The sequence below is a fragment of the Ochrobactrum sp. A-1 genome, assembly GCF_022488005.1.
GTDB lineage: Bacteria > Pseudomonadota > Alphaproteobacteria > Rhizobiales > Rhizobiaceae > Brucella.
The window spans coordinates 759715-873485 of record NZ_JAKVQC010000004.1; the positions used below are offsets into that span (position 1 = coordinate 759715).

Sequence of the window (113771 nt, forward strand, 5' to 3'; positions counted from 1 at the left end):
CCGTTTTGCTGAAGCAAGCAAATTGCCGCTGGATGACCCCTTTGCCGTCATTCGCATGGAAGCGGACGAGATCGAGGCCGACCCGGCGAAACTTGCCGACGAAGCCCGCACGATCGCCATGTTCGGCGGCCAGCGCCTGATCTGGATCAAGAATGCCGCTGGCCAGAAGAAGCTGGCCGAAGCGGTCAAGCTGCTTGCAACCGAGCCGCCGCATGAAACATTCGTCCTGGTCGAAGCTGGCGATCTCAAGAAGGGAGCTGCCTTGCGCAGCGCCGTCGAGAACGCTTCCGCCGGTATGGCCCTGCCCTGTTACTCGGATGATAGCCGCGGCATTGATGGCGTCATCGATGACGTTCTGACCGAATGGAAGATGCAGATCACGCTCGACGGTCGCCAGCTTCTGCGCGCAAGCCTCGGCGGTGATCGTCTCGCCACACGCGGAGAGCTCGAAAAGCTCTGCCTCTATGCGCGCGGCAAGGAGCGGATCGATATAGATGACGTGCGCGAGGCGGTCGGTGATGTTGCCGGTCTTTCCACCGACGAGGTGATCGATGCGGTTCTGGCTGGTGATCTTCCGCGTTTCGAAGTCTCCTTCGACCGCGTCGTGAAATCCGGCACCGCACCGTTTCTGCTGCTCAATACGGCGATGCGCCAGTTCCAGCAGGTTCAAACTTTGCGTCATATCGCCGATACGGAGCGTAAAAGTGCATCCGTTGTCGTGGCGGCGGCACGTCCGCCGATCTTCTTCAACCGCAAGAAGCTGATCGAAAATGCCGTCGGCCGATGGACGGGTGAAAGCCTTGCGCGCGTCATGGAGCGCCTGCAGCGCGCCGTCCTCGAAAGCCGCCAGAATGCGGCCCTTGGCGTCCCCATTATTCGCCAATGCCTGTTGGCAATCAGTGTCGAATCACTGCGAAACGCGCGGCGATAGCAAGGCATTTCGAGAAAAATGCGAAGCGATTTTGCGTAAGGCAAATGCGAAAAGAAAATAGATACATTTCCACATGAGGTACAGGAAATGATCTATCAGTCACTTCAAGTAACAACTTGCTCGAAATAAAAAACTCAACGCAATACATTGCGGCGAGTTTTTATAGGTTGCGTATTGTTTCAAAGATCAGCTCTGGAGGCGCCGGCAAATCTCATCGAGTTGTTCAAGAGAACTATATCGTATCTTGACCTCACCGCCACGATCACGGTGATTGATTTCAACTTTCATGCCAGTAACATCGGAAAGCAGTTTTTCGAGCGCCTTGGTGTCAGCATCTTTTTCGACAGGCGCCGCCTTGCCGGGCTTGGCTTCGACGCCGCCACGGGCCTCTGCCTGCGCAAGCGCTTCCACCTGTCGTACAGACAAACCGTCCTTGACGATCCGTTCCGCGAGCGCAGTCGGGTTTTCCATCGTGATGAGGCTTCGTGCATGACCTGCCGAAAGCGCACCGTCGACGATGAAATCCTGCACGGGTTGCGGCAGTTTCAGCAGGCGCAGCGTATTGGCAACATGGCTGCGGCTTTTGCCAATGACCTGTGCCAGATCATTCTGCGTATAGTCGTGATTATCGATAAGCTGTTGATATCCCAACGCTTCTTCAACCGCATTGAGGTCGGCGCGCTGCACGTTTTCGATGATTGCGATCTCAAGCGCGACGCGATCATCCACGTCACGAACAATAACCGGGATCGTGTCGACGCCAGCCCGTTGCGAAGCGCGCCAGCGACGTTCACCGGCAATCAGCTCGAAGTGGTCCGGTTGTCCCGGAGCCGGACGCACGACGATCGGCTGCACGACACCGTGTTCCTTGATCGACTGCGCCAGATCTTCCAACTCGCCTTCCGAGAACATGCGACGCGGATTGCGCGGATTGCGCGTCACGAATTCAATCGGAACGTTCCGCTCTATCGGAACAGGTGCCTTACGCTCCTCAACAGGGCGGTCGATTTCACCGATCAGCGCCGCTAATCCGCGGCCAAGGCGCTTTTTTGAAGGATCGTCATTCATCGTTCGGCTTATTCCTGAATTGTTTCGTCGTCGAATCGATTGGTTAAGCGGCCTGTAATTGCCGCTCGCGCTGGATAACTTCCGATGCAAGCTGCAAATAGGCCTGGCTACCGGCGCATTTCAGATCGTAGAGAATTGCCGGTTTTCCATGAGATGGTGCTTCAGATACGCGCACATTACGCGGAATGACGGTACGATAGACTTTCTCACCCATGAAAGCACGAACATCATCCACCACTTGCGCGGCGAGATTGTTGCGGCTGTCGAACATGGTCAACACGATGCCCTGGATCGATAGCTCGGGATTGATCGTTGACCGCACCTGATCAACCGTCTGCAAAAGCTGGCTCAAGCCTTCCAGAGCAAAGAACTCGCACTGCAATGGCACCAGAACCGAATCGGCTGCGGCCATTGCGTTCAACGTCAAAAGATTGAGCGATGGCGGACAATCGACAAGCACATAGGAAAAGCGCTCGGACACTCCGGAATCAAAACGCAGAGCATCACGCAGGCGGCGCGTACGATCGGCTGACTGCGCAATTTCCATTTCAATACCGAGAAGATCCAATGTCGATGGCACGATATGGAGGTTTGGTACGTCAGTCGGCATGGCAGCGTCGGGAACCGACGATTCCTGTGTGAGTACATCATAGGAGGACAGTGGCCGATTGCGACGATCAATGCCTAAACCGGTACTGGCATTGCCCTGCGGATCGAGATCGACAATCAATACCGTCTCACCGATTGCCGCCAACGCAGTAGCCAGATTGATGGCGGTGGTCGTTTTACCCACGCCGCCCTTCTGGTTTGCAATGGTTATGATCCTGGACATTTTGTTCATCACCGTCGCCTTGCTGCTGCCCGCCCCTTCGAAATTTCCGACCATCAGACAGCTTTACGCCGAAGATTGGTGATTTCGAGTATGACCGAAGCCTGATCGATAGCACTTTGATGTTGTACCAGATCGAAGCTCCAACCAACATGGCTTTCATCGATCTCGCGCTGGTAATCCCGACCTTTTTGGAAGAGAGCCTTGGCGCCATTGGTCAGCCACGGCTCCGTCAGATTGAAAAGATCGTTCAGCGACGCCAATGCGCGTGCCGTAACCACTTGAGGTGTTTCGATTTTCTGCCACATCGATTCAATGCGAGCGGAATGGACCCGCGCCGGTACATGCAAATGTCCGGCAGCAGTGCGCAAGAATGCCGCCTTTTTTCCCGCACTTTCAATGAGATCAATGACGCCACCGGACTGGTCGGCCAGAAAACAGGCCGTCACAATGCCCGGAAATCCACCGCCCGAGCCAATATCCAGCCAGTGCCTAGCGTCGCTCGCCAAGGGAAATAGCTGGGCACTGTCCAGAATATGGCGGGTCCACAACGCGTTCAAGGTTGAGGGCGAGGCAAGATTGATCGCCTTGGACCATTTACGAAACAGTTCTTCAAAGGCAATCAGGCGGTCCACTGTTTCACGTGAAACAGAGGGCACGATTGCCTTCAGACTTTCAAAACGAGTATCGGCGCTCATGCGGCGCCCTGCCCCTCGGACAGTTCCGACGCAACCCGATGGCGATATCCGAACTTCTTGATCTGCGCGATAAGGAGCGCCAGAGCCGCAGGTGTCATCCCGTCAACACGCTGCGCTTCGGCAATTGTTTCCGGTTTACGCTGCCTGAGCTTGTGCTTCAACTCATTGGAAAGACCGGATATTCCGTCAATATCCAACCCCGCTGGAATAAGCAGTTGTTCCTCGCGCTCCATCACCGCAATATCGCTCTTCTGTCGGTCCATATAGACTGCATATTGAGCCTCGATCTCTAGAGCTTCCCGCGTTGCCGGAGCGATAGTTTCAAGTTCAGGCCAGATCGGCTTCAACCGATCCAGATCGATTTCCGGATAGGAAAGAAGATCATAGGCTGAACGGCGCACACCATCCTGATTGAGACGCAGATCATAACGACCAGCCAGATTGGGTGTGATCGTCAGTGACTGCGCCAGTGACCGCGCCTCATTCAAGGCAGCCTCACGTGCTTCAAAGCGTTCCTTGCGTGCCTGCCCCAATATGCCAAGCTTGTCTGCCAAAGGTGTCAGTCGTTGATCGGCATTATCTGCGCGAAGCGACAAACGGAATTCTGCACGCGAGGTAAACATGCGATAGGGTTCGCTGACCCCGCGTGATGTCAGATCATCGACCATCACGCCTATATAGGCTTCCGTGCGCTGGATAATGACGGGCTCGCCACGAGAAGCCCGACGCGCCGCATTGATACCAGCAAGCAAGCCCTGCGCACCAGCCTCTTCATAACCGGTTGTGCCATTGATCTGTCCGGCCAGAAAAAGACCGGTAACTTTCCGGGTTTCAAGGCTGCGCTTCAACTCGCGCGGATCAATGAAATCGTACTCAATCGCATATCCCGGCTGCAGCATGACCGCTTTTTCAAGCCCTGGTATGGTCTTCAGTATGTCGAGCTGTACTTCTTCGGGAAGCGATGTCGAAATACCGTTTGGATAAACGGTATCGTCATCCAGCCCCTCCGGTTCCAAGAATATCTGATGACCGTCACGATCGCCGAACTTGACGATCTTGTCCTCAACCGATGGACAGTATCGCGGACCGATACCTTCGATAGAGCCCGAATACATGGCAGAACGATGCAGATTGGCTCGAATGACAGCGTGGGTTTCTGGCGTCGTGCGCGTAATGCCACAATCGATCTGTGGCGTGGTGATGCGATCCGTCATAAGTGAGAATGGCACAGGCTCTTCATCGGCAGACTGCATGTCGAGGCTCTGCCAATCAATCGTGCGTCCGTCCAGCCGCGGTGGCGTGCCAGTCTTGAGACGACCAAGCGCAAAGCCAAACGAGGTCAATCGTTCGGAAAGACCAAGCGCCGGCTTTTCACCCATGCGTCCAGCCGGAATCTTCTTCTCGCCAATATGGATCAACCCGTTCAGGAACGTGCCGGTCGTCAGAACGACGGCGCCGCATGTCAAGGTCCGGCCATCGGACAGAACAACCCCGGTAATGCGCCCGTCTTCTCCCCGAAGATCGTGCGCGCCGCCTTCGACAACAAACAGATTATCCTGAGCCGCGATCATTTTCTGCATGGCAAGTCGATAAAGCTTGCGGTCAGCCTGGGTTCTAGGGCCGCGAACAGCTGGTCCCTTTCGACGGTTGAGCAGACGAAACTGAATACCAGCTTCATCGGCAACACGCCCCATCAAGCCGTCAAGTGCATCGATCTCGCGCACAAGATGCCCTTTTCCCAATCCACCAATAGCTGGGTTGCAAGACATAATGCCAATAGTATCAAAGCGATGTGTTACAAGCGCGGTCTTGGCACCGGCGCGTGCAGCTGCAGAAGCAGCCTCGCATCCCGCGTGGCCGCCACCAATCACAATGACATCAAAGACTGTGGCTTCGGTCGAACTCATTGGGTTCATCCTGACGCAACTCGAATCCGTTTCTGAAAGATGTCTCTTTGCCACGAATGGGCTTGAAACGGAAGATCAAATTGGCAGGTTGCGCGATCAAATCTCGGCGACGGAGCGACTCATGGATGAGAGACGGAGTCAATCACCCCAGTCAGTCACCTCAGTGAGATTCCACAGATGTTTCACGTGAAACAATTTTCAAGGCAAATCATCACGTGTTTCACGTGAATCATTTTCCAATACAAAACTGCGAGAAAATAACGTCCAGAATCTCTTCGACATCAACGTCCCCGGTAATGCGTCCGAGATGTTGAGACGCGAGGCGCATGTTCTCAGCGCGGAGTTCAAGCGGAAGATTTGTCCCGCTTATAGCCCTGTCGATTTCAGCAACAGTAGATCGCAGAAGGTTGATATGCCTCTGTCGTGTGGGAACAGCATCCTCAATCTGGCCGATCTGCACTTCTGCAAAGCTTTGGAGTGCATTCAGCAATCCGTCCAATCCCTCTCCGTTTTTCGTCGAGATGCGATAGGACCAGTTACCCGAAGACTCCCCCTTCAGGTCAGCCTTCGTCCCTATTTTCCATAAAATTGCTGATGTTTCATCGGGCATGACCTCTATGGGATCGCTCATATCCTCCAGCAAAAGGACCAGATCAGCATCTGCCATACGCGCGCGGGCGCGTTCAATTCCGATCTTCTCGACCGAACTATCGGTCTCCCGCAAACCTGCTGTATCCGTCACATAAACCGGGATGCCACCCAGATCGAGTTTGACTTCCAGAAGATCGCGGGTCGTTCCCGCCTCTTCCGATATGATCGCCACTTCGCGCCCGGCCAGAAAATTCAAAAGGCTGGATTTACCGGCATTCGGCGCGCCAACAATCACGACATGCAGTCCGTCGCGCAGCATGGAAGCGCGCTTGCCGCTTGCTATATGGCTCTCGATCTCTCCCTTCAATAGTGCCAGCGATTGCCAGACCTGATTAGATACGGAACCCGGAACATCACTTTCATCGGCAAAGTCGAGTTCCGCTTCGATAAAGGCGCGTGCCCGCAACAAACGTTGACGCCATTCCGTATAGAGTTCGCGCTGCGTACCCGACGCAACCTGTAAAGCAAGCCGCCTCTGTCCTTCGGTTTCCGCGGCGATTAGATCCGCGAGGCCTTCGGCAATGGTCAGGTCCATCTTGCCATTGGAAAAAGCCCGTCGCGTAAACTCTCCGGCTTCCGCTATACGACAACCAGGAAGCTCTCCCATTTCAGACAAGAGTTTTTCGACAACGGCTTTACCGCCATGCAAATGAAATTCGGCACAATCCTCGCCAGTAAAACTGTTCGGCCCAGGAAAAAACAGGACAAGTCCGCGATCAACTGAATCTCCATTTCGGTCACGGAACAGCTTATAGGCTGCATATCGCGGTGCCGGTATCGACCCAATTATCGTTTCGAGAACGAATCGAACTTTTGGGCCAGAAATGCGTACCACGGCAACGCCGGACGGTAGGCGGCCGCTCGACAAGGCAAAAATCGTATCTTGAAAGGAAGCGATCTCGCTCATTTCATTTCCTGACCTATAATCAATAAGGACGCAAGCAACCAAACGGGTGCTGAAGGAATGGCATATTCATTCGTGCAGTGAAAGAAAAGCCTTATGACTGAGTTAGACCGCACTCGCCTCGCTGGCAGTAACCGCCTTGCCGGTGAACCAAGCGCCTATCTGCGCCAGCACGCCGATAATCCCGTTCACTGGCAGCCCTGGGGCAGGCAAGCACTGGATGCCGCGAAGGAACTGGACCGGCCCATTCTGCTTTCGGTGGGCTATGCTGCCTGCCACTGGTGCCATGTCATGGCGCATGAGTCCTTTGAAAATCCTGATGTTGCGGAAGTGATGAATGCCTTGTTCGTCAATGTGAAGGTGGACCGCGAGGAACGGCCCGACATAGACCAGATATATATGGCAGCGCTTGGAGCGATGGGACAACAGGGCGGCTGGCCGCTTACCATGTTTCTGAGGCCTGATGGAAAGCCCTTCTGGGGCGGTACCTATTTTCCCCCGCACAAGCGCCACAACATGCCCGGCTTTGTCGATGTGCTGCATGCGGTCAATAATCTCTGGCACAAGGATAAAGAGAAAATTAACCATAATGCACAGGCCGTCTTCGATCATCTGGAAGGCCGTCTGGCAGCGCAGATCGCCCCGGTAACAAATGAAGTGGAACGATTTGACGAGATCGCAACCCGCATCAACAGCCTGATTGATCCGGTCCGGGGCGGAATAGAAGGAGCGCCCAAGTTCCCGAACGCGCCTTTTATGGACAATCTATGGCTCTCCTGGCTCTATGGGCGCAACGAAACACATCGGGACAATTTCCTCCTGTCGCTCAAGATTATGCTCCAGGGCGGGATTTACGACCATCTGGGTGGCGGGCTTTGCCGGTACTCCACCGATGCCAACTGGCTGGTGCCGCATTTCGAAAAAATGCTCTATGACAATGCCCAGTTCATTCGCCATGCGACCTACGCATTCGCCGAGACCGGAAATGATTTGTTTCGTGTACGAATCGAAGAGACCGTCGATTGGCTGATCCGGGAAATGCGTTTGTCCGACGGAAGTTTTGCATCCAGCCTGGACGCCGATAGCGAAGGTGAGGAAGGACGGTTTTACGTCTGGAGTGAGCAGGAAATAGATAAGGCGCTTGGCAACGATAGCGAAGCCTTCAAGGACTATTACGGTGTCACAGCAGGCGGAAACTGGGAAGGCCAGAATATTCTGAACCGTCTTCACGCAGTCGATAACGGCACGTCCCTGCCCCCAATGATAGAAGCATCGCGGCAGAAGCTGCTTGCGCGTCGTGAATTGCGGGTCCGTCCCGGACGGGATGAAAAGGCGCTGAGCGACTGGAATGGGCTTGCCATTCGTGCTTTGGCCGAAGCAGGTCGGAGTTTCGGACGGCAGGACTGGATCAATCTCGCGGTCGATGCCTATCGCTCCATAGCGAGCAGCTTTCGCGACGGCCGCATCGCACATTGCCGTATGGAAAATTCGCTTCTCTACCCTGCCCTTTCAACTGATTATGCGTCGATGATCAATGCAGCCATTGCTCTTTATGAAGCAACGAGCGAACAGGCGTTCATCGATGATGCTTTGAAATTCAAAAAGTCGCTTGATAACGATCACCGCGATGATACCGGTAATTATCGCCTGTCCGCACTAGACGCCGATGATGTCATCCTGCACGCCTATGGCGACTATGATGAAGCGATACCGAGCGCGACCAGCCAGATCATCGAAGCACTGACAAGGCTGTTTCTCGCAACGGGTAATATCGATCTCTATCAGAGCAATGAGAGGCTGATAGAACAGGCGCTCGGGCGAGCCTTCGCACAGCAATATGGACAGATTGGAATATTGAATGCGGCTCGTTTTGCAGCAGAGCCGCTTTCTCTTGTCGTGGCCACGGAGGACAATGCTGGAGACCTTGTTTCGACAGCGAATCGAAATCCCGACCCCCGACGCGTGGACAAGTTCGTGAGGTTCGAGGCCGGCGGGATAATAGAGCTACCGACTGGGGGAACAGCAAGGCCTGAGCATCCGTCAGCCTGGTTCTGCAAGGGACATATCTGTCTACCGCCTGTCGAAAACGCCGATGCACTGCGACTGCTGCTCGGCAAAACATCCTGAAATAAAAACGCCGCGTCCGTTACCGGCGCGGCGTTTTTCCAACGGTATAGACCGATTGATTATCAGGTATTCATCGAGTCGAAGAATTCCGAATTGCTCTTGGTCTGCTTGAGCTTGTCGATAAGGAATTCGATCGCATCGGTAGTGCCCATCGGCGCGAGGATACGGCGCAGAACGAAAATCTTCTGCAGATCGGCGCGCGGAACCAGCAGGTCTTCCTTGCGGGTGCCGGACTTGAGAATGTCCATGGCCGGGAAGATGCGCTTGTCTGCAACCTTGCGGTCGAGCACGATTTCCGAGTTGCCGGTGCCCTTGAATTCTTCAAAGATCACTTCGTCCATACGGCTGCCCGTATCGATCAGCGCGGTTGCGATGATAGTCAGCGAACCACCTTCTTCGATATTACGCGCTGCACCGAAGAAACGCTTCGGGCGCTGCAATGCGTTGGCGTCCACACCGCCGGTCAGAACCTTACCGGAAGACGGCACGACCGTGTTGTAGGCGCGGCCGAGACGAGTGATCGAGTCGAGCAGGATCACAACATCGCGACCATGTTCGACAAGGCGCTTGGCCTTTTCGATGACCATTTCGGCCACCTGAACGTGACGTGCTGCCGGTTCATCGAAGGTAGAGGAAATCACTTCGCCCTTCACCGAGCGCTGCATGTCGGTCACTTCTTCCGGACGTTCATCGATCAGGAGAACGATCAGATAGCATTCCGGATGATTTGCGGTGATCGAATGGGCGATGTTCTGAAGAAGAACAGTCTTACCGGTACGTGGCGGAGCGACGATCAGGCCGCGCTGGCCCTTGCCGAGCGGTGCCACCAGATCGATGACGCGCGGCGAAAGATCCTTGGAGGTTGGAACTTCCAGTTCCATCTTGAAGCGCTCATTGGGATAGAGCGGCGTCAGATTGTCGAAGTGAACCTTGTGCCGGATTTTTTCAGGATCTTCGAAATTGATCGTATTGACCTTGAGCAGCGCGAAATAACGCTCGCCTTCCTTGGGGCCGCGGATTGGGCCTTCGACCGTGTCACCGGTCTTGAGAGAAAAACGACGTAGCTGCGAGGGAGAAATATAAATATCGTCTGGACCCGGCAGGTAGTTAGCATCAGCAGAGCGCAGGAAGCCAAATCCGTCCTGCAGCACTTCAACGACGCCCTCGCCGATAATTTCGACGTCCTGGGCCGCCAACTTCTTGAGAATCGCGAACATTAGTTCCTGCTTGCGCATGGCGCTCGCGTTTTCGACCTCAAGCGTTTCGGCAAAAGCCAGCAGCTCCACCGGTGTCTTGTTCTTTAGTTCTTGTAGTTTCATTTCCTGCATGGATGAGGAACTCTTTTTAAAATGTAAGGAGAAAATGCAGTTGTTCGGAAAGGTGGCCACCTGAACGTCGTGACCGGCATCGAAGGCCTGCTGTCTTGAAGGGAAGAGGCTTTCTACATACTGATTTGCAGCATGCAGAGCAAGTCTCATGTAGGGATAGCGCGAAATTTCTGCAACAGAAAAATGGCAGAAAACCGGCAAGCGGGTTTGATTGTTCACGGTGCCGGAGAAATGCCGGCTAGAGCCGGATCACTCTAACTACCTGTTTCTAAACAGTTCTGGCAAAGCTGTTTCCTACTCTGCCGGAACTGTTGTTGTTGAATCAGAATGGCTTAACGATCACCAGTATGACGATCAGAATCATCAGAACTGTCGGCACTTCATTGATGATTCGCCAATGTTTGGCCGAGCGCATGTTGCGGTCTTCAGCAAAAAGCCGCGTGGATTTTGCCAGATAGCCGTGCAGGCCGGACATCAGCACAACCAGCAGCAGTTTTGCATGCAGCCAGCCGCCCTGGAAACCGAAGATTTCCCAGGCCATCCACAGACCGGCAATCCAGGTTACGATCATGGCCGGATTGATGATGAAGCGCAGCAACCGCTTTTCCATCACCTTGAAGGTTTCCGATGTTTCGGAACCGGGCTTTGCGGCGCAGTGATAGACGAACAGGCGCGGCAGATAGAGCATTCCCGCCATCCAGGCGATGACGGCAATGACATGCAGCGACTTGATCCAGAGATAGGCATCGGCTGGATTCACGTGAAACAATGCCCAGACGCCGAGCGCCACGACAACCAGCGAGACGACAGTGCGAATGACAACAGCCGAGCCGCGATTTTCCGGAGCTGTCTGGCTCATGATTTTCCTCCGCGAATACGGTCGATCATGCGATGCACATTCTCGATCGGTGCCTGTGGCGTGATTCCGTGCCCGAGATTGAAGATCAGCGGGCCCTGGCCGAGACGTTCGAGAATCGTGTCTACACCTTCATCCAGCGCATTGCCGCCTGCCACCACGCGCAGCGGATCGAGATTGCCCTGTATCGCGCCCTCTTCCTGAAGGGCGGCAGCGAAGGAAAAGGGAACAGACCAGTCGAGACCGAGAGCGTCCACACCGGTCTTTTCGCGATAGCCTGCATAAAGCATCCCTGCCCCTTTCGGGAAACCGATGATGCGCGCCTCCGGATAGACCGCCCTCACCTTCTGGACGATCCGGGCAACGGGCCGGATGCAGAAACGCTCAAAGCAGTTCTCGTCCAGAACGCCGGACCATGAATCGAAAATTTGCACCGCATCGGCACCAGCATCCAGCTGCTCGATGAGATATTCGGCCGAAACGTCGGCAAGATCGTTCAGGAGCTTTTCAAAAGCTTCCGGGAAACGGTAGGCGAAAAGACGAGCGGGCGCCTGATCCGGTGTGCCATGACCGGCGATCATATAGGTCGCAACGGTCCAGGGAGCGCCACAGAAGCCCAGCAGCGTCGTTTCGTCGGGCAACTGCTCCCGCAGCAGCCGAACCGTCTCGTAGACCGGCTCCAGCCTTTTGGCGACACCTTCCGTCTCAAGCCAGAAAATCTCGTCGGCATCGATCGGTGTCATCAAAGGTCCCTTGCCTTCTTCAAAGCGAAGGTCACGTCCAAGGGCGTGGGGAATGACAAGAATGTCTGAAAAGAGAATGGCTGCATCAAAGCCAAACCGGCGGATCGGCTGAAGCGTCACTTCGACAGCAAGATCGGGCGAATAGCAGAGATCGAGAAAGCTCCCGGCCTTTTTCCGCGTCTCGCGATATTCGGGAAGATAGCGTCCGGCCTGGCGCATCATCCAGATGGGAGGTGGAAAGACCGTTTCACCGTCGATCACTCTCAAGACTTTGCGCTTCATCTGATTTTTATCCGCCCTGTTGGTTACCTGATCCGGTTTTGGTCTGAAGTTATCCAGTCCGGTTCTCATAAAGAAAGGATGATTCAGGAATCTTTTGATTCTTAGAGTCTGTTGGAATCGGGGATTAAGGTCTGTCCCTGTTTTCCCCACAGTTCCGAATTTGCCATCTCATCCTGTGCAATCATTCACCGATAGTCTGACCAAATACAATGAAAACTCAATTCCCTCTTTTAATATAAAGGGTTACCAATTGACGCAGTTCATGAGGATTTGTGGAAAAGCTGGGAATTACGACGGGATTTCGCGTTTTCATGAGTCTTGTCCACACATGTTGATGATCACTCGCCACATGTTCGCCCGCTGTGGATGACTTGCCAAGTTTCCCACGGCCTGCCATGGCTTGTGGAAGACGTTCGGCCTTTACGCACAGCCGTCAACAGGAGGGCAACAAAACTGTGACCAGACCGCTTTCCTACTTTCATCTTCATCTGATTTCTGATGCGACGGGAGAGACTCTCCTGGCTGCCGGGCGTGCAGCGGCAGCGCAATATGCCAATGCGCGCGCCATCGAGCACATCTATCCGCTGATCCGCACCGAAAAGCAGTTGCGCAAGGTTCTTGAGGGCATCGATGCGGAACCCGGCATCGTTCTCTATACGATTGTCGACCAGAAACTGGCGGCGATCATCGATGAATCCTGTGCCGAGATGGGCGTGCCGAGCGTTTCCGTGCTGGAGCCGGTGCTGAACACGTTTCAATCCTATCTCGGGGCGCCGGCCCATCGCCGCGCGAGCGCGCAGCATGTTCTCAATGCCGATTATTTCCGGCGGATCGACGCGCTTAATTTCACGATGGAACATGATGACGGGCAATTGCCCTACGATATCGAGGAAGCCGACGTTATTCTTGTCGGCATCTCACGCACATCCAAGACCCCGACGAGCATCTATCTCGCCAATCGCGGCATCAAGGCCACCAATGTTCCGATTGTGCTGGGGATTCCCCTGCCCGAGGTGCTTTTCACGGCAAAACGGCCATTGATCGTGGGGCTGGTCGCGACGGCCGAACGGATTTCGCAAATCCGCCAGAACCGGCCGCTCGGCAATGTGCCGTCGTTGGATACCGGCCTCTATACGGACCGCGTTTCCATCTCGGAAGAACTGGCTTATGCGCGTAATATATGCAACCGCCACGGCTGGCCGATTATCGATGTGTCGCGCCGGTCGATCGAGGAAACCGCAGCCGCCATTCTGGCGCTGCTCCGCGCGCATAGCGAAAAGGCATAAATAAGGATTCCAGCCATGACGGACAAACTCGTTCTCGCCTCTAAAAGCCCCTTCCGTTCGGCGTTGCTGAAGAATGCCGGCATAGAGTTTTCAACAGCAAGCGCGGATATCGACGAGCGCGCTGTCGAAGCCCCGCTTTATGAAACGGGTGCCACGCCGGAAGAAGTCGCGCAGGTTCTGGCCGAGGCGAAGGCGCTCGACGTGAGCGAGAAGAACCCCGGCACGGTGGTGATCGGCTGCGACCAGACATTGTCGCTCGGCGACGAGATTTTCCACAAGCCCGCAGATATGGAGGCAGCGCGCCGCCAGCTTCTGAAATTTTCCGGCAAGACCCACCAGTTGAACAGTGCTGTCGTGCTGGTGAGGGACGGCAAAACCCTGTGGCGTCACGTTTCGATTGCCCGAATGACCATGCGCGATCTGGATCCCGGTTTTGTCGGGCGTTATCTCGGTCGTGTGGGCGACGTCGCGCTTTCGAGCGTCGGTGCCTATCAGGTCGAAGGACCGGGCATCCAGCTTTTCGAGAAGATCGAAGGCGATTATTTCACGATTGTCGGTCTGCCGCTGCTGCCGCTGCTGGCTGAACTGCGGAAGGAAAAACTGATCGATGGTTAAGAAGGCGTTTGTCACCGGCTTTCCGATAAAACATTCGCGGTCGCCGCTGATCCATGGTTTCTGGCTCAGGGAATTTGGGCTCGACGGTTCTTATGAGGCGATAGAAGTGAAGCCGGAGGATTTCGGCTCCTTTGCTTCGTCGCTTGCCGAAAAGGGTTTTGCCGGTGGCAATGTCACCATTCCGCACAAGGAAGCAGCCTATGCTGCCGTGGAAAGTCTGGATGAGGCCGCCAAAGCCATCGGCGCGGTCAATACGCTCTGGCTCGAAAATGGCAGGCTTCATGGCGGCAATACCGATGCTTATGGCTTTGCGGCCAATCTCGATGCATCGGCTCCCGGTTGGGACAATGCTGACAGCGCTCTTGTTCTGGGTGCAGGTGGCGCAAGCCGGGCAATCGTTCATGCGCTTTTGTCGCGCGGCTTTACGAAAGTCGCCATCGTCAATCGTACGGTGAGCCGGGCGCAAGATCTTGCAGCCTATTTCGGACCGCGAGTCTCGGCGCATAGCTGGGACGAGGCGCAAAAACTGGTCTTGGACGCCGGATTGATCGTCAACACAACATCGCTTGGCATGAGCGGCCATGATGAGCAGGAAACATTCCCGCTCGATCTTGGCAAGGCATCACGAAAGGCAGTCGCTACCGACATTGTCTATGTGCCGCTCAAGACGCCATTCCTGAAAAAGGCTGAAGAATCCGGTCTGACGACTGTGGACGGGCTCGGCATGCTGCTGCATCAGGCCGTTCCGGGTTTCGAGCGCTGGTTTGGCAAAAGGCCGCAAGTGACGAAAGCACTGCGTGAGCATATTCTGGCAGATATGGCAAAGGCTGATGCTCTGGTGTCTGAATCAAAAAGCGTCAGGCCGTAGCGAAAATGGTGATTTTCGAGAACCGGAGCGCAGTGTACTTTAGTACATGAGCACCGGAAGCGCAGAAAAACGCCATTTGCAACAAGGCATGACGACTTTTGGAACAGATACTATGATCGTGCTTGGGTTAACCGGCTCCATCGGGATGGGAAAAACAACGGCGGGGAACATGTTCGCCGAAGCCGGTGTGCCGATTTATAGCGCCGACGATACAGTACATCGGCTCTATTCCGGCCGTGCGGCGCCGCTGATCGAGGCTGCGTTTCCGGGCACTGTGGAAAACGGTGCGGTTGATCGGGAAAAGCTTTCCGCTGCCGTCATCGGAAAACCCGAAGCCCTGAAAAAACTGGAAGCCATCGTTCATCCGCTTGTGCGCGAGGAAGAAGAAGCCTTTCGCCGCAATGCGGAAGAAGCCGGTGCCGCTCTGGCGCTGATCGATATTCCGCTGCTTTTCGAAACCGGCGGCGACAAGCGTGTGGACAAGATCGTGGTTGTCTCAGCCCCTGCCGAGATACAGCGCATTCGCGTGCTTGCGCGACCGGGCATGACGGAAGAAAAGCTTGATGCCATTCTCGCGCGCCAGACGCCGGATGCGGAAAAACGGGCAAGAGCCGATTTCATTATCGATACAAGTGGGAGTTTCGACAATCTACGCCGCCAGATTCGCGAAATCGTCGCGGAATTGAGTGGAAAGCCGGTGGTTGCTACCGAATAATCGTCGGCGGCGTGCTATAGGTACCAAAGTTATTTCCCGAGAGGTTCTTCAATGCGTGAAATCGTTTTCGATACGGAAACCACTGGCCTGGAAAGGCTCGAGGACCGTGTGATCGAAATCGGCGGCGTGGAACTGATCAACAAGTTTCCCACAGGCCGCACTTTCCATAAGTATATCAACCCGCAGGGGCGTCAGGTTCATCCCGAAGCGCTTGCGGTGCATGGTATCAGCAACGAGCAATTGCTGGACAAGCCGACATTCGCGGAAATTCTGGACGAATTTCTCGAATTTTTCGATGGGGCCAAGCTGGTGGCGCATAATGCCATGTTCGACCTTGGCTTCATCAATGCTGAACTGGCAAGGCTCAAACAGGCTGAAATCCAGTCGGAGCGTATCATCGATACATTGGCGCTTGCCCGCCGCAAGCATCCGATGGGACCGAATTCGCTCGACGCGCTGTGCAAGCGCTATGGCATCGAAAACGGACACCGTACCCTGCACGGCGCATTGCTCGATTCCGAGATTCTGGCTGAAGTTTATATCGAACTGATCGGCGGCAAGCAGACAGCGCTTGGGCTCAGCATGGGCGGTGCCGCAAGCGGCAACAATGCTGGAGAAAGCGGCGCTGCCATCGTTCTTGCCGCGCGACCGAGGCCGCTTGCCCCACGCATTTCTGATGCGGAGCGCGCTGCTCACGCCGCACTTGTGGGCAAGCTGGGCGAAAAAGCCATCTGGAAAAAATACTGAGTAAGTCTCAGAAGCGGATATGAAAAAGCCCGGTCGAAACCGGGCTTTTCCGTCATCTTTTAAAACGATCAGCTCTTTACAGCGGACTTGGCCTGTTCTTCGGCCATACGTTGCTGGAACATCTGCGCGAAATCGATCGGGTCGATCATCAGCGGCGGATAGCCGCCGTTGCGCGTTGCGTCGGCAATGATCTGGCGGGCAAACGGGAACAGAAGACGCGGGCATTCGATGAACAGAAGCGGAAGCATGTGCTCCTGCGGGATACCCTGAATGCGGAACACGCCGCCATAGACGAGCTCGGTGTTGAAGAGAACGTCCTTGCCGTCAACGGCCTTGGCTTCCAGCGTCAGCACAACGTCGAAATCCGTTTCGGAAAGCGGATTGGCGTTTACGTTCACGTTGATGTTGATGGACGGTGCCTTCTCGCGCGGACGCAGCGACAGCGGCGCGCCCGGGCTTTCAAAGGACAGGTCCTTCACATATTGCGCCAGAATGTTGAGGGACGGCTCGGCCGTCGCGCCATTGCCGTTCTTTACTTCGCCCGCGGCCTTATCGCTCATTATCGGTATGCCTTCTATCGGTGATTAAAATTTTGGCCCCTCAAGCACAAACTGCGCACAGCTGTCCCGAAAGGTCGGAATGTTTGGCTAGCATGTGCGCGGGCATGAGGCAAGAAAGGCTTTTTAGGTTAGTATTTGCGCATTCAGTGATCTTTACGGTCGTCTTTCCACGGAGAATTTTCGTTTGGCTTCGTGGTGTAATCTTCGGGATCGAGATCGATGACGTGATCCTGACGCGGATTTGGACCGGGGCGCTGTTGTCCGTAGCCGTCCGAATAGCGGGCGGTTGTAGCAACCACCATGCGGCCGCGCATGAATTTTTCCCACATGAAATCGCGAACGAACGGAATAAACAGCAAAATGCCGATGGTGCTGCTCACAAACCCGGGCACGATCAGCAGGATCGCCGCCAGAACCAGCATGGCGCCATGCACCATTTCGCGATCCGGCACGCGTCCGGCAGCCGTTTCGGTACGGATACGCTGTAAGAGCCCGATGCCCTGCACGCGCAATAGAAAGAAACCCAGCATTGCGCTCAGAATAACAAGGCCCAAGGTCGCGAAAACACCGATCTTGCTGCCGATGATGACGAAACCGGCAATTTCGATGAAGGGCATCGCCAGCATGACGAGAGGGGCGAGAGAGGAGGACACGTAAGTTACGACCTTTGTTGTTTGGTTTCAGTGTTTCAATTTAGCCCGAATTGTAACTTTTTCAGGTTCGGAACGAAATTGAAACTGTCTGTCATGCAATATCAAATAGGTACGCATGATCGGGATTTGAATGATGACGTAAGCCGATCTATATGTATGAGATACAAACCAGGGATAGGGAAAGGCGAAATGCCTGATCCTTCAATCAGCGGCAGGCGGCATGGAATTTTTTGATTTTGGCACGATATTCTTCTTCATCGCAGCGGTGATCATCTTTCTCCAGCTGAGGAATGTTCTTGGCCGTCGTACCGGAAGTGAAAAACCGCCCTTCGATCCTTACACTTCAGCCCGCAGTGCCGATGCGGCACCGGCAAGCGGTGAGACCGATAATGTCGTCTCCCTCCCACGCCGTCCGGGCGAAAAAGATTTCACTGCCATCGACAAGGCCGCTCCGGTCGGCACGCCGATCAATGACGGTCTGCGCGCGATTTATGCTACCGATCCTTCGTTTGATCCGGCCAGCTTCGTGGATGGCGTGAAGATCGCCTATGAAATGATCGTGATGTCCTTTGCCGATGGTGATCGCAAGGTTCTGAAAAATCTGCTTTCCAAGGATGTTTTCGAAGGGTTCGTTTCGGCAATCGACGAACGCGAAACCCGTGGCGAAAGCGTGCGTTCGTCCTTTGTCGGCATTGATAAGGCGGAAATTGCCGGCGCCGAGATGAAGGGGTCTGAAGCGCATGTGACTGTCAATATCGTCAGCCAGATGATTTCCTCCACCTTTGACAAGGATGGCAAGCTGATCGACGGCGATCCGGAAAACGTGCTCGAGATCAAGGATCTGTGGACCTTTGCCCGCGATACACGATCGCGTGATCCAAATTGGAAGCTTGTCGCGACCGAGGCGGAAGACTAAGAGAAAACGTATGAATCGGGCCGCTGACCCAGCTCAGCGGCCTTTTTGTTTATATATAGCTAAACGGATGCGGCGATGAACGACTTGGCGAGGATTTTGCGCCCGGTGGCTTTTTCCGATTGTCCGGGCTGGAACCGGGACGATCAGTCGGCAGCATTTGTTGCGTTTCGCCGTTCTGCTGATTACGCATCACACCAAACTTACAAGAGTGGTAGTCTCGGCATCCGTTTCGAAGCGCTGGAGCCGATCTTTGCGGCTGCACGTAGTCTCGACAATCCGGGCGTGGAAGAAGCGCGTGCTTTCTTCGAACAGAATTTCATCCCCTGCCGGATCGTTCCCGATCAGGGAACAGGCTTTGTAACTGCGTTCTATGAACCGGAGATCGAAGCCTCCCTTGAGGCCGACACCCGGTTCAACGTGCCCTTCCTGCGGCAGCCCGACGACCTGGTGAAAGTGACGGATGAAGCCCGTCCAGCAGGTCTCGATCCGTCCTTTGCCTTTGCGCGCCGGACGGAGAACGGCCTTGCCGAATATGATGATCGACAGTCAATCGAACGGGGGAGTATTTCCGGGCGTGGGCTGGAAATCGCTTTCGTCGCCGACCGGGTCGATGCCTTTTTCGCGCATGTGCAAGGTGCCGCGCGCCTGAAACTGTACGATGGCGGGTTGCTACGCATTACATATGCAGCCAAATCCGGCCACCCGTTTACAGGCATCGGTCGCATTCTGGTTGCCAATGGCGAAATTCCGGCTTCAGAAATTTCCATGCAGTCAATCCGCCGCTGGCTGGCCGAGCATCCGGGCGAGGCCAATGATCTCATCTGGCAAAACCGATCCTACATTTTCTTCCGGGAAGCTTCTGTGGACGACCCGGATGCCGGTCCGATTGCGGCTGCAAAAGTCCCGCTGACTGCCGGGCGTTCGCTTGCTGTCGACAAGTTGCTCCACACATTCGGCACGCCGATCCATGTCAGTGCACCCAATGTCACGGTCTTTGACGGCGAACCTTTTGCACGCCTGATGATCGCGCAGGATACGGGAACGGCCATTGTCGGCCCTGCCCGCGGAGATCTGTTCGCCGGTTCCGGCGATACGGCAGGCGAGATCGCCGGTGGCGTGAAGGACGATGCTGACTTTTATGCGCTGGTGCCGCGCGGGCTTCTGGAGGCTTGAACGGGATGGCGCGCGACACCGACAAGCCGGAAAAAGACTATCTGCGGCCCGAAGACCGCATCCTGTGGGAAACGGTCGCGAAAACCGCAAAGCCGCTGATAAAGCCAAAGGCGAGTGAGGACGAGCTTCCTGATTTCAAATCCCTGATGGCGGAAGAAGAAAAGCGCCCTGCCAAGCCGAAAGTTCAGCCTGCGGTGGAGGCGAGCAAACCGAAAAGGGGCCTGTCGACGCTCAGCGAAATGCAGATTCAATCACTCGACAAGCCGACGCATCGAAAGATCGCCAAAGGTCGTGTCGATATTGAAGCCCGCATCGATCTGCACGGTCTCACGCAGGGAGAGGCGCACGGCCTGCTCTATGGATTTCTGGTTAGTGCACATGCACGCGGCCTGCGTCATGTCATGGTCATTACTGGAAAAGGGCGTTCATTCGGCAGTGAGGGGATTCTGCGACAGGCGGTGCCGCACTGGTTTTCCACACCGCTGTTCCGGCTTCTGGTGAGTGCCTATGAGGATGCGGCGCGTCATCATGGCGGGCATGGTGCCCTCTATGTAAGGCTTCGCCGCCAGACCCAAAACATGCCACAGCAGACCGTATTGCCTGGGGGGAGCAGACCGCGATGACGCCATTTGGAATACGCTTGCGCGAGTTGCGGGAAGAACGCGGTGTGACGCAGAAGGATATGGCGGCAGCGCTTCGCGTTTCACCTGCCTATCTGTCTGCGCTGGAACATGGCCGGCGCGGCCAGCCGACCTGGGACCTGCTTCAGCGCATCATCACCTATTTCAATATCATCTGGGATGAGGCGGAAGAGTTGCAGAACCTTGCCGCCGTGTCGCATCCGCGTGTTGTAATCGATACGTCGGGCCTGTCACCACAGGCAACGGAACTTGCCAATCTCCTGGCGCGCAATATCCGCATCATCGACCGCGAGACGATCAGGCATCTGAGTGAGGAAATAGAGGCGGCGCGAAAGCGCCGCCGCGGTATCAAGCCTGTTCAAGTTGATTAGAGCGCATCCCGAAAAGTGTGAAACGCCTACGCAGGGAAATCAGTCCACTGGACTGATTTCTGATCCTGCTTCGATCGGAAAAGATGCGCGTAGAAACAAATACTCAGAGCGCCCATCTGATCCAATCAGATCGAAACGCGCTCTAGTGGATTGAATTTGACGTTTGATACCCGTCCGATATAAATCACGTTTCAAACGTCAAATTCAATCCACTAGGATCATAAAGTTACTAGTGGTCTTTTTGCCTCCGACATTTGCTCAGCGCCCATATCCGAGGGATGCAAATGTCGGAATCAGACCACTAGAAAAGCGCTTTCAGCTCATCGAGCTTCGAATTGACCAGCCAGCCATAGTAGTTTTCCTGCGGTAGCACAGGTTCCTGACCGTCCGCCTTTCGCTTGGCGTTTTCATTGGCCAGCGCTCGTGCGCGTGCTTCCGCACCGCCCGTATTGTAAAGCGTGGCAGTGAGGCCGGGATTCTTCGAAATGTCGAAATCGGCAATCTGGCGGTAGGAGTTGATCGACTGTTTCAGCGTCGCCGCGATGTAGGGCAGCGTCAGATCGGGGTCCATGATCGTCTTGTAGACCACATTGCCGTCTTCTGCGTTGAGCTTGGGCAGACCGGAAACGCGGTTCACCATGTCGGACATCTGCAAGGCCGTCAGCGGATTGATCTGGCCAAGACCGAATGTCTGTCCGGCATAGAAAGGCTGGAAGAAGACCGCGCTGAAACGGTTGTTCGGATAGGCATTGCCGCCGACCGATTTGCCACGGAAGGTTTTGTTCCAGACATTTTCGCGGCAGGACCACAGCGAATAGCTGTCCTTGTGCTTCAGGCAGTCGGCAAATTCCGGCCGCTTGATGAACTGGCCGATGCTTTCGCCATTGTAGCCGAAACTCACGCCCTGGTTCACATAGGACATGGCCTTGACGTAATAGGTCTGGAGCCGGTCATAGACGTCGACATTATAGGTGTGCTCGCCCACAATCGCGCCGACGATGTGAATGGGATCGATACCATAGGCCGCTGCCGTCGAGCGGATCTTGGAGCGCAGCGAGGCATCCTTTTTCAGAAGATTGTAGATCTTCTGATATTTCTTCTCGTACGTCGTGCTCAGTTCACGCGTGCGCTTGGCGGATGCGCCTGGAATCGGCGGCTGTTCCGCATTGCGATTGCCCGGAGGCACGACCGTTGCCGCATAGGCGCTCTGGCAGGCAAGGCTGATAGCCAGGGCAAGTCCAACAAAAATGCGTCGCGGCTTTGCGCCCATTATTCTGATCATTGTAGGGGAACGGTCCTGCTATGGTGAATATTCGGTAAAAGTTGCTGGGAAAATAAAAAACCCCCCGATGCAAGTCGAGGGGTTTTTGCAGTATTTGCGAAAGTGAATTCGCGCCGTGGCTTTATGGCCACTTTTAGAGAATAAAGCGCGACAGATCGGTGTTCTTGGCAAGGCTGCCGATCTTGTCTTTTACATAGGCCGCGTCGATGACGAAAGTTGCACCGGTCTTGTCGGGCGCGGTGTATGAAATTTCATCGAGAACACGTTCCATCACCGTCTGCAACCGACGCGCACCGATGTTTTCGACCGACGCATTCAGATCGACAGCGATATCGGCCAGAGCGTCGATGGCGTCATCGGTGATTTCGAGCTTCACCTCTTCCGTCTCCATCAGGGCGATATACTGCTTGATCAGGCTGGCCTCGGTTTCCGTCAGGATGCGGCGGAAATCTTCACGCGTCAGCGCATTGAGCTCCACACGGATCGGCAGACGGCCCTGCAGTTCCGGCAGAAGATCGGACGGCTTGGATACGTGGAACGCACCCGATGCGATGAACAGCACGTGATCGGTCTTCACCGGCCCGTATTTGGTCGCAACCGTGGTGCCTTCGACCAGCGGCAGCAGATCGCGCTGCACGCCTTCGCGCGACACGCCGGCACCCATGCCGCCTTCCCGCGATGCGATCTTGTCGATCTCATCGATGAACACGATGCCTTCGTCTTCTGTGACGCGAAGTGCTTCCTGAATGATCTGGTCCTGATCCAGAAGCTTGTCGGATTCATCGTTGATAAGGATCGGATAGGAATCCTTGACCGTGGTCTTGCGCGTCTTGGTGCGCCCGCCCATGGCCTTGCCCAGCATGTCGGACAGGTTCATGACGCCGATATTGGCGCCCGGCATGCCCGGAATTTCAAAGCTCGGACCGGAACCGGTATCGGCAACCTCGATTTCGATTTCCTTGTCGTCCATTTCGCCATTGCGCAATTTCTTGCGGAAGCTGTCGCGCGTGGCGGGGCTTGCTGTCTTGCCAACCAACGCATCCAGCACGCGTTCCTCGGCATTGAGATGCGCCTTGGCTTTCACGTTCTCACGGCGCTTTTCGCGAATGAGACCTATGGCAACCTCAACGAGATCGCGGACGATCTGCTCGACATCGCGGCCGACATAACCGACTTCGGTGAACTTGGTCGCTTCAACCTTGACGAAAGGCGCACCGGCCAGCTTTGCGAGGCGGCGGGAAATTTCCGTCTTGCCGACACCGGTCGGCCCGATCATCAGGATGTTCTTCGGCATCACTTCTTCGCGCATCTGGCCTTCGAGCTGCTGGCGGCGCCAGCGATTGCGCAGCGCAATGGCCACCGCGCGTTTGGCGTCGTTCTGGCCGATGATGAAGCGGTCGAGTTCGGAGACGATTTCACGGGGAGAGAAATTACTCATAATTATAACCCACTTTGCCACTGCTTGATGAACTCGAACGGATGCAGCAGCATGATCACGTTGAGCGTAAGATTGTCGCGAATGACGATCAGCGCCAGAACTTCAAAGAACAGCGCGATGGCGACGGTTATTTTCGTTGGCAGTTTGGCTGCGATCAGAAAGCCAAGTGCGGCAGCGAGCGTATCGGAAACCGAATTCACGATGCTGTCGCCGAAATAGTCCACCGAGGACGTATTGGCGCGATAGCGTTCGATGATGAAATTCGAATTCTCGACCAGTTCCCATACCGCTTCGATGCCGACCGCCGCTGCAAGCCTCAAGCCGAGCGGGGCTTTGGGTGCGATGACCGTGAACAGCCAGTAGAACAGAAAGCCATGGATGATATGCGACAGCGTATACCAGTCAGATATATGCTGGGAGTTCTCCGATTTCAGCGAACCCGACCATAATTTTATGGTTCCGCATTCGCACATGGCAATCCGCCCGTCGAGATAGAGCCAGAAGGCTTGTACCCCAACTATGGCGAGAACGATCAGGGCGCCCAGACCCCAGCGTTGCGCACTCGGTTTAGAGGCCTGCGCCAGCGAGCTCATTCTGCGTCCAGGCTTTCCACGATGATGTTGTGGTTGGTGTAGATGCAGATATCGGCGGCGATATCCATCGCCTTGCGGGCGATTTCCTCGGCTGACTTGTCCGTGTCGACCAGCGCGCGGGCGGCGGCCAGCGCATAATTGCCGCCCGAACCGATGGCCATGACGCCATGTTCTGGCTCAAGCACATCGCCGGTACCGGTCAGCGCCAATGTCACCTTGCTGTCGGCAACCAGCATCATGGCTTCCAGCTTGCGCAGGTAGCGGTCGGTACGCCAGTCCTTGGCAAGTTCGACCGAAGCACGCATGAGCTGGTCGGGATATTGTTCCAGCTTCGCTTCGAGGCGTTCCAGAAGAGTAAAGGCGTCGGCGGTGGCTCCGGCAAAACCGGCAATCACATTGCCCTTGCCGATGCGGCGAACCTTTCGCGCATTGCCCTTCATGACGGTATTGCCGAGCGAAACCTGTCCGTCGCCGGCAATGACGACCTTACCGTCCTTGCGCACGGTAACGATGGTTGTTCCGTAAATTGTCGTGGGATGATGTTCGATCATGGATGCTCCTTTGGCGGCACATGCAATCCCGGAAGGCAATTGCAGATGCCCCTTCATCTGTTAGAGAAACAGGTTCGGCCAGCCGTCGGCGGATGAATCGTGCTTCGCTGAGAATATTTAAGAACGCACGGACGAATTGCAAATGCCGATTTGCAGCTTGCCAAACCGGCAAAAGGAATTGGCAAAGTGGGCAAGCTGTTCTAGAACGCCTCCAAGCTATTGAATGAGGAAAGCTTATGACTGCTGAAAGCACCCGCAAGGCAAGCATCGAACGCTCCACGAAAGAAACGAGCATTGCTGTTTCGGTCGATCTGGACGGCGTTGGCAAGTTCGACATCACCACCGGTGTCGGCTTCTTCGATCACATGCTGGAGCAGCTTTCCCGACATTCGCTCATCGATATGCGCGTCATGGCCAAGGGCGACCTGCATATCGATGATCACCATACGGTCGAGGATACTGGCATCGCGCTCGGTCAGGCCATTGCCAAGGCGCTTGGCGAGCGCCGCGGCATCGTGCGCTATGCCTCGATGGACCTTGCCATGGACGACACGCTGACCGGCGCTGCCGTCGATGTCTCGGGGCGCGCCTTTCTGGTCTGGAACGTCAATTTTATCACAGCCAAGATCGGCACATTCGATACCGAGCTGGTGCGTGAGTTCTTCCAGGCTTTCGCCATGAACGCTGGCATCACGCTTCATATCAACAATCATTATGGTGCCAACAGCCACCATATTGCGGAATCGATCTTCAAGGCGGTTGCCAGGGTTCTGCGCACGGCGCTTGAAACCGATCCGCGCCAGAAGGATGCAATTCCCTCCACCAAGGGTTCACTGAAAGGGTAAGCCATGGCGCAATTCGTCGTTCTTGAACCGGAAGATACTCAAAACCTTGAGCAAGCCGTGTTCGTGCGCGACGGATTCCATGTGCTGGCGCTGGTCCTGCCTTTCGTCTGGCTTCTGACTCAACGTCTGTGGTTCGAAGCTTTTGCCGTTCTGGGCATTTCGATCCTGCTCGGACTTGCCAGTGCTTACTTTGGCATTACCGATGCGGTTCCGCTTCTGACCCTGCTGGTATCGCTGTTCGTCGCGCTGGAAGGCGTCGACTGGAAGATCGCCAAGCTCAGGCGACAGGGTTTTGTCGAGAAAGCGGTCATCGATGCCTCCAATCTGGAAGAGGCAGAAATCCGCTACTTCTACGGCCTCGAAGATGCGGCCCGGCCAGCTACCGCTCTCACGGAAAAGCCTGCGCCGGAATGGGCACAGCAGCCCCCGCGTCCCACCTATTCCTCATTTGGCTCGACGATCGGGTTTGTCGGCCATCGCGGAGAAAACTGAAAATGCGTGTTGCAATCATCGATTACGGCTCCGGCAATCTGCGCTCGGCCACAAAGGCTTTTGAGCGCGCAGCGCATGAGGGCGGTGTCGCAGCAGAAATTGAACTGACGGCGGATGCCGACCGCGTGGCGACGGCTGACCGCATCGTGTTGCCGGGCGTTGGCGCCTATGCGGATTGCCGTCGCGGACTTCATGCCGTTCCGGGCATGGTGGAAGCGCTGGAAGATGTCGTTCTGAAAAAGGCGCATCCCTTCCTTGGCATCTGCGTTGGCATGCAGCTCATGTCAGAACGCGGGCTTGAAAAGCAAGTGACCGAGGGTCTTGGCTGGATCGCGGGCGATGTGCGTGAAATGACGCCGTCCGATCCTTCGCTGAAAATTCCGCAGATCGGCTGGAACAGGATTCACGTGAAACATTCTCACCCGATCTTCGAAGGAATCGAGACCGGCGAGAACGGGTTGCATGCCTATTTCGTGCATTCCTATATGTTCGATGCGAAGAACAAGGCTGACGTGCTGGCTGTGACCGATTACGGCGGCGATGTCACCGCCACGGTCGGTCGCGACAATATGGTGGGCACGCAGTTCCATCCTGAAAAGAGCCAGCTGCTCGGCCTTTCGCTCATTGCCAATTTCCTGAAATGGAAGCCCTGACATTATGATCCTATTTCCCGCCATCGATTTGAAAGACGGTCAATGCGTGCGCCTGAAGCTCGGCGACATGGATCAGGCCACCGTCTATAATGAAGACCCGGCAGCGCAGGCCAAAGCCTTCGAGGATCAGGGCTTTGAATGGCTCCATGTGGTCGATCTCAACGGTGCCTTTGCTGGCGAAAGCGTCAATGGCAAGGCTGTGGAAGCGATTCTGAAAGCCACCAAAAATCCGGTGCAGCTCGGCGGCGGCATCCGCACGCTCCAGCATATCGAGAGCTGGCTTTCCAAGGGGCTGCGCCGTGTCATTCTCGGCACGGTCGCCGTGCGCGATCCCGCGCTGGTTATCGAAGCCTGCAAGGCGTTTCCGGGTCAGGTTGCCGTCGGCATCGATGCCAAGGGCGGCTATGTCGCGGTTGAAGGCTGGGCCGAGGCTTCCGAGCTTGGCGTGGTGGAACTGGCGAAAAAATTCGAAGGTGCTGGTGTTGCCGCCATCATCTATACCGACATTGACCGCGACGGCGTTCTGGCTGGCATCAACTGGGATTCGACGCTCGGCCTCGCAGATAGCGTTTCCATCCCGGTGATCGCATCGGGCGGCCTCGCTTCGATGGATGACATTAAACGTCTTGCCGCACCTGATGCCCGCAAGCTGGAAGGCGCGATTTCCGGTCGCGCGCTTTACGATGGCCGCATCGATCCGGCAGACGCATTATCTCTGTTGAGGGCCGCAGTATGACACTCAAAGCACGCGTAATTCCTTGCCTCGATGTGAAAGACGGCCGCTCCCGCCTGCCCGCAGCGAACAGTCCGGCAAAGGCCGGACAGCGAGGACAGGCAAAACTGAAAAGAGACGCGGCAGATCGAGGACAACCATGCTGAAAGCAAGAGTGATACCGTGCCTCGATGTGAAAGACGGACGCGTCGTCAAGGGCGTGAACTTTGTCGATCTGATCGATGCGGGTGATCCGGTGGAAGCTGCCCGCGCCTATGATGCGGCGGGCGCAGACGAACTGTGCTTCCTCGACATCACGGCGTCTTCGGACAATCGCGAGACAATTTTCGATGTGGTGGCCCGGACGGCAGAACAGTGCTTCATGCCACTGACGGTTGGCGGCGGGGTGCGTCAGGTTGCCGATATACGAAAACTGCTTCTGGCCGGTGCCGACAAGGTTTCGATCAATACGGCTGCGGTGAAGAACCCGGAATTTGTTGCGGAAGCCGCCGACAAGTTCGGCAATCAGTGCATCGTGGTAGCCATTGACGCCAAGAAGGTTTCAGGCGAAGGCGAAGCTGATCGTTGGGAAATCTTCACCCATGGCGGTCGTCAGACGACAGGCATCGACGCGGTGGAATTTGCGCAGAAGGTGGTGAGCCTTGGTGCCGGTGAAATCCTGCTGACCTCGATGGATCGCGACGGAACCAAGGCTGGTTATGATGTGGCACTGACCCGCGCCGTGGCTGACAGCGTGCGCGTTCCGGTGATTGCATCGGGCGGCGTCGGCAATCTGGATCACATGGTTGCAGGCATTCGCGACGGTCATGCGACGGCGGTTCTCGCTGCTTCGATTTTCCACTTCGGCACCTATACGATTGGCGAGGCCAAGCGCTATATGGCCGAAGCCGGTATTCCGATGCGGCTCGATCCGGTCCGTTGAGAATACAGCATGTCGCGGAAAAGTGGGAACCGTCTTCGCGGGGAAATCAGTCCACTGGACTGTTTTCTGATCCCGCTACGATCCGATAACGACATGCACAGAAATATGAAGGAAATCCGATGACTGAGTTCACTCTTTCCGACCTTGAACGGATCGTCGCGGAGCGTGCCAGCGTGATGGACGGTTCGTCCTATACGGCAAGTCTGGTGGCAAAAGGCCAGACACGGGCTGCCAAAAAGCTTGGTGAAGAAGCCGTGGAAACGGTCATTGCCGCCGTTGAAGGCAACCGTGCGGAAGTGGTCACCGAAAGCGCTGACCTTCTTTATCATCTGCTGGTGGTTCTCAAGGTTGCGGACGTGCCACTCAATGAGGTTCTTGCAGAGTTGCAACGCCGCACGGCGCAGACCGGCCTTGAAGAAAAAGCCGGTCGTCCGAAAGCCTAAATGCAAATAGGATCGGAAGCTGTTAGTGCAGAATTGGCGTTGAGGGAGAGCAGCGACAATATGTGGGAAAAAGTGGACCAGCTAACGCCGTCGCGTTACTCGCCTTACCGTTTCTTTTCGGCTGAGGAATGGGCGGGCTTTCGCGCCGACACTCCGCTCACTTTGACGTATGATGAGGTCAAGCGACTGCGCTCGCTGGGCGATCCCATCGATCTCGACGAGGTACGGCGCATCTATCTGTCGCTGTCGCGATTGCTGTCGGCGCATGTGGAGGCAAGCCAGCTCCTGTTCGAGCAGCGCAAGCAGTTCCTCAACATGGAAGAGTCGTTCAAGACGCCGTTCATCATCGGCATTGCCGGTTCGGTTGCGGTTGGTAAATCCACGACTGCGCGTATCCTGAAAGAGCTCCTCGCACGCTGGCCGTCGAGCCCGAAGGTCGATCTGGTGACGACCGACGGTTTTCTCTACCCCAATGCGGTCCTGCGCGAGCAGAACATGATGGAGCGCAAGGGCTTTCCCGAAAGCTACGATGTCGGTGCGGTCTTGCGCTTTCTGTCAGCGATCAAGGCAGGTATGAGCCAGGTGCGCGCACCGCTCTATTCGCATTTGAGCTACGACGTCCTGCCGGGCGAATATCAGATCGTCGACAAGCCGGATATTCTGATCTTCGAAGGCATCAATGTGTTGCAGGTGCGCGATCTGCCGGAAGACGGCAAGATGGTGCCCTTTGTTTCCGATTTCTTCGACTTCTCGATCTATATTGATGCGGAATCCCAGCTGATCCACAAATGGTATATCGACCGCTTCATGCGGCTGCGGGAGACGGCTTTCGTCAATCCGGAATCCTTCTTCCATCGCTATTCGCAGCTTTCGGAAGATGCAGCGCGTTCGATTGGCGAAGGGCTATGGAACAATATCAACCTGAAGAATCTCAAGGATAACATCCTGCCGACGCGCCCGCGCGCCGATCTGATCCTGCGCAAGGGCAGCGATCATCTGATCGAGGAAGTGGCGCTCAGAAAAATCTAGAGCATGTCTTCCAAAAGTGCGAAGCATCTACGCGGGGAATCAGTTCACTGGACTGATTTCCTATCCCGCTTCGATGCGCAGGATAATGCGACGAAACAAGTACTTAGATATGAAGAGGGCCGGTTATCCGGCCCTTTCGTCTTTTGGCGATTGCAGCGGGTCAGGCCGTGCAGTCGCGTATAAAACGCTGCAGATAATCATCGAAGATGGCTGGTGTCTCGCGGAAAGGCGCATGCCCTGCCCCGTCGATGACATGGGTTTTGCCTTCCCAGAGATTGCCAAAACGGACTTTCGAGACGAAATCCAGTTCAACAAACGGCTCGTCACGACCGTTGACGACTGCAATCGGGAGTCTTGCTTCGGCAACGATATCGCGCTGGTTGCCACCGGTTCCGGCTGCGAATTTTTCGAACATGATGCGCCGCGCGCGCCCATCCGTACGGGCGACAATCTCAAGCAACTGGTCTTCGAACCGTTCACCGCAGGTACTGCGCGCATAGGATTCGACATCGCGGTCGGAAAATGCCTCCTGCCCGGCAAGTGCCATATCCGGGCCGCTCTTGAACCCCTGCCCCACTTCCTCACGCGCCACAGGGGGCGTGCCGGTAATCATCAGGCCGCGCATGCCGGGAAAGCGTGAAATCATCTCGATGCCGATATGGCCGCCAAGCGACCAGCCGAAAACGACCGCATCCGAAATGCCGAGCTTCGTCAGCACTTCCGTCATCGCGTCGGCATAGCCTTCCATGGAATAGCTGCGATCCGGATCAAGCGCGTTGCCGGACTGGCCGTGGCCTGGCAAATCCGGCGCGATCACCCGCCAGTTTCTACCGATTTCGCCTTCAAGCTGGTGCGCGAAGATGGCGCCAGCGCTGGAATTGCCGTGGATCATCAGCAAGGGCGTTCCGCTGCCCCTGCTTTCACGGATGGCAATGCGACCGTGGCTGGTCTCGACTTCATGGGATTTCATGGTCTCGGGTTTCCCTGTGTGGAGTCTTTTTGGATCAGTCGTAAGAAACCTTGCCGCGGCCCTTCTTGATGTCGGATCGTCCGGACTTGGCCTTGAGGCGGCGTTCGACGGAGCCTTTTGTGGGCTTGGTCTTCTTGCGCGGTGGTGGCGGTGGTTCGGCAGCCTTGGCAATAAGCGCGATCAGCCGCTCGCGCGCGTCCTCGCGGTTGCGCTCCTGGGTGCGGAACCGATTGGCCTCAATCAGAATATCGCCGTCCTTGGTGCCTTTCTGTCCGGCAAGCTTGAAGAGCCGTGACAGGATATCTTCGGGCAGGCCTGCTCTCACGGCATGAAAGCGCAACTGCACGGCAGTCGAAACCTTGTTGACGTTCTGACCGCCCGGCCCGGAGGCACGAATGAAGCTCTCCTCCAGATCGTCGTCACGGATCGTCAGGCGATTTGTGATGCGGATGATGTTCCGGTTCTCTTCCATGACGAGGAGATATACCGCTTTGTATCCCTTATACAAAAGAAAAACCCAGCCTTTCAGCCGGGCTCTCCCTCCTCCTCAGGATGGTAAAAGCATGTCTCCAAAAAGTGGGAACCGGTTTTTGGATAAAGACATGCGTAGAAAAAGCTATTCCGCAGCGATACGGATCGCAGGGGCTGCGTCCTTTACCTCGTGATCGACATGGCTTTCGAACTTCTCGAAATTCGTGACGAACATGTCGACAAGCTTCCTGGCCTGCGCGTCATAGGCAGCCTTGTCGGCCCAGGTCGAGCGCGGATCGAGGATGGACGTGTCGACACCCGGTACTTCGACCGGAACGGCAAAGCCGAAATTCGGATCGATGCGGAATTCGGCATCGTTCAGCGAACCGTCGAGCGCGGCTGCGAGCAGAGCGCGGGTTGCCTTGATCGGCATACGCTTGCCAACGCCGTAAGCGCCGCCAGTCCAGCCGGTATTGACCAGCCAGCAATCGACCTTGTGCTCGGCGATCAGCTTGCGCAGCAGGTTACCGTATTCCGACGGATGGCGCGGCATGAACGGTGCGCCGAAGCAGGTCGAGAAGGTGGCTTCCGGTTCGGTCACGCCCTTTTCGGTGCCAGCAACCTTGGCCGTGTAGCCGGACAGGAAGTGGTACATGGCCTGTGCCGGTGTCAGCTTGGCAATCGGAGGCATCACGCCGAAGGCATCGGCGGTGAGCATGATGATGTTCTTCGGCTGGCCGCCCTTGCCCGTCTTCGATGCATTCGGGATGAAATCGAGCGGATAGGCGCAACGGGTGTTTTCCGTCAGCGAGCCGTCGTCGAAATCCGGCTGGCGGTGTTCGTCGAGAACGACATTTTCCAGCACCGTGCCGAAGCGCTGCGTGGTTGCATAGATTTCCGGTTCCGCTTCGGCGGACAGACGGATGGTCTTGGCGTAGCAGCCGCCTTCGAAGTTGAAGATGCCATGCTCACCCCAGCCATGCTCGTCATCGCCGATCAGCGTACGGGTCGGGTCTGCCGAAAGCGTGGTCTTGCCGGTGCCGGACAAGCCGAAGAAGACGGCGGTGTCGCCGTTCGGGCCTTCATTGGCCGAGCAGTGCATCGGCATCACGCCCTTGGCGGGCAGGATGTAGTTGAGTGCGGTGAAGACCGACTTTTTCATTTCACCGGCATAGGACGTGCCGCCGATCAGCACGATCTTGCGGGTCAGGTCGACCGCAATCACCGTTTCAGTGCGCACGCCGTAGCGGTCTGGATCGGCCTTGAAGGACGGCAGATCGATGATCGTCATTTCCGGTACGTAAGCAGCAAGCGCTTCCTGTTCCGGGCGGATCAGAAGATTGCGGATGAACAGCGAATGCCAGGCATATTCGGTGATGACACGCGCATTGATCTTGTTGTCGGCATCGGCGCCGCCGATCAGATCCTGCACGAAAAGCTCCTTGCCCTTCGTATGATCGATGAAATCGGCATAGAGCAGCTCGAAGGCCTCGCGGCTCATCGGCTTGTTGTTGTCCCACCAGACGTGATCTTCCGTGTCGGCATCGCGCACGACGAACTTGTCTTTCGGCGAACGGCCCGTGTGCTGACCGGTGCGTGCGACAAGCGCACCTTGCGCCGACAGTTCGGCTTCGCCCCGGCGGACGGTTTCCTCATAGAGCCGGGCGGCTCCAAGGTTGTAAAAGACTGCGGAGAGTTCCTTCAGTCCTGAAGTGGCAATGGAAGCGGCCGTGTTGTGAATGCCGGTCTCTCTCATGATGTCTCCGCCATATGGTTTGACAATTGATCGGTCTCTTTTCGCGCCTACCAGATTGATCGCGAAATAGAGGATGGCAGTCAGAAACAGATTAATCGTGGCAATTCAAATATTTAATCGATTTAAAATTTTTGAAATTTTTTTAAATCGTTTAATCTAAGCGTTATGAGCTACGAGATTCGGGAAATCCCGGTCGTGCTGGCATCAACCCCGGTATTAACCAAAGAACGATTCGGCACGTGATGTTTCATGGCTTCTTCTGGCGCCGCCACATTTTGTACCTAATTTGTACTGCACAAGCAGGCACATTATAATAGTATCTATGTTTAATAAGGCGCTCGATCTATAACCCGCCGGTCACTTGGCGGCTGAGCGACGTCACCAGCCGGACCTTCCGGTTGGCTTAGTTGAAGGAGAAAGGTTCGCATGAAGGAAGCCTCGGCAACGCAGACAATTGCGCTGGTCGACGACGACCGCAACATCCTGACCTCCGTGTCCATCGCGCTGGAATCGGAAGGCTATCGGGTCGAAACCTACACCGATGGCGCGTCCGCGCTGGATGGTCTGATGGCGCGTCCGCCCAATCTTGCGATCTTCGATATCAAGATGCCACGCATGGACGGTATGGAGCTTCTGCGCCGTCTGCGCCAGAAATCCGACCTCCCCGTCATTTTCCTCACCTCCAAGGACGACGAGATCGACGAGCTTTTCGGTCTCAAGATGGGTGCGGACGATTTCATTACCAAGCCGTTCTCCCAGCGTCTTCTGGTCGAGCGCGTCAAGGCGGTGCTTCGCCGGGTTGCCGCACGCGACGGCACGGCCAAGCCGACCGGACAGCAGGCGAAATCGCTCGAGCGCGGCCAGCTGGTCATGGATCAGGAGCGCCACACCTGCACCTGGAAGGGCGAACCGGTCACGCTGACGGTCACCGAATTCCTGATCCTTCATTCGCTGGCGCAGCGTCCAGGTGTCGTGAAAAGCCGTGACGCCCTCATGGATGCAGCTTATGATGAGCAGGTCTATGTGGATGATCGTACCATCGACAGCCATATCAAGCGCCTGCGCAAGAAGTTCAAAGCGGTTGACGACGATTTCGAAATGATCGAAACGCTCTATGGCGTCGGCTATCGCTTCCGCGAGGCTTGATAGATAATTACATACCGCCAGTCCATGAGGTCTGGCGGTAGTTTAATGAGAGCAGACAGAGCGACATGGTCGCAGAAACCCGGAACGATGGCCTTGTCGGCCAGAAATCGGATTTGCGCGAACGCAGGGCCCGGCGGCAGCGCTCGGTGTTCTGGCGTCGCTTTTTTGCGCCCCTGCGCAAGTTTCTCGGCCAGTATCTGTTTTCGAGCCTGACGCGCCGTATCCTGTTTCTCAATCTGGCGGCGCTGGCGGTTCTTGTTTCCGGCATTCTCTACATGAATCAGTTCCGCGAGGGACTGATTGATGCGAAGATCGAAAGCCTGCTCACCCAGGGCAAGATCATTGCGGGCGCGATTTCGGCTTCGGCGACCATCGACACCAATTCTCTGATGATCGATCCGGAAAAGCTCCTAGAGCTTCAGGCCGGGCAAAGCCTGACGCCTTCGCCGGATTCACCCGACAACTGGGAGTTTCCGATTAATCCGGAAAAGGTTTCTCCCCTGTTGCGCCGATTGATTTCGCCGACGAGCACGCGGGCGCGAATCTATGATCGCTATGCCAATATGCTGCTCGATTCGCGCGCGCTCTATTCGCCGAGCTTTCCTTCGGCGGGGCCTGTGCTTCGCTATGACCTGCCGCCGATCGAGGAAGAGACACCGACCATTTGGGAACGGGCCGGAACGTGGATTTCGCACCTATTCTATGGTGGAGGTCTGCCGGTCTATCAGGAACAGCCGGGCGGCAATGGCCTCGCTTTTCCGGAAATCGTAAAGGCTCTGGCCGGTTCGCCGCAAACGGCGCAACGGCGCAATGAAAAGGGCGAGCTGGTCGTCTCGGTTGCCGTGCCGATCCAGCGTTCGCGCGCAATATTGGGCGTGCTCCTGCTCTCTACGGAAGGTGACGATATCGACAAGATCGTGCAAGCCGAACGCATGGCGGTTTTCCGCGTGTTCGGCGTCGTGTCGCTGGTCATGGTCATCCTGTCGCTTTTCCTCGCATCGACGATTGCAAGCCCGCTGCGCAAGCTTTCCGCTGCTGCCGACCGTGTTCGCCATGGTGTGAAAAGCCGTGTCGAAATTCCCGATTTCTCCGAACGTCAGGATGAAGTCGGCCATCTTTCCACCTCTATCCGCGAGATGACCGATTCGCTCTATACCCGGATCGAGGCGATCGAAAGCTTTGCCGCCGATGTCAGCCACGAGCTGAAGAACCCCCTCACCTCGCTGCGCAGTGCTGTCGAAACCCTGCCGCTCGCCAAGACCGAAGAATCGCGCAAACGGCTTCTCGATATCATCCAGCACGACGTTCGCCGCCTCGACCGCCTGATTACTGATATTTCTGATGCTTCGCGTCTCGATGCGGAACTTGCGCGCGAACATATCGACCGTGTCGACATGAAGACGCTTCTGACCAATCTGGTGACGGCGGCGCGCGAAGTGCGCCGCAACAAAGTCGGGACGGAAATCGTCTTCAATACCGGCAAGCTGCCTGCCGGAAAGAAGGGCTTCAACGTTGCCGGTCACGATCTGCGTCTCGGTCAGGTGGTGAGCAACCTGATTGAAAATGCCCGTTCTTTCGTGCCCGACGATACCGGGCGTATCGTGGTGTCCCTGAGTGGTGAAGGCAGCCGCGTGCGTGTGCTTGTTGAAGATAATGGTCCGGGCATTCCGATCGAGAATATCGAGCGTATCTTCGAACGTTTCTATACGGATCGTCCGGCGTCGGAGGCATTCGGACAGAATTCCGGCCTCGGTCTTTCGATCAGCCGCCAGATCATCGAGGCCCATGGCGGCACGTTGACGGCAGAGAATATTGTCGATCCGGCAAGGCCCGATCAGTTCAAGGGCGCGCGTTTCATTGTTGATCTTCCTGCAAGCTCATGACCCCTGAAGAGGAAAAAAGCGGACTTCATGCAACGACGCTTCAGGTCCGCGGTCGTGGCGTCATGATCATGGGCCGTTCCGGCGCCGGCAAGACCGAGCTTGCGCTGACACTTGTAGAAAGAGCGCTCCTTCGTGGAGAGGCCGCATCACTGGTCGCCGACGACCGCACGTTGCTTCATGCGGAAAGCGGCAGGCTGATCGCCAGTGTTCCGGCTGCCCTTGCTGGCGGTGTGGAGATTCGCGGTGCGGGGCTTTTCAAGGTTGCTTTTGCAGCGAGCACACTGCTCTATCTTGTCGTCAGGCTTGTGGATCGTGACGAGGCGGAACGCTATCCAAGTGGTGAAATGTGGGAATTCGAGGGTATTTCACTGCCCCGGCTTCTTTTGCCTGCGTTGTCGTCGAATGGCGATTCCAACGCGCTTTCGCGGGCCATCGAGGCAATGTTGTTTTACGAAAAATGGCCGTCGGACGAGGGCTGAATCCGGCTTTGTTACGAATCGATTAATTTTTCACAACGCTGCGGCATTTTGCTTTTTTCATGGCAACGTGGAAATTTTTCACTTGCTATCAAGATTTGCGCTGCCAAGATGCACAACTCGCCGGCGCTTTTCCGGCGTGGTTTCAGTGCCATCTGACACTCTGGCGGGGTGATGCGGCGGGCACGCGACGGGAGCTTTTATAGTATGATCGGACTCGTGCTTGTCACGCACGGAAGGTTGGCCGAAGAGTTTTTGCATGCTGTCGAGCATGTAGTCGGGCCGCAAGACAATTTCGAGACCGTTTGCATCGGTGCCGAAGACGATATGGAACAGCGTCGGCGGGATATCGTTGATGCGGTGGAGCGCGCCGATAATGGCAGCGGGGTTATCATTCTGACCGACATGTTCGGCGGTACACCGTCCAATCTCGCCATTTCCGTCATGAAGGAAGGCAAGGTCGAAGTCATCGCAGGTGTCAATCTGCCGATGCTTATCAAGTTGTCGAGCGTCCGCATCGGGGGCGACATCAAGACAGCTCTGCGCGAGGCGCAGGATGCAGGGCGCAAATATATCAATGTTGCGAGCCAGGTCCTGACAGGAAAGTAATTCATGCATTCCAGCGTGCCCGTTACCGGTGAATACGAACCCGAAACTGCAGTTTCCCGATCCTTCGAGATCGTCAACAAGCGCGGCCTTCATGCCCGCGCTTCGGCCAAGTTCGTGCAACTGGTCGATGGTTACAATGCGCATGTCCGGGTCAGCAAGGATGGCATGACCGTTGGCGGCACGTCGATCATGGGCCTGATGATGCTTGCCGCCTCTCCCGGCTGCTGCATCGATGTCAGCGCCTCGGGCGAACAGGCCGGCGCGGTACTCGATGCCCTGCAGACACTCATCGCCGACAAGTTCGGCGAAGAATGCTGAAGAACAAGACGGCCGCCGCTGTGGGTGATCTCAACGATCCGGTGGCCGTTTTCGATGCGGGGATAGGCAGCTATGCTCTGGTTGAGCTGATCCGGCGCAGCCAGCCACAGCGCGACATCATCTATTTTGCCGATCGGGCCAGTTTTCCTTATGGCGCCAAGAGCCGCGATCAGCTGCTTTCCATCATGCGCCGTACGATTCATTACCTGACGGGCCTTGGCGCCCAAACAATCGTCCTGGCCTCCAATGCGCCTTCAGTCATGGTCCTCGACGTATTGAAAAGTGAGTTTGCCGTACCGGTTTACGGTGTTGCGCCGCCGGTTCGCGCTGCTCTTGCGGCAAGCCGTAGCGGCAAGGTTGCCGTTATGGGTGTGCGTTCGATGATCGAGAGCGAAGAGCTTGCAGGTTTTGTCCGGACACAGACCGATAGGCCGGACAATGTTGCTTTGATCAATGCGTCTGCGATGGTGGAACTGGTGGAAAACGGTGCTTTTCTTCGCCAACCGGATGAGACCGCGCAAAAGGTGGCTACGTTCTGCGATGACATTGCTGCAAGCCATCCGCTCATCGACACGCTGACACTTTCCAGTACCCATCTGCCATGGCTCAGATCGTTTTTCGAAACCGCCCGTCCCGACTGGCAGTTTCTTGACCCGGCAGATGACGTGATTGCTGCACTCCCGCAGCCCGAAGGCGGCTCCGGTCGCACGGTTGCCCTGGTCACGGAAAGCGAAATCTATCCTGTTGCCGAATTTCGCCGCATGCTCGAAATATTGCAGGTCGATCTTCCTTTGACGGTTATCAATCCCGCATTCGACAAACCTGCTTGATATGCACGTATAAAGATTTCTTTATATTGCGTTGTGCTTCCGGCTGCGATCTGCTAGTCAAGGCGGCAGCCGGAGCGCTTTCCCGCATGGAAAGCTGCCCCACATTGGAATGCAATTCCGGCCGCTGATTACATCTTTATCGAGCTGGAACTGCCTTTTATTGGAGCACGCGATGACCGCAAGCCAAGATTTTGTCGTCAAGGATCTTAGCCTGGCCGATTGGGGCCGCAAGGAACTCGATATCGCAGAAACCGAAATGCCGGGCCTGATGGCTGCCCGTGAGGAATTCGGCAAGTCGCAGCCGCTGAAGGGCGCGCGCATTTCCGGATCGCTGCATATGACGATCCAGACCGCCGTTCTGATCGAAACGCTGCAGGTGCTCGGCGCACAGGTCCGCTGGGCCTCCTGCAACATTTTCTCGACGCAGGATCATGCCGCCGCCGCGATTGCCGCAACCGGCACGCCGGTTTTCGCCATCAAGGGTGAAACGCTTGAAGAATACTGGACCTATACCGACCAGATCTTCCAGTGGCCGGATGGCGAGCCATCCAACATGATCCTCGACGATGGTGGCGATGCCACCATGTACATCCTCATCGGCGCGCGTGCCGAAGCAGGCGAGGACGTTCTGTCGACCCCCGGTTCGGAAGAAGAGGAAGTGCTTTTCGCGCAGATCAAGAAGCGTATGGCTGCAACGCCGGGCTTCTTCACGCGCCAGCGCGACGCCATCAAGGGTGTGACGGAAGAAACCACCACCGGCGTCAACCGTCTCTACCAGTTGCAGAAGAAGGGCCTCCTGCCCTTCCCGGCGATCAACGTCAATGACAGCGTCACCAAGTCGAAGTTCGACAACAAATATGGCTGCAAGGAATCGCTCGTTGACGGTATTCGTCGTGGCACCGACGTCATGATGGCGGGCAAGGTTGCTGTCGTGTGCGGTTATGGCGATGTCGGCAAGGGTTCCGCCCAGTCGCTCGCCGGTGCAGGCGCCCGCGTGAAGGTGACCGAAGTCGATCCGATCTGCGCGCTTCAGGCTGCAATGGACGGTTTTGAAGTCGTGACCCTCGACGATGCTGCTTCGACTGCCGATATCATCGTGACCACGACCGGCAACAAGGACGTGATCACCATCGACCATATGCGCAAGTTTAAGGATATGGCGATCGTCGGCAATATCGGTCACTTCGACAATGAAATTCAGGTGGCAGCACTTCGCAACCTGAAATGGACCAATGTGAAGCCGCAGGTCGATCTGATCGAATTCCCGGATGGCAAGCGCATTATCCTGCTTTCCGAAGGCCGCCTGCTCAATCTGGGCAACGCAACCGGCCATCCGAGCTTCGTCATGTCGGCTTCGTTCACCAATCAGGTTCTGGGACAGATCGAGCTGTTTACCCGTACCGACGCCTACAAGAATGAAGTCTATGTGCTGCCGAAACATCTCGACGAGAAGGTCGCGCGCCTGCATCTCGACAAGCTGGGTGCCAAGCTGACTGTGCTTTCTGAGGAACAGGCTGCCTATATCGGCGTCACTCCACAGGGCCCGTTCAAGTCGGAACACTACAGGTATTAACCATACGTTAAGCATTGCACTACATGTTGAGATCGGGCGGTTGACAAACTGCCCGGTCTTTCTTTTTGCGTGCAAGATGCTTCACGTGGATTCGCCGGAAGGGTATTGTGTAGGCGAATCAAGGTGTTTGAGCGGGTGTTTGCGTTGCGCGTTTTTTGCCGGTTGTGGCGGGAAGCGAGAGGACGATTCATCCCCTGAATACCTGAAAACGGGTTGATCATCGTGCACTGTGGCGGCGTGCGTATGGTCGGGCTTTGATGTGTATTGAAGTGTTTTAATACGGTCAGTCTGCCTTCGTGGCGATTTTCATGGCCGGGTGGCGGAGAAAAGGACAACATGCCTGAGTTCGGCGCAACGGGGATTTTGCGGAATGTTTCCGCAATCGTTACTGGCAGGCCACGGCGTCCTGTCGCCCATGTTGCAAAGCCGTTTGCCTGGCTTACTCCGAAAACAGCCCTGATGAAGGCTTCCGTTTCTCTTGCAACGCTTTTCGCTGCAGTGCCCGCTTTTGCGCAAGGTGCGGAATCGGCACGCATCGCCCTGCCCTTTGGTGGCGGCAGCATCGGCGCTTTCGAGGTCATTCAGTTTTCCATGTTCCTCGGCGTGATGGGCGCAGCTCTTCTTTCAGCAGGATGGCTGATCCGCGAACGGTCGCGCGTTGCCGCGGAAAACAAGGAACTGCGCTCGAAATTCGCCGACCTCAATCTTGTCGCCCAGCGCAATGAAGCCCTGCTCAACCTCAAGGATCAGCGCATCGTGGTCTGGGATGGCCACAACACGCGCGCTGAAGTCGTTGGGCTGTTGCCGGATGAAAGTGCTGCCCCGCAGGATCGTTCGACCTTCCTGGCTTTTGGCCGCTGGCTGCGTCCCCAATCGGTCGTGGTACTTGAGCGCGCTATCGGCTTGTTGCGCGAACAGGCGCGGTCTTTCGACCTCACGGTTGAAACCGTCAACGGCACCCTGCTCGACGTGCGCGGACGCACATCGGGCGGCTTTGCGGTGGCGCGTTTCCTCAGCCTGCAAGGCGTGCAGGCGGAACGCGCGGCGCTGCAGGCGCAAAACCGCGAATTTTCTGAGCGTATCGAGCTTTTCCGGCGTCTTCTCGACCGGATCGACCAGCCGGTCTGGACCCGCGACGCCGGTGGCCGCGTCGAATGGGTCAATGCCGCCTATGCGCAGGCGGTCGATATGGCCGACGCAAGCCAGGTCATTTCCGAAAGGCGCGAGCTTTTCGGCGCACAGGCGCGTCAGCGTCTGGAGCGTGACCGCTTTGCCGAGCCTGTCCTGCAGGACCAGCTGACGGCTGTGGTGCACGGTGACCGCCGCCTTTTCAACGTGACGGATGTGAGCGCGGAAGCGGGTTCTATCGGCCTCGGTTTCGACCAGACCGAAGTGCAGGCGATGCGCGAAGAACTGAACCGCACGATGAAGAGCCATGCCGAAACGCTCGATCAGCTTTCGACCGCTGTGGCGATCTTCGATCCCGAGATGAAGCTGCAATTTTTCAATCAGGCTTTTGCCAAGCTGTGGTCGCTCGATACGGCATGGCTGGAATCGCAGCCGAGCAACACGCTGATCCTCGACCGCCTGCGTTCGGAAGGCAAACTTCCGGAACAGCCGGAATGGCGCAAATGGAAGGATTCGGTGCTTTCCGCCTATCGCGCTGTCGAGCCGCAGGAACATATGTGGCATCTGCCGGATACACGGACGATGCGCGTCGTCGCCAATCCGCATCCGCAAGGCGGCGTGACCTGGTTCTTCGAGAACATGACCGAAAAGTTTGAACTTGAAGGTCGTTACAACACCCTCATCAAGGTGCAAGGCGAAACACTCGACCATCTGGCGGAAGCCGTGGCGGTGTTCGGTTCTGATGGCCGTATCCGGCTTTCCAACCCGTCCTTTGCCGATCTTTGGGCGTTGCCGATGCCGCTCATTGTCGAAGGCACGCATATTTCGTCAATTGCCAAGATTTGCGGCGAGCGCGGCGGCAACGGCTTGTGGGATGATTTCGTCTCCACCGTCACCGGCTTCCTCGACAAACGCGATGGGCGCATGGGGCAGGTGGAGCTGGACGACGGCACCATTCTTTCCTTCGCTGTGGTACCGCTGCCGAAGGGCCAGACCATGCTGACCTTTATCGACGTCACCGATACGGTGCGCGTCGAACGGGCGCTCAAGGAAAAGAACGAGGCGCTGGAACTGGCCGACCAGATCAAGAACGATTTCGTCCAGCATGTTTCCTACGAGCTGCGTTCGCCACTGACTAACATCATCGGCTTTACCGAACTGTTGCAGACACCGGCTTTCGGGTCACTCAACGAGCGCCAGATCGAATATCTCGACCATATCAGCACGTCGTCATCGGTATTGCTGACCATCGTCAATGATATTCTCGATCTTGCGACCGTCGATGCAGGCATCATGGAACTGGAGGTCGGGGAAGTTTCCGTCGTGGAAGCGATTTCCGCTGCTGCCTCCCGCGTCGGTGAGCGTATGCGCGATCACGATATCGGGCTCGACATCGACATTGCCGACGATGTGGATGTGTTCAAGGCCGATGCGAACCGCGTCCGTCAGGTACTTTTCAACCTCCTGTCCAACGCCACCAACTATGCGCCGGAAGGCTCCAGCATCCAGCTGCAGGTGGCGCGCGAGGGGTCGGAAGTGGTCTTTGCCGTCCACGATGACGGTCCCGGCATGCCCGGAGAAGTGCTCGACACGGTTTTCAAACGCTTCCAGTCCTATCCGAATGGCGGTCGCCGCCGTGGTGCCGGGCTGGGACTTGCCATCGTCAAGAGCTTTGTCGAGCTGCATGGCGGATCGGTCGATATCGATACGGGTTCCGGTCGTGGAACAACGGTGATTTGCCGTTTTCCGTCGGAAACACGCAGCTTCCGCGTCGCCGCCGAATAAGGTAAAGGGTGCCCATGAGCGCCTCACAATCCAGCATCAGCTATTTCTTGCCCGACGAAGCCGCTACGCAGCGTTTCGGCGAGGATTTCGCCCTCGCCCTGCAGAAGGGCGATCTTGTCACGCTTTCCGGTGATCTGGGAGCGGGAAAATCCTCGCTTGCCCGCGCGATCATCCGGGCCATCGCCGATGATGAGGGACTGGACGTACCAAGTCCGACTTTCACGCTGGTACAAAGTTACGAGACTTTACGCATCCCTGTCGCCCATGCCGATCTTTATCGTATTTCACACGGTGAAGAGCTGGATGAGCTGGGACTACCGGAGTTTCTGGAAGATGGCGTGGTTCTGGCCGAATGGCCGGAGCAGGGCGAGGGTTTCCTGCCCGAACCGTCTTTCGCCGTCACGCTGAGCCATGAAGGGGCAGGGCGGCGCATTGCCGTGTCCGGACCAGTGGCTGCGATCCAGCGGCTGGAACGCAGCCATGCGATACGCACATTTCTTGAAAAAAACGGCCGGGGAGAGTCCACGCGTCGTTATTTCCAGGGAGATGCCGGTCCACGTAGATATGAACTCATCACAAGTGCCTCTGATGGTGTGGAAGTTCTCATGAACGCGCCAGCGATGCCCTATGATCCGCCACTACGTAATGGCAAGTCCTATCGCCAGCTTGCCCATATTGCCGAGAATATTCAGGCTTTTGTGGGAATTGATGGCTTGCTTGCAAAACATGGTTTTCGCGTGCCGCAAATGCGTGCGGTGGATATTGATGCAGGGCTTTTGATCCTTGAGAATCTCGGAACCAAGGGCGTGCGGGCAGCTTCGGGTGAACCTGTCGTGGAACGCTATGAGGCCGCCGGACGCTTTCTGGCGCATCTGCATGGCGTTGCCTGGCCTGACCATGCACCTGTGGCAGGGCATCCCGACCACATCATCGCCGGTTTTGACCGCGATGCGATGATGATCGAGGTCAGCCTCATCGGCCAGTGGTACGCGCCGCGCATGATGGGCAGGCAACTTACAGACGCAGAAAAGCAAGCTTACGAAGCCGCATGGGATGATGTGATCGCCGACATTGCCGATGTTGAGAAGAGCCTGCTCTTGCGCGATTATCATTCGCCCAACCTGTTCTGGTTCCCGGAGGCGGAAGGCAAGGACAAGATCGGTGTTATCGATTTTCAGGATGCGATGATTGGACCGGCAGCTTATGACGTGGCCTCGCTGGCTCTCGATGCGCGTGTGACGATTTCGCCAGAGCTGGAACAGGCTGTTGTCGCCGCCTATTGCGATGAGCGTCGTGCGCTCGGGCATGCGTTCGACGAGGCTTTGTTCCGCAAGGCCTATGCGGCGATGGGCGCACAGCGCAATGCCAAGCTGCTCGGCCTTTTCGTGCGGCTCGATGAGCGTGATGGTAAGCCGGATTACCTAAAACACCTGCCACGCATTCATGACTATCTCGGCCGTGTGCTGAAACATCCGGTCATGGCGCCAGTGGCGGCATGGTTTGAGGAATTGGGATTGATGCAGCAGGAAGAGGCCGCACAATGAAAATGCCTGAAATGGCCCCGAATATGGCTATGGTTCTTGCCGCCGGACTTGGCAAGCGCATGCGTCCCGTCACCGAAACCATTCCGAAGCCGCTGGTCAAGGTAGCGGGCAAGCCCTTGATCGACTGGGGGCTTGATGCAGCGGTGCAGGCAGGCATTGGTACGGTAATCGTCAATGTGCATTATTTAGCCGACCAACTGGAAGAGCATCTGCGTCATCGCAACGATCTGGATATTGTGATTTCGGACGAACGCGAAATGCTGCTCGATTCCGCTGGCGGCATCGTGAAGGCTTTGCCGATACTCGGAGCAGAGCCGTTTTTCATTCTGAATGCCGACACATTCTGGGTAGGCGACGAGAAGACCCCCAATCTGTCAGCGCTCTCCGATGCCTGGGACGCGGAGCGGATGGATATTCTCCTGATGACGGCGCGTCTCGATCAGGAAACCGGTTATGAAGGCAAAGGTGATTTCGTTGCCGACGAAAACGGACATTTGCGCCGTGCACGGGACGTCTCCGGCGAGCCGGTGATCTATGCGGGCGCAGGGATCATCCATCCCCGCATTTTCGCTGACGCCGAGCCGGGTGTGTCCTCACTCAACCGCTATTTCGACGAAGCGATTGCAGCAGATCGCCTTTATGGTATGCCAATGACCGGGCACTGGCTGACCGTCGGAACGCCGGACGCAATCGGCGAGGCGGAGGCGGTACTCACAACATTTGCATGAGGGAGGCAAACGGCATGAGCGCACGACAACCCAGAGATGGGAAACAGCGCCTGTTTTCAATTCCTCCCGGCACGCCGTTTCTGCCTGCTTTTGCCAAAGCGCTTCTGGAAGGACGGCTGGTCGAAGGTTTTCCCGGCAATCCATCGGATCCGCTGGCATTGGCCAATGCAACCATCTATGTGCCGACGCGCCGTGCGGCGCGTGCGTTGAGATCGATACTGGTCGATAGGAATCCGGCTAAAAGCGCTATTTTGCCGACGATAAAACCGCTTGGTGATGTGGATGAAGATGCCGCGTTCTTCAATGCCGGTTCGTCGGACGTTTTCGATGTCAATCCGCCTATCGGTACAGCGGAGCGGCTTCTGCTACTGGCGCGATTGATCCGTCCATGGCGGGAATCGCTGCCTTCGCATGTGCGCGCGCTGTTCGGTGTTGACGATGTTTCCGTTCCTGCAACCACTGCCGATGCAATCTGGCTTGCCCGGGATCTGGCCGGGCTGATGGATCAGGTCGAAACCGATGGGGCTAAATGGAGCGAGCTTGCGGGAATTGCCCCGGAAGACCTCGCCGACTGGTGGCAAGTTACGCTCGGCTTTCTCAACATCGTCACCAATTTGTGGCCAGATATTCTGGCGGAACGCCGGCTTTCAAATCCTGCTGCGCATCGCAATGACCTCATCTGGAGTGAAGTAAAGCGCCTGCGCGCTCATCCGCCTGCCGGGCCGGTTATCGTTGCGGGTTCCACCGGTTCGATACCTGCGACTGCTGAGCTTATTTCAGCTATTGCAGACCTGCCGAATGGCGCGGTCGTGCTGCCGGGACTGGACCGCGATCTGGACGATGCGGCCTGGCAGATGCTGGCATCGGCAACCGATAATCCCTCGACCTTCGGTCATCCGCAATTCGGATTGCGCAAGCTTCTCGACGCAATGCAGACATTGCGCGGCGATGTGGAACATCTGGACGATATGCCTGCCTCCAAACGCCTGCGCGAGCGGGTTGTCAGCGAAGCCCTTCGCCCGGCGGAAACGACTGATGCATGGGGACAGCTTGCGCGCGACCCCGATATGCAGCCGGAAGCCTTGCGGCAGGCGGCACAGACGATCGACCTGATTGAAACCGCCAATGAGAGGGAAGAGGCGCTTGCGGTGGCTCTTGTCCTGCGCGATGCAATCAATGATGAAGGCAGAACAGCTGCGCTTGTCACGGCAGACCGCAATCTGGCGCGGCGCGTGGTGGGTGAACTCGCCCGTTTCGGGATCGATGCCGACGATTCCGGTGGGCGGCATTTGCGTGATGTCGAGACCACGACATTGTTGCGGCTGCTGGTCGAAACCGTCTTTGATCCGGGCGATCCGGTTGCTCTGCTGGCGCTGGTCAAGCATCCGCTGCTGCGGCTGGAAGCTCCCCGTATCGAGCGACGCCTTGCCGCCGAAACCCTGGAACTCATAGCCTTTCGCGGTGGCACGGGCCGCGCCTCGGTACTCGATCTTCCCGCATTTTTCGACAGGCGGCTGGAGGAAAGCGCCAGCCAGCCGTGGCAACCGGCATGGCACGATACGGTCACGCCGGACATGATCGCCGCCGCCCGCAATCTTTGCGAAAGCCTGTCCAATGCGGTGGTACCATTGGCGCCTTTCGTCATCGCTGGACGCCGGACCGAGATCGGTGAAATCGCGCGTGCAACGGTCGAAGCATTGGAAAATCTTGCGCGTAATGAAAAGGCCAGCATCGCGCCTTTTTATTCCGGCGAACGCGGCGAACAGCTCGCCGCGTTTTTGCGTGGTCTGGTTTCGAGCGAAGCCGGACTCGACTTTGAAGCTTCGGAATGGCCGGCTGTGCTCGATGCACTGATGGCGGGCGAGACGGTCAAGCCGCATCCGGGCGGCCATCCACGCCTCTTCATCTGGGGTGCGCTTGAAGCGCGCCTGCAAACCATGGATACGGTGGTGATCGGTGGTCTCAACGAGGGGAGCTGGCCCGCCCGCACCCGCAACGATCCGTTCATGTCACGCCCCATGAAGTCGATGATCGCGCTCGATCCGCCAGAGCGCCGCACCGGCCTTGCCGCCCATGACTTCCAGATGGCGCTCGGCATGGATCATGTCGTGCTGACGCGCTCGCAACGTTCCGATAATGCGCCGACCGTGCCATCGCGATGGCTGCAGCGGCTTGAAACTGTGCTGGGCGCGGATGTGACCACGCAAATGCGCAGGCGTGGGGCTCGCTTTATCCAGTGGTCGCGTGAAATCGATCAGGCGCCCGACGTGCCTTTCGTGAAAAGGCCGCAGCCCGCTCCTCCAGTCGCCGCCAGGCCGAAGCATTTTTCGGTGACGGAAATCGAAACGCTGCGCCGCGACCCTTATGCGATCTTCGCCAAGAAGATATTGAAGCTGCGGCCGCTGGAACCCTTGATCCGTGACCCGGCCGCGGCCGAACGCGGCACCTTGTTCCACGATATTCTGGGTCATTTCACGCAAGAGGCAATCGATCCGCTGGCTCCCGACGCTGCAGAGCGATTGATGGAGCTGGGACGCATCCTCTTTGCCGATATGGACTTGCCGACGGAAATCGAGGCCGTGTGGTGGCCGCGCTTCACGGCGCTCATTCCGCAGTTTCTGGCCTGGGAGCGCGAGCGCGCCTATAATGTCCAGACCCGCTTTGCCGAGATTTCGTCCGACAAGCGCGAGGTAGAAGGGCTCGGAATCACGCTGTCAGGCCGTGCTGATCGTATCGACCTGATGCGAGACGGAACAGCGGAGATCATCGATTACAAGACGGGATCGACACCATCGCCCAAACAGGCGCATGTGCTGCTGTCGCCGCAGCTTGCACTGGAGGCGGCGTTGCTGGTACGCGGTGCGTTTCGAGAACTGGGCTCGGTCCGCGCATCCGATCTGACCTATGTGCGCCTCAAGGCTGGTGGCGAAGTAAAGCCGGAATCGATCCTCAAGATCGGACGACCGCCATCGGAAAAAACCGCACCGGCGCTCGGCGAGGAATCCTGGCAGCGGCTGGCGCAATTGCTGGCGGAGTACCAGAAGCCGGATAAGGGCTACCTGTCGCGCGCATTGCCGTTTCGCGAAACGGACCTGACGGGTGATTACGATCATCTGGCGCGGGTGCTGGAATGGTCTGCTGGCGGTGACGCGGGCGGGGAGGGCGGCGAGTGAAAAAAGCACCTATTATCCCTGAAGAAACGCTGCGGGCGCAAAGCAACGCCGCAAATCCGGCAGCTTCCGTCTGGGTGTCGGCCAATGCGGGTTCCGGCAAGACGCATGTTCTGACCGAACGTGTTATCCGCCTGCTGCTGGAGGGCACGGACCCGTCCAAGATTCTCTGCCTCACCTATACCAAGGCGGCGGCGGCGGTGATGCAGAACCGCGTGTTCATGCGGCTTTCCGAATGGGCTGTCCTGCCCGATATCGAACTTGCCGAACGTCTGAAGTCGCTGGAAGGGCGCAGACCGGGGGATGCGCGTCTTGCTGCAGCGAGACGCCTGTTTGCGCGCGCGCTGGAAACGCCGGGCGGACTTAAAATCCAGACCATCCATGCTTTCTGCGAAGCGATCCTGCACCAGTTCCCGCTTGAGGCGAACATTGCCGGTCATTTCGAGATGATGGATGATCTGATGCAGGCAGCCCTTGTCGGTGAAGCCAGGCGCCAGCTCCTCGAAACGGCGCATGGTGGCGGCGATACTGAGCTTGCAGCGGCCTTTGCCGATGTTTTGCAGGCAGCGGGCGAGATGGGGCTGCAATCGCTTCTGGATGAGGCGGTAAGCAGGCGCAACGGCCTGCAGACCTATATCGCCGAACTGGGCGCGGCGGCGCATCGCAGCGAAGCCCTGCACCGGGCTTTCCGCTTCGACCCGCAAATCAGCGAAGATGATCTCGTCGCCGATCTCTGGCCGATACCGGAATTTTCGGACGATGCGCTCGACCTTATCATGTCGATCCAGAAGGGTGCGTCGCGCGCGCAGGATTTTGCGCTGCAGCTCCGGCGTTTCGAAAAGGTGACAAGCCAGCGTGACCGCGAGGCCGTGTTGCGCGCAGCGTTTTTGAAAAGCACCGGCGAACCGAAATCCGGCTCTTATGTCGGCTCGGCAGCGGTCAAGAAACTTCGGCCGGATTTCGAAGAGGATTTCGACGCGGCCGCGGCGCGTGTCGAACAGGGACTCGACCGGCTGAAGGAATTGCGCCTTGTGCGGCTCAATCTGGCCGCGCTGACGCTGATCGACAATCTGCTGCAACGCTATCACGACCTGAAACGTCGGCGCGGTCTGCTCGATTTCGAGGATCTCATCACCCGGACCGTGGCGCTGCTCGCCCGCGACGGGGCAGGGCAGTGGGTGCAGTACAAGCTCGATCGCGGTATCGACCATATTCTGGTCGACGAGGCGCAGGATACCAGCCCCGACCAGTGGCAGGTGATCCGCATGCTGTCGGAAGAGTTTTTCTCCGGCCTCGGCCAGCGCAATATCAGCCGCACGCTCTTTGCCGTTGGCGACGAAAAACAATCGATCTACTCGTTCCAGGGCGCGGTGCCGGAGGATTTCGCGGCGCAGGGTAGAGCAATCGACGTTAAAACTCGCAACGCTGATCTGACTTTCAGCGAAGTACGTTTGAATTTTTCTTTCCGCTCCACTCCCGATGTACTCCAGGCTGTAGATGAAGTTTTTGGACGTCCAGAAGCCTATCGAGGCCTCGGAGATGCGACCACTCATACTGCCATTCGCTCCAGCGAACCGGGCGAGGTGGAAATCTGGGATATGCTGACGCCGGAAGTGGTGGAAGAGCCCGACGACTGGCGCGAGCCGGTCGATCATCTGGCAGCACCTGCTGTCCGGCTGGCGGATCAGATCGCGGCCACCATTCGCCACTGGCTGGATCGAGGCGAACCCATTCCGGGCCAGAACCGGCGGATCATGCCGCGTGACATTATGGTTCTGGTACGAAAGCGCGACCAGTTCATGCCTGCTCTGTCGCGGGCGCTGAAAAACCTGTCCGTTCCAGTGGCCGGTGCAGACCGCCTGCGGCTCACCAGCCATATTGCCATTCAAGACCTGATGGCACTCGGTCGTTTCGTGCTCCAGCCTTCGGACGATCTTTCGCTGGCATCGGTGTTGAAAAGCCCGCTATTCGGCTGGGATGACGACCGGCTATTCGAGCTTGCTCATCCGCGCGGTTCAAGCCTTACGCTGTTCGAGCGGCTTTATCAGGTCTCGCGTGGCGATGGCGTGCTGGCCGAAGTGCACAAGACCTTGAGCCGCTGGCGCAATATGGCCGATACGATGCCGGTGTTCGAATTTTATGCACGGATATTGAGTGCGGACGGTGCACGGCGAAAACTTCTGGCGAGGCTGGGGCCGGAGGCTGGCGACATCATCGATGAATTCCAGAATTATGCGCTTTCTGCCGAGCGTGCCGGTCTGCCCGGCCTGCAGGCTTTCCTTGAAACGCTGGAAGCGGCATCGCCGGAGATCAAGCGAGAACTGGATCAGGGGCGCAATGAAGTGCGCATCATGACCGTCCACGCCGCCAAGGGGCTGGAAGGAGCGGTGGTGTTTCTCGTTGATCCGGGAAGCGCTGTCTGGACCGGCAGTCGCGCGCCAAAGCTCATTCCTTTTGACTTTTCGAACGATAATCCGTCGGTGAAAGGCTATCTCTGGCAACCGAATGCCGGATACCAGACCGGTTTTACGACGGCACAGATCGAGACGCTGAAAACGCGGGCCGAAGAGGAATATCGTCGCCTGCTCTATGTCGGTATGACGCGGGCGGAAGATAGGCTCATCATCTGCGGTTATCGCGGCACGCGCGAAAGCGGCGAGACATGGCACCGCCTTGTCGAGGACGCGCTGGCCACCAAGGCCGAGACATTCGTGCACCCCGTTCTGGGTGTTGCCGCGAGGCGTTATCGCAATACACCACGCGGATTGGTCGAGATTGCCGATCAGGATAGAACCGAAGACCATGCGCTGCCGTTGCTGCCGCTCGACTATTTGCGACCGATAAAGCCGGAAACCGGACTGCCGCGGCCGCTGGCGCCGTCTGGCGCATCCGCGCTGATCGAAGCCGATGAGGAACCGCCGCTCGATACGTTTTCGCCGGTATTGGGGGCGGGCGATGGGACGCCGGCCTTTGCGTTGCGGCGCGGCACGGCGATTCATATGCTGCTGCAATATCTGCCGGATGTACCGCAGGATGGGCGTGAAACGCTGGCACGCAACTATCTTGATCGGATCGCTGCCGACTGGCCGGAAACGGAGCGTCAGATAGCATGGCAAAGTGTGCGGACCATTCTGGACGATCCGACCTATGCGCCCGTCTTTGCAAAAGGCTCACGCGGGGAAGTCGCCATCATGGGCACGATCGAGCTTGGCGGACGCGATCATGCCGTGTCCGGTCAGATCGACCGCATCAGCGTCGGCGAGGACCGGGTTCTGATCGTCGACTACAAGACCAATCGACCGCCGCCGAAAACCATAGAGGCGGTTCCTTTCGCCTATCGGGCGCAGCTTGCACTCTATCGCGAATTGCTGGCGCCGCTTTATCCGGGACGGATTGTCGAAACAGCGCTTCTGTTCACCGAAGGCCCATATCTGATGCCGCTGCCGGATGTCGTTCTGGATGAAGCGCTGCAGTCTCTGAAAGACTCTCAAGGAAAGGTGACGAACCAGAACTTGACGGATGGCAGCAGACACGCCACATGATATAGCGAATAAAGAGCGGATCGTGTTGTGAGTCTGAAAAGATGTCTGCCGTTCTTGATGAGAAAAGAGGATAGCCCTATGGCAACCGTTAAGGTCGATAACAGCAATTTTCAGTCGGACGTTCTTCAGTCGAGCGAGCCTGTCGTGGTGGATTTCTGGGCGGAGTGGTGCGGTCCCTGCAAGATGATCGCTCCGGCTTTGGACGAAATCGCGACCGAGATGGCCGGTCAGGTCAAGATCGCCAAGGTCAATATCGACGAAAACCCTGAACTGGCTGCCCAGTTCGGCGTGCGTTCGATTCCGACGCTTCTGATGTTCAAGGACGGCGAACTCGCCGCCAATATGGTTGGCGCTGCTCCGAAGAGCCGTCTTGCCGACTGGATCAAGGCTTCGGCTGCCTGATCGTTTCAGCATAAGAAATGCAAAACCCGGCCTTGGAGCCGGGTTTTTGTTTAGGCGGCATTGTGAATGAGGCCTTGTGTGGCCAGCGCCTCCAGCGTCAATTTCCTGCGGACTTCTTCTTTCTGGGCCTGAATCATACCGGGAATCAGAAATGCATCGACAAGAGCCCATATGCCCACGGCAATCAGAAGGAAAAATCCGACCACGATAGCTGCGGTAATCACCCCGATAACCGTAAGCGCCAGCATGGCCGCACCACTACCGGGGCGTCCAAGGTAAAAGCGATGTCCACCAAGACTGCCCAGAAAGAACCACATCAAGTAAGCTGCACCCGTAGATTTTGCCTCGTTTGCAACTCTTTGCTCAATTAGTATTTGCTGTTGAGTAGATAAACTCATTTCAATCCCCCCAAGGTTTACTCTCGGGGATTATAGTTTTGCCAAATGATAATCAATCATATGTTTTTATTGAACGAAATATTAGATAAATTTAATATATCATAGTGCACAGACCAGATTAAATCAGATCAAAACGGTCTCCAGGGCATTTTCAATGATTCAATAAAGCCGGACATGCTTTAATGAGGTGGTGTGCCGTTATCATGCAAGACCTCACCTGCGAGATAAAGAGAGCCGCCAATCAGGATACGCGGCGGCGCCTCATCGGATGGCCAGGTGTCGCGCAGAAGCTTCAACGCGTTGGCAACCGAATGCACGGGCTCTGCCGACAGATTGGCCTTCTGGGCTGCGACCGCCAGCTCGTCATTGGGAATGCCCGCATCGCTGGATGGAATGGGCACGGTGAAAACATGTCGCGCCATACCGGCAAAGGCTTCGAAATAACCGACCGGGTCTTTGGTGTTGATCATGCCGGTGATGAGGAACAGCGGGCGCTCATTGCGCTCTTCAAGATCGCCGAGCGCCTCGGCGATGACTGCTCCTGCACCCGGATTATGACCGCCATCGAGCCAGATCTCAGATGCCGCCGGGGCCATATCCACGAGCGCACCGTGGGTCAGTCGCTGCATACGTGCTGGCCAGTCCACCACCATCAACGCCTTCTCGACGGCTTTGTCGGTGAGGCTGAAACCAGCCATCTGCACAGCCTCGATTGCCGCTGCGGCATTGGAAATCTGGTGGCGTCCGGGCAGGCGCGGCAATGGCAGGTCGATCAGGCCGTCCTCGTTCTGGAACACCATACGACCATGTTCCTCGAAGGCCAGGAAATCCTGCCCATAAACCGAGACGGGACAGCCAAGCCTGTCGGCGGTCGAGACGAGAACTTCCCGCGCCGCATCGAAGGGTTGAAAACCGACGACGACGGGGCAATCCTTCTTGATGATACCGGCCTTTTCAGCGGCAATCAGCTCCACGCGGTCGCCAAGATAGGCCTGATGATCGATGGAAACCGGCATGATGAGCGAGACGGCAGGCTCGGTAATGACATTGGTGGCGTCGAAACGTCCGCCGAGACCGACTTCCATGACGACGACATCCGCCGGGTGCTCGGAAAAGAGCACGAAAGCCACGGCGGTCAGGATTTCGAAAACGGTGATATGCTGGCCGTCATTGGCCGCTGCAACGCGCTCTATTGCGTCGGCCAGAACATCATCGCTGACCAGCCTGCCACCGCCGGGCGCCGCCAAGCGGTAGCGCTCGTGCCAGTTGACGAGGTGCGGCGAGGTATGGACGTGAACATCAAAGCCGCCCGCTTCCAGAAGCGCGCGGCAGAAAGCTGTCGCCGATCCCTTGCCGTTGGTTCCGGCAATATGAATGACCGGCGGCAATTTCAGGTGCGGATTGCCAAGCTTTTCCAGAAGACCACGAATGCGATCCAATGAAAGATCGAAGCCCTTTGGATGCAACTGCATAAGCCGCTCGATTGCGGCGGCGGCTTTTTCTGTCACGATCAGGCTGCCTTGTCGGTTGCTTCCGTCTTCTTGTGTTCCGGCGCGTCGCTATTGCCGGGCTGCCTGGTCATGATCTTGAGAAGGCGCGCAATCGTGTCCTTCAGTTCCAGACGCGAGACGACCATGTCGACCATGCCATGTTCCATGAGATAATCGGCGCTCTGGAAGCCCTCGGGGAGCTTTTCACGTATCGTCTGCTCGATGACGCGCGGCCCTGCAAAGCCGATCAGTGCACCGGGTTCAGCAATGTGGACATCGCCCAGCATGGCGTAGGAAGCTGTCACGCCGCCGGTGGTCGGATTGGTCAGGACAACGATATAGGGTAGGCCTGCCTCTTTCAGCATTTCCACGGCAACAGTGGTGCGTGGGAGCTGCATGAGCGACAGGATGCCTTCCTGCATGCGTGCGCCACCAGAGGCAGCGAACAGGACCAGCGGACGCTTCAGCTCGATGGCCTTTTCAAAACCCTGGATGATTGCTTCGCCAGCACCCATGCCGAGCGAGCCGCCCATGAAGCCGAAATCCTGAACAGTGGCGACAATCGGCAAGCCTTCGATCGTGCCGAGGCCGTTGACGACAGCGTCATCCATGCCAGTGCGGGTGCGGTAATCCTTGAGACGGTCGATATACTTCTTTTCGTCGCGGAATTTCAGCGGATCGACCGGCACTTTCGGCGCTTCAAGCGTGGTGTATTCGCCATTGTCGAAGAAGAAACGCAGACGATCCTTCGCCTTGATGCGCATGTGATGACCTGAGGACGGAATCACAAACTGGTTGCTCTCAAGGTCCTTGTGAAACACCATTTCACCGGTCGACGGATCCTTGATCCAGAGATTTTCCGGCATTTCACGACGGCCGAGCATCGAATTGATCTTCGGACGGACGTAGTTGGTGATCCAGTTCATGACGTTTGGTTCCGTTTCTTGTTCTTCGGCAAAGAGCTTCAGCCGCCTAGCGCTTTTAAGATGTGCTCTAAATGGACGATTTATTGGGCGGCTTCAAGGCGTGTGGCACGCACACTCTCTGCAAGAGCGTGGACAAGTCTTGTTGCTGCGGCGACAGGATCGCCCTTCACCTTGCCGTTTTCGTCCAGTTCACCGGCAATTGCGTTGACAATCGCCGTGCCGACGACGACGCCATCGGCGTGGGTGGCGATGGCTGCTGCCTGCTCCGGCGTCTTGACGCCGAAACCGACACAGATCGGCAGATTGGTGCTCTTCTTGATGTGACGCACAGCTTCACCGACCTTTGTCGTATCGGCAATGGCCGAACCGGTGATGCCGTTCATCGAGACGTAATAGACGAAGCCCGACGAATTATGCAGTACCTTCGGCAGGCGTTTGTCGTCCGTGGTCGGCGTGGTGAGGCGGATAAAATTGATGCCCGCCTTCATGGCCGGAATGCAAAGCTCGGCATCCATTTCGGATGGAAGATCGACGACGATCAGCCCGTCCACGCCAGAGGCCTTGGCATCGGTCAGAAAACGTTCCACGCCATAGATATAGATCGGGTTGTAATAGCCCATCATGACGATGGGGGTCGTGTCGTCTTCCTTGCGGAATTCTGCTGCCATGTGCAGCGTCTTGGCAAGCGTCTGACCGGCGTTGAGGGCGCGCAGGCCAGCGGCCTGAATGGCGGGTCCGTCTGCCATCGGATCGGAGAAGGGCATGCCCAGTTCGATCACGTCGGCACCGGCTTTAGGCAGGGCCTTCATCACCTTGAGCGAGGTTTCCAGATCGGGATCGCCACCCATGAAATAGGTGACGAGCGCCGGACGGCCCTCGACCTTCAGTTCAGCGAATTTGGTGTCGATGCGAGTAGTCATACCGTGCCCCGTGGCAAAGTGCGCGCCAGATAGTCGGCAACGGGCTTGCCTGCCATCGCCGTTTCCATCCATGCACGCCGTTCAAAGTCTATGATTCCGAGTTCCCACACACAGGCCATCAGCAGCGGCTGTGCGGGCATGAATTCCACCTCGTCGCCGAGTTCCGACTGCCAGAGGATTTCCGTGGCGATGCCGCCCTCCAGCCACCAGTGCAGAAGCAGCCAGAGGCCCTCCTCGCCCTGATGAAGAACGGCGAAGCCAACCCCCAGATGCGGCAAGGCAGCGAGCTTTTCAGCGGCGGTTTCGATCTGTCTGCGGGCGAGGCCGACAGCAGCCTCCGCGACAGGATTGGCTGGATCGGCTTCGATGATGTTGAGCTTGATCGTCGCCGGACCGCACGTCGTCAGGCCGTCGAACCATGCGGCGCGCGGCTTGTAGACGGAGATTTCGGCAACGTCGTTACCCATGTCAGATGTCCATACCGAGAAGCTTGCCGACCGTGTGTACATCCTTGTCGCCACGACCGGACAGATTGACGATCATGACCTGATCCTTGCCCATGGTTGGTGCCATTTTCACGGCCTGCGCGATGGCATGGGCGGATTCAAGGGCAGGGATAATGCCTTCGGTGCGGGTGCAAAGCTGGAATGCATCCAGCGCCTCATCGTCGAGGATCGGTACGTAGTCGACGCGTCCGCTATCTTTCAGCCATGAATGTTCCGGACCTACGCCCGGATAGTCGAGACCAGCAGAAACGGAATGACCTTCGAGAATCTGACCGTCCTCGTTCTGCAGGAGATAGGTGCGGTTGCCATGCAGTACGCCGGGACGACCCGCGCTCATCGAAGCGCAATGTTCTTCACCGTCGAGACCGCGTCCGCCCGCTTCGACACCGACGATCTTCACCGAAGCATCGTCAAGGAATGGATGGAACAGACCAATGGCGTTGGAGCCGCCGCCAACCGCTGCCACGATCACATCCGGCAGGCGTCCTTCCTGTTCGAGTATCTGCTGGCGGGCTTCGGTGCCGATGACCGACTGGAAGTCGCGCACCAGTTCCGGATAGGGATGCGGACCGGCAGCCGTGCCGATGAGATAATAGGTGTCTTCGACATTCGTCACCCAGTCACGCAGGGCTTCGTTCATCGCATCCTTGAGCGTGCCGTTGCCCGCAGAAACCGGGATAACTTCAGCGCCGAGCAGCTTCATGCGGAACACATTCGGCTTTTGGCGCTCGACGTCGGTTGCGCCCATATAGACCACGCAGGGCAGGCCGAAACGCGCGGCAACGGTGGCAGACGCCACACCATGCTGGCCGGCGCCGGTTTCGGCGATGATCCGGGTCTTGCCCATGCGCTTGGCCAGCAGAATCTGGCCAAGGCAGTTATTGATCTTGTGACTGCCGGTGTGATTGAGGTCTTCGCGCTTGAAGTAAATCTTCGCACCGCCCAAATGTTTCGTCAGGCCTTCGGCATAGTAGAGCTTGGAAGGACGACCGGCATAATAGGTTGAAAGCGCGTTCAGCTCAGCTTTGAATTCAGGATCGTTCTTCGCCGTTTCATAGGCCTCCTGCAATTCGAGGATCAGCGGCATCAGCGTTTCGGCAACGAAGCGTCCACCGAAAATACCGAACATGCCCTCTTCATCGGGGCCTGTTTTGTAGGAATTAGGTTCAACCGGCTTGTTCAACGCTTTCGCTCCGTCATTTCAGGCTGCCTGCGGGCGTCAGTGACAGCCCGGAAAAAAATCTCGATGAGGCGCACATCCTTTTCGCCGGGCGCGCGCTCGACGCCGGACGATATGTCGATACCGGGCGCCTGGGTCTTGTGCAGCGCCTCTGCGATATTGTCCGCATTCAATCCACCGGAAAGCATGTAATCGATATCCGCGTCAAGCGCAGCCAGAAGTTCCCAGTCGAACGATACGCCGTTACCGCCCGGAAGGTCCGATCCCTTCGGCGGCTTGGCATCGAACAGGAAACGGTCGGCTATGCCTTTATAAGCTGTAACCGCGGCAAGATCGCTCGCTTCGCGCACCGAAAAAGCCTTCATGACCGGCAGGCCATAACGCGCCTTGATGAAGGCTACGCGTTCCGGCGTCTCGTGGCCATGCAGCTGCAAAATGTCGGGCTTCACCGTTTTCACGATGTCGTCCAGCGTTTCATCGTCGGCATCGACTGTAACGGCAACCGCAAGCGCGCGTCCCTTGACCGCATCGCGCAGACCCGCCGCTGTCTGCGGGGGTATATGACGCGGGCTTTTGGGAAAGAAGATGAAACCGATATGCGTCGCACCGCCGTCGAGGGCGGCGGCAACAGCCTCCGGCGTCTTCAACCCGCAAATTTTGATATCAAGGACCATAGGTTTCCCGTCGCACAAATCAGGGCACTACTCAAGTTGCTATCGGACCGGATGCCCGTCAAAACCCTGTGCAATCAGAAAATCATACGCCTCCATGACCTCAAGGGGAACTGCCTGCGCGATCTGGTAGCCCTTGGCGGGATATTCCAGAATGCGTTGCAGGTCGCCAGCCATCTCATGGATAAGCATTTCGACCGGATGATCCGCCGTCGGCTGATCTTCAAAGGCGGTGAGGGGAGCGGTGATGCTTGCGCGCGCTTCCGGCCATTGGCGCGCCACGGTCGCCAGAACGCGGCGCTGGGTCTGCGGCTTTGTCACAAGGATGGCGCTGATGGCGCCGGGCGCAAGCCTTTCGCGGCTGAACCTTATGTTTTCGCCGATATTGGTGGCATTGGGCTCGATCGCGATCGCTTCTTTGGGCACGCCGCGCTTGATGGCGATTTCGGCAAAGGCTTCCGCTTCGCTTGTCTTATAGAGCTTTTCCGTCCAGTGGCCGCTTTTGCCGGTGAATACCAGCCAGGTCGCCATGCCTTCGAGAAAAAGATCGGCTGCTCTTTCGGCCACGCGCGGATCGTAGCTGCCAAGCCCGATAATGACATCGGCGGTTTCCAGCGGATCATAGATGCAGTGATAATCCCACAGCACCTTGGCGGCGGTCAGTATGGATGGGGTCATGTGAAGTCGATAGCCTGTAATGCGCTGCCGTTGCGCTTCAGCCAAGCCTTGCAGCGCTCCGTATCGGGGCAAAGCTCATGGCAGAGTTTCCAGAATTTCGGCCCGTGGTTCATCTCGATGAGATGGGCCACCTCATGGGCGACAAGATAGTTGATAATCGGGGCAGGAGCCATGCCGATGCGCCAGGAGAAGGAAAGCACACCGTCGGAGGTGCAGGACCCCCAGCGGCTCTTCGTGTCCTTGAAACGCACGGATTTGGCCTTGCGGCCAACTGTGGCAGTGTGGCGGACGACAAGCGCCTCGATCTCGCGCTTCACTTCGCGCTTGATGTGATCGGCGACGCGGCGCGGCAGATGTGCCGGGTCGCCATGGACCAGCAGAATATTGCCTTCGATAAGCTGTGTGGTGCCGCGCCCGGGCTGGTGCACGATCTTGTGTGGCACGCCGCGCAAGGGGATTTTGATACCGGCACGCACGGCCGGCTGGTCGGGCAGCTTTGCAATACGGCTTTCAATCCAGCCTTCGTGACGGTTGAGAAAGCTCAGCACTTCACGCTCGGGGAGGCCGGGCGGAACCGTGATGCGCAGTCCCCTGCCACCTGCTTCGATACGCAGGGTTAGTCGTTTGGCACGCGGATTTTCGAAAATACGCAAGGAAAGTTGTCGCCCTGCGACCGCGTGAATACGTTCGCTGCGAACGGTTGTCGTCCCAGCGGATGCCCCTTTACCGCTGATTTGCCGAAGAAAGGATAAGCCCATCGCTTAAGAATAAGCGATTCGCTTAAAAAGCCAGAGAAAATTGCTATTTTAACTGAAACGGCGCAGCCAAACCGCGCCGTTTCGAGAGATTTCAGGGTGTTATACCTTATCAAAGATCAGTGATGTCATCCTTGCCGCCTTTCGCGCGCGGGGCAGGCGTCTTCTTCGAGGCCGCACGGCGCTCAGCCATGAAGCGGTCGAATTCTTCCTTGTCGCGAGCGCGGCGAAGTTCTGCAGCATAGGCCTCGAATTCGGCACGTGCTTCTCCAAGCTTGCGGCGTTCTTCGGCCAGTCGCTCCAGTTCGGCGCGGCGCCAGTCGTCAAAAGCCTCGTTGCCAGTGGTGCCACCGAAGTTGAAGCTTTCGCCCTGGCGGCAGTTGCGGAACGAGCCGAACATGGAATCGGTCTTCTCGTTCACGCCGCGCTTGAACCCTTCGAGGCGATCACCCCAGAGGATATAGGCGAGCATGGCGAGGCCAAGCGGCCAGAACAGGAAAAAGCCGAGCACCATCAGCGCAATCGTGGCTGGCGTCCATGCCGGGCGGATCAATGCAGTATTGGTCATGGTCTGCTCCGTCGAAAAGCGCATGCCATTCAACCGTTCGACATCGTCCGGCAACATGCGCGAAACCAAGGCCTGCCAGCCCGCCCTATGCGGGCATTTTGTTCTGGCGGCTTGACTTCGACGTGGTGAAAAGAATGCGGTTTTTCAAGAATGCAACCTGCGGATTCAGACCGTGTTTCCGCTAACCAATGTGATTATCTCGAAATTTTTTTACGAAAATGTTCGAGAAAAGTGACGGCAAGCCCGGCGATCAGCGCCCAGAAGGCGGAGCCGACCCCGAAAAATGCCATGCCGGAAGCCGTCACGGCAAAGGTTATCGTTGCAGCAAGACGCTCATGTTCGTCCTTCAGCGCCAGCGACATCGCATTGATGAACGGGCCTGTCAGGGCAAGACCAGCAACAAGGGCGATGAGCGTTACAGGCAATACGGCAAAGATCGCGACCAGCGAGGCGCCGAAAAGGGCAAACACGACATAAATCGCTGCATAGACCGGTCCGGTGAGCCAGCGTTTGCTGTGGTCCGGATGTGCGTCGGGATTGGTGCAGAGCGCTGCCGAGATCGCGGCAAGATTGGTGGTAGAAGCCCCAAAAGGCGCTGTCAGCAAAGAAGCCAGGCCGGTTACGCGCAGGCAGGCGCTGGTTGGCGGCTCATAGCCCGAAGCGCGCAGCACGGCGAAGCCCGGTAGGTTCTGCGAGGCCATGGTCACCAGATAGAGCGGGATCGCGATGCCGATCATCGCGCTCATGTGGAATTCCGGCCAGATGAGGGTAAGCGTCGAGATTTCAGGCGCGGGCAGGGTGGGTGAGCGTCCTGTGATTAATGCGAAGATCATGCCGGTCACCAGAACGGCAATGACGGCAAGCGATGGGTTAAACAGGCGGATGATGAAAAACAGTGCCACCAGCGGCAGGACGAAAACCGGATCGCCAGGCACTGTTTTGGCGGCGGCAATGACGAAACTCAGCAGCACACCTGCAAGCATACCTGATGCGACGGAGGCTGGAATGCGGGAAACGAGCACCGACAATTGGCGGATCAGTCCGGTGGCGACCAGTGCCAGTGCCGTCACGATGAATGCGCCGACCGCTTCCGGCATGGTGAAACCGGCACTGGCGCCGATCAGTGCCAGCCCCGGTGTGGACCAGGCTGCGATGATCGGCATCTTGTAGCGGATGCTGAGCCAGGCGGAGGAAGCGGCAATCGCAAGGCAGATCGCAGTCACCCAGCTTGCGGTTTCGACCTGCGTGGCGCCCAGCACCTGCGCTGCAGCAATGATGAGCGCCAGCGTGCCGCCGAAACCGACAATGGCCGCAACCGCCGAGGAAGCGAAAACCGAAAACCGCATGACTGTACTCCGTTACGATTTTTCGCCGATGCGTTCTGCCAGCCCGGATACGGTGCGGATCAGAAGATCGAGATCCTGTGGTCGTGACAGGCGATGATCGCCGTCGCGCACCAGCGTCAGGGTCACATCATCGACTGGCAGGTGTTCCACAAGCGTCAGCGCATGCTTGTAAGGAACATCCGGGTCTTGCATGCCCTGCAGGATATGAATCGGACAACCGGTCTCGATGATACCCTTGAGAACCAGATTCTTTCGCCCGTCCTCGATCAGCGCACGGGTATAGACATAAGGATTGGGCGAATATTCGGAGGGTTCTTCGAAATAACCCTTTTCCTGAAGGTCGTTTTTCTGCGCGTCGGAAAGTGTGGGCTCCACAAGCACAGCCGTAAAATCCGGAGCAGGTGCGATCAGGACGATCCCGGCAGGCGGGTTCCCTTCCTTCTTGAGCTCCTGCGCCATGCGCAGCGCGATCCAGCCTCCCATGGAGGAGCCGACCAGAATCTGCGGACCTTTGGCATATTTGCGATAGACGGCGAGGCTTTCGTTCAGCCAGCGCGAGATGGTGCCTTGATTGAAATCGCCGCCGGATTCGCCGTGGCCGGAATAATCCAGCCTGAGTGCGCTGTGTCCGGTCTCAGCCGCCCATTCATCGAGAACGACCGCCTTGGTGCCCAGCATGTCGGACCGATAGCCGCCGAGCCAGACCACACCCGGAGATTTGCTTCCGGCTCTGTAACGCAGGGCGATTTTCGCTCCGTCAACGTCGATGAATTCCGGCCCCGCAACGCTCATGACAAATCTCCTTATTTTCCGGGAGTGTTTTTGCATGTTCGTAATTGAGTGAAAACCCGCCATGTGGGGCGAGGCCCTTGAAATGACGGCAAATGTGACCGATATGCCGCTTGTCCGCCGCGAAATGACGCCAAAAAGAACGTTTATCACGCGGGGGTGATTTTTCCTGTCAAAGATGCTATTGACTTCGCCGCCTGCTTGACGACATTTCCGCGATCAACTGTGGTTTGATCGGGGACATGCCGTCTGGCAGCAAGTATCCGACCGCATGAGACGTAACAATTCAGGAGATAACGACCATTCGCCGACCCTTCAGAGCGACGCCGGTTCAGAAAGACGGACCGCGCTCCAACCGTGATATCCGGGTTCCCCGGGTTCAGCTTATCGATGCCGAAGGCCAGAACCACGGCGATGTTTCCATTCAGGAAGCTATCGCCATGGCTGAAGAAGCAGGTCTCGATCTCGTCGAGATCGTGCCGAACGCGGAGCCTCCGGTTTGCAAGATCGTCGACCTCGGCAAGCTGAAGTATCAGAATCAGAAAAAGGCCGCCGAAGCGCGCAAGAAGCAGAAAACGGTTGAAATCAAGGAAATCAAGATGCGACCGAACATCGACACCCATGATTATGAGGTGAAGATGAAGGCTGCTCTGCGTTTCTTTGAGGAAGGCGACAAGGTCAAGGTTACCTTGCGTTTCCGTGGACGCGAAATGGCGCACCAGGAACTTGGCATGAAGCTTTTGCAGCGCGTCAAGGAAGACACTGTCGAAATCGCCAAGGTCGAGTCCGAACCGAAGCTTGAAGGCCGTCAGATGATGATGGTTCTCGCTCCGCGCTGAACATTTCGAAATGCCTTGGAAAAGCCGCCTTCGGGCGGCTTTTCATTTGCCCGGATAAATATGGGATCGTGGAATGACAATGAAAACTTTGGGCGAATTGGGGAAATATCAGCAGCGTCGGCGCCTTGCGATCGGCGCCGTCGTGGTACTTCTGGTCGTGGCGTTGCTTTTTGTCAGCTCGCAATCGACAGGCCATTTCCATGAGTATATCGAAGCGTTCGGTCTGAGCCTGATCGTTGCGGCCATCATAGGGCGCATGTGGTGCACGCTCTATATCGGCGGGCGAAAAAGCGCGGAAATCGTGCAGAGCGGACCCTATTCGGTTACGCGCAATCCTCTTTACGTCTTCAGCAGCGTTGGTGCGATGGGCATCGGCGCGCAGACCGGCAGTGTTATCATTGCGGTTGCCTTCGGCGTGCTTTGCTATCTCGCTTTCTCGGTTGTCATTCGGACGGAAGAGAAATTTCTCAGGCAGAATTTCGGCAAGCCTTATGAAGCCTATTGCGCGAGTGTGCCGCGTTTCTTCCCGAAGTTTTCGCTGTTTCGCGACGATAAGGAGCTGATCGTTCGTCCTGATCGGCTTTATCGTACCTTCACGGATGGACTGGTGTTTTTCGTCGCCTATCCGTTTTTCGAGTTCGTGGAGTATTTGCAGGACATCCACGTCCTGCCGGTGCTTCTGCGGCTTTATTGACGTTTAGACTGCGATTCAGCCCAATTCGGGCATTGCGTTTTGCGGTCTTTGAGCCTATAAGGCCGCGTTCGAACCGCCCGGCAGGGCATGCCGTGGCGGTTTCGTATGCTTTTCGGGCTTGGTCAGTCCGGAAGTAAAACTAGGTTCCCATCCGCATCAGGCATGACCGGACGCCACGACAAGAGGCGTCGAGTGCCGGAGGCACGAGGGGGATCGCAAAGAAGGAGTAGCAAAATGCCCAAGATGAAGACCAAATCAGCCGCCAAAAAGCGGTTCAAGATCACCGGCACCGGCAAAATCAAGGCCGCAGCTGCTGGTAAGCGTCATGGCATGATCAAGCGTTCGAACAAGTTCATTCGCGATGCACGCGGCACCATGGTTCTCGCCGATGCCGATGCAAAGATCGTGAAGCAGTTCCTGCCGAACGGCCTCTAAGATTAGTCTGAGAAGGAGATCATAACATGGCACGCGTAAAACGCGGCGTTACCGCCCACGCAAAGCACAAGAAGGTTCTGGATCAGGCTGCTGGTTTCCGTGGCCGTCGCAAGAACACCATCCGCACCGCCAAGGCTGCAGTTGACCGTTCGAAGCAGTATGCTTACCGCGACCGCAAGAATCGCAAGCGCTCGTTCCGCGCTCTCTGGATTCAGCGTATCAACGCTGCTGTCCGCGAGCAGGGCCTGACCTATGGCCGTTTCATCGACGGTCTTGCCAAGGCTGGCATCGAGATCGACCGCAAGGTTCTGTCCGACATCGCAATCCACGAACCGGATGCATTCGGTGCGTTGGTTGCGTCGGCAAAGAAGGCTCTCGAGTACCTCAAGAACACCGAGACGCCGAACGCTTTTGAAGGCGCTGTCCGCTAAGCCAGCCGCCTTTCCCAAGCAGTATCGATAATTTGGGGACCCGCGCTGGCTCGGCTGGCGCGGGTTTTCTCGTTTTAAGGATTCAAATCGGGCATGAAGGATGAACCGGGCAAGTTAAGACTGGATCTGGATGCGGATGATCTCCGCAGCCTGCTGGTTCTGCTTGCCCAGAGCCAGGGCAAGCGCATTTCCAGCACTATCATTGGCGGCCGTCGTGTCTGGATCAAGCGCTACGACGCCGAAAGGCGCCCACTTCCGAAGCGCCTGCACAGCCTGATTTCGCCGCTTCTTCCCTATCCGTTCCTGCGTAGCCCGAAGGATGTCGGAGAAGCAGGCATGGCCGACCGCGAAGAGCGCAAGATGAGCGCTTTTCTGCAGGCGGGTTTTCAGGTGCCCAGAATTGTCTACCGCCAAGGGGCGGTAATGGTTCTGAGCGATGTCGCGCCGATCATCCAGGATCGACTTGACCAGTTGCGTCGCAATGATCCGCAGGGCCATGACGCGCTTCTCGTCCATTGTGCCCGTTCTTTGGGCGAGGCTCATGCGGCAGGACTCTGCCACGGGCGCCCGCATCCGCGCGATTTTTTCCAGAAAAACGGTGTTGCCGGCTTTCTCGATTTCGAGGAAGAGCCGGAAACGGTCATGCCGCTTGCTGCCGCGCAGGCGCGCGATGTCTGGCTTCTGTTTTTCCAGATCACGGCGCAGGCGCGTCTTGCCGGGACACCGCAGCAGACATTCGCAGCCTATCGTGCGGTTGCGCCCGCTGACGTAATTCCGGAATTGAAGAAAATCGTTGGATTCTTCCGATTTACCATCGCGCCGTTGAAGCTGTTCCGCCGCATTTTTCTCGGTGGCGATGGAAGACGGCTTTTGCAGGCGATGGAATTTTTTGACGCTAATCTTGATGCGTCTCGTCAATCAGGCCAAAGAGAGTGACGACAACGCTTCTTTGGCTGCAAAGCGAAATATGTGGAGCGCTGCAGGCGCAACAGGGAACTCAAAACAAGAGGCGTGGAGTGCCGCGGGCACGACAGGGATTTAAACAATGAGTGATCTAGAACAACTCGAACGGCAGATTCTCGAAGACATCGCGGCGGCGGCTGACGAGCCTGCCATTGAAGCCGTGCGTGTCGCCGCTCTTGGCAAGAAGGGCTCGGTTTCGGAAAAGCTGAAGACGCTGGGCAGCATGACGCCAGAAGAGCGTCAGGCACAGGGCCCGGCCATCAACGGCTTGAAGAACCGCGTTGCTGATGCACTGACCGAACGCAAGACAGAGCTGCGCAAGCAAGCCATTGCAGCGCGCCTTGAGCGTGAGAAGGTCGATGTGACACTGCCGGTGCGCGAAAGCGCTGCATCGCGCGGACGCATCCATCCGATTTCACAGGTCATCGATGAGATCACGGCAATCTTCGCCGATATGGGTTTCTCAATTGCCGAAGGTCCGGATATCGAAACCGACTATTACAATTTCACAGCGCTGAACTTCCCCGAAGGCCATCCGGCGCGTGAAATGCATGACACCTTCTTCTTCAATGCGGATGAGAAGGGTGAGCGCAAGCTGTTGCGCACCCACACCTCGCCGGTGCAGGTGCACACGATGGAGAAATTTGCCGCCATCCGTGACAAGGAAGGCCGTGACGAGCCGATCCGCATCGTCATTCCGGGCAAGACCTATCGCATGGATTCCGACGCCACCCATTCGCCGATGTTCCATCAGGTCGAAGGTCTGGTCGTGGACAAGTCGGCCAATGTCGCCAACATGAAATGGGTGCTGGAAGAGTTCTGCAAGGCCTTCTTCGAAGTGCCTTCGGTCAAGATGCGCATGCGTCCGAGCTTCTTCCCGTTCACCGAGCCATCGGTTGAAGTGGATATTCAGTGCGACCGTTCCGGTCCGCATGTGAAGTTCGGCGAAGGCAATGACTGGCTTGAAATTCTGGGCTGCGGCATGGTGCATCCAAATGTGCTGCGCGCTTCCGGCTACGATCCGGACGTTTATCAGGGCTTCGCCTGGGGCATGGGCATCGATCGCATCGCCATGCTGAAATACGGTATGCCTGATCTGCGCGCCTTCTTCGACGCCGATGTGCGCTGGATCGAACATTACGGTTTCCGTCCGCTCGACATTCCGACGCTTTTCGGCGGACTGAGCGCGTAAGGACAGGAAGGGACAAGACAAATGAAATTCACGCTTTCCTGGCTCAAGGATCACCTTGAAACCGATGCGACGCTCGATCAGATCGTCGAGAAGCTGACCGATATCGGTCTGGAAGTGGAATCGGTCGACGACCGGGCTGCTTTCAAGGCTTTCAAGATCGCCAAGGTCCTGAGCGCCATTCAACATCCGGATGCCGACAAGCTGCGCGTTCTTTCGGTCGATACGGGTGATGGCAAGCCGGTTCAGGTCGTTTGCGGCGCACCGAATGCACGTGCAGGTCTGGTTGGCGTTCTCGGCCGTCCGGGCGACTATGTTCCGGGCCTTGATGTCACGCTTTCCGTCGGCAAGATTCGCGGTGTCGAAAGTTTCGGCATGATGTGTTCCGAACGCGAGCTGGAGCTTTCCGACGAACACAATGGCATCATCGACCTGCCGGAAGATGCTCCAGTCGGCACCAGTTTCGCGATCTATGCCGGACTGGATGATGCGGTGATCGAGATCGGCCTGACACCGAATCGCGCCGATTGCACCGGCATTCACGGCATTGCACGCGATCTTGCCGCTGCCGGTCTCGGCACGCTCAAGAACACGCTGCCGGAAGCAGTCAAGGGTGAAGGCGAAACCCCGGTCAAGGTCATTCTGGATCAGGATGCCGAAAACCCGTTCTGCACCGGCTTCGCGCTGCGCATGGTCAAGGGCGTGAAGAATGGCCCAAGCCCGAAATGGATGCAGCAGCGTCTCAAGGCTATCGGCCTGCGTCCGATCAATGCGCTGGTGGACATCACCAATTATGTGACCTTCGATCAGGGCCGTCCGCTGCACGTCTTCGACGCTGCCAAGGTCAAGGGCAATCTGACGGTGCGTCTGGCAAAGGATGGCGAAACCATTCTCGGCCTCGATCAGCGGGAATATAAGTTCAAGCCGGGCATGTATGTGATTGCCGATGAGAACGGCCCCGAATCAATTGCCGGTATCATGGGCGGCGAGCATTCCGGCTGCGACGAAAACACGGTCGATGTGCTGATCGAATCGGCACTTTGGGACCCGCGCATGATTGCGCGCACGGGCCGCGAGCTGGGCATCGTCACCGATGCGCGCTATCGCTTCGAGCGTGGCGTCGATCCGGAAATGATGGTGCCGGGCGCGGAGATTGCGACCAAGCTGGTTCTCGAACTCTGCGGCGGTCAGCCGACGGTGCTCGATGTGGTGGGCTATACCAAGCCTGCGCCGCGCGTGATCGATTTCCCGGTATCGGAAGTCAAGCGGCTGACGGGTATCGAAGTGTCCTATGAAGCGTCGCTCGATATTCTGAAGCGTCTCGGCTTCGGCGTCGAAGGTGATGGCAAGGTCATCAGGGCAATCGTTCCGTCATGGCGTGGTGATGTGGAAGGCAAGGCTGACCTTGTTGAAGAAGTCATGCGTATCCACGGCATCAACCAGATCGATCCGCAGCCGTTGCCAAGCCACGGTGCCGTCAACGGGCGCATCCTGACCACCTTGCAGATTCGCACGCGCCATGCCCGCCGTATGCTCGCTTCGCGCGGCATGCTGGAAGCGGTGACCTATTCCTTCATTTCCGAAGCGCAGGCCAAGGCATTTGGCGGCGGCCAGCCGGAGTTGAAACTTGCCAACCCGATTGCAGCCGACATGTCGGATATGCGTCCGTCGCTTCTGCCGGGCCTCTTGGCTGCGGCACAGCGCAATGCGGATCGCGGTTTTGGCGATATCGCTTTGTTCGAGGTTTCGGGCATTTACGAGGGCGACACGCCGGACAAGCAGCGTCGCGTTGCGGGCGGCGTGCGCCGCGGTACGGCCAAGGTTGATGGCTCGGGCCGCTTCTGGGCTGGCAATGCGACCCCGGTCGGCGTGTTCGACGCCAAGGCCGATGCGCTTGCCGCATTGGAAGCTGCCGGCGCTCCGGTCGATCGTATCCAGATCGAAGCTGGCGGTCCCGATTGGTTCCATCCGGGTCGTTCGGGCACGCTGAAGTTGGGACCGAAGGTGGTTTTGGGCACTTTCGGCGAGTTCCATCCGGATACGCTGGAAACACTCGATGTTTCGGGTGCACTTTGCGGCTTTGAAGTCTATATCGATGCGATCCCCGAGCCGAAGGCAAAGTCCACGCGCACCAAGCCGGCTTTGAACCTTTCACAGTTCCAGAGCCTCAAGCGCGATTTCGCGTTTGTGGTGGATGCAGATGTGGAAGCCGGAAATCTCGTGAAGGCGGTTTCGTCTGCTGACAAGAAGCTGATCGTTGGCGTTCAGGTCTTCGACATTTTCACTGGTGCTTCGCTTGGTGAAGGCAAGAAGTCGATTGCGGTTGAGGTGCTACTGCAGCCACAGGACCGCACATTGACGGATGAAGATCTGGAAGCACTATCGAAACAGGTCGTGGCCAGTGTGGCCAAGCAGACCGGCGGCGTGCTGCGCGGATAGGCATGAAACAAAAAGCCCGGCTTCAAGTCGGGCTTTTTACTTTGGCAGGCATGGCGCGCATGGCCATATCGATGATCTTCTGCACAGCGGCGCGTGAATTGCCATCGCGGGCTTCAAAGGAAATGCTCTGCTGTATCATGTGATAGAACTCGGTCATTTGCGCAATATCGGAATCGGACGGTAGGTCGCCCGTCTCTATCGCTCGCTGCAAGCGCTTGGAAAGCCGGTCATGATTGGCGTGGCGGATAGCCTGGAGAAATTCCTTCACGGGCACATTTTCCGGTTTGCACTGGATCGAGCTCACACTGATCATGCAACCGCCCGCCGGGCAGGCGAAAGCACTGTCCGCGCCCAGTTCCAGCCAGCGGCGCATGCCCTCGTGAATGGTGGTCGCGTTTTCCAGTGCGTCGAAAGGAGCGGCGCCGATGGTACGACGATAATAGCCGACGGCTTCACGAAACGCCTGCTCCTTATTGCCGAAGGCGGCATAGAAGCTTGGCGGCGTAATGCCGATGGCGGTCGTGAAGTCGTTGATCTGGGCGCACTCATAGCCTTTGGCCCAGAAAACCTTCATCACCTTGTCCAGCGCTGCATCGCGGTCGAAGCTGCGCGGGCGTCCGCGTGGAACCATTTTTCTCCCTTTCTATAATCATCCCTATATAATTCTCTTGACCCTTTCGGGCAAGGCGATATTAATTATGTAGCTTACACTATATAAATAGGATTCGTCCCATGAACGATACGTGCGAATCTGCCCTTGCGGCGGAAGAGGTTTCTGCGTCTTCGAGAAAAGCGCGAGCGATCCCGCTGGTTGTCTATTGCCTCAGCTTAGGCGTGTTCGCGCTCACGACTTCCGAACTCATGATCTCGGGCATGCTGCCGTCGCTTCAGGTGGCATTTGACCGTTCCATTGCTGATATAGGCAATCTCATTTCGCTCTATGCGCTTGGCATGATGATCGGAGGACCGCTGGTCACGATTCTGTTTCTGGCCTTGAAGATTGAGAACAAGCGGGGGCTTCTGATTCTGCTTGTATTTTATGCGGCGGCGCAAAGCGTGGCAGCATCCACAAGCAGCTTCCAAATTCTGCTGATCGCCCGTGTTTTGACCGGTATGGCGGCGGCAACGAGCTTCGGGCTGATGCTTGCCATCACGGCACAGCTCGTCGGACCGGAACTGCGCGGGCGAGCTTCATCGCTGGTCTTTGCCGGTCTCATGCTCTGCACCGTCTTCGGCGTGCCCATAGCGACGGCGATCACCAATGCGTTCGGCTGGCGGGCGAGCTTCTGGGCCATTGTAGTCCTGATTCTGGTTTGCGCGCTTGTCATCGCAATCAAGATCGAGTCGTCGCCCGATACGCCGCAGGCCGATCTGCGCTCTGAACTGAAGGAGATGCGCAAGCCGAAACTCTGGGCTGCCTATGCCACCAGCGCGCTGGTCATCGGCTCGTCCTTCGCCGTCTATAGTTATCTGTCGCCGATTACGGTGCAGCTTGCCGGTTTCTCCGCGATGCAGGTGCCATTGTTGCTTGCCGTCTATGGCGGTGCCAATATCGTTGGCAACTATGTCACGGGTCGCTTTGCCGACCGTCACACGATCCCGACTATCGCCATCGGCCTCGTGTTGATGCTGTCGGCCATGCTGATTTTCGCGCTTTTCGCAGAGCTGAAACCAGCTGCAATCCTTGCCATCGTGATGATCGGCCTGACGGGCATTGCGCTTAATCCGGCCTTTATTGCGCGGGTGATGCGGATCGCACATCCGGGCGCGCTGGTGAACGCGATGCACGCATCGGTCATCAATATCGGTCTCGGGCTTGGGCCGTGGGTTGGCGGACAGGCAATGGAGGCCGGGTATGGCCTGCATGCACCGCTATGGGTCGGTTTTGCCATGACGCTGGCCGGGCTTCTGACGCTTGCACCGCCAGCTCTGCGCAGGATGTAAAAAAGGGAGCCCGACGGGCTCCCCTTTTATTTGGAGCATTTATCAAAGACCGGTCAAAGCAAGCTGCTGTTCGTTGTAACGCTTGCCTGCGATCAGGGCGGGTGCGGATACCTCATCCAGATGCTTGAGATCTTGCTCCGTCAGCACGATCTCCACAGCTTTCACATTGTCTTCCAGATGATGGATCTTGCGGACGCCGGGGATCGGCACAATGAAATCGCCCCGGCTCAGCACCCATGCCAGCGCCAGTTGCGCGGGCGTGACATGCTTTTCCTGTGCGATCTCGACGATGCGATCCACCTGCCGGTTGTTGGCTTCCAGATTGCCCGGCTGGAAACGCGGCAGGGTCTTGCGGAAGTCATCTTCGGCAAGATCTGACTGTGAACGCAACGTGCCGGTCAGCATACCGCGCCCAAGCGGGCTATAGGGTACGAAACCGATACCGAGTTCACGGCAGACCGGCAGCACATTGTCTTCCGGATCGCGTGCCCATAGCGAATATTCGCTTTGCAGCGCGGCGATGGGATGGACCGCATGCGCACGGCGCAAGGTAGTGCTACCTGCTTCCGAAAGACCGATGGCGCGTATCTTTCCCTCATCGATCAGGTCTTTCAAAGTGCCGACCACATCTTCAATCGGCACGGTTGGATCGACGCGGTGCTGGTAGAACAGATCGATCACATCAATGTCGAGCCGCTTCAGGGAGGCCTCGGCTACGTCGCGAATATGTTCAGGGCGGCTATCGACACCCTTCATCTGGCCGTCTTCGATCTTGAAGCCGAACTTCGTTGCAATGGTCACCTGGTCACGGAATGGCTTGAGTGCCTTGCCGACAAGTTTCTCGTTCTCAAACGGACCATAGACCTCTGCCGTATCGAAAAATGTCACGCCAAGGTCGACGGCGCGGTGCAGCGTGCGGATTGCATCCTGTTCGTCCTGTCCGCCATAAGCATAGGTCATTCCCATGCAGCCGAAACCAAGGGCAGAAACGTTCAATTGCTGGCCGAGTTTGCGCTGTTGCATTGTAGTTCCTTTCGAATGATTGATTGAAAGTACTGAAAATTGTGCGGGAAATCGGGAGGAGATTCCGGCTGGATGCGCCTTGGCAGTGGCTGCGTTCCGACCGAGGACCATGTCGCAAACAATAAAACGGGGCGGTAAGTTCGATAATACCGATTTATTTTCACGGCTTGTTCTGTAATTTGTAACAATGAATCGAAGCCAACTGTCACAGCTTGCTGTTCTCGCCGCCGTTGCAGCGCATGGAAGCTTCCGTGGCGCTGCGCGGGAACTGGCAATTGCACCTTCAGCCGTCAGCCACGCAGTGGCAACACTGGAGGACAGTCTGGGTGTGCGCCTTCTTGCACGCACAACGCGTAGCGTCGCCCCGACGGAAGCCGGGCGGCAATTGCTGGAGAGGCTGGCACCGGCGCTTGAGGAGATCAATGCGGCCTTGGGTGCCGCCGTTGATTCGCGGGATCGACCGTCGGGGGTGCTGCGCATTACAGCGCCCTATGTGGCGGCGCAGCTTGTTATCGCTCCGCGTCTGGGCGAATTCGCCAGAGCTTATCCCGACATTACACTCGATCTGCGGGTGGAAAATGGCTTCACCGATATCGTAGTGGCCGGCTTCGACGCAGGCGTGCGTCTCGGTGAGAGCCTCGAAGCGGATATGATTGCAACGCGGTTGACCGGCAATGTGCGTGCGGCAATCGTTGCGGCACCTGTTTATTTTGAGAACCGTTCGGTCCCCGTCGAACCGCGCGATCTTTTGCAGCATGCATGTATTCGCCATCGCTTTCCGAGCGGACAAACCTATCGCTGGGAATTCGAAAAGGCGGGCGAGGTGCAGGAAATTGCAATTGAAGGGCCTTTGATCGTCAACGATGACAGGGTTATTCTGGAAGCAGCTCTGAACGGCACCGGGCTTGCCTATCTGTTCGAGGCCTATGTTCACGACGCTTTGGCGGAAGGGCGGCTTTTCCGGGTTCTGGAAGACTGGTGCCAGCCTTTCGCCGGGCTTCATCTCTATTATCCAAGCCGCCGCCAGATGCGCCCGGCGCTGCGGGCATTCATCGACTTTTATCGCCGTGGAAGCAGTCAATGAAATTGGTGTCGAACCATTTGCATCATGCCGGTCTGCCACTCGAACAGCAGCGGGATATCTTTTCACAGATGATTCTGGAAAGCCCGCTGCTGACGGATGCGCTGCATCGGTTGCATGAACTGGCCGGGGAAGCGTCCGATTTCTGGCTCGTCTCTGGCGCGCTCTATAACACCATCTGGAACCGGCTGACCGGGAGGCCGGTCCTGCACGGGATCAAGGATCTCGATATTATCTATTTCGACGGCAGCGATCTTTCCTGGGAGGCAGAGGACGCGGTTATCACCCGCGGGGCCGGCGTCTTCCGCGACTTTCCGCTTCCAGTGCAGGTTCGCAATCAGGCGCGGGTGCATTTGTGGTTCGAAAAACGCTTCGGACAGCCCTATGCGCCGCTTCGCTCTGCGACCGAATCGATAGAACGTTATTCGACGATCGCCCATTGCGTGGGCGCGCGGCTGGCAAAAGACGGCGAAGCGACGGAGGATGGGCTGCTCATCCACGCCCCTTTCGGCTTCGATGATATTTTTTCATTTCGCATTCGTCCCAATCGTGCCATCGATAACCGCGAAACGCACGAGATCAAGGCAGCCCGCGCGATCAAATTCTGGCCGGAACTGCGAGTTCAGGACTGGGACACGCCGCAATGAGCCTGGATTTTTGCTTTGAATAAAAGAGGGAACAGCATGTTTCGTTGGGGTATCCTTTCAACTGCCAAGATCGGCGTCACGCAGGTGATTCCAGCGCTTTGCGCATCCGAAAATGGCGTTGTTCATGCCATTGCAAGCCGCGATCTGTCGCGGGCGCGCGCCGTCGCCGACCGTTTCGGCGCGCCGCTGGCATTCGGCTCCTATGAAGAGCTTCTGGCAAGCGATGTCATTGATGGCGTCTATATACCGCTGCCGACCTCGCAGCACATAGAATGGAGCCTTAAGGCGGCTGAAGCGGGCAAGCATGTCTTGTGCGAAAAGCCGATTGCACTCAAGGCCGACGATATCGACCAGCTCATTGCCGCACGTGACAAGCATAAGGTCACTATCGCTGAAGCCTTCATGGTCTATTACCATCCGCAGTGGATCAAGCTGCAGGAACTTCTGGCCGAAGGCGCTATCGGCAGGCTCCGCCATGTGCAGGGTGCTTTTTCCTATTTCAATGTCGATCCCGGCAATATGCGCAACCAGCCGGAACTGGGCGGCGGCGCCCTGCCGGATATTGGCGTCTATCCGACCGTGGTAACCCGCATGGTGACCGGTCTGGAGCCGGTATCGGTTCAGGCATCGGTGGAATACGATCCGGCTTTCGGTACCGACCGTTATGCCAATGTTTCGGCCCGCTTCGACGGATTTGACCTGACCTTTTATGTCGCGACTCAGCTTGGCGCTCGGCAGACGATGGTTTTCCATGGCGACAAGGGCTTCATTGAAGTCTACGCGCCATTCAATACCGGCAAATATGGTCATGGCAGCATCTCACTTTTCGACGCCGGCCACACCAAGGCAACGGAATGGTCGTTCGGTGACGCCAATCATTATCAGCTTCAGGCGGAAAGCTTTGTGCGTGCCACGCACGGCAGCAGGGATACACGACTTTTCTCGCTTGAAAACTCGAAGGCGAACCAGAAATTCATCGATGCGATCTACCGTGCGGCAAAAGACGGCGGATCGGCTATGGTATGATGGTCCGCGCGCACTATCTTGTGCAGCTGCGGCCCCTATTTCGTACGTCGATAGGTCCCTGTCAGTGTTTCCGGGTGCTGAATCTGCCCCAGCTTGGCTGTTGTGACTTGCAGTAAAAAACCGCGTTTCTTATATACGCCTCGCACAGGGCATTGATGTGCGTCTGGAAACCGGTCCGGTTTTCGGACAAGCATCGTGAAAAGCGCATTGTGAAACCGATAGGAACCGCCCACGGAACGCTCGGTAGAGGTCTTGGCGGTTTGCTGAATGGAGAGAAATATGGCTAAAGTTATTGGTATCGATCTGGGAACGACCAACTCCTGCGTATCCGTCATGGACGGCAAAAGCGCGAAGGTCATCGAAAATGCCGAAGGTGCGCGTACAACCCCTTCGATCGTTGCGTTCTCCGATAGTGACGAACGTCTCATCGGTCAGCCTGCAAAGCGTCAGGCCGTCACCAATCCGGAAGGTACCATTTTTGCGGTTAAGCGCCTGATCGGCCGCCGCTTTGACGACCCGATGGTTACCAAGGACAAGGACCTGGTTCCGTACCAGATTGTCAAGGGCGACAATGGCGACGCCTGGGTTGAAGTCCACGGCAAGAAATATTCCCCGTCGCAGGTTTCTGCGATGATCCTTCAGAAGATGAAGGAAACCGCTGAGTCTTACCTCGGCGAAACAGTCACGCAGGCGGTTATCACCGTTCCGGCCTACTTCAACGACGCTCAGCGCCAGGCAACCAAGGATGCCGGCAAGATCGCCGGTCTCGAAGTGCTGCGTATCATCAACGAGCCGACTGCTGCTGCGCTCGCTTACGGTCTGGACAAGAACGATGGCAAGACCATTGCTGTTTATGACCTTGGCGGCGGCACTTTCGACGTCTCGGTTCTCGAAATTGGTGACGGCGTCTTTGAGGTGAAGTCGACCAACGGCGACACCTTCCTCGGCGGTGAAGACTTTGACATGCGTCTGGTCGAATACCTCGTCTCCGAGTTCAAGAAGGAAAGCGGCATCGACCTCAAGAACGACAAGCTCGCTCTGCAGCGCCTCAAGGAAGCTGCCGAAAAGGCCAAGATCGAACTGTCGTCCTCGCAACAGACCGAAGTCAACCTGCCGTTCATCACGGCCGACCAGACCGGTCCAAAGCACCTTGCCATCAAGCTGTCGCGTGCCAAGTTCGAAAGCCTGGTCGACGATCTCGTCCAGCGCACCATCGAGCCCTGCAAGGCAGCGCTGAAGGATGCCGGCCTCAAGGCTGGCGAAATCGACGAAGTGATTCTGGTCGGCGGCATGACCCGCATGCCGAAGATTCAGGAAGTCGTGAAAGCCTTCTTCGGCAAGGAGCCGCACAAGGGCGTCAATCCGGATGAAGTCGTCGCCATGGGCGCGGCAATTCAGGCAGGCGTTCTGCAGGGCGACGTCAAGGACGTTCTGCTGCTCGACGTGACCCCGCTTTCGCTGGGTATCGAAACGCTGGGCGGCGTGTTCACGCGTCTGATCGAACGCAACACCACGATCCCGACCAAGAAGTCGCAGACCTTCTCCACCGCCGAAGACAATCAGTCGGCAGTGACGATCCGCGTCTTCCAGGGCGAGCGTGAAATGGCTGCCGACAACAAGATGCTCGGCCAGTTCGACCTCGTCGGCATTCCGCCCGCACCGCGTGGCGTGCCGCAGATCGAAGTGACTTTCGACATCGACGCCAACGGTATCGTCAACGTGACGGCCAAGGACAAGGGCACCGGCAAGGAACACCAGATCCGCATTCAGGCATCCGGTGGTCTGAGCGATGCCGACATCGAAAAAATGGTCAAGGACGCCGAGGCTAACGCCGAAGCCGACAAGAAGCGTCGCGATGCCGTTGAAGCCAAGAACCAGGGCGAAAGCCTCGTTCATTCGACCGAAAAGTCGCTCAGCGAATATGGCGACAAGGTTTCGGCTGACGACAAGAAGGCCATTGAAGATGCTCTGGCAAGCCTCAAGACCTCGCTTGAAGGCGATGATGCCGAGGATATCAAGGCCAAGACGCAGACGCTCGCGGAAGCTTCCATGAAGCTCGGTCAAGCCATGTACGAAGCCGCTCAGGCTGCTGAAACCGGTGCTGCCGGTGCTAGCGAGGAGGCTGCTGCTTCGAACGACGATGTTGTCGACGCCGATTACGAAGAAATCGACGACGACAAGAAGAAGTCGTAATTCTAGGCTCAATACGCTCAAGCCCGGGGCTCTGCCCCGGGCTTTTGCCAATTTTTGAGATGTTCATATTCGCAGGTTTTGTATAAGCCTGCATATTGGCCGGTGTCGGTGGCAAATGCCGAGAAAATCAGCCTCTGTTTGAAAAATCGCTCTGGCCTGCATACATCTTGAAAAGCATGAGACGGTTTCGGGCAAAGTGGGTATTGATGCTGAAATCCGGAGTGCCGCTCTGACGCATGGGTCGGAAGGCGCTTCGATAGATGAACAATTGGAAACGCTGGCCCCTGACAAGTGTTGAACGCTTTGGGGCGTGTCGCACGAATCTGGGGACCGGTTTCGGGATACGATGTCCGTGAAAGCAAAAGGCGCTTTCCTGTCGCCGGGATAACGAACTGATGAAGATCGACTACTACGAAGCTCTGGGTGTTGAAAGAACAGCAGACGACAAGATGCTGAAAACAGCCTTTCGCAAACTCGCCATGGAATATCATCCGGATCGCAATCCGGATAATCCGGAAGCTGAGCGCAAGTTCAAGGAAATCGGCGAGGCTTACGAAACGCTGAAGGACCCGCAGAAGCGCGCCGCCTACGACCGGTTCGGCCACGCAGCCTTTGAAAATGGCGGCATGGGTGGCGGTTTCGGTAACGGCTTTGGCGGTGCCGGTGGTTTCGCCGATATCTTCGAAGACATTTTTGGCGAGATGATGGGCGGCGGTCGGCGCCGCTCCAGTGGCGGACGCGAACGCGGCGCCGATCTTCGCTACAATATGGAAGTGACGCTGGAAGAAGCCTATGCGGGCAAGACCGCGCAAATCCGCGTTCCGACGTCCATCACCTGCGACGAATGCTCCGGCTCCGGCGCAAAGGCCGGTTCTCAGCCGACCACCTGTACCATGTGTTCGGGTTCGGGCCGTGTTCGCGCTGCCCAGGGCTTTTTCTCGGTGGAGCGCACCTGCCCGACCTGTAACGGTCGTGGCCAGATCATCAAGGACCCTTGCGGCAAGTGCCATGGTCAGGGCCGTGTCACGCAGGAGCGTTCGCTGTCGGTCAATATTCCGGCAGGCATCGAGGATGGCACCCGTATCCGTCTCGCCGGTGAAGGCGAAGCCGGTATGCGCGGCGGCCCGGCAGGCGACCTCTACATTTTCCTTTCGGTCAAGCCGCACGAGTTCTTCCAGCGCGACGGCTCCGACCTTTATTGCAAGGTACCGATCTCGATGACGACGGCAGCCCTTGGTGGCCAGTTCGAAGTCTCCACGCTCGATGGCACACAGACACGGGTCAAGGTTCCGGATGGCACGCAGAATGGCAAGCAGTTCCGCCTCAAGGGCAAGGGCATGCCGGTTCTGCGTCAGGCTGCGGTAGGCGATCTTTATATCCAGATCGACATTGAGACGCCGCAGAACCTGTCCAAACGCCAGCGTGAACTGCTGGAAGAGTTCGAAAAGCTTTCCTCGCAAGAGAACAGCCCGAAATCAGCGGGGTTCTTCTCAAGGATGAAAGAATTCTTCGAAGGTATCGGAGAATAATAAAGGGAGCCGAAAGGCTCCCTTTTTTGTTCTTTTCCTTATTCACGCCTTGCTTAGGGAATTCAAAGCGGCATAAACTTGTCCAATAACGACAATGGGAGCAGCGAGAATGGCAGGACAGCTCGGCAGGAAACTGGCCGCTAAGTTCGATGAGGAGATCCGTTTTTTCAAGGGATGGATAGACGGGCCGAAAGCGGTCGGGGCTATTTTGCCGACGAGTTCTATTACAGCGCGCCGTATGGCCAGCGTCATCGATACCGGCTCCGGCCTTCCCGTTCTGGAACTTGGACCAGGCACGGGCGTCATCACCAAGGCGATCCTGAAACAGGGCGTAAAACCTGCCGACCTCTATTCCATCGAATATTCGCAGGATTTCGTGGATCACCTGAACACGATCTTTCCAGACGTCAATATTATTCAGGGCGATGCATTCGACCTCGACAGCGCGTTGGGTGAGAAGAAAGACCAGAAATTCGATTGTATCATCTCTGCCGTGCCGATGCTCAATTTCCCGATGGACGGGCGCATCCAGCTCGTGGAAAGCCTGCTTTCCCGCATTCCACGCGGACGGCCTTTGATGCAGATCACCTATGGTCCCTTGCCACCGGTTCCCGCCGGCCGCGGCAACTATACGGTTCAGCACTATGATTTCGTGGTGCGCAATGTGCCGCCAGCGCAGCTTTGGGTTTATCGCAGCCCTTTGGTCTAGTGGTCTGATTCCGACATTTGCGTCCCTATGATACAGGCGCCGAGCAAATGTCGGAATCGCAAAGACCACTAGTAATTTTATGTATCTAGTGGATTTTTCGAATTTGACGTTTGAAACAGCATCTCATTCAGTCGGGATTCAAACGTCAAATTCAATCCACTAGTTTCGCACGAGGTTTTTCATGACTGCACGTATTCTCGTCTTCGCGGGTTCGGTTCGTATGGGTGCTTTTTCCGGCCACATGGCGGATGCCGCGGAAAAGGAGTTGCGGGCGCAGGGGGCCGATGTCACACGCATCACGCTTGCCGACTATCCTTTGCCGATCATGGACCAGAATCTGGAAAGCGAGCATGGCGTTCCGGAAAACGCTATGAAGCTTGGTCGCCTGTTCGCCGAACAGGATGGCCTGATGATCTGCTCGCCGGAATACAATGCATCGATCCCGCCGCTTCTGAAAAACACCATCGATTGGGTCAGTCGCATATCAAAGGATGGGGACAAGCCGTTCAGACCCTATGCCGGTCTGACTGTCGGCCTCTGTTCCAGCTCCGACGGCATGTTCGCCGGTATGCGCGGACTTTATCATTTGCGTGCCGTGCTGATGAATGTCGGCGTGCAGATCGTGACCGAGCAATGCTCGGTCGGCCATGCATCGGTAGCGTTCAATGATGATGGAACGCTGAAAGAAGAACGAAGCGCCAGAATGCTCTCCGCCGTCTGCCGCAGCCTCATCGCGCGGGTGGAAGAAGCAAAAAGCTGATTCCATCTCTTTCGCAACGGGTTCCGTTATGCGAAGAGAGTAAAAATCACCACGGAGACTCTCATGACGACGACAGATTTGCGCGATCAAGCGCCCGGGGAAGCATCTGGGCGCTTGATCGTGGGCCTCGACGTGCCGACCATTGCCGAAGCGGAAAAGGTGGTCGAAGAGCTGGGCGATGCCGTTTCCTTCTACAAGATCGGCTATCAGCTGGTTTTTGCAGGTGGACTCGACTTCGCAAAAAGCCTCGTGGCGGCGAAGAAGAAAGTCTTCCTCGACATGAAGTTGCTCGATATCGACAACACCATCGCAAAGGGTGTCGAGAATGTCGCGAAGATGGGTGTTTCTATGCTCACCCTGCATGCTTATCCGAAAGCGATGCGGGCAGCGGTGGAAGCTGCCAGAGGATCGGACCTCTGCCTTCTGGGCGTAACGGTTCTGACCTCAATGGACAATGCCGACCTGCAGGAAGCCGGTTATTCCGACGATGCGGAAACGCTGGTGCTGAAACGCGCCCGGCAGGCGCGCGAGGCCGGCATGGGCGGCATTGTGGCTTCCGCCGTCGAAGCGGCAGCCATCCGTCAGGCAGTGGGTCCGGATATGGCCATTGTCACACCAGGCATTCGTCCCGCCGGTTCGGAAAAGGGCGACCAGAAACGGGTCATGACCCCTGCCGATGCATTGAAAGCCGGAGCCAGCCATCTGGTCGTCGCGCGCCCGATCGTCGGTGCGGTTGATCGCAAAGCCGCAGCCCTTGCCATTCTCGACGAAATGCGCTCGGTTGCGTGAAAAAACTCGGAGGAGAGAATATGACGAAAGCCTACTGGATTGCCCGTGTCGATGTCCGTGATCCCGAGCGATACAAGGATTATGTTTCGACCGCAAAACCTGCGTTCGAGCGTTATGGTGCAAATTTCATTGCGCGTGGCGGCAAGACAGACGCAGTCGAGGGACAGGGTCGTGCCCGCAACGTAATCATTGAGTTCGAGACCATGCAGCACGCGCTCGATTGCTACAATTCACCCGAATATCAGGCCGCGAAGGCAATCCGCCAGACGGTTGCGGATGGTGATATCGTCATCGTTGAAGGTATCTAAAATCGAAGGGCCCGCAGGGGCCCTTTTTCATTTGCTGTTTAGAGCCGGACCGGCGGATCATGCCGTCCGGCAAGCGTCAAATCGAGCAGCAGCACCTTTCCAGCGTGAGCATCAGAACGACGGGCCTCTTCGTCTAGACCCTCATAGGCGCTGGTCACGATCATCACGGTTGCATCCGGCCCGACGAAAGCGGGGCATGATGGCTGGCGGACCGGCAGCGAAATCGAGCGGATCAGGCGGCCTTGCGGGGAATAGGCATTGATCGAGCTGCCCCCCCAGCAGGCATTCCACAGCGTACCTTCCGCATCGACAACCGAGCCATCGACACCGCCATCTTCGACGCGGTGATGGAATACGCTTTTGTCGGATATCGGCAATCCGGTTTCTGGATTAGTGTCGACCCGCCAGATGATATTGCGATCCGTATCGGCGAAATAGGCGATTTTTCCGTCGGGAGAAAAGCAGATCGAATTGGTGATCGTAATGCCGGAGAAAAGCTTTTTCACCTGGCCTTCGCGATACCACCAGATCGAACCTGCATCGGTTTCGGCTTTTTTGCCCATCGTGCCGATCCAGAACGATCCCGAAGGATGCACGCGCGCATCATTGGAACGGGTGACTTCATTCTCGGCTTCAAGCGGATGATGAAGGGTCAATCGCCCATTCGCCCGCTCGCGAATGAACAGCCCATGTTCGCTGACGATCAACTGCCGATCACGATCGATAACGGCCAGGGCGCTGGCCTTCATGCCGAGTGCATGAACATGTATCTCGCCGTTTTCCCAGTTTTTCTCGATCAGTTTTTGGCCGAGAATATCGAACCACCAGACATTTCCGCTCAGAGGATCGTAGCCGGGGCCCTCGCCCAGTTGCGCTATATGATCAGCAAACAAAGTGGTTTTAACGACGGTCACTTTTTCCCTCCCGAAACGGCCGAACCGATTACAACCAGCATAGACAACCGATGAAAGCCGATCCAGTTTAACTTTGCACATTGGAATAGCGTACCGAGCCGGATTGAGAGAAAGGGCTATGTTGCCTGATCATTCCGTTTTAGATTTCCCGCAACTTCGAATCGCGAGGAAATCATGGCTCTCAAAGTCGCGGTCCAGATGGACCATATCAGCACGGTGAACATTGCAGGCGATACCACATTCGCCCTTTCGCTCGAGGCGCAGAAGCGCGGTCATGAGCTTTACCATTATACGCCGGACCGGCTTTCGATGCGTGACGGCGTCGTTTCCGCCCGCTTGGAAAAAATGGAAGTGCGCGACGTCAAGGGCGATCACTATTCGCTGGGCGAGCCGACCCGCCGTGACCTTTCGGAAATGGATGTGGTGCTTCTGCGTCAGGACCCGCCCTTCGACATGAACTACATTACCACAACCCATCTTCTGGAGCGGATTCACCCGAAGACACTGGTGGTCAATGATCCGGCCTGGGTGCGCAATAGTCCCGAAAAAATCTTCGTGACAGAGTTTCCTGACCTGATGCCGGAAACACTCATCACCAAGGACCCGCAGGAAGTCATGGATTTCCGTCGCGAGTTCGGCGACATTATTTTGAAGCCGCTTTACGGCAATGGCGGTGCGGGCGTCTTCCATCTGGCCGATGGTGACCGCAACCTGACCTCGCTTCTGGAAATGTTCGGCCAGCTCTTCACGGAGCCGTTCATCGCGCAGCGCTATCTGAAAGACGTGCGCGCTGGTGACAAGCGCATCATTCTGATCGACGGCGAACCCGTCGGCGCGATTAATCGTGTGCCGTCGGAAACCGATGCCCGTTCCAACATGCATGTTGGTGGGCGTGCGGAACAGAGCAAGCTGACGCCGCGGGAACGCGAGATTTGCGAACGCATTGGCCCATCGTTGAGGGAGCGTGGCTTCATCCTGGTTGGCATCGATGTGATCGGCGATTACATGACCGAAATCAACGTTACCTCTCCAACTGGTATCCGCGAAATCCAGCGTTTCGACGGGACCAACATTGCGGCCCTGTTCTGGGATGCGGTCGAAGCCAGGCGGTAGGAGCCGACCCAAATTTGTTCTCTTAACGTTCTTGAACTTGCCGCTCGTCCGTGCTTAACTCTCTAAGTTGTATTTGAGTTTTTACTCACTTAAGAGATGTATTGCGTGGCGAGCGGGGGAACATGGTCGCGCGGGTTGGAACAGTTGCTTTTCAAGGCATAGAAGCTGTGCCTGTCGACGTGCAGGTGATGGTTGCACCGGGCAAGATGGGCATGTCCATTGTCGGCTTGCCGGACAAGGCCGTGGCAGAAAGCCGGGAGCGGGTGCAGGCGGCGTTGCACGCCTCTGGCCTTTCCATGCCAACCAAACGGGTGACAGTCAATTTGGCACCTGCCGATCTGCCGAAAGAAGGGTCGCATTATGATTTGCCCATTGCTGTCGGGCTTATGGCGGCAATCGGCGCCATTCCAGCGGATGCGATCCAGTCCTATCTCGTTCTGGGTGAACTATCGCTCGATGGTTCGATAACACCAGTGGCAGGCGTCCTGCCTGCTGCAATCGGTGCGAACCGGGACGAGAAGGGGCTCATCTGCCCTTATGCTTGTGGGCCGGAGGCAGCCTGGGCGGGTGCCGACATCGATATCCTTGCTCCGCGCAGTCTGATCGCCCTTGCCAATCATTTTCGCGGCACACAGGTTCTGACCCGGCCGGAACCATCCATGCGGATTTCTGGTGAAACGGAACTCGATCTTGCCGACATAAAGGGACAGGAAACCGCCAAGCGTGCGCTTGAAATCGCGGCTGCGGGCAATCACAATCTGCTGCTCGTCGGACCGCCGGGATCAGGCAAATCCATGCTTGCTCAGCGATTGCCGTCCATTCTGCCTCGCCTTTCTCCGCGCGAATTACTGGACGTATCGATGATTGCCTCGATTGCGGGTGAGCTTTCGGGTGGAAAACTGTCAGATCGCCGTCCGTTCCGGGCGCCGCATCATTCAGCCTCAATGGCGGCAATGGTTGGCGGCGGGCTGCGTGCAAAGCCCGGCGAGGTATCGCTTGCGCATAGTGGCGTGTTGTTTCTGGACGAGTTTCCGGAGTTTTCGCCGCAGGTTCTGGATTCGCTGCGCCAGCCGCTCGAAACCGGCGAATGCCTCATCGCTCGCGTCAATCACCGAACCAGCTATCCGGCGCGCTTTCAGTTGATTGCTGCCATGAATCCTTGCCGCTGCGGCATGGCGGGTGAACCGGGGCATGTCTGTGCTCGCGGGCCGCGTTGCCAGTCCGACTATCAGGCCCGCATTTCAGGCCCGCTTCTCGACCGTATAGACTTGCGGGTGGATATGCCCGCCGTGTCTGCTTTCGATCTCATCAAGCCATCCCAGTCGGAAAGGAGCGAAACGGTTGCGCAACGCATCGCACGTGCCCGTGCGGTCCAGACCCTGCGTTATTCAGCCCTCGGTCTGGAACCTTCCATGACCAATGCCTATTGTTCGGCGAAACTTATAGAGGAAGTTGCTGAGCCGGATGCGGCAGGCCTCAAGCTTTTGCGCGACGCGAGCGAACAGATGCGGTTTTCCGCCCGTGCTTATCATCGCATTCTGAAAGTAGCCCGCACGCTTGCCGATCTGGACGCCAGCGACAAGGTCGGTCGCATACATCTGGCCAGCGCCATATCTTATCGCATGGGCGCAGAAAGGCTGGTTTCCGCAGCATAAGCTGCCGCGCAAGCCATTAACGCGGTGCTATCGGCTTCCAGTGATAGAGGACAGCATCGGCGTCGCTTGAGTAGCACCAGTAATGCCCCTGATAGGGCTGATCATACTGGCGGCTGATCGGAAGTCCGGCCAAGAAGCAGAGAAGCAGCGTAGCTGCGCCACCATGGCCGACGATGGCGATATCGCCAGAAGTTCCAAGCCGCTTCACTGCTTCGAAGCCTTCCACAATGCGCTGCTGTACGTCAATGGCTCGCTCCCACCCGCAAATGCTTGTTTCGGGTGCTGAAAAGAACCGGTTGGTGACAATCTCGTGTTGTTCGGCGGGCAAAAAGCCGGTGGCGCTTCGGTCGATTTCATTAAAACTGCGATCTGTTGAGGGAACAATTCCCAGAACACCAGCCAGAATTTCAGCAGCTTCCATTGCCTTTGTTTCCGTGCTGGACCAGATCGTCGTGATGGATTGCACTTCCGGTTGGCTAGCAAAGAAACGCATCCGTTCAATGCCACGCTCTGACAGGTTCCACGACGGAACAGGTTTTGCTGGATCGATCACGACTTCCGGATGGGAGATGAAGTAGATTTTTGTCATGCGTGGTCCTCAATAGCTACAACCTTGTAAGCCACAGGGCATGAAATGCGCCCTGTGGTTATTCCATCGGTTCATATCCCGAATGTTACAAAGCCGTTCTCGTCGATGGGCCAGGCCGGGTTCCAGGCAATTTCCCAGGCGTGATCGTCGGGATCGGCGACATAGCCGCGAAAGCCTCCGTGGACTGGTGCATCAGCAGACCGCAACAGTTTGCCACCGGCTGCAACCAGCCGGTCCATGAGTGGCGCAACATCAACTTTCTGTTCCACATTGTGCGCTAGGGAAAATGCGCCGGGCTGTAGAAGACCGCCGCGATTCATATCGACTTCGAGGGAGGCTTTCAGAAAGGTTCCGAGAATGAAACCGTTCATCTGGTAGAAGATGATTTCTTCATTTTCAAAAACGGGCACCCAGCCGAAACCCTCGGCGTAGAAGCGACGCGAGCGCTCAAGATCGGCGATACCAAGTGTAATGACGGAGATTTGCTGTTTCATGACCAAGACCTTTGTTCTCCAATGCACCATTGCATCGGAGTGGAAGGTCAAGGGACTCGACGCATATACCGAAAAGAAAGCAATTGCGAAGGCCAGGACCCGCTTTGCAACGGGGGTCGGGCTAACCGCACCGACCTCTCCTTTTTAGACCCGGAATGAATAACACATTCCGGGACCATCTTCAAAATCAATCGGGACGTTTCGATATCAGTGCACTGCGCCGACGAGAAGATTGTCCGGGCCTTCGATCGTGACCCAGCGACCGGTATCACTGGCGGCCTGACGTTTCAGATAGGTATAATCCGTCTCGTTCCAGCGCATGACTTCGTCGGTCAGATTGTCGAGAACGAAGTCGCCACGATCCGTGCGAACGGTGAGGACCGCATGGCCTTCGCCGTCCGGCTTGCGAACGACAGTGATCAGAAGATCGGTAATCGGGATGCCTGCCTTCTGCAATTCACGCTGCTTCAGCAATACGTAATCTTCGCAGTCACCAACGGTGGTCGGATAAGCCCAGTATTCCTCAACGCCGTAGATTTCCATGTCGGTCATCGGCTTGATGCTTTCATTGACCGCAAGATTGATCTCGACGATGCGCTGCCAATTCGAGTGGTTGAGCTGCAGTGCGCGGGTGTCGCGGCTGGTGATGCCGCATTCCTTGGCTTCGCGCTTGCAGAATTCATAATGTCCGATCGGCTGCGAGGTCAGCTTGCCGGTCTGCATGAAGTCGCCGGAGGCGGCTTGTGCACCAAAGCTTGCCATCAGCAGCGAAGCGGCGAAACCGGCGGCTGCCATAATCTTTGTGGTCGAGCGAACAACGCAAAACATACTCAACGCCCTTTGGCTTTCGCCAGTTACTCATTTATTAACGAAACGTTAATGGCTGAAATACTCCGGAGTCAATTCAGTTCGCCTCGGGGTCGCTCGACTTCTTAATTAATGGTTAATGAGGGTATTCTTAAAAAATGCAATTAGTGATTGAATTTGTAAGCTTTTCGAAGCGGATCGGGCGGTGAAAATCACTCATAATTTTGCCACGGTCCGGGCGCTTGTCTTTTGCCTCGAATAAGCCAATTGTTGTTGTTCGACCGGATCATAACGATCCATTTGCAAAGGCCAAAAGATGACAGGCGCAACGACGCGCAAGGCCACGGCAGACGACATAGATGCGCTCATGCGCATCGAAGAGCGCTGTTTCGAGACAGACCGAATTTCCCGCCGTTCATTTCGCGCCCTCATCGCGCGACCGACCGCAGAAACCATCGTTGCAACAATGGAAGGGACCGTCATCGGCTATGCGATGATCCTGTTTCGTCATGGCACTGCACTTGCACGGCTTTACTCGATTGCTGTCGACCCGGAGGCCAAGGTCAAAGGCATCGGCTCTCTCCTGTTGCAGGCGGCGGAAACGGCAGCTTACGACCACGACCGTCCGTTGCTGCGGCTGGAGGTGCGCGAGGACAACGAACGCGCCATCGCACTCTACAAGCGGCACGGTTATCGCCCCATCGGACGCTATCTCGACTATTATGCTGATCATTCGGATGCGCTACGTTTCGAAAAGACGGTTCGCGGGGAGATTTCACCGGTCACAGCTTTCCCTTACTACGAGCAGACGACCGATTTTACCTGCGGTGCGGCTTGCCTGATGATGGTGCTTGCCCGACACAATCGGGAGACGCGGCTCGATCCCGTGCTGGAAGTCCGCCTTTGGCGCGATGCGACGACGATCTATATGATGTCGGGGCCGGGCGGCTGCGAGCCTTTCGGACTTGCGGTCGCTGCGCATGAGCGCGGTCTGAAAGCGTCGATCATCGTATCCATCGAGGACATGCTTTTCCTGCAATCGGTGCGTTCGGAAGAAAAACGCAAGATCATGCAACTGGCCCAGACTGACTTTCGCCAGCGTACGGAAGCCTATGCTATCGCGGTGGATTATCGTGGTTTCACGCTGCACGACATTCTGGACGCTCTGCGCCGCGGGGCGGCAGTAATCGTGTTGATCAGCGGCTATCTTATGTTCGGCAAGAAAGTGCCGCACTGGGTGCTGGCCCATGGTGAAGACGGGCGCCACATTCTCATTCACGACCCCTGGGTGGAGGAAGAGCTCGGCGAAACCATCGCCGATGCTGCAAACGTCCCTGTTCCCTTCCATATTTTCGACCGCATCGCGCGGTTCGGCAGTGATGGGCTCAGGGCAGCCGTTATTCTGGAAAAAAGGACGGACTAATGACGATCTGCGTCATTCTGGTAGGGCGCCTCTCGGATATCGATAATGGGGCGACGCCGCACAAGGTCATGACCACGCGCGACTATCTCGCGCATCCCGCGCTGTTCAATGGACAGTTGCGCCCACGCATCATCAACCTGTCGCGCTCCTATGCCTATCAGAGCCGCGGCTATTACGCTTCGCTTCTGGCCGAAGCGCGGGGGCATCGCATCATTCCCTCCGTGGAAACCATGATCGATCTGTCGGAACGGCGGCTTTATGAAAACGCCATTCCCGAGCTCGAAGACATGCTGAACAAGGCACTCGGCAAGCATCCGGAAAAAGCACCGGAAACGATCCATGTGCATTTTGGCCTTGCCGATAATCCCGAGTTTGAGCGGTTTGGACGGTTGCTCTTCGACTGGTTTCGCGCGCCGTCGCTGGAAGTCACGGTCAAATCCGGTGAATGGGCGCGGATCCAGAAGATCGGCTTTGCGAATATCACCAAGTTTACCAAAACGCAGAAGGAACGCTTCGAGGACGCACTTGATCGCTATACCCAGCGTGAGTGGCGCGCAGCACGCCCAAAGGTTCCAGCCCGCTACTCCTTCGCAACTCTGTGCGATCCGAAGGAGGCTATGCCGCCGTCTACCGTCTCGACGCTGAAGCACTGGGCGAGGATAGCGGCCCGGCTCGGGGGGGAAGTCGAGCCTATCGGCAAGCGCGATCTGCCGCGGCTTGCCAATTTTGACGCACTATTCATCCGCGAGACGACGTCGATCTCCAATCATACTTACCGGTTTGCCCGGCGGGCGCAGCAGGAAAACATGCCGGTGATCGATGATCCGATTTCCATGATCCGCTGCACGAACAAGGTCTATCTGCACGAACTGATGCAGGCGAACGACGTGGCGGTTCCGCCGACGGTGATGATTGCAGGCGAGGAGGATCTGGAGCGCGCTGCCGATGTGCTCAACTTTCCGATGGTGATCAAGATACCGGATTCGTCATTTTCGCGCGGTGTGAAGAAGGTGAAGGATTTTGCCGAATTGAAAGCGCTCGCCACTTTATGGCTGGAGGACAGCGATCTCCTGCTGGCGCAGAAATACATGCCGACGAAGTTCGACTGGCGCGTCGGCGTTCTCGACGGCAAGCCACTTTTCATCTGCCAGTATATGATGGCAAAAAATCACTGGCAGATCGTCAAGCACGATACGGGCGGCAAGCCCCTGGAAGGCGGGTTTCGTTCCTATGCGCTGGGCGATGCGCCGCCGTCGGTTCTGGAAACCGGGCTGCGCGCGGCACGCTGCATCGGTGACGGACTTTATGGCGTCGATCTCAAGGAAACGGACGACGGCGTGGTGGTGATTGAGGTCAACGACAATCCCAATCTTGAACATGGGATCGAGGATGCTGCCGAAAAGGATGAGGTCTGGATCAAGCTGACCCGCTGGTTCACCGACCGGCTGGATCGAAAATAAATCCAGCCGTCGAGCGAAGCTTCGCCGAAATCAAAGCGGCGTAAAGCAGACCTTGGTGTGTCCTGCGCCGATGAAACCGAGCCGACCTGCGGCACCCTTTGACAGGTCCAGAACGCGTCCTTTGATGAATGGGCCGCGATCATTGATGCGAACGACGAGCGACTTGCCGTTTCGTTGATTGGTAACCTTGACCTTGCTGCCAAGCGGCAGGGTGCGGTGCGCTGCGGTCAGACCGGATGGGTTCATACGTTCACCCGAAGCCGTGCGGGAAGTGAGGGCGTACCAGGAGGCACCGCCGCATTGCTGTGCTGAAGCCTCGATTGCGGTGGCCGCGAGAAGACCGGTTGCCGCAACGGCAAGCATAGCCATACGGGTCTTGAAAGTCATGCCAGATCCACTAGTTGTTAACGGGATGTCTCACAGTTGTTGCTGAGAAAGACAATTGCGAACTGGAATCTAAATGTGGCGCTGACGTGGTTCGAATGAGAACATTGTACGATAACTGAATCTATATCGTGTCGGGAAAATCATCCTATACTGATCGTTGTTTACTTAAAGGCATAAACATAACCAAGGAATATTAGGAAAGATTTGGCGTTGTTGCTGTAAAGCTGTTTACGATTCGTTAGGAATCTGCGGCAGGCCTTTGCTATGCCTTGTTTTCGCGTGCCGATTGCAAGAAAATCTGCTTGCCCGGTTCCCGATGGGACGAGCCCGGTTTACAATTTTTATTTGTATGGCAAGTTTTCAGCTTCAGCGGCAAAGTTGATGAAATAAGGCATTTCGGGGGCAAAATTGCAATTTATGACTGTGTTTTACAATTCATTACCAGTCTCAAAAGTTATCCACAGGGGCGGAAAGGCCGTGGGATGACGTTTCTTTGCCCGGCAAGAGCCTGCACGAGGGTGCTAGAATCCTGCTATAAGCATCCGGATCAGACGATGGAAAACCATGCAGGACCACCCCGACAAAGACAGAACCGAAACCGCTTCACCCGCAATTTCAGCGAGTAAGCGGATATTCTATCTTTGCCTCGGCTTTCTCATGCTTGGACTTGGCATTATTGGTGCTTTCCTGCCGGTCATGCCGACTACGATCTTTATCATTTTTGCCGCGTGGTTTTTTGCACGGTCATCGCCAAAGCTCGAAGCGCGTTTGCTTGCCAATCAGCGTTTCGGTCCACTTGTCATCAAATGGCGCGAGCGCGGAGCCATCCCGCCGCGCGCGAAGCTTTATGCCTGTATCGGCATGACGGTCGGCTATGGCTTGTTCTGGTGGGGGGCGAAGCCTGATTGGCTGCTGGCAACAGCAGTAACGATCTTCATGCTCGGTTCCGCAGCTTACGTGCTTTCGCGTCCGAGCGAATAACAGCTTCAACCACGCCAGCGATCACGGTAAGAGTGGCAGATTAGAGCATTTCCAGCAAAAGTGCGAAGCGGTTTTGCGTAGGATAATGCGTAAAAACAATGAGATAGAGCGGCTCCACGATTCCGCTTTAACTGGAACCGCTCTAAAATGGGGAGTCGCCAATGTCCTTGCCTGCCGTCAATCCACTGATCAATCTCCTTTCCGCACCGCCCATCCCGGCGGTTCAGGCCTGGGCGCGGGACTATGACGGGTCGCATGGCGCGCTTATTGACCTCTCGCAGGCAGTTCCCGGTTACCCTCCGCATCCCGATATGCTGCGCTTTCTGGGTGAGGCGGCGGGATCGCTGGCTTCCGCCGGTTACGGTCCGATTGAGGGTGAAAAGGTTTTGCGCGGGGCTTATGCGGCGCATGTAGGTCAGCTTTATCGCGCGCAGATCGATGCCGCCAACGTCCATATCACATCCGGTTGTAATCAGGCCTTCATCGCCGCCATCATGTGTGTGGCGCAAAGTGGCGATACGGTGCTGACCACCGATCCGTTCTATTTCAATCATCGTTCATCGCTGGACATGCTCGGCATCGCTTCTGGCTCAATGCCCTGCAATGCCCGGAATGGTTTCATCCCTGTCGTGGAGGACGTTCGCGCTGCGCTTCGTCCGGGTATCACGGCGCTGGCACTTGTTTCCCCGAACAACCCAACCGGGGCGATTTATCCGGCGGGGCTGTTGTCGGAAATCTATGCTTTGTGCCGCGACAATGGGACATGGCTCATTCTGGATGAGACCTATCGCGATTTTCTGGCTGATGCCAACGAACCGCCGCACCGGCTGTTTGACGAGACGGATTGGCCGTCGCATCTGATCCAGCTTTACAGCTTTTCAAAATCGTTCTGCATTCCGGGACACCGGCTTGGTGCAATTGTTGCGGGCCAGGCGATGGTCGAGAATGTCGCAAAAGTCATGGACAATCTGCAGATATGCGCAAGCCGTGCGCCGCAGATTGCTGTCGCACGCGCTATCGAACCTTTGACCGGCTGGCGTGACGATAATCGCGGCGAGATTGCAAGGCGCGCCTCTGCATTGCGGTCAGTCATGGCCAATATCGAAGGCTGGCATGTGGAGGCGGTCGGAGCCTATTTCGCTTTTGTGCGTCATCCTTATTCGGATGTCTCATCGGTTGAGATTGCCGAGCGCCTTGCGAAGTCGCTCGGCATCATCACTTTGCCAGGCCGGTTCTTCGGTGAAGGACAGGAAGCCTTCCTGCGCTTTGCCTTCGCCAATGTCGATGTTTCCGGCATCAAAGCTCTTGGTGCTCGTTTGCCGCATTTTTAGAGCCCAAAATATTTGCCGGTTCAAGGCGCGGCAAAACCCCACAAAATCAATGGCAAGCGGCTCTGATACAAACCTGTAACAATAGTGTCATATGAATGTAATATAGAGCGCGTAGAGGGCTAACGACGCCACATCGTCATATGTCTTTTACAACAGGAGCCGCAGCTCATGAACAAGATGATTTCCTCGACCGCAGCGCTTGCCATCGCTGCCGTTATGTCGATTTCCGCCGCTCAGGCGCGCGATCAGATTCAGGTTGCCGGTTCCTCGACCGTTCTGCCTTATGCGAAGATCGTCGCCGAGACCTTCGGTGAAACCTTCCCGAACTTCAAGACGCCGGTTGTTGAATCGGGCGGCTCGGGCGCAGGCATCAAGGAATTCTGCAAGGGCGTCGGCGAAAACACCATCGACATCGCCAATGCATCGCGCGCCATGAAGGACTCGGAACTGAAATCGTGCATCGACGCTGGCGTCAAGGACGTTCAGGAAGTTCGTTTCGGCTATGACGGCATCGTTTTCGCAACCGACGCAAAGGGTCCGGATTGGAAGCTGAAGCCGGAAGATGTCTACAAGGCTCTGGCCGCCAAGCTGGTCGTAGACGGCAAACTGGTCGACAATCCAAACACCAAGTGGAACCAGGTCAATCCGAACCTTCCAGATTGGGATATCGCCGCCTATATTCCGGGTGAAAAGCACGGTACCCGTGAAGTTTTCGAAGAAAAGGTTCTTGCTGACGGCTGCAAGCACTCCGGCGCTCTGGACGAAATCAAGAAGGCCGGTCTCGACGACAAGGCTGCCGCTTCGGCCTGTATCGCAGTTCGCAAGGACGGCAAGGCTGTCGACATCGACGGTGACTATGCCGAAACTCTCGCTCGCATTGACTCGAACAAGACCGGCGTTGGCGTTTTCGGCCTCTACTTCTTCGAAAACAATGCCGACAAGCTGAAGGTCGCCACCGTCAACGACATCACTCCTTCGGCTGCAACCGTCGCCTCGGGCGAGTATCCGGTGTCGCGCCCGCTGTTCTTCTACGTGAAGAAGGCTCACCTCGGCGTTATCCCCGGTCTCAAGGAATATGTTGAGTTCTTCCTGAACGACCAGATGATCGGTCCTGACGGCCCGCTTGCCGAATACGGTCTGGTTCCGGCTCCGGATGCAGAACGTGAAGCGCAGCGTGCTGCCTTCTCCGAAGGCAAGACGATGGCCGCGAAGTAAGTTTTGATCTGTGGAACGCGGGGATGACAAATCTCCGCGTTCTTCTCCTTTCGCGCCTTTGCACTAAGACAGGCGCATTCGCGTGGAACGGCATAAGGGTGGAAGCTGCACCTGCTGGTCCAAATCATCAGGGCAACCGGGGAAATTGAATGTCCTTCTTTCTGGTTCTCGTCAGTATCGTTGCAATCGGGCTGATTGGATTCTTCATAGGCCGGCAGCGTGCCGTTGCACTGGACAAGATCCAGTCTGCTTCCGCGCAAGCCTCGCGGACCGAGAAAATGCATTCCCGCCCGCATTATCATGGCTGGTGGGTTTTCCTCGTTTCTGCGTTGCCTGCAGTTCTGTTCCTCGCTGTTTGGGCCGTTGGAACGTCGGTTTATCTCGATCACAGTGCGACCGCGCGTCTGCCGGACGCCATTGAGGACGGTTCTTTCACCAATCGCAGCCTGCAGCTTGGCATGGTGCGTGGTCTGGCCAACGGTCTTGACCGGCTGACGCCTGCCGAACTGGAAAGCTTTCCATCGAATTATCAGGATGCTCGCACGCTTCTGGCTTCCAAGGGCGTAGCGCTCGCGACCGAAGGCCAGGATTACATGGTGCCGATCGCGCTCTACCTGAAAAGGGCAACCGCGCTGACGCATACCATCGGTTCCGCCGTTTCTCTGGTGATCGCGGTCGCTGGCCTGATCTTCGGCCTTTCCACGATCAGCCGCCGTATGCGCGCGCGCAACAATGTCGAGCGTATCGTTCTCTGGGGGCTGATCGCCGCATCCGGTATCGCCATTCTGACGACTGTCGGCATCATCTGTTCGATGCTGTTCCAGACTATCAGCTTCTTCCAATCCGTTTCGCCATGGGATTTCTTCTTCGGCACGGTGTGGGATCCACGCTTTGCCGCAGCCGGTTCAGGTGGCGAAACAGGCCAGTTCGGTCTCATCCCGCTTCTGGCGGGTACGCTCTATATCGCGCTTGTGGCCATGCTGTTCGCCGTTCCGGTGGGGCTGTTCTCGGCAATCTATATGGCGGAATATGCTTCGCCTCGAGTGCGCACGGTTGTAAAGCCGGTCCTCGAGCTGCTGGCCGGCATCCCCAGCATCGTTTACGGCTTCTTCGCCCTAGTGACTGTCGGACCTTTCTTGCGCGATCTCTCGATTGCCATTGCAGGCGGGCAGGGTTTCATCATGGCACAGAGCGTTCTGACCGCCGGTCTTGTCATGGGCGTGATGCTCATCCCCTTCGTGTCCTCGCTTTCGGACGACATCATCACTGCCGTGCCACGGACCTTGCGCGACGGTTCGCTGGGTCTTGGAGCAACCCGTTCTGAAACCATCAAGCGCGTGGTCCTTCCAGCTGCTCTGCCGGGCATCGTCGGCGCGCTTTTGATGACCGCGTCGCGCGCCATCGGCGAAACCATGATCGTGGTTCTGGCAGCAGGTGTTGCGGCACGCATCAATATCAATCCATTCGAGGCGATGACCACCATCACGGTGAAGATCGTCAACCAGCTCACCGGTGACCTTGAATTCAACTCGCCGCAGACGCTGGTGGCCTTTGCACTCGGCATCACGCTTTTCGTCCTGACGCTGATCATGAACATCTTTGCGCTGCACATTGTGCGCAAGTACCGGGAGCAGTACGAATAATGACCGATACGACTTTCAACGCCAGCGGCACGACGGCACAGCCAACACGCCGCGATATCGGGATCAAGCGTCGCTACGCCGCAGAACGTCGCTTCCGCTATTACGGTATTGCCGCGATTGCAATCGGCGTATTCTTCCTGTGCGCGCTCCTGTTTTCGGTCTTTTCCAAGGGCTATACAGCCTTCTGGCAGACGACGCTTTATCTGCCGGTCAAGCTCGAAGAAAAGGTGATCGACCCAAGCAATAAGCGCGCGACCGATCCGAACGTGCTAATCACGGCCAACTATCCGCTGCTGGTGCGCAATGCGCTGGCCGAAAAGCTGGGTGTTGCCACGACAGACCGTTCGGCAATGCGCGATCTTGGCCGCTTCTATTCGGACGGCGTGCGCATTCAGCTGCGCAAGATGGTGTTGGACAATCCATCGCTCATCGGTACGACGCAGACTGTTCCGGTTCTGGCGGGCGCTGACATCGATTCCGCCTTCAAAGGGCAGATCGACCTTTCCGTGCCGGAGACAAGCCGCAAGGTTTCTGACCGTCAGGTTGCCTGGATGAAAACGCTTTCGGAAGAGGGCGTCATGAAGGAGGCCTTCAATACCGGTCTCTTCACCTTCGGCGCTTCCAGCCGCCCGGAAACATCCGGTCTTGGTGTTGCGCTGGTCGGCTCTCTCTACATGATGCTGATTGTTCTCGGCCTGTCGCTACCGATCGGCGTCGCCGCTTCGATCTATCTGGAAGAGTTCGCCAAAAAGAACCGGTTCACCGACATGATTGAGGTGAACATCAATAATCTGGCGGCCGTGCCATCCATTGTGTTCGGTCTGCTCGGGCTTGCAGTCTTCATCAACTTCTTCGGCCTGCCGCGTTCTGCGTCGTTGGTCGGCGGTCTGGTGCTGACGCTGATGACGCTTCCCACTATCATCATTGCAACGCGCGCCGCTCTTCGTGCAGTGCCGCCTTCCATCCGCGCCGCAGCTCTTGGTCTCGGCGCATCGAAAACGCAGATGGTGTTTCACCATGTCCTGCCGCTTGCCGCACCCGGCATCCTGACCGGCACGATCATCGGGCTCGCCCATGCGCTTGGTGAAACTGCTCCGCTTCTGTTGATTGGCATGGTGGCCTTTGTTGCGGACGTACCGTCGACACCGATGGACCCGTCGACGGCTCTGCCGGTGCAGATCTATATGTGGGCAAATGAAGCAGAACGCGCCTTTGTGGAACGCACGTCAGGCGCTATCATTGTCCTGCTTCTGTTCCTTGCCGTGATGAATATTGCAGCAATCATTCTGCGCCGCCGCTTCGAGCGCCGCTGGTAAAACGGGAGTCGAAAGCTATGAATCTGATGACTGAACGATCTCTCGAAAAAGCCGTAGGAGAAAAAATGAACGCCAACGCCAATTCCATAAAGATGCGCGGCGACAAGGTCTGCGTATTTTATGGCGAGAAGCAGGCGCTGTTCGACGTCGATCTGGATATCCAGGAAAAGATGGTCACGGCGCTGATCGGACCTTCCGGTTGCGGCAAGTCCACTTTCCTGCGTTCGCTCAATCGCATGAACGACACGATTGAAGGCTGCAAGGTTGGCGGCAAGATCACGCTCGACAATGAAGACATCTACGATCCGAAGATCGATGTCGTCGAACTGCGCGCCCGCGTTGGCATGGTTTTCCAGAAGCCGAATCCGTTTCCAAAGTCGATCTATGAAAATGTCGCCTATGGCCCGCGCATTCATGGTCTCGCCCGTACCAAGGCAGATCTGGAAGAAATCGTTGTGACGAGCCTCCAGAAGGCGAGTTTGTTCGAGGAAGTGAAGGACCGCTTGCACGATGCGGGCACCGGCCTTTCTGGTGGCCAGCAGCAGCGCCTCTGCATTGCACGTGCGATTGCCGTGAGCCCGGAAGTGATCCTCATGGATGAACCGTGCTCGGCACTCGATCCGATTGCAACCGCAAAGGTGGAAGAGCTGATCGACGAACTGCGTCAGAACTATACGATCGTCATTGTTACGCACTCCATGCAGCAGGCCGCCCGCGTTTCGCAGCGTACCGCCATGTTCCACCTCGGCAATCTGGTCGAAGTGGGTGACACGGAAACCATGTTCACCGCGCCGACCGAAAAGCGCACGCAGGACTACATCACCGGACGCTTCGGCTAATCCGGAACTGCGCTCAAACAGATAGACAGTGCGGCTTCCCCGCAATTTATATTACGAGGTCTACTATGCCGTCTCAGCATACCGTTCGCTCCTACGATGAGGAATTGAAGTTTCTCACCCATAAGATCGCCGAAATGGGCGGACATGCGGAACGTATGGTCGAGCAGTCGGTCGCCGCTATCGTCAATGCGGACAATGCGCTTGCACAACGCGTTATCTCCGACGATCTCATACTTGATGCCAGTGAGCGCGAGATTGACGACAAGGCCGTGATGATTATCGCCAAGCGTCAGCCTATGGCCGTAGACCTGCGCGAGATCATCGGATCGATCCGCATCTCCGCCGATCTGGAGCGCGTCGGCGATCTGGGCAAGAATATTGCCAAGCGTGTTGCCGCCGTTTCGGAATCGCGTCAGCCGGTAAAGCTCTATCGCGGGCTTGAAACACTGGCCGAGCTGGCGCTAACCCAGCTCAAGGATGTTCTCGACGCCTACGCGTCGCGCTCGGTGCAGCAGATCAATGTCGTTCGCGACCGCGATGACGAGATCGATGCCATGTACACGTCGCTGTTTCGTGAATTGCTGACTTACATGATGGAAGATCCGCGCAACATTTCTGCCTGCACGCATCTTCTGTTCTGCGCGAAGAACATCGAGCGCATTGGCGATCATGCAACCAATATTGCGGAGACTGTCTATTACATTGTGACCGGCCTGCAAATGCCGGCCGAACGACCGAAAGAAGACCTGAGCCACGGTATTGTCGTGGATGAGGCACGTAAACCCTGAACTACAGCCAGCCGGACCTTGGTCCGACGGGTGGGAATGAGTGAATAGCGCGGCGGCACGCGGTCGATTGGGGGAATTTTATCCACCGCCCGCCGAATTTGGATAGGGAAATACTGGATGTCACAGGCACCCAAAATCGCTGTGGTAGAAGACGAAGAGGCGCTGAGCGTGCTGCTTCGCTACAATCTTGAGGCAGAGGGCTATCAGGTCGATACGATGCTGCGCGGCGACGAGGCCGAAATCGCCTTGCGCGAGAACGTGCCGGATCTGCTTATCCTGGACTGGATGCTACCGGGCGTATCGGGCATTGAGCTTTGCCGTCGTTTGCGCCAATGGCAGGAAACGGAGCGTCTGCCAATTATCATGCTGACGGCGCGTGGCGAAGAAAGCGAACGCGTGCGCGGCTTAAGCGTCGGTGCGGACGATTATGTCGTGAAGCCATTTTCGACGCCAGAGCTTCTGGCTCGCGTCAAAGCGATGCTGCGCCGGTCTAACCCGAGCATTCTTTCGCACGTGCTGAAAGTGGGCGATCTTGTTCTCGACCGTCAGCAGCATCGTGTCTACCGCAAGGAGAAGGAAGTCCGTCTCGGACCGACGGAATTCCGCCTGCTCGAGTATTTCATGATGTCGCCCGGGCGCGTGTTCTCGCGCAGCCAGCTTCTGGATGGCGTCTGGGGGCCGGACATCTACGTCGATGATCGCACGGTGGATGTTCATGTCGGGCGGCTGCGCAAGGCGATCAATGTCGGTCGCGCGCTTGATCCTATCCGCACCGTTCGGGGTGCCGGTTATTCTTTCGGATGACCGACGCCGTTATCTGCGGCTTCGAGCACTGAACTTGTCTGACCCGTTACGGTTTCTGTGGCGGGTCGCCTTTTGTTTAAGGGCGAGCTTTGCAAGGTGCGAGATCGTACTCGTCCGATTCGCATTGCAATAACCCAAAACGAGTGTGAAAAGCCTCATCTCACGCGATGTTACAAGTGTGTTTCCAAAGTTGACGGATGGCAACGGAACCGGCCTGAAAACAGAAATTCTGCAGAACATTTGAACCGCCACGAATGTGTATGCAAAAAATGTACAAGCAAAAGCGAATTAAGGCAGGGATATGGCGTGTATTGTGAGAGTTTGAATCTCGTTAAATCAATATCTTACCTGAATTCCCAGTTCTCGTTAAGAAATTATTAATATATTTAAAGGGCTTGTAGGCACATTCGCGATCTCGATTCGGAATTGTTTTAGGACTTTTCAGCGGTCTCCAGCATTGTTGGGATTTGACCTGTCGCCTTTTTTTGGCCTAAAAATTCCAAAACCTTGAATTCGATTGAGCGACAGTAGGGCGAGTAATTTTGATCTTCGTCCTCTTTGACTTGCACCGCAGTCAGACGTTCGCGCGCATCGTTCCAGATGTGTTCGCCTGAATGGATGACTGGATCAGTTAAGGGTCCTAACATGAGACTGAGCCATTGACGCGCGCCGCGAAGTGGAAATTGCCCGTTCTTATCGGGCTGGTGGTTGCGCCTTTCGTGGTGACCGGTTGCACGACGACCGGAACCTCGGGAAAAGCCAATTCGGAAAAGACGGCGGCAAGCCACGTCAAGTCCGTCAATGGCGTAAAGACCTACACTTACACCGCACGGGACAAGAATTGTCTTGAACGTGCGATGTTCTTCGAATCCAACCGTTCAAGTTCCGACGGTCTTCTGGCTGTCGGCACGGTTGTTATGAATCGACTCGCTTCGGGTCGTTATCCGGATACGATTTGTGGTGTCGTCGGTCAGAAGAACCAGTTTGCACCTGGTGTTCTTTCACGCCAAATGAATTCCAAAGCGCTGCCGGATGTTCAGGCCGCCGCCGATGCAGTGCTCAAAGGAGAACGGCATCCAAAGTTGAAGAATGCCATGTTCTTCCACACGGCGGGTCTGAAATTCCCTTACAACAACATGCATTACGTGCTCGTAGCCGGTGGAAATTCCTTCTACGAGAAGCGCAATCGCGACGGCTCGCTGCAAAACCCTGTCCCGCAGGAACCATACAATCTCGCAATGGCCTATTCACCGCAATCACCATCCCTTCCGCAGGACCCGTCTTATGACGTGACACTGCCGCAGACGGGCCCGAATCCGGGAACGGAGCCAACGGTTCAGGTGGCGCTCGCGGAAGCTGTGAAGGCTCAAAGTGTAGAGCAGAATGTCGGTGCCGGTCCGCAGGCTCGTGGCGACCGCTTGGCGCGTCATCGCGGCGTAGCGGCACCTCAGCAGGAACCGCATATGCAGGTGGCCTCCTACCAGCCGCAATTCGATACGACGGCTCCGCAACCGACATCGCTCGGCTATGCTCCTGCAAGCCAGAAGCAGGCTGACGCCATCGGCGCACTTCTTCTGTCCCAGGACCGTCCCGAAGCGCCACTATAAGAAACGCTCTTACAGTCGGACAATCTGAAACGCCGGTCTGGTTCAATCCGACCGGCGTTTTGATTTCCTGATTGACTGTTGTCGCTTTCCAGTGAGGGGCTCAGCGGTAGATCGGTCGATAGATCACCATCGGGGTGTCGTAGAAATCGACCTGATTCTGCCAGGCACGCCTGTCAGCTCTGCGATCGAGGTCCAGTCGCATCAGGCAGTTGGCAAAAGCGTCGGTATTGGCCTTGAAGCCATAGCTGCGGCAGGTCTGTTCGTCAGCGGCACGGCGTTGTTCCGGCGTCATGCTCACGCACCCTGCCAGAAGGCCGGTAACGCCCAGCAAGATAAGCACTTTCTTATTCATTACTGTCTGCTTTCTTCTGCACTGACCGCAGATTTACTATAACGCAAAGGCAGGAAAAAAGGTGGTGAAATTATGCCGTCTGATAAACTGCCGGTGATTCCACATCCAAAGAGGTCTTCCACCCATGGCTCATGAACAGTTGAACCCAATCATCGATCCGGTGAAACTCGAACGTCTTGCGGAAGTCGCCGTTCGCGTTGGTCTGCAATTGCGCGAGGGGCAAGATCTTGTCATTACCGCGCCAGTCGTGGCCTTGCCGCTGGTTCGCCTTATCGCCAAGCACGCCTACAAGGCCGGGGCCGGACTGGTAACGCCGTTCTTCGCGGATGACGAAATGGCGCTTGCTCGTTACGAGAACGCATCCGATGCGAGTTTCGACCGCGCGGCAAGCTGGCTTTATGAGGGTATGGCGAAGGCCTATTCGGATGGCGCTGCGCGTCTCGCCATCGCCGCCGACAATCCGATGCTTCTTTCCAGCCAGGACCCTGCCAAGGTTTCACGCGCCAACCGGGCCAATTCGAAGGCCTATCAGCCGGCTCTCGAGAAGATCGCCGGTTTCGACATCAACTGGAACATCGTCTCCTATCCCAATCCGGCATGGGCAAAGCTCATGTTTCCGAACGAGCCGGCGGACATCGCGACCCGCAAGCTGGCCGATGCGATCTTCGCGGCTTCGCGCGTCGATGTGGACGATCCGATTGGCGCCTGGTCGGCGCACAATGCAGCGCTTCGTACCCGCACCCGTTTCCTGAATGGCAAGGCATATAGTGCCCTGCATTTCAAGGGCCCGAGCACCGATCTGACGGTCGGGCTTGCCGACGGTCATGAATGGCACGGCGGCGCGTCTACGGCGAAGAATGGTATCACCTGCAATCCGAACATTCCGACGGAAGAAGTGTTCACTACACCTCATGCGCTGCGTGTCGAAGGCTATGTGACGAGCACCAAGCCTCTGTCGCATCAAGGCACGTTGATCGAGAATATTGCGGTTCGCTTTGAAGGCGGACGAATTGTCGAGGCGAAGGCAAGCCGCGGTGAAGAAGTGCTCAACAAGGTGCTGGATACGGATGAAGGTGCCCGTCATCTGGGTGAAGTGGCACTGGTTCCGCATTCATCGCCGATCTCGCAGAGTGGGCTTTTGTTCTACAACACCCTGTTTGACGAGAATGCCGCAAGCCACATTGCACTCGGCCAGTGCTATTCCAAGTGCTTTATCGACGGCGCAAAACTGACGCCGGAACAAATCAAGGCGCAGGGCGGCAATTCGAGCCTTATCCATATCGACTGGATGATCGGCTCTGGCCAGATCGACGTCGATGGCATCAACGCGGACGGAATCCGCGAGCCGGTGATGCGCAGTGGTGAATGGGCCAACTGATTGTCGCGAAATAGAAAAGGCCGGGAATTTCCCGGCTTTTTCATTGCATCTGTAAGGTCAGTTCTTTTCCTGAACATGGGCCTCAAGGAACCACAATGCCTTGTCGAGACTGCGGGACGCGGCTGTAAAAATATCCGCCGTATCGTCGTCACCTGCATCGTCCGCATCCTTGATCGATTTGCGCACAAGATTGGCAACATCGCCATAGCGTTCGATCAGGGCAAGCAGATGGTCGTGAACGGCATAGATATCGGTCGGATATGGCTTGAGCTTACTTTCCTTGGCCACGACCTGCGTGGTGCCATAGGCCGTCCCGCCAATCTGCACGGCGCGCTCGGCAATCGTGTCGACATGTTCATCGAGATCGTCGCGGAAACCGTCGAGCATCTCATGGACGGCGATGAACTGCGGCCCCTTGAGGTTCCAGTGAGCCTGCTTTGTGATGAGGGCAAGATCGATTGTCGCGGCGAGGTTCTCATTCAGCAGCGCGATCATTGTCGTCTTCGTATTGGAAGGAAGATCGTTGCGGGTTGCATGCATCGACTTCTTGGACATTGTATCCTCATATCCTTTTGTTCGATCCGGCTTGGAGCGACTGGGGGAGTATCGCTCATAGTTACGGGCAGCTATTCCAAACGCAACGAACCCGCCAGATCCTTATGAGGTTCGATTGCCGGATGGGCCTTTGTTGCCGTCAGGACAACACAAAAACATTCCCGCACCCGATGACTAAATGCATATCGCCGGTTTTTGTTCCGGCAGAATGGCTAAAAACCGGACATGATATGACCTTTGGCCAAGACGCGGCCAAGACTCGACTTGTCGCGACGCGAAATCTGATTTACCCGGTTGCACATGAAGATACTTGCGCTTGATACTGCCGCTTCGTGGTGTTCCGTTGCCGTCTACGATTATGATGGTGATATCATGCTTGCCGATGTAAGCGAAAACATCGGCAAGGGACATGCGGAAGTCTTGATGGACTATATCGAACGTGCTGTGAGAGAGACGAAACTATCGCTCCGCGATATGGATCGGGTAGCCGTCAATATTGGGCCGGGATCGTTTACCGGTGTTCGTATCGGTGTCTCGGCGGCACGTGGTTTTGCACTGGCGCTGGGTGTTCCCGCCATCGGCATTACAGCTTTCGAGGCGCTGGCTGCGGAAACACAGTCTCTGTCGCCGGAAAAGCCAGTTCTGGTTCTTCTCGATGCGCATCGCGGCGAAATTTATGCGCAATCATTCGATGCAAAGGGTTTACCGAACGCGAAGCCGCTGGTTCTGTCACGAGAGGAAGCGGATGCTCTTGCCGATTCCCAGGCAGAAAATACGGTTCTTGCAGGTTCCGCGGCCACTGCGATCAATGAAGTGATCGGCAGTCGTTTCACACTTGGCCCGGTTGAGCCGACCGCGAAAATCGGCATCTATGCGCGTCTGGCAAGCTTGCGCCAGCCTGGCGATGCGCCGAAGCCGCTTTACATGCGGGGGCCGGATGCGAAGCCACAAGTCGGGTTTGCGCTGCCGCGCAAGCCCGCCGGAGAATAGCCAATGATGGGCTTGCCGTTTGGGCGTTTCGGTCGCAGACAAATCTCGGTGGAGCCGCTTGGCGTACAGGACAGTCATGCGATCCAGCGCATCCACGCCGTTGCTTTCCATCATGGCTGGAGTTCCGATGATTTCAGGTCGCTGATCGCGCAGGATACGGTTTTCGGCTTCGTTGCTCGTTTGGAAGGTAAGCCGAACGATGCCTGTGGCTTCATACTGGCTCGTCTGGTTGCGGGAGAAGCGGAAATACTGACGATTGCCGTCGCTCGCGATCTACAGCGTCAGGGCGTTGGGCGCGTGCTGATGGATGCTGTGCTGCGGCATCTCTATCAGGAGCGCGCTGAAACGCTTTTTCTGGAAGTGGATGAGGCGAATATTGCTGCACAGGCGCTTTATCGCCGTCTCGGCTTCCAGAAAGTTGGCGACAGACCCGCTTATTACGAAACAGCGAATGGGCGTTCGGCTGCGCTGATATTGCGTCGCGACTTGAGCCGTGCTCCGGCGAGGCCACGATGATCGGAGCAATCCGCATCTTTCTCGTCGTTGCGGCGATGGTCGCATTGAGTCTGTCGCTTATTCCAGTTCAGTATCTGTTGCTTAAGCTGAAGAACAACTGGAAGCGTCGCCTGCCGACCTTTTTCCATCGTATTGCCGCACGCCTGTTCGGCTTTCGCATCAAGATAGTCGGCCAGATGCAGGAGGGTCGGCCTCTGCTACTTGTCGCCAACCATACCTCGTGGAGCGATATCATCGTTCTGTCGACGGTCGGTCAGGTCTCCTTCATCGCCAAGTCGGAAGTCAGAAAATGGCCTGTTTTCGGCATGTTCGCCGTTTTGCAACGGACCGTTTTCGTGGAACGGGAACGGCGGGGCAAGACGGCTGAACAGACATCGGAAATCGCAAGGCGTCTGGCAACGGACGATGCTATGGTGTTGTTCGCTGAAGGCACGACATCGGATGGCAATCGCGTTCTGCCGTTCAAGACGGCGCTTTTCGGTGCCGCGCACGCTGCGATCAAGGAAGCCAATGTACCCGAAGTCGTGGTTCAACCGGTTGCGATCGCCTATACAGGGGTTCATGGCATGGCAATGGGCCGTTATTTCCGCCCGATTGCCTCCTGGCCGGGCGACGTCGAGCTGATGCCGCACCTGAAAGGTATCTTGCGCGAAGGCGCCATCGACGTTGAAGTGCGTTTCGGCGAGCCGGTCGTTGTAACGGCCAAGACAGACCGCAAAGCGCTGGCGCGTACGATGGAAAACCGGGTGCGTGCACTTTTGCAAAGCGCGTTGCTGGGGCGCGAGATTCCGGAAGAGTAACAGCCGCTCGATCAAGCGTTCAGCCGATTGGCTAGAATGTCACCTTTCAAAATGACGACAAAAGCTGTAGATAGCCGCGCATGAGCGACAATATCACCGATCTTGAACCAACGGCAGAGCGCCTCAATGTGCGCAAGGTTTTCGTAAAAACCTATGGCTGCCAGATGAACGTCTACGATAGCCAGCGCATGGCCGACAGCCTTGCAGCGGAAGGCTATGTCGCAACCGATACGCCGGACGATGCCGATCTGGTTCTGCTCAATACTTGCCATATTCGCGAGAAGGCGTCGGAAAAGCTCTATTCCGCGCTTGGCCGACTACGCAAGATGAAGGACGCGCGCGAAGCGAATGGCAAGGAACTGACCATTGGCGTTGCAGGATGCGTGGCGCAGGCCGAAGGACAGGAAATCCTTCGCCGTGCGCCAAATGTCGATCTCGTCATTGGCCCACAAACCTATCATCGCCTACCCAATGCACTGGCGCGGGTTCGCGGTGGTGAAAAGGTGGTCGAGACGGAATATGCTCTCGAAGATAAATTCGAACATTTGCCGTCGCCCAGGCGCGAGGAAACCCGCAAGCGTGGTGTTTCTGCCTTCCTCACCGTGCAGGAAGGCTGCGACAAATTCTGCACCTTCTGCGTGGTTCCCTATACGCGCGGCTCGGAAGTTTCGCGCAGCGTGAAGCAGATCGTGGCAGAGGCCGAGCGCCTCGCCGATAGCGGCGTGCGTGAACTGACCTTGCTAGGACAGAACGTCAATGCCTGGCACGGGGCTGGTGACGATGGTCGCGAATGGGGCTTGGGTGAACTTCTGTTTCGGCTGGCGCGCATTCCGGGCATTGCCCGTCTTCGTTATACGACCAGCCATCCGCGCGACATGGACGACAGCCTGATTGCCGCCCACCGTGACCTGCGCCAGCTTATGCCTTATCTGCATCTGCCGGTACAATCCGGTTCGGACCGTATTCTCAAGGCGATGAACCGTCGTCACAAGGCGGATGAATATGTGCGTCTGATCGAGCGTATTCGCGAAGTGAGGCCCGACCTGGCGCTGTCGGGTGATTTCATCGTTGGCTTTCCCGGTGAGACCGATCAGGACTTCGAAGACACGATGCAGCTGGTACGCACGGTCAATTACGCGCAGGCCTATTCGTTCAAATATTCGCCGCGCCCCGGAACACCGGGTGCCGATCTTGATGGTCATGTGGAGGAAGCAGTCAAGGATGAGCGCCTCCAGCGCCTCCAGGCGCTTCTGTCCGAGCAGCAATATGCGTTTCAGGATTCCATGATCGGTCGCGAGATGGATGTGCTGCTCGAAAAGCCGGGCCGTATTGCTGGCCAGATGGTTGGCCGCTCGCCTTGGCTCCTGCCTGTCATCATCGATGACAACAATGACCAGGTCGGCGACATCATTCATGTGAAAATCACATCCACAGGGACCAATAGCCTTATTGCGCAAAAACTGGCCTGAAGGCATGATGATGTCGAGGCAGAAAATTTCGGCACTTTGAGTCGCTTGCCGGTAATCCTGTCGAGACTGTGATTGCAATGCGTGAACGGTTTGCGTTCACGCATAATCTGGTCTGAAAAGCCTGCAACTTTTCAGGATTGTGCTTTAAGGAGATACGGTTGAGCGCCACGGAAAAGCTGAAGTCTGCCAAGCCAACCAATCAAATGCAAAAAAGCCCGACGACCGGGGCCTCGGATATGGCCCACATCGTGCTCACCTTCGACAATAACCGTCTTGCCATCGCGCTTTACGGTCAGTTCGATGAAAATCTGGCCCGTATCGAACAAAAACTTGGCGTGGATGTCCGCTCCAAGGGAAACCAGCTTTCGATCCGGGGCGAGCCGACCGCAACCGAGCAGGCGCGGCGTGCGCTCGATCATCTTTATGAAACCTTGCAGAAGGGGCATGAGTTGACGACGTCGGATGTCGACGGCGCCTTGCGCATGGCAATCGCTGCCGATGACCAGCTGACGCTACCGACCATGGAAAACAAGGGCAAGCTTTCGGCGGCCCAGATTTCCACGCGCAAGAAGACCATCTTTGCCCGCACACCGACGCAGGATGCCTATATGCGCGCGCTCGACCGGTCGGAACTGGTGTTCGGCGTCGGCCCTGCCGGGACCGGCAAGACCTATCTTGCCGTCGCCCATGCGGCGATGCTGCTGGAACGCGGTCTGGTGGAGCGCATCATCCTGTCGCGTCCGGCTGTCGAGGCGGGCGAACGACTGGGCTTTCTGCCGGGCGATATGAAGGAAAAGGTCGACCCTTATCTACGCCCGCTTTACGATGCGCTTTACGATATGATGCCAGCGGAAAAGGTCGAACGCGCCATTACGGCAGGCGTGATCGAGATCGCGCCGCTCGCCTTCATGCGCGGACGCACACTGGCGCATTCTGCTGTCATTCTCGATGAGGCGCAGAACACGACATCCATGCAGATGAAGATGTTCCTGACCCGTCTTGGTGAGGGATCACGCATGATTGTGACTGGTGATCCGAGCCAGATCGACCTGCCGCCCGGCCAGAAATCCGGGCTGGTAGAGGCGCTTCGCGTGCTGGACGATGTCGAGGGCGTTATCAAGGTACGCTTTACGGAGAAAGACGTCGTTCGTCATCCGTTGGTAGCGGCAATCGTCGGCGCTTACGACCGCGATGGCAAACAGCACGCGCGTTCGGAATAGAGCGAACAGGCTGAGTGCTCTTGCAATTGCCTGTCGGAATCACGATTTAAAAAATGCTGTCTGCCCTTTGGGTAGGCAGCTTTCTTGTAACTGAAAGGATGATGCGGCTAGCCGGCATGGAAAGCCGCCGCAGAACGTGTCAAATAACGCGATCCATATCGATATCATGGTTGAAGCTGGCAACTGGCCGGATGAGACCGCCCTTGAAGGGCTCGTCAGGAAGTCGGTCGAGGCCGCCTGGGCCAATTTGAACCTTAAGGACGCTGAAAGCGAACTGAGTGTGGTTTTCACCGACGATGCCTCGATCCAGACACTGAATGCGGAATGGCGTGGCAAGGACAAGCCAACCAATGTGCTGTCATTTCCGGCGTTTCCGGTTAAGGCAGGGGCGCAGCCGGGGCCGATGCTGGGCGACATCATCATCGCGCGGGAGACTGTCGAGCGCGAGGCCCGTGAGGAGGACAAGCCGCTCGAAAACCATCTCACGCATCTCGTCGTGCATGGCTTTTTGCACCTTTTGGGTTACGATCACGAAACCGATGCGGAAGCGGATGTGATGGAGGGGCGCGAGCGTGAAATCCTTCATGCTCTTGCCATCCCCGACCCTTATGCTGTATCCGAATAAGACCCTAACAACGATTGACCATGGCTGATCAAACATCGCACCCCCCGTCCGCTGGCGAGAATCGCAGCGAGACTCAAGACGCCGAAGGGCAAAGTACGCAACGGCCCGTAATGGCCGAGAAGCGTTCCCTTTTGTCTAATATTTTCCCGTTCATGCGCTCGCGGCAGTCATCTTCTCTGCGCGAAGATCTGGCCGATGCCCTTTCCAGCACGGCAAGCGAGCAGGATTCCGCATTCTCGCCTGAAGAAAAGGCGATGCTGCACAACATCCTTCGCTTGCGCGAAATCCGCGTCGAAGATGTGATGATCCCGCGCGCCGATGTCGAGGCAGTGGAAGTTTCCACACCACTCTGGGAGGTGCTGGAGCTTTTCGAAAAGTCTGGCCATTCGCGTATGCCGGTCTATGCCGAAACGCTGGATGATCCGCGCGGCATGATCCATATCCGTGATGTTCTCAATTACATCACCAAGCAGGCCCGCCAGAAAACCACGCGCCGTAGCGGTGCACGCAGCAAGGCGACGGCCGAAGACAAAGCCGCCAAATTCGACATGGGCCGCATTGATCTCACCAAGACGATCGGTGAACTCAATCTCATGCGCAAGGTCCTGTTCGTGCCGCCGTCCATGATGGCGAGCGGCTTGATGGCGCGCATGCAGGCGACCCATATCCAGATGGCGCTGGTCATCGACGAATATGGCGGTACCGACGGTTTGGTTTCGCTGGAAGACATCGTCGAAATGGTTGTCGGCGATATCGAAGACGAGCATGACGACGAAGAAATCATGATCGCCGAAGAGGCCGACGGCGTTTTCGTTGTCGATGCGCGCGCCGATCTGGAAGAGTTGGCTGCAAAAATCGGTCCGTCTTTCGAAGTGGGCGAGCATGGCGAGGATGTCGACACGGTTGGCGGTCTCATCTTCTCGGTTCTCGGGCGCATTCCAGTTCGCGGCGAAGTCGTGCAGGCAATTCCGGGCTATGAATTCCATGTGCTGGAAGTCGATCCGCGTCGGGTGAAGAAAGTGCGCATTGTGCCGCTTTCCGCGGCTGATCGCCGCCGCCAGCAGCGTGCTGTCGTGTCTCCTAAGCCGGGAGAACAACCCGCAGAGGTCGAAGCCGCAACTGACGACCCCCAAGAGTCCTGATGATCGAAAGGCTCGCGGGGAAAATCATTCTTTCGAGCGGCTGGCGTCGTGCGCTGGCCGCTTTTCTGAGCGGCGCCTTCGCCACGCTGACCCAGTCGCCATTTGATGTTTTCGTCGCGGGTTTCGTTTCCTTCCCCATTTTGGTCTGGCTGATTGACGGAGCCATTGCGAAAGCGAATGCCGGGCCTGTGCGCCGTCTCCTCCCAGCCGCCATGGTTGGCTGGTGGTTCGGTTTCGGCTATTTCGTTTCCGGACTATGGTGGATCGGCACGGCGCTGTTGGTTGATGCAGACCAGTTTGCATGGGCCCTGCCACTTGCAGTTCTCGGCCTGCCTGCGTTTTTGGCGCTGTTTTATGCACTTGCAACCATGGTTGCACGCATCTTGTGGTCGGATGGTTTGGGGCGCATCTTCGCGCTTGCATTCGGTTTTGCACTGGCAGAATGGCTGCGCCTTTTCCTGTTCACCGGTTTTCCGTGGAACGCCATCGGCTATGCCATTATGCCGACCCCGCTGCTGATGCAATCGGTTGCCGTGCTCGGCCTGATCGGAATGAGCGCATTGGCCGTCTTTGTCTTTGCTGCACCGGCTCTTCTGATCGGTGGGCGGTTTGCGAAGACGGGCATTGTCTTCGCCCTGATGCTTATAGCTGGTCACGTTGGTTTCGGTGCCTGGACGCTTTCAAAGGCACCAGCAATCGGAGAGGAAAAAGGCTCGCTTGCGGTTCGAATCGTGCAGCCTTCTATTGCTCAAACCATGAAATGGGATAATGCCGAACGTCGGTCGATATTCGACAAGCTGGTGTCGTTGACTGGCGAAGCGCCTGCCGAAGGCAAGCCGAAACCCGATGTGGTCATCTGGCCGGAAACAGCGGTTCCTTATATTCTCACATCAACGCCCGAGGCTCTGTTACGTATTGGCGAGGTTTTGCAGGATGGGCAGATGCTGCTCACCGGTGCCGTTCGCGAAGAGAAGGCAGCTGGTGGCGGTGAACCGCGCTACTATAATTCAATTTACACAATTGATGATCGCGGCGTCATTGTTGACGCTGCCGACAAGGTGCACCTCGTTCCCTTCGGCGAATATCTTCCCTATGAGAATTTCCTGCGCAGGCTCGGACTTCAGGAAGTGGTGGAAATGCCGGGCGGATTTACGGCTGGTACCTCACGTCGGGCATTGAACGTGAAAGACGGCCAGACCTTTCTGCCGCTGATCTGCTACGAAGCCATTTTTCCATATGAGCTTGGATATTCGGGTCAAAGAGCCAGCGCCATCATCAATGTGACAAACGATGCGTGGTATGGTGATACACCCGGCCCATACCAGCATTTCAGACAGGCGCAGGTTCGCGCAGTGGAACAGGGGCTTCCCCTCATTCGTGCAGCTAATAATGGTCTTTCAGCTGTTGTTGATGCTTATGGTCGAATCACTGACGGCCTTGCGCATGACGCTGTAGGGGTAATCGACGCTTACCTACCGTCATCTCGTGCACCATTTTGGGGCACGGCACCCGGCTCGCGACAATCTCTGGTAGCGCTATTAACCTTACTCGTGTTGAGCGTGGCTTTCCGACTGCCAATCGGCAGGCGTTTTCATTGACAGACTAATATTGTTACGATGTTATGGCGCGGCGGCGACGGTTTTTGCGGAAAAATCGTCAGACTACCTCCCAAAACTTATTGTTATCGCTGTTCAGATGAACAGAGCATGAATGAAAGCTCGCAGCTGCGAGGAGTGACAGTTGTATGATTGAGAATAAAAAGAAGCCCAACCCAATTGACGTGCATGTCGGCAGCCGCATCCGTCTCCGCCGTAACATGCTGGGCCTCAGTCAGGAAAAGCTTGGCGAAAGCCTCGGAATTACATTTCAGCAGATCCAGAAATACGAAAAAGGCACCAACCGCGTCGGAGCAAGCCGCCTTCAGGCGATCTCGGCAATTCTCAGTGTCCCGGTTTCCTTCTTTTTTGAAGATGCACCGGGTTCCTCGAACCAGGCCGGTTTTGCAGAAGATAATGAGGCGACCTATGTGGTCGATTTCCTGAATTCCAATGAAGGTGTTCAACTGACCCGCGCCTTCACGAAAATTTCAGATCCGAAAGTGCGCCGCAAGATCATCGACCTCGTTAAGTCGCTCGCTGCGGACGCTGACTGATTTCATATCCCGGAAAAGCTGCAAGTGCGGGACATGATCGTGTCCCGCCGGATTTTTGCGAATTTCAGCGTTCAAGCCGACAGGAAAAGCCGTCTGGAACGAAATTTCCCGTCGAGGCGCTGTCGCAACAAGAATATGCATTGACGGTTTAATCCTAACTTCGCTAACACATTACCGTGCCCGGAACGCTGGAACCTGTTCCGGGCGCTACTGTGTTTCCATGGCGGAGATATTCTCCGTTGGATTTTCAAGAGGGGTTACCCGTGTCGCGCAGTTCTTATCTCTTCACCAGCGAATCTGTGTCCGAAGGCCATCCGGACAAGGTTTGCGACCGCATCTCCGATGAAATCGTGGACATGATCTACAAGGAAGCGCGCCGTACTGGTGTTGATCCATGGTCTGTCCGTGTTGCCTGCGAAACGCTTGCCACCACCAATCGTGTGGTCATTGCCGGCGAAGTGCGTGTGCCGGATACGTTCCTGAAGAAGAATAAGGACGGCACTGTCGCCCGTGATGCTGCCGGGCATCCGCTGATCAATCCTTCGCGTTTCCGTTCGGCGGCCCGCAAGGCAATCCGGGAGATCGGTTACGAACAGAACGGCTTCAACTGGAAGACCGTAAAGATCGACGTTCTTCTGCATCCACAGTCTGCCGATATCGCACAGGGCGTGGACAACGCCGCTGACCGTCAGGGCGAGGAAGGTGCCGGCGATCAGGGCATCATGTTCGGTTATGCCTGCCGCGAAACCCCGGACCTGATGCCGGCGCCGATCTATTATTCGCACAAGATTCTCGAAAAGCTCTCTGAAGCCCGGCACAAGGGCGAGGGTGACGCAGGCAAGCTCGGGCCTGATGCCAAGAGCCAGGTCACGGTGCGCTACGAGAACGGCAAGGCCGCCGAGGTCACGCAGATCGTTCTTTCCACGCAACATCTGGATGCAAGTTGGGATTCGAAAAAGGTTCGTTCGGTTGTCGAACCCTATATCCGGGAAGCGCTCGGCGAGCTGCCGATTGCAGCTACCTGCAACTGGTACATCAACCCGACCGGCAAGTTCGTCATTGGCGGGCCGGACGGCGACGCCGGACTGACTGGCCGTAAAATCATCGTAGACACCTATGGCGGAGCCGCTCCGCACGGTGGTGGCGCATTCTCGGGCAAGGATACGACCAAGGTTGATCGTTCTGCCGCTTATGCAGCGCGCTATCTCGCCAAGAATGTTGTTGCTGCCGGTCTTGCCGACCGTTGTACGATCCAGCTTTCCTATGCCATCGGCGTGGCACAGCCGCTTTCGGTTTATGTCGATCTTCATGGTACGGGCAAGGTAGCCGAATCCGCAGTCGAGGAAGCGCTTCGCGAAGTCATGGATCTGTCACCGACGGGCATCCGAAAGCATCTCGACCTCAACAAGCCGATTTATGCCAAGACCTCGTCTTATGGCCATTTCGGCCGCAAGCCGGGTCGCGACGGTTCCTTCTCCTGGGAGAAGACCGACCTCACCAAGGTGCTGAAGGCCGCAGTGGCGTAACTTTCCTGTCGGAAAGTTGCATCGCAAGCGGCTTGGCGTTATGTCTCCCGCAAATTTCGAAGAGCGCGGTCTTTGATCGCGCTCTTCTGCTATTTGAACTCACTATGATGCCGACGGATAAAATATGACCGAAGAATCTCATCCTCTGCGCGGTGCCGGAAATTTTTTCGGACGTCGCCACGGCAAACCTTTGCGCAACCATCAGAAGAACCTGTTCGAGGATCTTCTGCCGCGCCTGAAGATTGATGTCGAAAAGTCCGCGCCGCAGGATTT

Annotated in this window: 112 protein-coding genes (2 of these 112 only partly in view); 74 read left to right on the forward strand and 38 right to left on the reverse strand. The window is 56.7% G+C overall.

Annotated features, from left to right (window positions below):
* On the forward strand, positions 1-931 hold the 3' portion of the coding sequence (gene holA, locus MKS82_RS13230) for a DNA polymerase III subunit delta (RefSeq protein WP_109986992.1). The gene continues 113 nt to the left of window position 1, outside the view; 931 of the gene's 1044 nt are visible here — the last part of the coding sequence; its start codon lies beyond the left edge, outside the window; its stop codon occupies positions 929-931.
* A gap of 186 nt (positions 932-1117) precedes the next feature.
* Here the strand turns inward: holA and MKS82_RS13235 are convergent, their stop codons facing one another.
* The 5 genes from MKS82_RS13235 to mnmE form a co-directional block, all read right to left on the reverse strand.
* Positions 1118-1999, reverse strand: coding sequence for a ParB/RepB/Spo0J family partition protein (locus MKS82_RS13235; protein WP_061344585.1), 882 nt, complete (start codon positions 1997-1999; stop codon positions 1118-1120).
* A gap of 43 nt (positions 2000-2042) precedes the next feature.
* Positions 2043-2840, reverse strand: a complete 798-nt coding sequence (locus MKS82_RS13240) for a ParA family protein (protein ID WP_109987170.1) — start codon at positions 2838-2840, stop codon at positions 2043-2045.
* Between the two features lie 44 nt (positions 2841-2884).
* The gene (rsmG, locus tag MKS82_RS13245; protein WP_109986993.1) at positions 2885-3526 is read right to left on the reverse strand and encodes a 16S rRNA (guanine(527)-N(7))-methyltransferase RsmG; all 642 of its coding nucleotides are present in this window, start codon (positions 3524-3526) and stop codon (positions 2885-2887) included.
* Positions 3523-5433 (reverse strand): tRNA uridine-5-carboxymethylaminomethyl(34) synthesis enzyme MnmG, encoded by a 1911-nt coding sequence (mnmG, locus tag MKS82_RS13250; RefSeq protein ID WP_109986994.1) that lies wholly within the window; start codon positions 5431-5433, stop codon positions 3523-3525. Before mnmG ends, rsmG begins: the two co-directional genes overlap by 4 nt.
* A 229-nt stretch (positions 5434-5662) precedes the next feature.
* A complete protein-coding gene (gene mnmE / locus MKS82_RS13255; protein WP_240578914.1) occupies positions 5663-6991 on the reverse strand; it encodes a tRNA uridine-5-carboxymethylaminomethyl(34) synthesis GTPase MnmE in 1329 nt (442 codons plus the stop codon).
* A 93-nt stretch (positions 6992-7084) separates the two neighbouring features.
* On the opposite strand from mnmE, the gene MKS82_RS13260 reads away from it, so the two are divergent.
* Positions 7085-9115 carry a thioredoxin domain-containing protein gene (locus MKS82_RS13260; RefSeq protein ID WP_109986996.1) on the forward strand — a complete coding sequence of 677 codons (2031 nt, stop codon included), beginning with the start codon at positions 7085-7087 and terminating at the stop codon, positions 9113-9115.
* Between the two features lie 62 nt (positions 9116-9177).
* Here MKS82_RS13260 and rho read toward each other — a convergent pair whose 3' ends face one another.
* The 3 genes from rho to hemE all read right to left on the reverse strand — a co-directional run bounded on the left by rho (position 9178) and on the right by hemE (position 12324).
* Positions 9178-10443 carry a transcription termination factor Rho gene (gene rho, locus MKS82_RS13265; RefSeq protein WP_109987171.1) on the reverse strand — a complete coding sequence of 422 codons (1266 nt, stop codon included), beginning with the start codon at positions 10441-10443 and terminating at the stop codon, positions 9178-9180.
* A gap of 322 nt (positions 10444-10765) precedes the next feature.
* Positions 10766-11302 carry a protoporphyrinogen oxidase HemJ gene (gene hemJ, locus MKS82_RS13270; protein WP_109986997.1) on the reverse strand — a complete coding sequence of 179 codons (537 nt, stop codon included), beginning with the start codon at positions 11300-11302 and terminating at the stop codon, positions 10766-10768.
* Positions 11299-12324 (reverse strand): uroporphyrinogen decarboxylase, encoded by a 1026-nt coding sequence (gene hemE / locus MKS82_RS13275; RefSeq protein ID WP_109986998.1) that lies wholly within the window; start codon positions 12322-12324, stop codon positions 11299-11301. Before hemE ends, hemJ begins: the two co-directional genes overlap by 4 nt.
* 455 nt (positions 12325-12779) lie before the next feature.
* Here hemE and MKS82_RS13280 point away from each other — a divergent pair, with 455 nt between their 5' ends.
* The 5 genes from MKS82_RS13280 (at position 12780) to dnaQ (ending at position 16555) form a co-directional block, all read left to right on the forward strand.
* Positions 12780-13610, forward strand: coding sequence for a pyruvate, water dikinase regulatory protein (locus tag MKS82_RS13280; protein ID WP_109986999.1), 831 nt, complete (start codon positions 12780-12782; stop codon positions 13608-13610).
* A 15-nt stretch (positions 13611-13625) separates the two neighbouring features.
* The gene (locus tag MKS82_RS13285; protein ID WP_109987000.1) at positions 13626-14225 is read left to right on the forward strand and encodes a Maf-like protein; all 600 of its coding nucleotides are present in this window, start codon (positions 13626-13628) and stop codon (positions 14223-14225) included.
* Positions 14218-15093, forward strand: coding sequence for a shikimate dehydrogenase (locus MKS82_RS13290; RefSeq protein ID WP_109987001.1), 876 nt, complete (start codon positions 14218-14220; stop codon positions 15091-15093). The genes MKS82_RS13285 and MKS82_RS13290 overlap by 8 nt, the downstream gene beginning before the upstream one ends.
* Positions 15094-15205: 112 nt before the next feature.
* Complete coding sequence (gene coaE / locus MKS82_RS13295; RefSeq protein ID WP_109987002.1) at positions 15206-15808, forward strand: dephospho-CoA kinase; 603 nt, start codon at positions 15206-15208, stop codon at positions 15806-15808.
* 51 nt (positions 15809-15859) lie between these two features.
* A complete protein-coding gene (gene dnaQ / locus MKS82_RS13300) occupies positions 15860-16555 on the forward strand; it encodes a DNA polymerase III subunit epsilon (protein ID WP_061344595.1) in 696 nt (231 codons plus the stop codon).
* A gap of 68 nt (positions 16556-16623) precedes the next feature.
* Here the strand turns inward: dnaQ and secB are convergent, their stop codons facing one another.
* Together secB and MKS82_RS13310 are read right to left on the reverse strand one after the other, a co-directional pair.
* On the reverse strand, positions 16624-17115 hold the full coding sequence (gene secB, locus MKS82_RS13305) for a protein-export chaperone SecB (protein WP_010657658.1): 492 nt from the start codon (positions 17113-17115) through the stop codon (positions 16624-16626).
* Between the two features lie 143 nt (positions 17116-17258).
* Positions 17259-17768 carry an FxsA family protein gene (locus MKS82_RS13310; protein WP_109987003.1) on the reverse strand — a complete coding sequence of 170 codons (510 nt, stop codon included), beginning with the start codon at positions 17766-17768 and terminating at the stop codon, positions 17259-17261.
* 220 nt (positions 17769-17988) lie between these two features.
* Between MKS82_RS13310 and MKS82_RS13315 the strand changes: the two genes are divergently transcribed.
* From MKS82_RS13315 to MKS82_RS13330, 4 genes are all read left to right on the forward strand, one after another.
* On the forward strand, positions 17989-18684 hold the full coding sequence (locus tag MKS82_RS13315; protein WP_109987005.1) for a Tim44/TimA family putative adaptor protein: 696 nt from the start codon (positions 17989-17991) through the stop codon (positions 18682-18684).
* 75 nt (positions 18685-18759) lie between these two features.
* Entirely contained in the window at positions 18760-19857 is a 1098-nt protein-coding gene (mltA, locus tag MKS82_RS13320; RefSeq protein ID WP_109987006.1) for a murein transglycosylase A, read from the forward strand.
* A 5-nt stretch (positions 19858-19862) separates the two neighbouring features.
* A complete protein-coding gene (locus tag MKS82_RS13325; protein ID WP_109987007.1) occupies positions 19863-20480 on the forward strand; it encodes a Smr/MutS family protein in 618 nt (205 codons plus the stop codon).
* On the forward strand, positions 20477-20869 hold the full coding sequence (locus tag MKS82_RS13330; RefSeq protein WP_010657663.1) for a helix-turn-helix transcriptional regulator: 393 nt from the start codon (positions 20477-20479) through the stop codon (positions 20867-20869). The genes MKS82_RS13325 and MKS82_RS13330 overlap by 4 nt, the downstream gene beginning before the upstream one ends.
* A 301-nt stretch (positions 20870-21170) precedes the next feature.
* Here MKS82_RS13330 and MKS82_RS13335 read toward each other — a convergent pair whose 3' ends face one another.
* The 4 genes from MKS82_RS13335 to hslV all read right to left on the reverse strand — a co-directional run bounded on the left by MKS82_RS13335 (position 21171) and on the right by hslV (position 24733).
* A complete protein-coding gene (locus MKS82_RS13335) occupies positions 21171-22151 on the reverse strand; it encodes a DUF1402 family protein (protein WP_235969062.1) in 981 nt (326 codons plus the stop codon).
* 133 nt (positions 22152-22284) lie between these two features.
* Entirely contained in the window at positions 22285-23589 is a 1305-nt protein-coding gene (hslU, locus tag MKS82_RS13340; protein ID WP_109987009.1) for an ATP-dependent protease ATPase subunit HslU, read from the reverse strand.
* Positions 23590-23591: 2 nt separating this feature from the next.
* Complete coding sequence (locus MKS82_RS13345; RefSeq protein WP_109987010.1) at positions 23592-24182, reverse strand: DUF2585 domain-containing protein; 591 nt, start codon at positions 24180-24182, stop codon at positions 23592-23594.
* A complete protein-coding gene (gene hslV / locus MKS82_RS13350) occupies positions 24179-24733 on the reverse strand; it encodes an ATP-dependent protease subunit HslV (protein WP_061344603.1) in 555 nt (184 codons plus the stop codon). Before hslV ends, MKS82_RS13345 begins: the two co-directional genes overlap by 4 nt.
* Positions 24734-24969: 236 nt before the next feature.
* Between hslV and hisB the strand changes: the two genes are divergently transcribed.
* The 7 genes from hisB (at position 24970) to coaA (ending at position 29850) form a co-directional block, all read left to right on the forward strand.
* Positions 24970-25578, forward strand: coding sequence for an imidazoleglycerol-phosphate dehydratase HisB (gene hisB, locus MKS82_RS13355; protein WP_109987011.1), 609 nt, complete (start codon positions 24970-24972; stop codon positions 25576-25578).
* A 3-nt stretch (positions 25579-25581) separates the two neighbouring features.
* The gene (locus tag MKS82_RS13360; protein WP_109987012.1) at positions 25582-26070 is read left to right on the forward strand and encodes a DUF2628 domain-containing protein; all 489 of its coding nucleotides are present in this window, start codon (positions 25582-25584) and stop codon (positions 26068-26070) included.
* Positions 26071-26072: 2 nt separating this feature from the next.
* Entirely contained in the window at positions 26073-26723 is a 651-nt protein-coding gene (hisH, locus tag MKS82_RS13365) for an imidazole glycerol phosphate synthase subunit HisH (RefSeq protein ID WP_109987013.1), read from the forward strand.
* 4 nt (positions 26724-26727) lie between these two features.
* Positions 26728-27459, forward strand: coding sequence for a 1-(5-phosphoribosyl)-5-[(5-phosphoribosylamino)methylideneamino]imidazole-4-carboxamide isomerase (gene hisA / locus MKS82_RS13370; RefSeq protein ID WP_109987014.1), 732 nt, complete (start codon positions 26728-26730; stop codon positions 27457-27459).
* 136 nt (positions 27460-27595) lie between these two features.
* Positions 27596-28378, forward strand: coding sequence for an imidazole glycerol phosphate synthase subunit HisF (hisF, locus tag MKS82_RS13375; protein WP_109987015.1), 783 nt, complete (start codon positions 27596-27598; stop codon positions 28376-28378).
* A 119-nt stretch (positions 28379-28497) separates the two neighbouring features.
* Positions 28498-28821, forward strand: a complete 324-nt coding sequence (locus tag MKS82_RS13380; protein ID WP_109987016.1) for a phosphoribosyl-ATP diphosphatase — start codon at positions 28498-28500, stop codon at positions 28819-28821.
* 60 nt (positions 28822-28881) lie between these two features.
* On the forward strand, positions 28882-29850 hold the full coding sequence (gene coaA / locus MKS82_RS13385; protein WP_010657674.1) for a type I pantothenate kinase: 969 nt from the start codon (positions 28882-28884) through the stop codon (positions 29848-29850).
* Positions 29851-30010: 160 nt separating this feature from the next.
* Here the strand turns inward: coaA and MKS82_RS13390 are convergent, their stop codons facing one another.
* The 3 genes from MKS82_RS13390 to MKS82_RS13400 all read right to left on the reverse strand — a co-directional run bounded on the left by MKS82_RS13390 (position 30011) and on the right by MKS82_RS13400 (position 33047).
* Positions 30011-30820 (reverse strand): alpha/beta fold hydrolase, encoded by an 810-nt coding sequence (locus MKS82_RS13390; protein ID WP_240578915.1) that lies wholly within the window; start codon positions 30818-30820, stop codon positions 30011-30013.
* Between the two features lie 34 nt (positions 30821-30854).
* Entirely contained in the window at positions 30855-31292 is a 438-nt protein-coding gene (arfB, locus tag MKS82_RS13395) for an alternative ribosome rescue aminoacyl-tRNA hydrolase ArfB (protein ID WP_109987172.1), read from the reverse strand.
* Between the two features lie 144 nt (positions 31293-31436).
* A complete protein-coding gene (locus tag MKS82_RS13400; protein WP_109987018.1) occupies positions 31437-33047 on the reverse strand; it encodes a phosphoenolpyruvate carboxykinase in 1611 nt (536 codons plus the stop codon).
* A gap of 426 nt (positions 33048-33473) precedes the next feature.
* On the opposite strand from MKS82_RS13400, the gene MKS82_RS13405 reads away from it, so the two are divergent.
* From MKS82_RS13405 to trxA, 13 genes are all read left to right on the forward strand, one after another.
* Positions 33474-34193 carry a response regulator transcription factor gene (locus MKS82_RS13405; RefSeq protein ID WP_006468074.1) on the forward strand — a complete coding sequence of 240 codons (720 nt, stop codon included), beginning with the start codon at positions 33474-33476 and terminating at the stop codon, positions 34191-34193.
* A 65-nt stretch (positions 34194-34258) separates the two neighbouring features.
* Positions 34259-36076, forward strand: coding sequence for a stimulus-sensing domain-containing protein (locus MKS82_RS13410; RefSeq protein WP_109987019.1), 1818 nt, complete (start codon positions 34259-34261; stop codon positions 36074-36076).
* Complete coding sequence (locus MKS82_RS13415; RefSeq protein ID WP_109987020.1) at positions 36073-36555, forward strand: HPr kinase/phosphorylase; 483 nt, start codon at positions 36073-36075, stop codon at positions 36553-36555. Before MKS82_RS13410 ends, MKS82_RS13415 begins: the two co-directional genes overlap by 4 nt.
* A 204-nt stretch (positions 36556-36759) precedes the next feature.
* On the forward strand, positions 36760-37161 hold the full coding sequence (locus tag MKS82_RS13420; RefSeq protein ID WP_006472522.1) for a PTS sugar transporter subunit IIA: 402 nt from the start codon (positions 36760-36762) through the stop codon (positions 37159-37161).
* A 3-nt stretch (positions 37162-37164) separates the two neighbouring features.
* Positions 37165-37479 (forward strand): HPr family phosphocarrier protein, encoded by a 315-nt coding sequence (locus tag MKS82_RS13425; RefSeq protein ID WP_109987021.1) that lies wholly within the window; start codon positions 37165-37167, stop codon positions 37477-37479.
* Positions 37473-38309, forward strand: a complete 837-nt coding sequence (locus MKS82_RS13430) for a glutamate racemase (protein WP_109987022.1) — start codon at positions 37473-37475, stop codon at positions 38307-38309. Before MKS82_RS13425 ends, MKS82_RS13430 begins: the two co-directional genes overlap by 7 nt.
* A gap of 172 nt (positions 38310-38481) precedes the next feature.
* Complete coding sequence (gene ahcY / locus MKS82_RS13435) at positions 38482-39882, forward strand: adenosylhomocysteinase (RefSeq protein ID WP_109987023.1); 1401 nt, start codon at positions 38482-38484, stop codon at positions 39880-39882.
* A gap of 459 nt (positions 39883-40341) precedes the next feature.
* Positions 40342-42795 carry a sensor histidine kinase gene (locus MKS82_RS13440; RefSeq protein ID WP_240579032.1) on the forward strand — a complete coding sequence of 818 codons (2454 nt, stop codon included), beginning with the start codon at positions 40342-40344 and terminating at the stop codon, positions 42793-42795.
* A 14-nt stretch (positions 42796-42809) separates the two neighbouring features.
* Positions 42810-44339 (forward strand): tRNA (adenosine(37)-N6)-threonylcarbamoyltransferase complex ATPase subunit type 1 TsaE, encoded by a 1530-nt coding sequence (gene tsaE / locus MKS82_RS13445; RefSeq protein ID WP_240578916.1) that lies wholly within the window; start codon positions 42810-42812, stop codon positions 44337-44339.
* Positions 44336-45067, forward strand: coding sequence for a nucleotidyltransferase family protein (locus MKS82_RS13450; protein ID WP_109987026.1), 732 nt, complete (start codon positions 44336-44338; stop codon positions 45065-45067). The genes tsaE and MKS82_RS13450 overlap by 4 nt, the downstream gene beginning before the upstream one ends.
* A 14-nt stretch (positions 45068-45081) precedes the next feature.
* The gene (gene addB, locus MKS82_RS13455) at positions 45082-48240 is read left to right on the forward strand and encodes a double-strand break repair protein AddB (protein ID WP_240578917.1); all 3159 of its coding nucleotides are present in this window, start codon (positions 45082-45084) and stop codon (positions 48238-48240) included.
* Complete coding sequence (addA, locus tag MKS82_RS13460) at positions 48237-51779, forward strand: double-strand break repair helicase AddA (RefSeq protein WP_109987028.1); 3543 nt, start codon at positions 48237-48239, stop codon at positions 51777-51779. The genes addB and addA overlap by 4 nt, the downstream gene beginning before the upstream one ends.
* Before the next feature lie 78 nt (positions 51780-51857).
* Positions 51858-52181 (forward strand): thioredoxin, encoded by a 324-nt coding sequence (gene trxA / locus MKS82_RS13465; protein WP_006473274.1) that lies wholly within the window; start codon positions 51858-51860, stop codon positions 52179-52181.
* Positions 52182-52231: 50 nt separating this feature from the next.
* Here the strand turns inward: trxA and MKS82_RS13470 are convergent, their stop codons facing one another.
* From MKS82_RS13470 to MKS82_RS13525, 12 genes are all read right to left on the reverse strand, one after another.
* Positions 52232-52579, reverse strand: a complete 348-nt coding sequence (locus MKS82_RS13470) for a TM2 domain-containing protein (protein ID WP_109987029.1) — start codon at positions 52577-52579, stop codon at positions 52232-52234.
* 179 nt (positions 52580-52758) lie between these two features.
* Complete coding sequence (locus MKS82_RS13475; RefSeq protein ID WP_176036627.1) at positions 52759-54051, reverse strand: bifunctional folylpolyglutamate synthase/dihydrofolate synthase; 1293 nt, start codon at positions 54049-54051, stop codon at positions 52759-52761.
* Between the two features lie 38 nt (positions 54052-54089).
* Positions 54090-54995 (reverse strand): acetyl-CoA carboxylase, carboxyltransferase subunit beta, encoded by a 906-nt coding sequence (accD, locus tag MKS82_RS13480; protein WP_109987031.1) that lies wholly within the window; start codon positions 54993-54995, stop codon positions 54090-54092.
* 80 nt (positions 54996-55075) lie between these two features.
* On the reverse strand, positions 55076-55915 hold the full coding sequence (trpA, locus tag MKS82_RS13485; protein WP_109987032.1) for a tryptophan synthase subunit alpha: 840 nt from the start codon (positions 55913-55915) through the stop codon (positions 55076-55078).
* A complete protein-coding gene (locus MKS82_RS13490; protein WP_109987033.1) occupies positions 55912-56382 on the reverse strand; it encodes a hypothetical protein in 471 nt (156 codons plus the stop codon). Before MKS82_RS13490 ends, trpA begins: the two co-directional genes overlap by 4 nt.
* Position 56383: 1 nt before the next feature.
* Complete coding sequence (gene trpB / locus MKS82_RS13495) at positions 56384-57604, reverse strand: tryptophan synthase subunit beta (RefSeq protein WP_109987034.1); 1221 nt, start codon at positions 57602-57604, stop codon at positions 56384-56386.
* On the reverse strand, positions 57601-58275 hold the full coding sequence (locus tag MKS82_RS13500; protein WP_109987035.1) for a phosphoribosylanthranilate isomerase: 675 nt from the start codon (positions 58273-58275) through the stop codon (positions 57601-57603). The genes trpB and MKS82_RS13500 overlap by 4 nt, the downstream gene beginning before the upstream one ends.
* Positions 58276-58314: 39 nt before the next feature.
* Positions 58315-58950, reverse strand: coding sequence for a YdcF family protein (locus tag MKS82_RS13505; protein ID WP_109987036.1), 636 nt, complete (start codon positions 58948-58950; stop codon positions 58315-58317).
* The gene (locus MKS82_RS13510; RefSeq protein WP_109987037.1) at positions 58947-59708 is read right to left on the reverse strand and encodes a M48 family metallopeptidase; all 762 of its coding nucleotides are present in this window, start codon (positions 59706-59708) and stop codon (positions 58947-58949) included. The genes MKS82_RS13505 and MKS82_RS13510 overlap by 4 nt, the downstream gene beginning before the upstream one ends.
* Before the next feature lie 109 nt (positions 59709-59817).
* Positions 59818-60273 (reverse strand): DUF2852 domain-containing protein, encoded by a 456-nt coding sequence (locus tag MKS82_RS13515; protein ID WP_240578918.1) that lies wholly within the window; start codon positions 60271-60273, stop codon positions 59818-59820.
* 194 nt (positions 60274-60467) lie between these two features.
* Positions 60468-61619 (reverse strand): benzoate/H(+) symporter BenE family transporter, encoded by a 1152-nt coding sequence (locus MKS82_RS13520; RefSeq protein WP_109987038.1) that lies wholly within the window; start codon positions 61617-61619, stop codon positions 60468-60470.
* A 12-nt stretch (positions 61620-61631) separates the two neighbouring features.
* Complete coding sequence (locus MKS82_RS13525; RefSeq protein ID WP_109987039.1) at positions 61632-62411, reverse strand: alpha/beta hydrolase; 780 nt, start codon at positions 62409-62411, stop codon at positions 61632-61634.
* 299 nt (positions 62412-62710) lie between these two features.
* On the opposite strand from MKS82_RS13525, the gene infC reads away from it, so the two are divergent.
* From infC to pheT, 7 genes are all read left to right on the forward strand, one after another.
* On the forward strand, positions 62711-63247 hold the full coding sequence (infC, locus tag MKS82_RS13530) for a translation initiation factor IF-3 (RefSeq protein ID WP_012091035.1): 537 nt from the start codon (positions 62711-62713) through the stop codon (positions 63245-63247).
* 79 nt (positions 63248-63326) lie between these two features.
* Positions 63327-63941, forward strand: a complete 615-nt coding sequence (locus MKS82_RS13535; protein ID WP_109987040.1) for a methyltransferase family protein — start codon at positions 63327-63329, stop codon at positions 63939-63941.
* 234 nt (positions 63942-64175) lie between these two features.
* Positions 64176-64376 (forward strand): 50S ribosomal protein L35, encoded by a 201-nt coding sequence (gene rpmI / locus MKS82_RS13540; RefSeq protein ID WP_006473268.1) that lies wholly within the window; start codon positions 64176-64178, stop codon positions 64374-64376.
* Positions 64377-64402: 26 nt separating this feature from the next.
* Positions 64403-64807, forward strand: coding sequence for a 50S ribosomal protein L20 (gene rplT / locus MKS82_RS13545; protein WP_006468099.1), 405 nt, complete (start codon positions 64403-64405; stop codon positions 64805-64807).
* 93 nt (positions 64808-64900) lie between these two features.
* Positions 64901-65743, forward strand: coding sequence for a serine/threonine protein phosphatase (locus MKS82_RS13550; protein ID WP_109987041.1), 843 nt, complete (start codon positions 64901-64903; stop codon positions 65741-65743).
* A 109-nt stretch (positions 65744-65852) separates the two neighbouring features.
* Positions 65853-66962 (forward strand): phenylalanine--tRNA ligase subunit alpha, encoded by a 1110-nt coding sequence (pheS, locus tag MKS82_RS13555; protein WP_109987042.1) that lies wholly within the window; start codon positions 65853-65855, stop codon positions 66960-66962.
* 21 nt (positions 66963-66983) lie between these two features.
* Complete coding sequence (pheT, locus tag MKS82_RS13560; RefSeq protein WP_109987043.1) at positions 66984-69398, forward strand: phenylalanine--tRNA ligase subunit beta; 2415 nt, start codon at positions 66984-66986, stop codon at positions 69396-69398.
* 22 nt (positions 69399-69420) lie between these two features.
* Here the strand turns inward: pheT and MKS82_RS13565 are convergent, their stop codons facing one another.
* Positions 69421-70029: a TetR/AcrR family transcriptional regulator gene (locus MKS82_RS13565; protein ID WP_109987044.1), complete on the reverse strand. Its 609-nt coding sequence runs from the start codon at positions 70027-70029 to the stop codon at positions 69421-69423.
* A 101-nt stretch (positions 70030-70130) separates the two neighbouring features.
* Here MKS82_RS13565 and MKS82_RS13570 point away from each other — a divergent pair, with 101 nt between their 5' ends.
* Positions 70131-71342, forward strand: a complete 1212-nt coding sequence (locus tag MKS82_RS13570; protein ID WP_240578919.1) for an MFS transporter — start codon at positions 70131-70133, stop codon at positions 71340-71342.
* A 42-nt stretch (positions 71343-71384) separates the two neighbouring features.
* On the opposite strand, the gene MKS82_RS13575 is transcribed toward MKS82_RS13570, so the two are convergent.
* Entirely contained in the window at positions 71385-72365 is a 981-nt protein-coding gene (locus MKS82_RS13575) for an aldo/keto reductase (protein ID WP_109987046.1), read from the reverse strand.
* Positions 72366-72552: 187 nt separating this feature from the next.
* Here MKS82_RS13575 and MKS82_RS13580 point away from each other — a divergent pair, with 187 nt between their 5' ends.
* From MKS82_RS13580 to MKS82_RS13620, 9 genes are all read left to right on the forward strand, one after another.
* Positions 72553-73449, forward strand: a complete 897-nt coding sequence (locus MKS82_RS13580; RefSeq protein ID WP_109987047.1) for a LysR family transcriptional regulator — start codon at positions 72553-72555, stop codon at positions 73447-73449.
* On the forward strand, positions 73446-74093 hold the full coding sequence (locus MKS82_RS13585; RefSeq protein WP_109987048.1) for a nucleotidyltransferase family protein: 648 nt from the start codon (positions 73446-73448) through the stop codon (positions 74091-74093). The genes MKS82_RS13580 and MKS82_RS13585 overlap by 4 nt, the downstream gene beginning before the upstream one ends.
* 36 nt (positions 74094-74129) lie before the next feature.
* Positions 74130-75119: a Gfo/Idh/MocA family protein gene (locus MKS82_RS13590; RefSeq protein WP_109987049.1), complete on the forward strand. Its 990-nt coding sequence runs from the start codon at positions 74130-74132 to the stop codon at positions 75117-75119.
* Between the two features lie 279 nt (positions 75120-75398).
* Positions 75399-77312: a molecular chaperone DnaK gene (gene dnaK / locus MKS82_RS13595; RefSeq protein WP_109987050.1), complete on the forward strand. Its 1914-nt coding sequence runs from the start codon at positions 75399-75401 to the stop codon at positions 77310-77312.
* Positions 77313-77707: 395 nt separating this feature from the next.
* A complete protein-coding gene (dnaJ, locus tag MKS82_RS13600; protein ID WP_181394257.1) occupies positions 77708-78841 on the forward strand; it encodes a molecular chaperone DnaJ in 1134 nt (377 codons plus the stop codon).
* 109 nt (positions 78842-78950) lie between these two features.
* Positions 78951-79550: a phospholipid N-methyltransferase PmtA gene (gene pmtA, locus MKS82_RS13605; RefSeq protein ID WP_109987052.1), complete on the forward strand. Its 600-nt coding sequence runs from the start codon at positions 78951-78953 to the stop codon at positions 79548-79550.
* A gap of 181 nt (positions 79551-79731) precedes the next feature.
* The gene (locus MKS82_RS13610) at positions 79732-80310 is read left to right on the forward strand and encodes an NADPH-dependent FMN reductase (protein ID WP_109987053.1); all 579 of its coding nucleotides are present in this window, start codon (positions 79732-79734) and stop codon (positions 80308-80310) included.
* A gap of 63 nt (positions 80311-80373) precedes the next feature.
* Positions 80374-81099 carry an orotidine-5'-phosphate decarboxylase gene (gene pyrF, locus MKS82_RS13615; RefSeq protein ID WP_109987054.1) on the forward strand — a complete coding sequence of 242 codons (726 nt, stop codon included), beginning with the start codon at positions 80374-80376 and terminating at the stop codon, positions 81097-81099.
* Positions 81100-81119: 20 nt separating this feature from the next.
* Positions 81120-81407, forward strand: coding sequence for a DUF1330 domain-containing protein (locus MKS82_RS13620; RefSeq protein ID WP_240578920.1), 288 nt, complete (start codon positions 81120-81122; stop codon positions 81405-81407).
* Positions 81408-81445: 38 nt separating this feature from the next.
* Here MKS82_RS13620 and MKS82_RS13625 read toward each other — a convergent pair whose 3' ends face one another.
* Complete coding sequence (locus MKS82_RS13625; protein WP_109987056.1) at positions 81446-82321, reverse strand: SMP-30/gluconolactonase/LRE family protein; 876 nt, start codon at positions 82319-82321, stop codon at positions 81446-81448.
* Between the two features lie 174 nt (positions 82322-82495).
* Between MKS82_RS13625 and gshB the strand changes: the two genes are divergently transcribed.
* Positions 82496-83434 (forward strand): glutathione synthase, encoded by a 939-nt coding sequence (gene gshB, locus MKS82_RS13630; protein WP_109987057.1) that lies wholly within the window; start codon positions 82496-82498, stop codon positions 83432-83434.
* A gap of 122 nt (positions 83435-83556) precedes the next feature.
* Complete coding sequence (locus tag MKS82_RS13635; protein WP_109987058.1) at positions 83557-85089, forward strand: YifB family Mg chelatase-like AAA ATPase; 1533 nt, start codon at positions 83557-83559, stop codon at positions 85087-85089.
* 16 nt (positions 85090-85105) lie between these two features.
* Here MKS82_RS13635 and MKS82_RS13640 read toward each other — a convergent pair whose 3' ends face one another.
* Together MKS82_RS13640 and MKS82_RS13645 are read right to left on the reverse strand one after the other, a co-directional pair.
* On the reverse strand, positions 85106-85678 hold the full coding sequence (locus MKS82_RS13640; protein ID WP_109987059.1) for a histidine phosphatase family protein: 573 nt from the start codon (positions 85676-85678) through the stop codon (positions 85106-85108).
* 71 nt (positions 85679-85749) lie between these two features.
* Complete coding sequence (locus MKS82_RS13645; protein ID WP_109987060.1) at positions 85750-86172, reverse strand: VOC family protein; 423 nt, start codon at positions 86170-86172, stop codon at positions 85750-85752.
* Here MKS82_RS13645 and MKS82_RS13650 point away from each other — a divergent pair.
* Positions 86171-86320, forward strand: a complete 150-nt coding sequence (locus MKS82_RS13650) for a hypothetical protein (RefSeq protein ID WP_240578921.1) — start codon at positions 86171-86173, stop codon at positions 86318-86320. The genes MKS82_RS13645 and MKS82_RS13650 overlap by 2 nt on opposite strands.
* A gap of 59 nt (positions 86321-86379) precedes the next feature.
* Here the strand turns inward: MKS82_RS13650 and MKS82_RS13655 are convergent, their stop codons facing one another.
* A complete protein-coding gene (locus MKS82_RS13655) occupies positions 86380-87000 on the reverse strand; it encodes a transglutaminase-like cysteine peptidase (protein ID WP_109987061.1) in 621 nt (206 codons plus the stop codon).
* Between the two features lie 295 nt (positions 87001-87295).
* Here MKS82_RS13655 and MKS82_RS13660 point away from each other — a divergent pair, with 295 nt between their 5' ends.
* Both MKS82_RS13660 and MKS82_RS13665 read left to right on the forward strand, forming a co-directional pair.
* The gene (locus MKS82_RS13660; protein WP_109987062.1) at positions 87296-88402 is read left to right on the forward strand and encodes a peptidase C39 family protein; all 1107 of its coding nucleotides are present in this window, start codon (positions 87296-87298) and stop codon (positions 88400-88402) included.
* The gene (locus MKS82_RS13665) at positions 88402-89862 is read left to right on the forward strand and encodes a RimK family protein (RefSeq protein ID WP_109987063.1); all 1461 of its coding nucleotides are present in this window, start codon (positions 88402-88404) and stop codon (positions 89860-89862) included. The genes MKS82_RS13660 and MKS82_RS13665 overlap by 1 nt, the downstream gene beginning before the upstream one ends.
* Positions 89863-89892: 30 nt before the next feature.
* On the opposite strand, the gene MKS82_RS13670 is transcribed toward MKS82_RS13665, so the two are convergent.
* Complete coding sequence (locus MKS82_RS13670; RefSeq protein ID WP_006468123.1) at positions 89893-90249, reverse strand: septal ring lytic transglycosylase RlpA family protein; 357 nt, start codon at positions 90247-90249, stop codon at positions 89893-89895.
* Between the two features lie 564 nt (positions 90250-90813).
* On the opposite strand from MKS82_RS13670, the gene MKS82_RS13675 reads away from it, so the two are divergent.
* From MKS82_RS13675 to MKS82_RS13715, 9 genes are all read left to right on the forward strand, one after another.
* Positions 90814-91230, forward strand: coding sequence for a YbaN family protein (locus MKS82_RS13675; protein WP_109987064.1), 417 nt, complete (start codon positions 90814-90816; stop codon positions 91228-91230).
* A gap of 167 nt (positions 91231-91397) precedes the next feature.
* Complete coding sequence (locus tag MKS82_RS13680) at positions 91398-92561, forward strand: aminotransferase (protein ID WP_181394261.1); 1164 nt, start codon at positions 91398-91400, stop codon at positions 92559-92561.
* A gap of 168 nt (positions 92562-92729) precedes the next feature.
* Positions 92730-93776, forward strand: a complete 1047-nt coding sequence (locus MKS82_RS13685; protein ID WP_109987066.1) for a PstS family phosphate ABC transporter substrate-binding protein — start codon at positions 92730-92732, stop codon at positions 93774-93776.
* Positions 93777-93925: 149 nt separating this feature from the next.
* Positions 93926-95419, forward strand: a complete 1494-nt coding sequence (pstC, locus tag MKS82_RS13690; RefSeq protein ID WP_109987067.1) for a phosphate ABC transporter permease subunit PstC — start codon at positions 93926-93928, stop codon at positions 95417-95419.
* Positions 95419-96735 carry a phosphate ABC transporter permease PstA gene (gene pstA, locus MKS82_RS13695; RefSeq protein WP_109987068.1) on the forward strand — a complete coding sequence of 439 codons (1317 nt, stop codon included), beginning with the start codon at positions 95419-95421 and terminating at the stop codon, positions 96733-96735. Before pstC ends, pstA begins: the two co-directional genes overlap by 1 nt.
* A 65-nt stretch (positions 96736-96800) precedes the next feature.
* The gene (pstB, locus tag MKS82_RS13700; protein ID WP_235969060.1) at positions 96801-97574 is read left to right on the forward strand and encodes a phosphate ABC transporter ATP-binding protein PstB; all 774 of its coding nucleotides are present in this window, start codon (positions 96801-96803) and stop codon (positions 97572-97574) included.
* Between the two features lie 65 nt (positions 97575-97639).
* A complete protein-coding gene (phoU, locus tag MKS82_RS13705; RefSeq protein ID WP_006468129.1) occupies positions 97640-98362 on the forward strand; it encodes a phosphate signaling complex protein PhoU in 723 nt (240 codons plus the stop codon).
* A 117-nt stretch (positions 98363-98479) separates the two neighbouring features.
* Positions 98480-99166, forward strand: a complete 687-nt coding sequence (phoB, locus tag MKS82_RS13710) for a phosphate regulon transcriptional regulator PhoB (protein ID WP_109987069.1) — start codon at positions 98480-98482, stop codon at positions 99164-99166.
* A gap of 659 nt (positions 99167-99825) precedes the next feature.
* On the forward strand, positions 99826-100773 hold the full coding sequence (locus tag MKS82_RS13715; RefSeq protein WP_109987071.1) for a cell wall hydrolase: 948 nt from the start codon (positions 99826-99828) through the stop codon (positions 100771-100773).
* 100 nt (positions 100774-100873) lie between these two features.
* Here MKS82_RS13715 and MKS82_RS13720 read toward each other — a convergent pair whose 3' ends face one another.
* On the reverse strand, positions 100874-101125 hold the full coding sequence (locus MKS82_RS13720) for a hypothetical protein (protein ID WP_109987072.1): 252 nt from the start codon (positions 101123-101125) through the stop codon (positions 100874-100876).
* 124 nt (positions 101126-101249) lie between these two features.
* Here MKS82_RS13720 and MKS82_RS13725 point away from each other — a divergent pair, with 124 nt between their 5' ends.
* A complete protein-coding gene (locus MKS82_RS13725) occupies positions 101250-102503 on the forward strand; it encodes an aminopeptidase (RefSeq protein ID WP_109987073.1) in 1254 nt (417 codons plus the stop codon).
* Positions 102504-102560: 57 nt separating this feature from the next.
* On the opposite strand, the gene dps is transcribed toward MKS82_RS13725, so the two are convergent.
* Entirely contained in the window at positions 102561-103058 is a 498-nt protein-coding gene (dps, locus tag MKS82_RS13730) for a DNA starvation/stationary phase protection protein Dps (RefSeq protein WP_061344667.1), read from the reverse strand.
* A 300-nt stretch (positions 103059-103358) separates the two neighbouring features.
* Here dps and tsaB point away from each other — a divergent pair, with 300 nt between their 5' ends.
* The 11 genes from tsaB to trmB form a co-directional block, all read left to right on the forward strand.
* Positions 103359-104048: a tRNA (adenosine(37)-N6)-threonylcarbamoyltransferase complex dimerization subunit type 1 TsaB gene (gene tsaB, locus MKS82_RS13735; RefSeq protein WP_109987074.1), complete on the forward strand. Its 690-nt coding sequence runs from the start codon at positions 103359-103361 to the stop codon at positions 104046-104048.
* 3 nt (positions 104049-104051) lie between these two features.
* The gene (gene rimI / locus MKS82_RS13740; RefSeq protein ID WP_109987075.1) at positions 104052-104564 is read left to right on the forward strand and encodes a ribosomal protein S18-alanine N-acetyltransferase; all 513 of its coding nucleotides are present in this window, start codon (positions 104052-104054) and stop codon (positions 104562-104564) included.
* The gene (locus MKS82_RS13745) at positions 104561-105364 is read left to right on the forward strand and encodes a lysophospholipid acyltransferase family protein (protein ID WP_109987076.1); all 804 of its coding nucleotides are present in this window, start codon (positions 104561-104563) and stop codon (positions 105362-105364) included. The genes rimI and MKS82_RS13745 overlap by 4 nt, the downstream gene beginning before the upstream one ends.
* Positions 105365-105444: 80 nt before the next feature.
* Entirely contained in the window at positions 105445-106833 is a 1389-nt protein-coding gene (miaB, locus tag MKS82_RS13750; RefSeq protein ID WP_109987077.1) for a tRNA (N6-isopentenyl adenosine(37)-C2)-methylthiotransferase MiaB, read from the forward strand.
* A 158-nt stretch (positions 106834-106991) separates the two neighbouring features.
* On the forward strand, positions 106992-108053 hold the full coding sequence (locus tag MKS82_RS13755) for a PhoH family protein (RefSeq protein ID WP_181394258.1): 1062 nt from the start codon (positions 106992-106994) through the stop codon (positions 108051-108053).
* Positions 108054-108189: 136 nt separating this feature from the next.
* Positions 108190-108678, forward strand: coding sequence for an rRNA maturation RNase YbeY (ybeY, locus tag MKS82_RS13760; RefSeq protein WP_109987078.1), 489 nt, complete (start codon positions 108190-108192; stop codon positions 108676-108678).
* Positions 108679-108698: 20 nt separating this feature from the next.
* Positions 108699-109820 (forward strand): hemolysin family protein, encoded by a 1122-nt coding sequence (locus MKS82_RS13765; protein ID WP_109987079.1) that lies wholly within the window; start codon positions 108699-108701, stop codon positions 109818-109820.
* Positions 109820-111418, forward strand: coding sequence for an apolipoprotein N-acyltransferase (gene lnt, locus MKS82_RS13770; RefSeq protein WP_109987080.1), 1599 nt, complete (start codon positions 109820-109822; stop codon positions 111416-111418). The genes MKS82_RS13765 and lnt overlap by 1 nt, the downstream gene beginning before the upstream one ends.
* Before the next feature lie 146 nt (positions 111419-111564).
* Entirely contained in the window at positions 111565-111972 is a 408-nt protein-coding gene (locus tag MKS82_RS13775) for a helix-turn-helix domain-containing protein (RefSeq protein WP_109987081.1), read from the forward strand.
* A 263-nt stretch (positions 111973-112235) separates the two neighbouring features.
* Complete coding sequence (metK, locus tag MKS82_RS13780) at positions 112236-113498, forward strand: methionine adenosyltransferase (protein WP_109987082.1); 1263 nt, start codon at positions 112236-112238, stop codon at positions 113496-113498.
* Positions 113499-113622: 124 nt separating this feature from the next.
* Positions 113623-113771, forward strand: partial view of a tRNA (guanine(46)-N(7))-methyltransferase TrmB gene (trmB, locus tag MKS82_RS13785; protein ID WP_109987083.1) — the 5' portion only. It continues 553 nt past the right edge of the window; 149 of the gene's 702 nt are visible here — the first part of the coding sequence; the start codon lies at positions 113623-113625; its stop codon lies off the right edge, out of view.

What these genes read in the sequence shown, in the direction of transcription:
- MKS82_RS13235 (WP_061344585.1), bottom strand. Translation starts at nt 1,999, where the DNA reads ATGAATGACGATCCTTCAAAAAAGCGCCTTGGCCGCGGATTAGCGGCG.
- MKS82_RS13240 (WP_109987170.1), bottom strand. Translation starts at nt 2,840, where the DNA reads ATGAACAAAATGTCCAGGATCATAACCATTGCAAACCAGAAGGGCGGC.
- rsmG (WP_109986993.1), bottom strand. Translation starts at nt 3,526, where the DNA reads ATGAGCGCCGATACTCGTTTTGAAAGTCTGAAGGCAATCGTGCCCTCT.
- mnmG (WP_109986994.1), bottom strand. Translation starts at nt 5,433, where the DNA reads ATGAGTTCGACCGAAGCCACAGTCTTTGATGTCATTGTGATTGGTGGC.
- mnmE (WP_240578914.1), bottom strand. Translation starts at nt 6,991, where the DNA reads ATGAGCGAGATCGCTTCCTTTCAAGATACGATTTTTGCCTTGTCGAGC.
- MKS82_RS13260 (WP_109986996.1), top strand. Translation starts at nt 7,085, where the DNA reads ATGACTGAGTTAGACCGCACTCGCCTCGCTGGCAGTAACCGCCTTGCC.
- rho (WP_109987171.1), bottom strand. Translation starts at nt 10,443, where the DNA reads ATGCAGGAAATGAAACTACAAGAACTAAAGAACAAGACACCGGTGGAG.
- hemJ (WP_109986997.1), bottom strand. Translation starts at nt 11,302, where the DNA reads ATGAGCCAGACAGCTCCGGAAAATCGCGGCTCGGCTGTTGTCATTCGC.
- hemE (WP_109986998.1), bottom strand. Translation starts at nt 12,324, where the DNA reads ATGAAGCGCAAAGTCTTGAGAGTGATCGACGGTGAAACGGTCTTTCCA.
- MKS82_RS13285 (WP_109987000.1), top strand. Translation starts at nt 13,626, where the DNA reads ATGACGGACAAACTCGTTCTCGCCTCTAAAAGCCCCTTCCGTTCGGCG.
- MKS82_RS13290 (WP_109987001.1), top strand. Translation starts at nt 14,218, where the DNA reads ATGGTTAAGAAGGCGTTTGTCACCGGCTTTCCGATAAAACATTCGCGG.
- coaE (WP_109987002.1), top strand. Translation starts at nt 15,206, where the DNA reads ATGATCGTGCTTGGGTTAACCGGCTCCATCGGGATGGGAAAAACAACG.
- dnaQ (WP_061344595.1), top strand. Translation starts at nt 15,860, where the DNA reads ATGCGTGAAATCGTTTTCGATACGGAAACCACTGGCCTGGAAAGGCTC.
- secB (WP_010657658.1), bottom strand. Translation starts at nt 17,115, where the DNA reads ATGAGCGATAAGGCCGCGGGCGAAGTAAAGAACGGCAATGGCGCGACG.
- MKS82_RS13315 (WP_109987005.1), top strand. Translation starts at nt 17,989, where the DNA reads ATGGAATTTTTTGATTTTGGCACGATATTCTTCTTCATCGCAGCGGTG.
- mltA (WP_109987006.1), top strand. Translation starts at nt 18,760, where the DNA reads ATGAACGACTTGGCGAGGATTTTGCGCCCGGTGGCTTTTTCCGATTGT.
- MKS82_RS13325 (WP_109987007.1), top strand. Translation starts at nt 19,863, where the DNA reads ATGGCGCGCGACACCGACAAGCCGGAAAAAGACTATCTGCGGCCCGAA.
- MKS82_RS13330 (WP_010657663.1), top strand. Translation starts at nt 20,477, where the DNA reads ATGACGCCATTTGGAATACGCTTGCGCGAGTTGCGGGAAGAACGCGGT.
- MKS82_RS13335 (WP_235969062.1), bottom strand. Translation starts at nt 22,151, where the DNA reads ATGATCAGAATAATGGGCGCAAAGCCGCGACGCATTTTTGTTGGACTT.
- hslU (WP_109987009.1), bottom strand. Translation starts at nt 23,589, where the DNA reads ATGAGTAATTTCTCTCCCCGTGAAATCGTCTCCGAACTCGACCGCTTC.
- MKS82_RS13345 (WP_109987010.1), bottom strand. Translation starts at nt 24,182, where the DNA reads ATGAGCTCGCTGGCGCAGGCCTCTAAACCGAGTGCGCAACGCTGGGGT.
- hslV (WP_061344603.1), bottom strand. Translation starts at nt 24,733, where the DNA reads ATGATCGAACATCATCCCACGACAATTTACGGAACAACCATCGTTACC.
- hisB (WP_109987011.1), top strand. Translation starts at nt 24,970, where the DNA reads ATGACTGCTGAAAGCACCCGCAAGGCAAGCATCGAACGCTCCACGAAA.
- MKS82_RS13360 (WP_109987012.1), top strand. Translation starts at nt 25,582, where the DNA reads ATGGCGCAATTCGTCGTTCTTGAACCGGAAGATACTCAAAACCTTGAG.
- hisH (WP_109987013.1), top strand. Translation starts at nt 26,073, where the DNA reads ATGCGTGTTGCAATCATCGATTACGGCTCCGGCAATCTGCGCTCGGCC.
- hisA (WP_109987014.1), top strand. Translation starts at nt 26,728, where the DNA reads ATGATCCTATTTCCCGCCATCGATTTGAAAGACGGTCAATGCGTGCGC.
- hisF (WP_109987015.1), top strand. Translation starts at nt 27,596, where the DNA reads ATGCTGAAAGCAAGAGTGATACCGTGCCTCGATGTGAAAGACGGACGC.
- MKS82_RS13380 (WP_109987016.1), top strand. Translation starts at nt 28,498, where the DNA reads ATGACTGAGTTCACTCTTTCCGACCTTGAACGGATCGTCGCGGAGCGT.
- coaA (WP_010657674.1), top strand. Translation starts at nt 28,882, where the DNA reads ATGTGGGAAAAAGTGGACCAGCTAACGCCGTCGCGTTACTCGCCTTAC.
- MKS82_RS13390 (WP_240578915.1), bottom strand. Translation starts at nt 30,820, where the DNA reads ATGAAATCCCATGAAGTCGAGACCAGCCACGGTCGCATTGCCATCCGT.
- arfB (WP_109987172.1), bottom strand. Translation starts at nt 31,292, where the DNA reads ATGGAAGAGAACCGGAACATCATCCGCATCACAAATCGCCTGACGATC.
- MKS82_RS13400 (WP_109987018.1), bottom strand. Translation starts at nt 33,047, where the DNA reads ATGAGAGAGACCGGCATTCACAACACGGCCGCTTCCATTGCCACTTCA.
- MKS82_RS13405 (WP_006468074.1), top strand. Translation starts at nt 33,474, where the DNA reads ATGAAGGAAGCCTCGGCAACGCAGACAATTGCGCTGGTCGACGACGAC.
- MKS82_RS13410 (WP_109987019.1), top strand. Translation starts at nt 34,259, where the DNA reads ATGGTCGCAGAAACCCGGAACGATGGCCTTGTCGGCCAGAAATCGGAT.
- MKS82_RS13415 (WP_109987020.1), top strand. Translation starts at nt 36,073, where the DNA reads ATGACCCCTGAAGAGGAAAAAAGCGGACTTCATGCAACGACGCTTCAG.
- MKS82_RS13420 (WP_006472522.1), top strand. Translation starts at nt 36,760, where the DNA reads ATGATCGGACTCGTGCTTGTCACGCACGGAAGGTTGGCCGAAGAGTTT.
- MKS82_RS13425 (WP_109987021.1), top strand. Translation starts at nt 37,165, where the DNA reads ATGCATTCCAGCGTGCCCGTTACCGGTGAATACGAACCCGAAACTGCA.
- MKS82_RS13430 (WP_109987022.1), top strand. Translation starts at nt 37,473, where the DNA reads ATGCTGAAGAACAAGACGGCCGCCGCTGTGGGTGATCTCAACGATCCG.
- ahcY (WP_109987023.1), top strand. Translation starts at nt 38,482, where the DNA reads ATGACCGCAAGCCAAGATTTTGTCGTCAAGGATCTTAGCCTGGCCGAT.
- MKS82_RS13440 (WP_240579032.1), top strand. Translation starts at nt 40,342, where the DNA reads ATGAAGGCTTCCGTTTCTCTTGCAACGCTTTTCGCTGCAGTGCCCGCT.
- tsaE (WP_240578916.1), top strand. Translation starts at nt 42,810, where the DNA reads ATGAGCGCCTCACAATCCAGCATCAGCTATTTCTTGCCCGACGAAGCC.
- MKS82_RS13450 (WP_109987026.1), top strand. Translation starts at nt 44,336, where the DNA reads ATGAAAATGCCTGAAATGGCCCCGAATATGGCTATGGTTCTTGCCGCC.
- addB (WP_240578917.1), top strand. Translation starts at nt 45,082, where the DNA reads ATGAGCGCACGACAACCCAGAGATGGGAAACAGCGCCTGTTTTCAATT.
- trxA (WP_006473274.1), top strand. Translation starts at nt 51,858, where the DNA reads ATGGCAACCGTTAAGGTCGATAACAGCAATTTTCAGTCGGACGTTCTT.
- MKS82_RS13470 (WP_109987029.1), bottom strand. Translation starts at nt 52,579, where the DNA reads ATGAGTTTATCTACTCAACAGCAAATACTAATTGAGCAAAGAGTTGCA.
- MKS82_RS13475 (WP_176036627.1), bottom strand. Translation starts at nt 54,051, where the DNA reads ATGCAGTTGCATCCAAAGGGCTTCGATCTTTCATTGGATCGCATTCGT.
- accD (WP_109987031.1), bottom strand. Translation starts at nt 54,995, where the DNA reads ATGAACTGGATCACCAACTACGTCCGTCCGAAGATCAATTCGATGCTC.
- trpA (WP_109987032.1), bottom strand. Translation starts at nt 55,915, where the DNA reads ATGACTACTCGCATCGACACCAAATTCGCTGAACTGAAGGTCGAGGGC.
- MKS82_RS13490 (WP_109987033.1), bottom strand. Translation starts at nt 56,382, where the DNA reads ATGGGTAACGACGTTGCCGAAATCTCCGTCTACAAGCCGCGCGCCGCA.
- MKS82_RS13500 (WP_109987035.1), bottom strand. Translation starts at nt 58,275, where the DNA reads ATGGTCCTTGATATCAAAATTTGCGGGTTGAAGACGCCGGAGGCTGTT.
- MKS82_RS13505 (WP_109987036.1), bottom strand. Translation starts at nt 58,950, where the DNA reads ATGACCCCATCCATACTGACCGCCGCCAAGGTGCTGTGGGATTATCAC.
- MKS82_RS13510 (WP_109987037.1), bottom strand. Translation starts at nt 59,708, where the DNA reads ATGGGCTTATCCTTTCTTCGGCAAATCAGCGGTAAAGGGGCATCCGCT.
- MKS82_RS13515 (WP_240578918.1), bottom strand. Translation starts at nt 60,273, where the DNA reads ATGACCAATACTGCATTGATCCGCCCGGCATGGACGCCAGCCACGATT.
- MKS82_RS13520 (WP_109987038.1), bottom strand. Translation starts at nt 61,619, where the DNA reads ATGCGGTTTTCGGTTTTCGCTTCCTCGGCGGTTGCGGCCATTGTCGGT.
- MKS82_RS13525 (WP_109987039.1), bottom strand. Translation starts at nt 62,411, where the DNA reads ATGAGCGTTGCGGGGCCGGAATTCATCGACGTTGACGGAGCGAAAATC.
- MKS82_RS13535 (WP_109987040.1), top strand. Translation starts at nt 63,327, where the DNA reads ATGAAAACTTTGGGCGAATTGGGGAAATATCAGCAGCGTCGGCGCCTT.
- rpmI (WP_006473268.1), top strand. Translation starts at nt 64,176, where the DNA reads ATGCCCAAGATGAAGACCAAATCAGCCGCCAAAAAGCGGTTCAAGATC.
- rplT (WP_006468099.1), top strand. Translation starts at nt 64,403, where the DNA reads ATGGCACGCGTAAAACGCGGCGTTACCGCCCACGCAAAGCACAAGAAG.
- MKS82_RS13550 (WP_109987041.1), top strand. Translation starts at nt 64,901, where the DNA reads ATGAAGGATGAACCGGGCAAGTTAAGACTGGATCTGGATGCGGATGAT.
- pheS (WP_109987042.1), top strand. Translation starts at nt 65,853, where the DNA reads ATGAGTGATCTAGAACAACTCGAACGGCAGATTCTCGAAGACATCGCG.
- pheT (WP_109987043.1), top strand. Translation starts at nt 66,984, where the DNA reads ATGAAATTCACGCTTTCCTGGCTCAAGGATCACCTTGAAACCGATGCG.
- MKS82_RS13565 (WP_109987044.1), bottom strand. Translation starts at nt 70,029, where the DNA reads ATGGTTCCACGCGGACGCCCGCGCAGCTTCGACCGCGATGCAGCGCTG.
- MKS82_RS13570 (WP_240578919.1), top strand. Translation starts at nt 70,131, where the DNA reads ATGAACGATACGTGCGAATCTGCCCTTGCGGCGGAAGAGGTTTCTGCG.
- MKS82_RS13575 (WP_109987046.1), bottom strand. Translation starts at nt 72,365, where the DNA reads ATGCAACAGCGCAAACTCGGCCAGCAATTGAACGTTTCTGCCCTTGGT.
- MKS82_RS13580 (WP_109987047.1), top strand. Translation starts at nt 72,553, where the DNA reads ATGAATCGAAGCCAACTGTCACAGCTTGCTGTTCTCGCCGCCGTTGCA.
- MKS82_RS13585 (WP_109987048.1), top strand. Translation starts at nt 73,446, where the DNA reads ATGAAATTGGTGTCGAACCATTTGCATCATGCCGGTCTGCCACTCGAA.
- MKS82_RS13590 (WP_109987049.1), top strand. Translation starts at nt 74,130, where the DNA reads ATGTTTCGTTGGGGTATCCTTTCAACTGCCAAGATCGGCGTCACGCAG.
- dnaK (WP_109987050.1), top strand. Translation starts at nt 75,399, where the DNA reads ATGGCTAAAGTTATTGGTATCGATCTGGGAACGACCAACTCCTGCGTA.
- dnaJ (WP_181394257.1), top strand. Translation starts at nt 77,708, where the DNA reads ATGAAGATCGACTACTACGAAGCTCTGGGTGTTGAAAGAACAGCAGAC.
- pmtA (WP_109987052.1), top strand. Translation starts at nt 78,951, where the DNA reads ATGGCAGGACAGCTCGGCAGGAAACTGGCCGCTAAGTTCGATGAGGAG.
- MKS82_RS13610 (WP_109987053.1), top strand. Translation starts at nt 79,732, where the DNA reads ATGACTGCACGTATTCTCGTCTTCGCGGGTTCGGTTCGTATGGGTGCT.
- pyrF (WP_109987054.1), top strand. Translation starts at nt 80,374, where the DNA reads ATGACGACGACAGATTTGCGCGATCAAGCGCCCGGGGAAGCATCTGGG.
- MKS82_RS13620 (WP_240578920.1), top strand. Translation starts at nt 81,120, where the DNA reads ATGACGAAAGCCTACTGGATTGCCCGTGTCGATGTCCGTGATCCCGAG.
- gshB (WP_109987057.1), top strand. Translation starts at nt 82,496, where the DNA reads ATGGCTCTCAAAGTCGCGGTCCAGATGGACCATATCAGCACGGTGAAC.
- MKS82_RS13635 (WP_109987058.1), top strand. Translation starts at nt 83,557, where the DNA reads ATGGTCGCGCGGGTTGGAACAGTTGCTTTTCAAGGCATAGAAGCTGTG.
- MKS82_RS13640 (WP_109987059.1), bottom strand. Translation starts at nt 85,678, where the DNA reads ATGACAAAAATCTACTTCATCTCCCATCCGGAAGTCGTGATCGATCCA.
- MKS82_RS13650 (WP_240578921.1), top strand. Translation starts at nt 86,171, where the DNA reads ATGACCAAGACCTTTGTTCTCCAATGCACCATTGCATCGGAGTGGAAG.
- MKS82_RS13645 (WP_109987060.1), bottom strand. Translation starts at nt 86,172, where the DNA reads ATGAAACAGCAAATCTCCGTCATTACACTTGGTATCGCCGATCTTGAG.
- MKS82_RS13655 (WP_109987061.1), bottom strand. Translation starts at nt 87,000, where the DNA reads ATGTTTTGCGTTGTTCGCTCGACCACAAAGATTATGGCAGCCGCCGGT.
- MKS82_RS13660 (WP_109987062.1), top strand. Translation starts at nt 87,296, where the DNA reads ATGACAGGCGCAACGACGCGCAAGGCCACGGCAGACGACATAGATGCG.
- MKS82_RS13665 (WP_109987063.1), top strand. Translation starts at nt 88,402, where the DNA reads ATGACGATCTGCGTCATTCTGGTAGGGCGCCTCTCGGATATCGATAAT.
- MKS82_RS13670 (WP_006468123.1), bottom strand. Translation starts at nt 90,249, where the DNA reads ATGACTTTCAAGACCCGTATGGCTATGCTTGCCGTTGCGGCAACCGGT.
- MKS82_RS13675 (WP_109987064.1), top strand. Translation starts at nt 90,814, where the DNA reads ATGCAGGACCACCCCGACAAAGACAGAACCGAAACCGCTTCACCCGCA.
- MKS82_RS13685 (WP_109987066.1), top strand. Translation starts at nt 92,730, where the DNA reads ATGAACAAGATGATTTCCTCGACCGCAGCGCTTGCCATCGCTGCCGTT.
- pstC (WP_109987067.1), top strand. Translation starts at nt 93,926, where the DNA reads ATGTCCTTCTTTCTGGTTCTCGTCAGTATCGTTGCAATCGGGCTGATT.
- pstA (WP_109987068.1), top strand. Translation starts at nt 95,419, where the DNA reads ATGACCGATACGACTTTCAACGCCAGCGGCACGACGGCACAGCCAACA.
- pstB (WP_235969060.1), top strand. Translation starts at nt 96,801, where the DNA reads ATGAACGCCAACGCCAATTCCATAAAGATGCGCGGCGACAAGGTCTGC.
- phoU (WP_006468129.1), top strand. Translation starts at nt 97,640, where the DNA reads ATGCCGTCTCAGCATACCGTTCGCTCCTACGATGAGGAATTGAAGTTT.
- phoB (WP_109987069.1), top strand. Translation starts at nt 98,480, where the DNA reads ATGTCACAGGCACCCAAAATCGCTGTGGTAGAAGACGAAGAGGCGCTG.
- MKS82_RS13720 (WP_109987072.1), bottom strand. Translation starts at nt 101,125, where the DNA reads ATGAATAAGAAAGTGCTTATCTTGCTGGGCGTTACCGGCCTTCTGGCA.
- MKS82_RS13725 (WP_109987073.1), top strand. Translation starts at nt 101,250, where the DNA reads ATGGCTCATGAACAGTTGAACCCAATCATCGATCCGGTGAAACTCGAA.
- dps (WP_061344667.1), bottom strand. Translation starts at nt 103,058, where the DNA reads ATGTCCAAGAAGTCGATGCATGCAACCCGCAACGATCTTCCTTCCAAT.
- tsaB (WP_109987074.1), top strand. Translation starts at nt 103,359, where the DNA reads ATGAAGATACTTGCGCTTGATACTGCCGCTTCGTGGTGTTCCGTTGCC.
- rimI (WP_109987075.1), top strand. Translation starts at nt 104,052, where the DNA reads ATGATGGGCTTGCCGTTTGGGCGTTTCGGTCGCAGACAAATCTCGGTG.
- MKS82_RS13745 (WP_109987076.1), top strand. Translation starts at nt 104,561, where the DNA reads ATGATCGGAGCAATCCGCATCTTTCTCGTCGTTGCGGCGATGGTCGCA.
- miaB (WP_109987077.1), top strand. Translation starts at nt 105,445, where the DNA reads ATGAGCGACAATATCACCGATCTTGAACCAACGGCAGAGCGCCTCAAT.
- MKS82_RS13765 (WP_109987079.1), top strand. Translation starts at nt 108,699, where the DNA reads ATGGCTGATCAAACATCGCACCCCCCGTCCGCTGGCGAGAATCGCAGC.
- lnt (WP_109987080.1), top strand. Translation starts at nt 109,820, where the DNA reads ATGATCGAAAGGCTCGCGGGGAAAATCATTCTTTCGAGCGGCTGGCGT.
- MKS82_RS13775 (WP_109987081.1), top strand. Translation starts at nt 111,565, where the DNA reads ATGATTGAGAATAAAAAGAAGCCCAACCCAATTGACGTGCATGTCGGC.